Consider the following 115,343-nt stretch of genomic DNA (forward strand, 5'->3'; position numbering starts at 1 on the left):
TGCCGCCCGCGCCGCCGCTGCCCGCGCCGCCCGCACCTGCTCCGCCGCCGCCCGCGCCGCCCACGCTCGCGCCGCTGCTCGCGGAGCCGTTTCCCGCGCCCGCCGAGCCCCCGTCGCCTTCGTGCGGGCTTTCGCCCCCATCGGCCCCGCCGATGACGCCCGTGCAGGCGCCGAGCGCGAGAATGGAGCAGAGCGCGAGGGAAGTCGTCACGAAAGCCAAGCGACCTTGCATGACGCCGATCCTACGTTGGATACGGCGCGCGCCTCCACAGAGAAATGGCGCGATTCCCGTGCCTCATGGGCGATGTCGGTTTGCCTCCGGCGCATTTTTCCGGCAACGGGAGCGCGCCCGGGGGGCACCACGCGGCGGCAAGCCGCGTGCATGGCGGGGAGATCTGTCCCATGCGAGCGCGGCTCCCGACCTCGACCGTGCACCGGCTGATCAGCTCCCCGCTCGGGGCCCTGCTCGATACGCCCGCGTACGAACGATTCAAGCTGGAACGTTTGCCATTCGAGCTGCGCCTGCTGCGCCTCGGCGCCATGGCCTCGGCCCTCGGCTCGTGCGACGCGGACGAATTGATCGCGCGGCTCGGTGTGAAAAGCGAGGTCTCGGCGCCGATGCGGCGTCGCCTCGCCCGAGGGCTTTCGCAATTCGCGCGGGCGCGCGCGGCGCGGGACGACATCACGCGCCGCTGGGAGCGCGCCGTCTGGGGCGAACCATGGCCGGCGCCCGGGCGCGAGGAGCTCATCCGGCTGGAAACCGAGCGGCGCGCGCGCGCGCGGCGGTGCCTCGAACCCCGGCGGACGCTCGGGTTTTTCGCGGCCAAGGTCCCTTTTGATCCGATCGCCTTCCACGTCCCGTCGCCGGGCGAAGTCGCGGCGCGGTGGGCGCGGGAGATCGCGCGCCCGGAGCTCTTGTATGGTTTGCCCGCGGAGCTGCCCTCGATCGAGCGCTCCCGCTCGCTCCCGGGTCCTGCCGGCGCCGAATACATGATTCGATTTCGTTCGCCCTCGTGCATCGGCGACGTCGTCCACGCCCGCGTCTTCGAGCCGGAGCGGCGCGAGGAGATCACCGCGACGTTCATTTACGCAGGCGGGCTCTTCACGGCATGCGACGAGGCCGTGTACTGGCCGGAGGAGGAGGCCATGGGGCGAGGCCTCGCCGCGCGGGGGCATCGCGTGATCCTGCTCGCGCCTCCCTGGCATGGAAGGCGCGCGCCGGCAGGAAAAGCGAGCGGCGAGGCGATCCTCTCGGCGGGGCCCGAGGGGCTCTTTCGTTTGTGTGCGGCCGGTGCCCAGGAAATGGCGGTGCTCATTGCGTGGGCGCGCGAGCTCGGCTCGTCCGTGGTCGGCATCGGCGGCACGAGCGTCGGGGCGCTCGTGGCTCAGGCCGTTTGTGGCCGCGCGCGGAGCTTTCCCCGCGGGATGCGCCCGGACGCCGTCTTCCTCGCCGGCGCGGCCCTCCGGCTCGACGAGGCGATCCTCGACGCGCCCCTCGCCGAACGAATGGGTCTGTCCCGGGCGATCCTGGAGGCCGGCTGGACCCGCGAGGCCCTCTCCTGCCTGCGAGATGTCTTCGATCCCCCGAGCGAGCCCGGCATTCCGCCGGAGCGCATTCACGCCGTGCTCGGGCTCTCGGACCCGTTTCTCCCGGCCACGCTCGGGCGCGAGCTTTTGCGCGCGTGGCACGTGCCCGAGGGGAACATAACATTGCGACCCGGGGGCCAGGTCGGTTTGCTCCTCCACCTCGTTCGGGATTCGGATGCGTGCCTCACCATCGCGGGCGCGCTTCGCCGCGCGGCGCAGGCCGTTCGCGCGTGACGTCGGGCTGCGAAGGTGTATCCTCCGCGCCGCTCATGTCGAACTGGTCGACCTTCACCCTGCCCTTCGAAGGCCTGGAGCTGCCGCGATTCCTCCTGACACTGGAGCAGTCGCTCGCCGCGTTCCCCGGCGCCCGTGTCACGTTCGTCGAGCTCGACGCCGCCGACGATCCCGACGAACCCCTCTGCGGCATCGAGATCGCGCTCTCGCGCCCGCTCGTCGAGCGCCACCGCGCACCCGAAGATCCCGAATTGCCAGAAGGCGAGGACGCACCCAGCGCCGAGATCACGCTCTCCGCGGAAGGCGAAGAGACGACGCTCGCCGTGGACCTCGAGCGAAACGCCTACGTGATGCCAGTGCTCGTCAAGATCGTCGAGGACGTCCTGCGCCGCCTCGAGGTGATCGAGGAGGACGAAAGCGAGGACGAGGAGGACGAGGAGGACGACGAGGACGAGGAATTCGACGAAGACGAGGAAGAGGAGCTCGACGAGGAGGAAGACGAGGACGAGCTCGACGAGGAAGAGGACGAAGAAGCCGAGGACGAGGCGGACGAAGACGAAAGCGAGGACGAGGTCGGAGAGGCCTTCGAATCGCTGCGCGTCGTCGCCGCGCGTACGTTCGGGGCCGTGGAGGGGAACGAGACGTCCTTTTCGTTGACGGTCTCCTGGGAGGAGCCGCCGCGAAAGAAGGGCGTGCGCGTGCGTGCATTCGAACCCGCGTTCGCAGCGGGCGAGGGCACGGGCGCGTCGTGGGTGGCGCTCGAATGCGAGGTTTGCCCGCTCTCCGCGCTCGCGCCGGCCGAGGCGGTCGGCATCAATACGGCCGCCGATTTCCAGATGTCGCTCGACGGCGAGACGTATCTCCTCACGACCAGTTATCCCGTGCGCGCGCTCGACGCGTCGCTCTTCCTGGAGATCACGCTCGCGCTCGCCGAGCAGGCGGACATCCTCGGTCTGGCCATCGAAGAAGGCAAGCTCGCCCGTTCCTGAGAGAAAACCATGCCCCGTCCGTTTTGCTTCACGCTGCCCTACGCTCGGTTCTCCCCGGCCCACGCACTCGCGAGCCTGGAAGAGGCCATGGCCACATTCCCGGACGCGCGCATCGCGCGGGCCGTCGTCGACATGGAGCAAGAAGCCCCGCAGGGGCTCGACGTCGACATCGAGCTCGGCCCGTCGCTCCTGCCCGAATCCGCCGGCGAGGCGCCGCGCACCGGGACACTCTCCGTGCGATTCGACGGCCAGATGGTGTCGCTCGTCATCGACCCACGAGATTCGAGCGTGGTGTTGCCCGCAATCTTCGCGATCGCCGAGACGATGCTGACGAGCGTGCGCGATCTCGCCGCGGTGGCCGCGGGCGAGGACGCCGAGGAAGAGGAAGACGCCGAATCCGACGCAGATCCGTGGAGCAAGCCCGCGTCCTTCGACGATCTCGCGCGGCGCGCGCGTCACCTGTTCTCGCTGGACGGGCGCGGCGAGACAGCGTTTGGCGTGACGATCGCCTGGCAAAAGCCAGTGGGACGAACGCAAGGCCTGCTCGCGCACGCACACACGCCGCGCTTCGAGGAGGAAAACGGGGGCGAGGGGACGTGGGTGACGCTGGAGAGCCCGGTTTGTCCCAAGAATCGTCTGACGCCCGAGGAGGCGCTGCGCCGGAGCCGCTCGCTCGACGTGGGCGCGCTGTGCGAGCGCGCCGAGCATTACACGATCGTCGCGCGGTATCCGCTGCGCGTGCTGGATCGTGCGCGCTTCGTGGCGATCGCGATGGCCATCGCCGAGCAGGCGGATCGCCTGGAGGCAATGCTGACGGGCGGGAAGGACGAGTTTTGAGCGCCGTTTCGCTGGGGCTTTGCCCCAGACCCCAGCAGGGGCTGTCCGCCCCTGCACCCGGACCAGCGCCCGCGCTGGACTGAGGGTCGATGAACTGCGCAATGCGCAGTTCATCGAACAGCCGGGTCAAGACCAGCGGGCGACCCTGCCAACCGAGACGGTAGCGCGGCTGGTGCAGCCGGCAGCGCGGTTCCACCGGCCTGTGGGAAGAACTGCGCGGAGCGCAGTTCTTCCCCAAAGGGTCCAGGGCTGGCCCTGCAAAGAGGGGGGCGGACAGCTTTAAAACTTTTCCCCGCATCGACTGCGCTTCGCGCAGTCGATGCCCAGAGGTCCAGGGCTGGCCCTGGTTCGGGTCGAGGGGCGAAGAGCCCCCGCGGGGCCCGGGGCAGCGCCCCGGCGCGGCGGCTCCTGATGAGACTCAGCCCATCGACTCGAGCACGAGCGCGATGCCCTGCCCGCCGCCGATGCACATCGTGACGATGCCGTAGCGCTTCTTCGTCCGGCGCAGCGCGTAGGCGCACGTGAGCGTGAGGATTGCGCCTGTCGCGCCGAGCGGGTGGCCGAGTGCGATGGCGTTGCCCATCGGGTTCACGCGCTCCGGGTCGATGTCCATTTTTTCGAAATCGCGGACGCAGGCGAGCGCTTGGGGGGCGAAGGCCTCGTTGATTTCGACGATGTCGACGTCCTTGCCCGTGATGCCGGCCTTTGCGAGCGCCTTCTTCACGGCGGGGACGGGGCCCCAGCCCATGATTTGCGGGTCGCATGCGGCCACGCCCATCCCTGCGATGCGCGCGAGTGGGCGTGCGTCGTGACGCTCGGCGTCCGACTCCTTGCTGATGATCATGGCGGCTGCGCCGTCGACGACTGCGCTCGCGTTGCCGGCCGTGATGATGCCGCCCGGCTCGAATGCAGCCGGCAGGCGCGCCATCTTCGCGGGGCTCGGGTCTTCGAGGATGTGCGTGTCGTATTTGAGGACCGTCGGGGCGCCGCCGTCGTCTGCGGGCAAGGAGACCGGCTCGATCTCCTCGTCGAAATGGCCCGCGTCGCGCGCTGCTTTTGCGTTCTTGTGCGAACGATAGGCGAAGGCGTCGGCCTCCTCGCGCTTGACGCCGTAACGACGGCCGAGCTCCTCGGCCGTGTTTGCCATGGCCATCTTCGCGCTCGGGTCGTAGAGGCTCATGAGGAGCATGTCCTGCAGGTGCGTGCCCGCGGGCAGGGCCTTTGCCTCGATGGGGCCGTATTTCTGGGTCGCTGCGCCGACCTTCTTGCCGCGGTAATCGTAGAGGCTGAAGGGGTATTGCATGCTCTCGGCGCCGCCGACCACGGTGAAGGGGCGCTCTTCGTCATTGCGCAGGCCCGCGAGGAGGATCTCCGCGCCGACGCAGATCGCCTCGGCGCCGCTGCCGCAGATGCGCGCCACGGTGAGGGCGGGGACGTCCTTGCCGAGGCCGCCGCGCCATCGCATGCCCTGCGCGCCGTAAATCGAGTCCCGGTGGCTGTGCTGGGCCATGCCCATCACGACGTGGCCCACGAGGCTGGGGTCGAGCTTCGTGTGCCCGAGCGTCGCCTTGATGGCCATGCCGCCGAGCTGGGTCGTGGAGAAATGCGAGAAGAGGCCCGGGGCCTTGTTGTCCACGAGGATGTCGGCGCGCGGGGTGCGACGCCCGCCGTCGAGGATGACGATGCTGGTCTCCTTGCTCATCGAACGCTCCGATCTCATTCGTGGAGGAACGCCGCCGGTACGCGCGGGCCGTTCTGGATGAAGTTCTTCATGCCGATGTCGAGGTCGACCGTCTCCTTGCATTGCCCGAAGCCCTTCGCCTCGAGCGCGAGGCCCTCGGCGAGCGGCAAGGCATTGCCGCGGCGGACGACGGAGACCAGGATCGCGTCGATGGCTCGCGAGTGATGGCCGAGGTCCGTGGCGGGGAGTTTGTCCGGGACCGCGATCGGGGCCGAATCGACGGGCGCGAGCTTCACTTCGCCGGCGAGGTGCTTCTTCACGAGGGCCTTCGCCTCGCCGAGGAAATCCTTCATCGGCGCGACCGTGGCCCAGCCCCAGGCGTGCGCCTCCTTGGCGCCGACCGAGCGACCGGTGCGCAGGAGGTCCCACGCGCGCTCGAAGCCGATGAGCCGCGGCAATCGTTGCGTGCCGCCATAACCGGGGATGATGCCGAGGTTCACCTCGGGCTGGCCGAGCACGAGATCCGGGCCGACGACGCGGCCGTGGCACGCCATCGAGATCTCGGCGCCGCCGCCGAGGACGGGGCCATTCAAGGCCGCCACGACGGGCTTCTTCATCGACGCGATCGTGTCGAGCACCGCGTGACCGAAATGGCAGATGCCCTCGCAATCGGCCGGCGTCTTCAGCGAGGCGAGCTCGCCGATGTCCGCGCCCGCGAGCGCGCCGTCCTGGCTCGTGAGGATCACGCCCTTCACCGTGTCGTCGGCGGAGAGCTCCTTCATCGACGATTCGATCTCGGAGAGCGTCTCGCGGTTCAGCGCATTGCGCACCTCGGGCCTGCGCACCGTGACGAGCGCGAGGTCTCCGTCCCGCGTGACCACGACGTTTTTGCGGAAGCGCGGCAGGTTCTTCGCGGCAATGCTCTTCGGGACGTGGAATCCCGGGTGCTCGGCTGCGTACGCCAGGCAAACGGCGTGCACGCGATCGATCCCGTACTCCTCGGCGAGCGAGAGCAGGCCCTTGCGGAAGCCGAGCGACATGCGCGTGAGCCAGTCGAGGTCCGAGGGCGCGCAGATGTTCCCGTCCGCCACGAAATAGGTGCGCGCGAAGAGCACGGCGAGGATGCGATCGAGCACCTTCTTGCCGAGCGCCTCGTCGTACCGGCCGTCGCCGCGGTTCTTCGGGTCGTGCCAGGGGCGGTTGCCCACCTCGCGCAGAATGGCCGGCGGCTCGAACCACGTGCTGCCCGTGGGGGCGTCGCGCATGAGCTCCTGGCAATGGACCGTGAGCAGGTTGCCGCGGGTCAAATCCATCACGTTCAGCGGGCCGCCGCCGCCGATCGCGTCGTTCACAATCGCGTCGACCTGCGCCGCCGTGGCCACGCCCTCGGCCACGATGCGCGCGGCCTCGGAGACGTAATTGCAGAAAATGTCGTCGGCCGCGAAACACGCGACGTCGGCCGTGATGATGGGGACCTTGCCGAGCTTCTCCAGCGTGCGGATCATGCGCTCGCCGAGCGCGTCGTCGCCCGAGAGGACGACCTCGACGGGGAGGGCGCGCCACGCGGGATAGAAGGGGTGGTTCACGAAGCAGCGCTCGGGGTGCTTCGTGTCCTTCGCGATCTCGGCGCGCGGGATGCCGCTCGTGGCGAAGCCGATCAGGCAGTCGGGCCGGACCGTGGCTTCGAGCGCGGCGATGATCTTGCGCTTGATGGGCAGATCCTCGGTCGCGGCTTCGAGCACGTAATCACACGCGGCGAGGTCCGAGAGGGAGAGGGTGGGGACGAGGGCCTCTTTCACGGCGCGTGCGGCGCTCTCGGAGAGCTTGCCGCGCGCGAGGGCCTTCGACACGTAGGTCGCGATGCGAGCCATGCCCGCGTCGAGCGCCTCTTGCTTGATGTCGTGCAAATAAACGCGGCCACCTTCTCTGGCGATGGCGGATACGAAGCCGTACGCCAGATCCGGGCCGATCGATCCCGAGCCGATCACGCCAACGATCATGTCTGAGACCACCTCCGGCGCGTCGGGGCGGCCCGCGGCCGGGTGCCTCCGAAGCAGGGCGGGCCCTTATCACCGGAGGGCCCCGGCGCCAAGGGGCGCCCGTCCAGACCCGAGCGCATCCATCGAGCCTTCGATGGAACAAGGCGAGCGCTCGCCTCGCCGACGTGGGCGAGGCCGCCTCCGCGACGAAACCGGCATGCGCATTGCAATTTCCACCCGGAACGGTCGCGCGGACCGTGGTCTTCGCGCGCGATCGAGCGGTCGCAACCCTTTGCGGAGGAGGCGCGCATCATGGCGAACCCGTTCGTCGATCAGGTTCGGGAGGGCATGGAGGTCCGCACCGTGGACGGGCACAAGCTCGGCAAGGTGGTGTCGGTCCAGGTGGACAATTTCGTCGTGGAGAAGGGGTTCTTCTTTCCGAAAGATTACACGATTTCCTCGAGCTTCATCGAGGATGTCCGGGATGGGACGATCGTGCTCGCGAAGCGCCGGGAGGAGCTCGGCATCGAGGGCAACGTCTTCGAGTCGATCGGGCGCACGCATCAGGAGCCGCTGCACGCTGCGCTCCGGCTGGAAGAAGCCGAGCGGCAGGCGCAGGAGGCCGCCCGTTTGTCCCTGCACGAGGAGCAGGTCGAGGCGACCACGCACACCGAGCAGGTGGGCGAGGTGCGCATTCACAAGGACGTGGTGACGGAGGAGCGGCAGATCACGGTGCCCGTGACGCGCGAGGTGGTGACGGTCGAGCGCATTCCCGTCGCCGCGCGCAGCGGCCACCGCGAGGTCGGCCAGGGGAAGTTATTTCAGGAAGAATCGATCGTCGTGCCGATCCGCGAGGAGGTGGTCGATATCCAGAAGCGGCCCGTCGTGACGGAGGAAATCGTCGTCAAGCGGGCGATCGAGGAGACGGCGGCGCCGGTGAGCACGACGATCCGGCGCGAGGTGGCCGAGGTCGTATCGGAGGGGGATCTGGAGGCGACCGAGACGCCGCTGCGCAAGACGGGGAGTTGAAGGCAAGGCGGCGTCATCTGCGCCGCTCGAGCCATCCCGCGAGGCTGCGGGCGAGGTCCTCGGCCTGCGGAGCGCGCTCGTCCGCGAGATTGAAGAGGCCCGCGGGATCGGCCTCGAGATCGACGAGCACGCTCCGCCGCGCGCGGACGTCGAACGAATAAAACCACGGGTACGCGACGATGCCCATTTCCATGGGGATCGCCGTCTCGGCATATCCCACGTTCTCGAAGAGGATCGGGCGAGAGGGGCCCTCGGCGGGCGCAGGAGACGTCTGCAATGCACGCCCCGGGAGATCGGAGTGGAAGTCGCCCGCGGCGGCGAGGATCGTGGGCGCCACGTCGAGGTGACCAACGGCGGACGCCTCGACCCGCGGTGAGGCCCCGGGGAGACGCGCGACGAAAGGAATGGCGATGTGGAGGGGATGCGCGAGGCCGTGGTGGACGAGGCCGCGCTCGCCGAGCCCTTCGCCGTGATCCGCGAGGACGAGGAGCGTGGTCGAATTCCACCGCGGCGAGGCGCGCAGAGAGGCGACGAGGCGGCCGATCTCGGTATCGACGAGGCGGACGGTCTCGTCGTATCCGGCGGGGATCGGCTTCGCGAGCAGCGCGTGATCGTGCGGCTCCATGAAATGCAGCCAGGTGAAGAGGGGCGCGCGGCGATCGGGGCGTGTGGTGAGGCGAAGGAAGGTGTCCACGAGGTCCTGCGCGGCGAGGGGCGCGCGGGCGGGGCCCTTGTCCTCGATGACCTGGGAAAACCCGAGGGCGACGGAGGGGTAATACGAAACGAGCCGGCCGCCGACGAGGGCCAGGGTCTCGTAGCCGAGGCCGCCGAGGCGACGGGCAAGGGTGTTCGTATCGGGGGCGAGCGGCGCGGCGACGCTGCTGCGGACCGCGAGGTGGACGAGGGCGCGCTCGGGTTTGCCCGTCATGATCTGCGTGACGGCGCCAATCGTGGCCGGGGCGGACGCGTAGGCGTGGCGATAGACGACGCTTTCGGCGGCGAGCGCGGCGAGCGCGGGCATGTGCGTATCGATGACCCCGGCCGGCCCATACAGGCGATCGGCGCGGAGGGTATCGATTGTAATGAGGACGATGTCACCCCGCGGCGCGAGGGGATCGGGCGCGGGCGTGTTCGTCGCCCGGGGCGCCGCGGGCGTGGGCGGCGGGGTCATGACGCGCGTGACCGTTTGCGCGAGGTCGTCGGTGAACGGCTCGGGGCGCAGGCTCGGGAGCTCCCGCAGGAGGGCCGAGGGCAAGGTCCGGCCCATGCGGAGCAGGTGGTAGGCGCGCGCCGAGGTGCCCGTGACGGATATCGCAGCGCCCCAGGCGAGCGCGCCGAGGGAGAGGGCGGCCTGCGCGGGGCGGGGAATGCGGCGGAGGAGCGAGAGGCTGAAAACGCAGGGGAGCGCGAACGAGGCGGCGATGAGCGCGACGTACGTCTGCTGCGAATGCGGCGAACGCAAAAAGGCGAGGATCGCGGCGAGCTCGGCGGCGGCCAAGAGCCCAGGAAGGGCCCAGCGGCGGGGCGCGAGGAAGGAGAGCGCGAGGTCCACGGCGCGCCGCGCGAGGCCAAACGCGAGGGCGAAGGCCGCGGACGCGAGGAGCACGCCCGCCGCGACGAACGCATGCCGCTTGAGCGTGGCCGGCAGCGTGGTCGCGTGGTTCGTCAGGGCTATGATCGTGAAGGACAAACCGCCGACGAGGAGGAGCGCGGCCGTCCGATCGACGCGTCGGGCGCGCGCCTCGGGGGAATCGGGCGCCTCGGGCGCGGGGGCGAGCCTTCGCTGGAGGACGGTCGCGAGGGCGAACGCGGCGCCGCCGAGCAGGCCCGCGCCGAGGTAGACGGCGCCCGCGGCGGCGATCGCGCCTGCGACCTCACGCAAAGGCGCAAGCGGCGTGCGAGAGCGTAGGACGAGCAAGGCCGCGTCGGCGACGGTGGCCCCGAGCCCCCCGAGAGCCCCCGCGGAGAGCGCCGCGAGCAGCGTCCGCAAGGGAGCGTGCGGCGAAGTCACCCCTCGCCGTGGCCGCCCGAGGGCGAACGGGGAGTGACCGGAATACGCACCGTGCCCGGCGACGACGCGCGCGCGCTGAGCGGGCCCCGCAGGCTCGGCGGCGTGCTCGTGCTCGGCGGAATGGCGACGCTCACCGGTTGTGCGCTGCTCGGGCCGCCCTGCTCGGCGCGCCGCTCGATGACCTCGCGCAGCCGCGCCCGCTCGGGGAGGGTGACGACGTCGCCGAGGAAGCTCTCGGCCTCGCGCACCTCGCGGAACGCGCGGCGCTGCGGGTGGAAGGCGTCGCGCAGGATTCGCTGCATCTGGAGCGAGAGCGTCGGGCTCGCGCCGAGGACCAGCGCCGCGCGGAGCAGGCGCGGCTCGTTCCGCATCGTGGTGACGTACGCCTCCACCATGTCGGGCGGGAAGACGTTCGCGTCGCTCATATCGACGTAGACGATGTAGCTCCCGAGGACCGACTGGAGCATCGCGTCGTGATCGCGCCGCCAACCAATGGCTTCGCCCTCACCGACTGGCGACCAGAACCGGACCTCGATCAGCCTGCCGACGTGGCTCTCGATGCTGTACATCGTCCGGAGCAAGCGTAACCGAGTTGCGCTTGTCCCTCAAGGCCGGCGTGCCCGCGGCGCGCGCCGGAGGCCCCTGCGAGGGGGCGCGAGGCGTGGGGCCCGGACGGATCGGGGCGACCCTCCGCGGGGTTGTCCAGGCAATACACTGCGATCAGATGCCGTATTGGCGGAGCTTCTTGTGCAGGCCCTCGCGGGTGATGCCGAGGGTCTTGGCGGCGTTCGTCTTGTTGTTGTTGTGCTCGCGGAGGGCCTCGAGGAGGAGGTATTTCTCCACGACGTCCATCATGTCCTTGAGCGTGCCGCGCGTGACGCCGGCGCGGTTGACGAGGCCCTCGACCTGGCGGATTCGCGGGGAGAGGAGGTCGGGCGTGGCGAACGCGCCGGGATCGAGCTGGATCACGATGCGCTGGACCTCGTTCTGGAGCTCGCGCACGTTGCCGGGCCAGTCGTAGGCCACCATGAGCTCCATCGCCTGCTGGCTGAAGCCGCCCACGTGCTTGCCGAGCTCCTCGGCGTAGCGCTGGAGGAAATGCGAGGCCAGCAGGGGAATGTCCTCGCGGCGCTCGCGGAGCGGCGGGAGGCGCAGCGGGAACTGGCTCAGGCGATAGTAGAGGTCCTCGCGGAAGCGGCCCTTCTTGACCTCCTCTTCGAGGTTCCGGTTCGTCGCGGTCACGATTCGCACGTTGACGTGCTTCGGGCTCGTGGCGCCGACGGGGCGGATCTCGCCCTCCTGCAGCGCGCGCAGGAGCTTCGATTGCAAGGAGAGCGGCGTCTCGGTGATCTCGTCGAGGAAGAGCGTGCCGCCGTCGGCGATCTCGAAGAGGCCCTTCTTGTCCTCGGTCGCGCCCGTGAACGAGCCCTTCTTGTGGCCGAAGAGCTCGCTTTCGAGGAGCGTCTCGGCGAGCGCGGCGCAGTTCTGCGCGACGAAGAGTTTGTCGCGGCGGTTCGAGGTGTAATGGATGCGCGCCGCCATGACCTCCTTGCCCGTGCCGGTCTCGCCTTCGAGCAGGACGGTGACGCGCGTGTTCACGACCTTCTGGATCTGCGCGAGGACGCGCTGCATCGGCTCGCTCTGGCCGATGATGACGACGTCCTTGCCGCCGCGGCGCTTCTCCTCGCGGCCCTTGAGGAAGGTGTTCTCCTTCTGCAGGCGCTCCTCGGCCGAGACGAGGCGCTTGATGAGGCGCGCGTTGGCGACGGCGAGCGAGGCGTTGTACGCGAGGACGCCGAGCAGCTCGACGTCGTGCGCGTGGAGCATGCCGGGCGCGCTGCGGTTGTCGATCTGGAGGACGCCGATGATGTCCTCGCCGCGGAAGAGCGGGACGCCGATGGTGCTGCGGATGGAGGCGCCCATGATGGACTCGGTGCGGCCGACGTCCGTGGGCGCGTCGGCGGCGAGCACGGCGGCGCGCTCCTTGACGACCTTGCGGTAGACGCTGCGCGCGACGGGGACGGGGCCGCGCGGCGGACCGCCCGCGCCGTTCGCGAGGCGCACGCGGGTCATGACGGGCACGTAGGCGGCGGCGCCGGGATCACGGCCGTCTTCGTCGTCGCGCAGGATCACGGTGGCGTGTGTCGCGCTCGGGACGAGGAAGAGCGAGGCGTCGGCGACCTCGATGAGGACCTGGTCGAGATCGCTGCCCGCGCCGATGCGCTTCTGCGCGGCGTAGAGCTTGGAGAGCAGGCCCGGATCGCGCTCGATCGCCGCGGCGGCGGGGACGATCTCCTCGATGGGCTTGAGCTGCACGACGCGGGCTTTGTCGCCGTCGCCTTCGAGGGTGACGCGCAGCGCGGCCACGTTGTCGCCGGAGCCGAGCTCGACGACGTCGCCGGACTCGAGCTCGACGGGCCCGGTCTCGTGCGTCACGCGCCTGCGCTCGTCGCGACGCACGAGGGTCGTGCCGTTCGTCGAGTGCAGATCGTGCAGGGCGGCGCGATCGGCGCCGACGACGATGCGCGCGTGTTCCCCGGAGACGTGCTGGTCTTCGAGCACGACGTCGTTCGACGGAGCGCGCCCGATGCGCACGACCTCCTCGCCGACCTCGAACGTTCGACCCGCAGCGATCCCCTGCGTTACCTCCAGCACGAGCATAAACCGGCGGGATACTACGCCTGGGTCCGCCTTGCGAAAACAAAACCCCGGGGCGCCGGAAGAACAAAACGCTTCGGAAACAAAGCCCCCCTTCGAAAACCAAAACCCCCCTCTCCCGGAGGGAGAGGGGGGCAGGGGGGTGTGGGAGTTCCAGTCTACTGGCCGCGCGCGTTCAAGCGGTAGATGACCGTCTTGAAGGGGTTGACCGCGGCGATCTTGTTGCTGTCCTTCGTCGCCTCGGCCTCGTCGACCATCTTCTGGAGCTGGCCCGCGATGGTCGCGTCGCCCTTCGCCGAGCGGCGATCGATCACCTGCACCGAGATGAACTTCCCGGCCGCGTTCGTGATCTTCGGCAGGAGCTCGACGAGCTTCGGACGCGCGGCGTCGCCGCCGAGCACGCCGACCATGTACGCGCTCTTCATGCCGACGAACTGCTTGTCACCGACGTGCGAGTTCGGATCCGCGAGCTTGCCGTAGTAGCAGTCGAGCTTGTCCCCGCACTCCTTCAGGAGGTCGGTGGCCGTCTTGTATTCCTTCTCGTAGCCCTTGCCGAGCGTGGAAGGCTTGCCGTCGGGGCCGTTGATCTTCGAGTTGAAGAGCTTGTCGACCTCGGGGATCTGGTCGGCCTTCATGAGCTTCATCGCCGTGAGCAGCGTCGCGGCGCGCATCGGCTCGAGATCGGCGTCCTCGCCCTTCGCGTCGAGCGCGTTCTTCACCATCCAGGGCACGAGGCTCGCGTCGAAGAGGTAGCCCATCGTCTCGAGGAGCTGATCACGCGCGCCGACGCCGGGCGGGATCGTCATCGTGATCGAGGTCTTCTCGTAGACGGCCTGCACCGCCTTGAGGCTCGCCTCTCCGCTCGGCAGCTTGAGCAGCTCGCGGGCGATGACGACCTTGCCCGTATCGTCGGCCTTGCCGATCGCGTCGATCATGGGCTGCACGGCCTCCTCGCGGCCGATGCTGCCGAGGATGAGCGCGGCGGGCGCGACGTACGCCGTGTCGGCCTGCTTCGTCGCGGCCTCGGGCACCTTGCCGTCCTCGCCCTTCTGCGAGAGGAGGAACTCCTCCTTCGAGTACTTCACGAGATCCGCGTCGGCGCCCTGGAGGAGCTTCACCGTCGGATCGATCGAGGGCTTGCCGATCTTGATGAGCGCGTAGATCGCCGTGGCCTGCGCGTCCGCCTTCGTCGGCGACAGGACGACCTTGATGAGCGGCTGCACCGCCTTCGCGCTCTTCAGCTGGCCGAGGATCTCGCCGCAGGTGATCTGCCAGTAGAACTGGTCCTTGAGGACGTTGATGTCCTTGCGGTCCGCGATCGGGACCTCGATCTTCTTGATGCAGTCGGCTTCCCACGAGGGCTCGGCGAGCTCGAGCAGCGCGTCGTGCACGTCGCGCGTGATGAGCGAGGCCTTCGGCTTCGAGTGGCGCAGCTTCGAGAACGCCTCGAAGAGCGGGCCCGCCGCTTCCTTCGCCTTCATCGGCCCGACGCCGCGCGCCGCAGCGCGCACGTCTTCTTCCGTGCTGTCGGGCTTGTAGTCCTTGAGCGTCTTGATGAGGCACGGCGCGCCGCGGGGATCACGCGCGTCGGAGAGGAACTTGACGACCTTCGACTGCGTCTTCTCGTCGAGATCGCCGGTCGCGCAGATCTGCGACATCGGCTCGACGATCTTGTCGAGCAGCGGCTTGACGTTCGGACCGTTCCTGTCCTTGTTGTCCTTCGTCATCGCGTCTTCGAAGAACTGGACGAGGCGGCTCACGGCAGGCACGCGCGTGGCCGGATCCGAGAGCTTCTTGACGTGCGTCGCGGGGTCGTTCTCGTCCCCCCCACAGCCAACGACGGCGCTCGTGGCGACGGTCACCCCCGAGGCGACGACGGCCCCCAAGAGGAGCGAACGAAGGGTGGGGTAAAATCGGCGTGCAGTGCGGAACATGTCTTCCTCCGGCGTTCCCTCAGGAGCGGCCTTGGCACGGCGGGCGTGCGGTAGATGGGTCCCAGATGCCCCCCGCATCACGACGACCACGTGCCACTAGCGAGCGGAAACGAATGACAGCGCGATGCCGAAGACCAGCGGGCCGCGTTCCCCGGAAGGCCAAGTCCCCCGGATGACTGAAGAAAGCGGTCCGGCTTGCCTGCGATCTCGGGTCCGCACGCTATTCGTGGTCGCTCGACGTGTCAACGAACCCGCGAAAGCGCGAGCGCTCGGCGGAGCCCCAGTGCGAACAAACGGTCAGGCATCACACCACGTAGGGTCGTCATCGCGAACCCATCCCGCCCGACGATCGTCCGGAACGGGGGGGAGGGCGCGCCGACGAGGCGCGTGATGGTGCGACCCACCTCGTCGGGCGGCGGCGCGCGTCGGGCGCCGTTGATGGCGAGGTCTTCGATCTTGTGGATGAGCGCGGCGTAGGGGCCCTCGAGGGCGACGTGCGCGCCGCGCTTCAGGTTCTCGAAGAAGATCGGCGTGCGGAAGGTGCCGGGCGCGACGACGAGGACGTCGATGCCGAAGGGCTCGACCTCCCAGCGCAGCGCTTCGCTGAAGCCCTCCACGGCGTGCTTCGTGGCCGCGTAGATCGAGAGGCACGGCATGGCCACGCGGCCCGAGGTGCTCGACACGTTGATGACGCGGCCGCGGCGGGCGCCGCGCATCGAGGGGAGGATCGCGCGCGTGGTCGCCATGAGCCCGAGCACGTTGGTCTCGAGCTGCAGGCGCACGTCGTCCTCGGATTGCTCCTCGAACGGCCCGCCGATCGCGATGCCTGCATTGTTGACGAGCGCGAAGAAGGGCCCGTACTTCAGGACGAGCTCGCGGATCTTGTCGCCCGCGCCGGCCGCCGTCACGTCGAGCTGCTCGACGTCGACCGAGACGCCGCGCGCCCTCGCGGCCTTCTCCAGGGCCTCGCGCCGGTCGAGGTCGCGCATCGTCGCCACGACCCTGTGCCCCGCCGCCGCACACTCGATCGCCGCGGACAAACCGATGCCGCTCGACGTCCCCGTGATCAGGACAAGCTCTGCCACGGCCCGGCAGTCTAGCCGATGATCATGCTTTCGGAGAGCAACTTGCCCTCGGCGAACCTGCGCAGGTTCCAGCGGTCGAAGAGCGGCAGCTTCGTGCCCTCGGCGATGTGCTGCGCGAGCAGCTTGCCCATCACGGGCGCCATCATGAAGCCGTGGCCCATGAAGCCCGAGGCCTGGTAGAAGTTTTCGATCGCGTCGACCTCGCCCACGATGGGGTTCGCGTCGGGCGTGAGGTCGTAACATCCGGCCCACTGGCGCAGGACCTTCACCCGGCCGAGCAGCGGCACCGCGGCCGTGAGGGCGCGCGCGTAGAGCGCGAGGAACCGGTGCGACGAGCCCATGTCGAGGCCCTCGGGGACGTCCTCGTTGGAGATGCCTCCGACGATCTCGCCGCGCATCGACTGCGAGAAGTACAGGCCGTTCGAGAGGTCCGCGACGAGCGGCTTGAGCCAGGGCTTGAGCGGCTCGGTCGAGCAGATCTCGTGGCGGTGCGGGCGGTTCGGGAGCTTCACGTCGAGCATCGCCGCGAGGATCGGGCTCCACGCGCCGCAGGCGTTGACGACGCGGTTCGTGCGGATGACGCCTTTGTTCGTCACGACGCCCTCGATGCGCGAGCCGCGCGTCTCGAAGCCCGTGACCTCGGTGAACGTCTCGATCTCCACGCCGAGCTTCTGCGCGCACTCGGCGTAGCCCCAGACGAACGGCCACGGGAAGACGACGGCGTCGTCGGGGTTGTAGCTCGCGAGCAGGACGCCCTCGGTGTCGAGCTCGGGCACGATGCGCTTGGCCTCTTTCGGTTCGAGCAGGCGCGTCGCGAGGCCGCACTCGTTCTGCACGCGCACGCTCTTTTCGAGGTTCTTCTGCGCGCGCTCGTTCCGGACGAGGAAGAGGTAGCCGCCCTGGCGGAACCAGACGTTGATCTTCATCTCGGCCGCGAAGTCGCGGCACATGCGGATGCTCTCCTGCATGAGCCGGATGTTCTCTTCGCTGCCGAACTGGGCACGTACACCGCCGCCGTTGCGGCCGCTCGCGCCGCCGCAGAGGTAGCCCTTCTCGACGACGACCGTGTCCGTGATGCCGTGGTTTTTCGCGAGGTGCCAGGCGACGGACAGGCCCATGATCCCGCCCCCCACGATCACCACGCTGGCTCGGTCGCGCATGGTATGCGGAGCTTAGCTCAAAGCCGAGATGGCTTCGATCACGGTGTCGTAGAGCGCGACGTTCGTCGCGACGAGGCCGTTTTCGAGCCGCAGCCCGCCGTACGCGTAGTCGATCGGCGCGCCGTCGAGGTCCGAGAAGCGGCCGCCCGCGGCGATGAGGATCGCCTCGGGGCCGCACGTGTCCCAGAGCTTCGCGCCCGTGCCGCCGTGCACGTAAATCTCGGCTTCTCCCGTGGCGACGCGCGCGACCTTCACGCCGACCGATCCGCACGGGACGATGCGGCGGACGCCGATCCGCCGGGCGAGCGGCTCGACGAGGTGCGGGCGGTGCGAGCGCGAGACCATCATCGTCGCCTTCGAAGGATCGTGCTGATCGGTGACGCGGAGCGGGCGGCGCGCGCCGTCCGGTCCCTCGACGAAGGCGATGGGGGACGCGCCGACGCGGCCGCAGAGCGCCTCGCCCGACTCGGGGATCACGACCACGCCGAGCGTCGCGCGGCCGCCCACGGCGAGGCCGATCATCACGGCGAACTCGGGGTTTCGGTCGGCGAACTCGCGCGTGCCGTCGAGCGGATCGACGAAGAAGACGCGGCCCTGCTGGACCATCCGGCGCGCCTCGGCCGCGCTCTCGGGCGGGGTCTCCTCGGCGATGATCGGATCGCCGGGGAACGCTTCGGCGAGGCGCGCGCAGATGAGCGTGTTCGCCTCGCGATCGGCGCGCGTGACCGGATCGTTCGGGCCCTTCATCTCCACGGCGAACGGCGTCCGGTAGACCGCGCGGACGATCTCGGCCGCCTCGCGGGCGATGGAAAGGACGGTCAGAAGCTCGTTGTCCATGCCGGCGCTCTCCATATCGTGCCTCCGCGCCCGCCTCGTCAGATCTCGATGCCCACGCCCTTGAGGCGCGCGGCGAGCTCGACCATCACGGTGTCCTTGAGATACGGCGGTTCGCCCGCCTCGCGCTCGAGCTGGTCGAACTGAGCGACCGAGCGCGGGCCCAGGATCGCCGAGGAGACGAGCTGGTTCGCGAGGACGAACCGCAGCGCGACCGAGCGGAGCGTGCCGACGTCTTCGGCCTTGGAGAAGGGGCGGAGCGCGTCGAGCTGCTGGATGCGCTTGGCGAGCTCCTTGGGGCTCCAACGATCGGCGCGGTGGTCGCCCGCGTAGAACTCGCGCTCGGGGCTCCAGTGGCCGGTGAGCAGGCCATGGGCGAGCACGCTCCGCGCGAGGACGCCGACGCCGTGGTCCTTCACGTCGGCGGAGAGCGCGTGGAGATCCTTGGCGACGAAGACGTTGTACGCGAGCTCGACGACCTTGGCCCCGGCGCGGATCGCGGCGCGCGCGACCTCGACCGAGCCGGCGCTCACGCCCCAGGCGCGCACGAGGCCGCGCTCTTCGAGCTCCTTCATGAACCCGACGGAGTCAGCGCGCGCGAGCGCTTGTTCGGTCGGGTTGTGGAGGAGGACGATGTCGAGCGGGCTGCGATCGAGGCGCTCGCGTGAGCGCTCGAAGGCGACGCGCAGGTAGCTCGGATCGAAGCGCTTCTGCGCGGGCGAGGTTTCGAGGTCGGTGCCGATCTTCGTGACGACGTAGGTCGTGTTCTTCGGCAGGCGCGCGCCGAGCTTCTTCTCCATCGCGCCGCGGCCGTAGACGTCGGCGGTGTCGAAGAGGTTCACGCCGGAGGAGACGGCGCGATCGAGGACGCGATCGACCTCCGGCAAGACGACGGGCCCGTAGCCGTCGCCGGAGAGCCCCCACGTGCCGAGGCCGAGCTCGGAGACTTCGAGGGAGGTTTTGCCGAGAGGCCGCTTTCGCACGGCCTGCATTTACAACGTACGGCGGTGTCCGTCCATCGTGCATGGCGCGAGCCCTCGCCCGCGCCGGACTCCCGATCGAGCCGCCCGGGAACCAGGGAGGTTTACGAGGGAACCATGGCGAAGGAGCCGTTTTTCGCGTCGAGGACGGAGGGGGCGAAGACCTCCACAGGTCGGGATGTGGAGGCGGCAGAGGGCGCACACAAAGCGCTCGAGCTCGTCGCGCTGCGTGGCACCGAGGTGCTCGGCGTGCGCCACGTGCTCGAGGGCGGATCGTGCTGGATCGGGCAGGCCCCGGAGTCGATCGCGCGGATCCCGATGGCCGAGTACGGAGGCCAGGCGGCGGTCGTCGCCGAGGTCAAAGAGGGGCAGTTCGTGGTCCACGTGCCCCCGCGCGCACGAGGACGAACGCATGGAAAAGATGGGCTCGGTCGGCTCGTGACGGGGCCCGTGTCGCTCGAGGTGGAGGAGGGCGATCGGGCGGTGATCGTGCTCGGCCCGGTGCAGATCCGCGCGCGGCTCGTGGCGATCGAGGCGTCGGGCAAGGAGCGCGTGCGCATCCCGAGCGAGACGCGTCGGCTGCTCACGGTGATGGGCGCGCTTTACGTCACGGCGCTGGCGCTCTGCGCGGCGATCGCGCCCGCGCGGCCCGAGCGGCTCGCGAACGGCGCGATCCGGCGGGCGATCGCGACGGTGACGGAGAGCGTGGCGAGCCTGAACACGACGCACGAGCTGGATCGGCCGTGATCCGCGGAGGCAGGCGCGTCACTGGTAAAGCCAGTAGTGAAACGAATGAAACGCGCCCGCTTCGCGCGGCGTGACCTCGATCTCGGTGCGAGCCCAGACGCGATCCGGCGGGATCTCCACGACACGCTCGACCCACGCGCCGGCGGGGAGACGCGCCGAGCCGATCTCGATGCCGCCCGCGCGCACGACGAGCTCGACATCGGCGTCCGCCGAGGCGCGCAGGACGAGCGACGCCGCGCGGCCCTGCGCGAGCGTCGCGGCGAAGCGGTCGAGGGAGCGGCGCATGCGGCCTGCGTCGGCGATCTCGGCGGCGGGTGTCTCCTCGTTCGATCCCGCGTCGTCGCGCCGCGGCGGCTCGGCCATCACCGCCACGTTGTCCTGATCCGACGCGCCGAGGCGCGCGTAGCCGTGCGTGTCCTCGGACTCCAGGTCGGAGACGTCGATCTCGTCGGCGAGCGCGCCCTTTGGCGTCACCGCGCGCGGCAGCGCCCCCGAGCCGAGGAGGTCCCAGCGCGCCTCGTGCGCGATCATCGTTGGCCCACCAAGGATCGACTGATCGACCACGGTCTCGCGGTGCAGCTCCTCGCCGATCACGGGCGGGCACGCCATCCACTGCGGGTACACGATGAAGTGCGAGGGGCGGCGCTCCGCGGGGAGTTTTTCGTAGTGCTCGAAGCGCGAGCCGGCGCCGAACGTCCAGTAGCGTGACTCGCCCTCGGTCGTCAGGCCGACGACGTCGAACGTGCGCCGGTCGGAGACGTAGGCGATCGCGCCCGTGTCGTTCACGCCGATGCGCGCGTCCGCGGGGAGGTTCTCACGCGCCCAGAAGCCGAGCGTGACCTGCTGGTGATCGATCGCGCGCGCGCTCGTCGCGAGGTCGGAGAGCGTCCACGGGAGCTTCGTGACGAGCGCGCCCGTGAAGAGGCCGAGGACGAGCGGCGTGACCGGCGCGCGCGCGCGGCCGAAGCGGCGCGCGAGGTCGCCGATCTCGCGGGCGAGGCAGGCGAGCAGGACGAAGTGCGCGGCGTAGAAGGGCCAGACGTAACGGACGCGGTTCCAGAGGAAGCTCAGGTACGTGCACGGCAGCGCCGTCGCGAGGGCGATCGCGAGGACGAACGTGCCGTGGATCGGAAGCGCGGCGCGGTGCGCGCGGTAGACGAGCGCGAAGGCGCCGAGCAGCGTGGGGACGAGAAAGTTCTCGGGGACGAAGACCGCGGACCACTCGCCGCCGTCGAGCACGCTCTGCCAGAGGATGCGCAGGTTCGACTGGAGGAACGCGATCATGCCGGCGCGGTCGTACGCGGGGTTCGCCGGGAGCCACTTGACCATCGTGGTCGAGGAGGCCGCATGTCCCGCGATCACGAGGTGGAGCAGCGGCACGAGGAGCGGGCCGAGCGCGGGGACGAGCGCGACGAGGCGCCGCGGTTTGCCCTCGCCGCTCGGGCGCAAGGCGAGCGCAGCGACGGCGAGCGCCGAGGCGACGGCGCCCTCGGGGCGCACGAGGGGCGTGAGCAAGCCGAGCGCGGCGACCTCGATCGCGTGGCGACGACCGGGCGCGGGGGACGCAGGATCCGGCTCGCAGTACGCGGCCGCGACGCGCGCCGTGCGCATGAGCATCCACGCGAAGAGGAGGGTCTCCATGCCGCTCCAGGCGAACCAGGCGAACGCGCCGAAGCCGAGGCACATGATCATGGCCCCGGCGCCCGCGGCGCGGCCGGCGAGGCGACGCGCGAGGCGCCCGGTCTCGACGGCGAGCGCGGCGTGCGCGAGCGTGCCGAGCAGCCACGCGGCCCAGACGAACGAGAGCCCGCGCAGGCCGAGGAGGTAAAACGGCGCGAGGACGAGCGGCCAAAGCAGGCTCGTCGCGCCCGTCGTGTAGCCCTCGCCCGGCACGTACGAGAAGAAATGGCCCTCGGCGAGGCGACGCGCGTACTGCAGGTGGATGAAGGCGTCGTCGAGCGGGAGCGCGGGGCGCCCCGCGCGGCCGAGGATGCCGCGGACGGCGAGGGCGCCGAGAGCGAAGCTCACCGCGAGGGGAAAGGCGTAAGGGGCCAGGCGTTTGCCCACGTCCCGAGGCGTCACGGGCGGGACCATACCGACCCGGGCAAAGGCCCGCTACCCATCCGGCCGACGTTGTGCTTGTTTGCGCCCGCCATGGTGTTCCGGCCGCGCCCCAACCATCCGTACGCTCACGCCGCTCGCTTCCCGGACGAGGGTCCGGTCGACATCGGCTCGATCCTGCCGGGCGAGGGGCCCATCGAGATCGAGATCGGCCCGGGCCGCGGCGGCTTCCTCTTCGAGCGCGCGGCGGCCGCGCCCAAAAGCCGGCTGCTCGGGCTGGAGATCCGGCTGAAGTGGTCGTCGATCGTGGACGAGCGGCTGAAGAAGCAAGGGCTCGGCGCGCGGGCGCGCGTGCTCAACGCGGACGCGCGTGAGGCGCTCTCCCGGCTCGGGCCGGACGCCTCGATCGACACGTTTTTCATGCACTTCCCCGATCCCTGGTGGAAGAAGAAGCACGCGAAGCGCCTCGTCATGGGGCCGGGCCTGCTCGACTCGATCGCGCGGCTCTTGCGGGACGGCGGCGCGTTCTACGTGCAGACGGACGTCGCGGAGCGGGCGGAGATGTACGAAGCGCAGGTCGGCGCGCACGAGGCGTTCGAGCCGAGCGGAGACGAGCCGGGTTCGGCGCGGATGGCCGAGAACCCGTACAACGCGCGGAGCCCACGCGAGCACCACGCCATCGCGGACGGGCTGCCCGTGACGCGTCTTCGTTACCAGCGCCGGCCGCGCTGAGACGAATTCACAGCTTGAAGGCCGCGCGCGCGACCTCGCCGGCCTTCACCTGCACGGCTTGCGACTGCGACGCGCCGCCGCCTTCGGGCTTGCACGTGATGCGCGCGGTGCCCGCGTTGACCACGGCCTCGACGGGCGTCGACCCGTACCCCGTGCCGTTGATCGTCACGTTGCAGAAGCCGCCCTTCGACGTGACGCGCACCTTGCCGCTGCCGCCTCCGCCCCCGCCGCCCGCGGTGCTCGGGCCGCCCGTGCCCGCGGCCGCGGCGCTGTTCGGATCGGCTTTCACGAGCCGCTCCTGGATGACCTTCGTCTCGCCCTTCTCGGCGGTGAACGTGATCGTCTTCGGCACGTAGCCCGAGAGCTGGAACACGAGCTTGTGCTCCTCGCCCGCGGAGAGGCCTTCGAGCTTCTCGATCACGCCCTTCAGTTGCTTGTTGTCGAGCCAGACCGTCGCGGGGGGATCGATCTTCAGCACCACCGTGACCGAGCCGGTCTTCATCACGGCCTGGACCGCGCGCGTCGGCTCCTGTTCGCTCAGCGTGATCGACTCGCGGTGCGCCTCGAAGCCTTCCTTCGTCAGCTTGACCTTGATCTCGCTGTCGAGCGGCAGGCCCTCGACCTTCGCGGGCGTGACCTGCTTCTGCAGCTCGCCGTTGATCCAGATCGAGCAACCCTCGTCGGCGCCGCACTTCACGTCGAGCGCGCCCTTCGTCTCCTTCGCGCGCACGGCCTGCACCTTCTCGGCGTCGGCGCGCATCTGCGCCTCGCGCTCCGCGGCTTGCTTGCGCATGTAGAAGAAGCCACCCACGCCGGCGAGCACCACGGCGGCGAGCGCGAACCAGAGCCCCGCGCTCGAACGCTTCGGCTGCGGCGCCGACGCGCCCGTCGCCGACAAGCCCCCGCCGCCCGTCACCGTGCCCTCGTACATCGAGGGGCTGTGCTGCAGGGCGATGATGTCGGCGAGCTGCTTGACGTCCTGCAGCGCCTCCTTCTGCTGCTCCAGTTTGTCCTGGAACAGGGACTGCATCCACTGCGTCAGGCTGATCTGCGAGACCGGAATGCGCTCCTCGCGGACGAACGCTTCGAGGTCGCTCTGCATCTCGCGCGCGCTCTGGTAGCGATCCTCGCGCTTCTTCTCGAGCGACTTCATCACGATGCGATCGAGCGCGGGCGGGTAGCCGGGTTTGACCTGGCTCGGGCGCGGATAGTCCTTCTCGCAGATGAGCTTCAGCGTCTCGAACTCGCTCGATCCCTTGAAGAGCCGCTTGCCCGTCGTGAGCTCGAAGAGCAAGACGCCCACGGCGAAGATGTCGCTGCGCCAGTCGACGTCGCTGCCCGACGCCTGCTCGGGCGACATGTACGGGACTTTGCCCTTGAGCTGGCCGTCCTTCGTGTCCTCGCCGATCTGCGAGCTCGACTTGGCCACGCCGAAGTCGACGATCTTCACGTCGCCCGAGAACGTGCAGACGATGTTCTGCGGCGAGATGTCGCGGTGCACGATGTGCAGGAGGTTGCCCTCGAGGTCGCGCTTCTCGTGCGCGTAGGCGAGGCCCGCGCAGGTGCCGAGCCCGATCGCGACGGCGTGCTCCAGCGGGAACTCGGTGAGGCCCTTCTTGCGCATCGCGCGGACGATGGAGCGGATGTCCTCGCCGTGGATGTGCTCCATGGCGATGAAGTACGTCCCGTCGACTTGCCCGACGTCGAAGGTCTGCACGATGTTCGGATGCGACATCGTCGCGGCGACGCGCGCCTCGTGCAGCAGCATCTCGATGAACGCCTTGTCGTGGTTCATCGAGGGCAAGATCCGCTTGATGACGATGAGCTTCTCGAAGCCCGCCACCGAGCGGTGAAGGGCGAGGAAGATCTCCGCCATCCCGCCGGCCGCCAGCCGACGCAGAAGCGTGTACTTGCCGAACTGGCGCGGCAGGTTCTCTTCAGGGAGCGAGGCCAGGTTGAACCCCGCGTCGTCCTGTGGCTCTCCGCCCGCGCGTTGCACCATCCCGTAATCCCGTCTGTCCGTAAGGTTACGGCGCAGCATCATGACATGGTGGCTCCCGGTGTCGACGGATTCTTCCAGCCGCGCGCCGTCGCTGCCCTCCGTCGTGGCCACGCGCTCTGTCGCCAGGATCCAGCGCAAGATCCATGCTAGGCAGCGTCGTGCCCCCGTCTCGTTCGCGCCCGCGCGTCCTCCCTCGCATCCCCCTCGCGCTTTCCATCACGGCGGCGCTGCTCGGGGCCTCGACTTCCGCGGAGGCGGCCTCGATCCGCAAGGGTCCGTACCTGCAAGCGCTCGGCCAGACGGCCGTCACGATCAAGCTGGAACTGTCGACCCCGGAGCCGGCGACGATCCTCGTGACCGGGCCCGGGGGGTTCTCGACGTCGAAGGACGCGGCGTCGGACAAGCGCTTTCACGCGATCCGCGTCGACGGCCTCGCGCCCGCGACGACGTACGCGTACCGCGTGAAGGTCGGCAACGTGGAGAGCAAGCCCGTGGATTTCACGACGGCGCCGGCCGACGCTCGCCCGTTCAAGTTCGTCGCGTACGGCGACAGCCGCTCGGACGCCGCGGCGCACGCGGCCGTCGCGCGCGCCATCGACGCCGCGCCCGCCGACTTCTTCGTGCACACGGGCGACATGGTCCAGGACGGGGACAACGAGGCGCAGTGGCAGGAGTTCTTCGGCATCGAAGGAAAGCTGCTCGCGAACCGATGCGCGTTCGTCGCGGTCGGCAACCACGAGCTCACGGTGCCCGATCCCACGGGGCAGGTGAACTTCCTCCGCTACTTCGGGGCGACCGAGACCGACGGGCGGGAGCGCCCGCACCTCTACGGATCGTTCCGCTGGTCGAACACGCGGTTTTTCCTGCTGAACGCGATGGATACGTGGACCGGCGACGAAAAGGAGTGGCTCCGCGCCGAGCTCGCGAGCGCGCGGGACGAGCCGGGCCTCGTGCACCGGATCGCGGTGATGCACCACGGGCCGTTCTCGAGCGGCCACCACGGCGGCAACGCGCGCCTCGCGTCGAAAGGCATCCTCTCGATGATGCGCGACAACAAAGTCGAGCTCGTGATCGCCGGGCACGACCACGCCTACGAGCGCGGCGAAGGGCAGGGGCTCAAGTACATCGTGTCGGGAGGCGCGGGCGCGCCGCTCTACAAGCAGCGCAGCCGCGCCCCGGAGCAGCAGTCCTTCGAGTCGGTGCATCACTTCCTCGAAATCGCGATCGACGGCCCCGCGGTCAACGTCCTCGCCCGCCGCGCGAGCGGGACCGTGATCGAGCAATGCAGCTACCGGGGCACCGAGAGCTGGTCCTGCAAGTCCGACGAGGCGAAACCGAGCTCGGCCGCCCCACCCGCGACGGCACGAGCGAGCACCGCCTGCGCCTCCGCCGTCCCGGGGAGCACGCCCGCCGGCGCGGGCGGCGCCGCCGCGCTCGTCGCCCTCGCCGCCCTCGGGGCCCTCGGGGCGCGACGCCGCGTTTCGTCCGCGGGAGATACTTGATCACCGGCCGAGCCCGGGGATATCGTCCCGCCATGCCTCGTTTGCCCTTCGCCGCGACCATGTCCGCGTTGGCTCTCCTCGGCAGCGTGCTGCTCGGCTGCGCCACGTACCGTCAGGATCTGGAGCGGGCGCAGAAGCACTACGAGGAGAACCAGTACGAGAAGGCGCTCGCGCTCTTCCGCGTGCTCGAGCCCGACATCGACTCGCTCTCCGACGCCGAGCAAGCCAAGTACGCCTATCTGCGTGGCATGACGGACTACCGGCTCGCGGGGCTCTCGCTCGCCGCGAACGTGCCCGGCGGCGTGGCCGATCCGCGCCGCGGCTACCGCGACAACGCGCGGCACTGGCTCGCCGTCGCGGCCGCCATCGAGAAGAACACGCCGGGCGGGCTCACGGGCGACGAGAAGAAGCGGCTCGAAGACTCGCTCACGGACCTCAACAAGGACGTGTACGGCGGCATCGAGAGCGTCGAAGACAAGGCCGACGACACGAAGAAGGGCGAGGACGCCGCCGAGAAGAAGGCCGATCCCAACGCGGCCCCGGCGCCGGCCCCGGCGACGAAGTAGAGCTCGCCCGATCCTGAAACGCCGAGAGCGCCGCATCGGCCTCGCCGATCGGCGCTCTCGTTCGTTCGAAGGGCCCCTTTCGTGATGGGGGCCGGGGGCTCGTCTCGGGACGTGTCTGCCCTCGGGTTGGGTCGTCCCTCGTCAGGACGTTCCCCGGCGAAGGGCGTGAATCTCGTCCTTCGCCTTGAGCTTTTGCTTCTTCAGCTCGGCCATCTCGAGCTGTTCGGAGGGTGTCAGGTACGCGTGCCGCCCGAGCTCGGCGAGGCGCGCATCGAGCTCCCGATGGCGCATCTCTGCATGGTTCAGCCGCTCGGCATCGGAATCGGTCTCGGTCTCCCGCTTCATCATGCCCACCTCCTGGCTTTCCATTTGGGGCTCCGGATCGACCTTCGGCGTCCTTCGCCCCACGCCCCGTGAGGGCCCCCGTTCTTGCTGCGAAGAGCCCCGCTTGCTGGTCCATCATCGAGCCGGCCCCCGAGGACGGGGAGCCGCGCGCGATGTTTTCAAGGTACCCTAGGACGAGCGGCCTCGGATCGCCTTTCCGCGTGGCTCATGTGCTTCCTCATGCGACGTTTTCCACTCGGGTCGGGTTCGTCCTCGTCGCCTCCGGCCGCCCTCCTTGACGCGCTGAAGCAGTGGATTCCGGCCATGGAGACACGAGAAACCAGGGCCCGATCGGTTGGGGTACGGATGGTTTTTTCCACGCACACGCGCCTCGCGCTCGCTCTCGCTCTCGCCGGCTTGCTCGTGGGGTGTGGTTCGTCCGGACCTCATCCGGAGGTCCCTCGGACCACGCCGAAGGCCGAGGGCGGAGCCGTGATCGAGGTCTCGCCCGTCGTGGTCTCGCCGTACTCCGAGGCCGAGATCGTCCAGGAGTTCGAGCGGGGGAAGGCGCTCTTGCTCGGCGGAAAACACCGCGAGGCCGCCGAGGTCTTCGACAAGCTCGAGCGGCTGTCGCCCGACGGCGAGGTCGGGGCGGCGAGCCTCTACAACGCGGCCGTCGGGTACGAGGCGCTCGGGGAGCGGGAGGCCTCGGCCGCGCGGCTTCGGGAGCTTCTGCGGCGCTTCCCGGGCCACGCGCTCGAGCGCAGCGCGCTGTTTCGTCTCGGTCGGGCCCTTGGGCACCTCGAGCGCTGGGCCGAGCTCGTCGCCGTGGCGGACAAGCTCGTCGCGCGGCAGGACCTCGCGGTGCTGGAGGTGATCGAGGCGCGCGGGGCGCGGGCGCTGGGGCTCGTGGAGCAGGACCTCGTGGAGGAGGCGTGGCGCGAGGTCTCCGTGGCGCGGGACCTCGTCGAGCGCGAGCGGCTGGGCGAGGCGGGCAAGCCCCCGATCGAGCTCGCGCAGCTCTGGTTCGCGGTGGGCGAGGTGCGGCGCAAGCGCAGCGAGGCGATCCGGTTCGAGCCCATGCCTCCGAACTTCGCCGAGACGCTCGAGAAGCGCTGCCAGGGCCTGCTCGACGCGCAGGGGGCGTACACCGAGGCGATGCGCAGCCTGGACGCGCACTGGTCGGCGATGGCGGGCTACCGCGTGGGGCAGCTCTACCAGGAGCTGCATCGCGACGTGATGCGGGTGCCTCCGCCCGCGGCGGCCGACACGCTGCGGAAGAAGCAGCTCTTCGAGGGAGCGATGCGGCTGCGCTACCGCGTGCTCCTGGAGAAGGGGCTCAAGATGATGGACGGGACAGTGCGGCTCGGCGATCGGACGGGCGAGGCGTCGGCGTGGATCGGGCGGGCGCGAGAGGCCAAGCGGGCGCTCGAGCTTGCCCTCGCGGACGAGAAGGCGGCGCTCGGGCGGCTCCCGTTCACCGAGGACGAGCTGCGCGAGGCGCTCGAGGCGTTGAAGAAGAAGCCGTAGAGCGCCGAACGGTTCGACGCTCTGCGTGTTCGTCCGGGCACGCGCGCCCGGCGACGCTTCAATGGATGTCGGGCTTGCAGCCGAAGAAGATGTCGAGTTTGCCGTCCGGATCCGCCTGCACGACCTGGCAGGAGGCGGGGCAAAGCAAGATTTTTTGCGGCTTCTTCGGGTCGTCGTAATACCAGCCGGGGCCCACGCCGCAATCGGCGGCGCCCGTGGTCTGCGTGATCTCTTTCTCGATGCCCGCGCCGTTCGTGTGCTTGACCCAGGCCTTGTCGAGCTCGAGCGGGTCATTGCCCGACGGCTCGGGGACGACGTACTCGCAGGCGAGGGCCTTCGAGCGGATCTCGGTCATCTTTTGCGCGAACTGCGCGACGTTCGCGGTGACGTCGTACGATTTCATGGTCCCGCCAGCCGCGGCGATCTGGTCGAGGTTCAGGACGCTCGCGCCGTTGATGGCGACGACGTACGTCTCGACGCCGTTGTAATCGAGGGCGCTCTTCGCGAGGCCCGCGATGCTCGGGATGTCGTTCTGGTTGCCGGGGCAGCTATTGGGATCGCCGTCGCTGGCGAAGACCAGGATGACCTTGTGGTTCGGGTGCGCGTCCTTGTAGGCAGTCGCATTGAAGAGCGCGCCTTCGAGCGCGCCGTACATCGGCGTCGATCCGCCGTTCGGGCTCTCGCCGTTGATCGACTGGACGAGGGCCGGCGCGTTCCCGGGCAGGGCCCCGATCTGGACGGAGAGGTCGTCGTAATGGTGGTAGTTGCAGACGAGCCCGTCCGGCGGGGCATCCACGGGGAAATACAGGATGCCGACGTTGATCCCCGCGGAAGCCGGATCCTCCACGAATTGCTTGATCGCGGTCGTCGCGCCGTTCCAGTTCTGGCCGTACATGCTGCCGGAGCGGTCGAGCAGGATGACGAGATCGAGCTCGACGGGCTCGGCCTTCCCGCCGGTCTGGGCGCAGGCCTCTTCGCCCCCGCCGTCGCCATTCATCATGCCGCCGTCGAAATCGAACATGTCGCCACCCGTGCCGGTGGCGCCGCTCGGATCCGCGCCTCCGCTGCCACCCGTGCCGCTCGTCTCCGTCGCGCCGTTCGTGGCCTGACCGTCACGGTCCCCGGACGCGCTGCACGCGAGGCCGAGCGAGGCGACGCAGAGCGCCGCGAGGGCGCAGAGGGTCCTCTGGCTCGCGCCGCCGAAGGCGATCGGGCGCCCCCCATGTCCGACCTGCGTTGTGCTCGTAATGCGGGATGCGCGGAAAAACATGTTTACTCCTGGGAATCTGGAGAAGGACGACCCTCCGCTCGGTGCCTCATATCGATCGCCGATCGGGGAGCTTTGCGCCGCCGGAAGGCCGTGAACTCGAATCATTCGAGGCGCTCGGAGGGCGACGACGGAGCGAGATCGATGTATACGGCGCGGACGTGCGCGGCAAGCACCCACGAATGGATGGCTTTCGACGAGGGCATCGAAGGAGCGGCATTCGCCGAAATGATGGCCTTACGCAGTCCGGATCGCAATCGGGCGACGTCTGATTGCGATCTCGAACGTTCAATTTGGAAAAACTGGTGCGTCGCGGCTACGCGCGCCGTTCCGGACAAGGGTGCGCCGCCGCGCCGCACGGGCGAGGATTCGTGCCTCGCCGCGGCAGAGAGGTGGGTCGACGATGAGGGAATGGATGAATTGGGGGCGCATTCTCGCCGTGTCCGTGAGCTTCGTCGCCGCGGGCTGCGCGCGGCAGGCATCCGATGCCTCGCGCGGGGGGAGCGTTGGCAGCGGCGTCGGCGGCGAGAGCGGCGTGGGGGGCAGCGGCGATCCTGGCGACCCCTCCCTCGGCGCGATGGACTGCCCCGTGGATTGCTCGCTCATCGACACGCCGCCTTGCCTCGTGTCCGTCTGCGACGCGGAGACATCGCGCTGCGCCGTCGTCCCGCGCTCCGATGGGACCTCCTGCGAGGATGGCCTCTTCTGCACCGTGGGCGATAGTTGCCAGGGCGGCGTTTGCGTCGGGGGCGGGCCGAACCACTGCGGCATCGAGGCCGCGACCTGCGCGGTCGTGACCTGCCACGAGGACACGGCCACCTGCGATGAAGGGCCCGCGCTCGACGGGGCGCCATGCGTGTCGAGCGACTCGTGCACGGTCTCTTCGACCTGCAAGGGCGGAGCCTGCGTCGGTGCGCCGAAGAGCTGCCACTTCGCGCCCGTGCCCGACGATTGTCACGTCGCGGTCTGCAATCCCGCGACGGGCGGCTGCGAGCCCGTCCCCGGCAACGAGGGCCTCGCGTGCGAGCAAGGCGGCGACCCGTGCATGACGGGCAAGACCTGCGCCGCGGGGAGCTGCCAGGGGGGAGGCCCGAAAGACTGCGCGAGCGCCACCGACGACTGCAACACGGGCGTTTGCGATGCCGCCACGGGGGCGTGCGTGGGAATGCCGCTCGGCGAGGGCCTTTCGTGCAGCGAGGTTGCCGACGAGTGCAACACCGGGATGTGTGATGCGTTAGGTGTTTGTCAGAGAGTGCCCACGCCTGGCGTGGCCTGCGCGTCCGCCAAGAACGACTGCAACGAGGGTGTCTGCGACGCGGCGGGGGCCTGCGTGGGCGTGCCGGTCAACGAGGGCGGAGCCTGCGAGGATGGCAATGCGTGCACGCTGGGCGAGACGTGCTCGGGCGGGTCGTGTACGGGCGGCAAGGCCGAGGGGTACGTCGTCTACCTGCACGAGACGTTCGCGGACAACGCGGCTGGCTGGACGCTCGAAGGCGAGTGGCAGATCGGCCCCGCGAAGGCCTCGCCGGGCAACGCGTCGCACGGCTCCGAGGATCCGGCCACGGACCGCACCTCGACGGGGGACAACGGCATCGCGGGCGTGAACATCGGAGGATATGCGGCCGAGGCCGTTCACCCGCCGGAGTACCTCGTGAGCCCCGCGATCGATACGAGCGGTACGGGCTCGTTGTGGCTCTCCTTCTACCGGTGGCTGAACAGCGATTACGGGCCGTACATGACGAACACCATCGACGTCTTCGACGGCAGCGCGTGGGTCTCCGTGTGGAACTCGGGTGGACCGCCGGCGCTGAAGGACGCGTCGTGGACGCTCATGACGTACGACCTCACGCCGTACCGCAATCCGGCGCTGCGCGTGCGCTTCGGCTTCGAGGTGGGCAACGGCGGCGTGTTCACGGTCTCGGGGTGGAACCTCGACGACGTGACGATCGCGAACGCGGTTTGCGAGGTGGCGACCCCGCCCGCGCCGGAGCCTGCGCCCTCCTCCGCGACGTACTGACGGGGCGTTTGTCGGGGGGCGCCTGGGCGAAGGAATTCGTGCTGTACGTGTTCCCTCGCCCGGGTATCATGCCGCCCATGATTGACCACATCTCGATCGGCGTTCGTGACCTGGAGAAGAGCAAGGCATTTTACGCGGCGGCCCTCGCGCCCCTCGGATATGCGGTGATGATGGAGTTCCCCGGCGTGGCCGGGCTCGGGGAAAAGGGCAAACCCGATTTCTGGCTCGGCGCGGGGGAGGGGGGCTCGCGCCAGCACGTCGCGTTCGTGGCCACGGATCGCGCGACGGTCGACGCGTTTTACGAGGCCGCGATCCGCGCCGGAGGCAAGGACAACGGCAAACCCGGGATCCGCGCGATGTACCACCCGAATTACTACGGCGCATTCGTGCTGGACCCGGACGGGCACAACATCGAGGCGGTCTGTCACACGCCTTGAAGCGCGTCGGACGGCGCGGAGGCGCTTGACTCGTCCCCGTCCTCTTGGAAGGGGCCGCCCGAGGTCCCTCCGCGCGGCGCTCCCCGAGGGACGGACGCCCCGAACGCGCCTTCGGCGGCCCCGTCCACGGGACAGCGTGCGCTGGAGAGGGCTCCGCGCCGTCCTTCCCGAGGGACCGGCGTGACGAGGGCGCCCCCCGCCACGCCGTCCCCAGGGACGCCGGCACGAACGGCGTCTCTGCGCCGTCCTTCCCGAGGGACGGGCGTGACGAAGGGATCTCGGGTGCTTGCGGGGAGGAGAACGGCGCGCGTCGTGCCGCGCTCGGGCGCGCCGTGCAGGATCAGGGGCTCTCGTTCTTCTTCGTGTCCTTCCGCCGCTTGCGGAAGGGCTTGAAGAACCGATCCACCATCTTCGGGTTCGACGCGTAGACCGTCGTGAGCGCGCCTTCGAGCTTCTTGTACTCCTCGCGCCACGCCGCCATGAGCGCGGGGATGCGCTTCTCCTCCAGGAAATCGAGCGCCTTCTCGGTCTCGGTCAGCGCCGCGTCGGCGGTCACGACGTTCGCGCGCGAGGCGGTGAGCTTCGGCTCCCAGGACGCGACGACCTCGCCGATCTCGGGGTCGTTCTTGTCCTCGGCCATGGCTTCGAGCATTTGCCCGACCTGCTCGGGCTCCTCCTTGCGGGGCTCGGCGGTCGTCACGTCACGCAGGCCGGTCTTGAAGTAACGGCGGTACTTGGGGTGCTCGCGGTTTTTCCGGACCGCGCCGAGGAGCTGGAGCTCGAAGTTTTCGACGTCGGCGTCGCAATCGCCGTCGCGCGCATCGAGGACCGCGCTCTTGCGCTGCCGCTCCTCCTCCAGGTCGTCGCGCTCGCGCAGCGTCTTCTTGAGCTCGTCGTGAACGGCCAAGAGGGCTGCTTCGAGCCCCGCGGCCTTCTTGTCGGCGGCGACGCGCCCCGTCGCATAGGCGCTCTTCGGGAGATACCCCTCCGGAGGGGTGTCTTGGGTGGGCATGTCCATGAAAAGGGGTCCTCCTGATTCGGGGCGCGTAGCATGGAGTCCGCGAAGCGTGAAGACGCGGCGTACACACCACGTTGACGGACTTCGAGGTATCTGATCGCATTTCGGTCATGTCGTTCCCGCGCATGAGAAGGCTCCTCTCGTTCGGGATCCTCGGTTGCGCGACGACGGCGCTCGTGCCGCTCGGCTGTGGGGCCACGGTCAGACCCCTGGCGCAACAGGACGACCGCCCGCGCGTGCCGGACGCCACCGCGGAGCGCCTACGAGCGTGCGTCGATGAGTTCGGTGGTGACCTTCGCGGCGGGTACTACACGTTCGACTACACGGTGAAGGTCGACGAGGAGGGCCGGGTGGTCGATGTGGAGTCCAAGGGCGTGCCGCACGCAGATCTCGCAGGGTGCACCCGGATCGCGCTGCGAGGCATGACCGTCTCGGAGGAGCTGCTCAGGGTGCGCAAGCTTCGCCTGTCCGAGTCCTCCGCTCCCGCGAACGGGGAGACGCCGGCCGAGCGTGGGCTCGTCGGGCACCCCGGGGTGCTCGTAGCCGTGGCGCTCGCCCTCGCCGACCTCATCATTGAAGCGGGCCCCATCGTCATCGTGATCGCCGCGTCGGTGGAGCTAGGCAAGTCGGATATTGCGGAGGTGGCGCGGAAGAAGAAGAAGAAGGACCCGTGTCAAGAGCCCCTGAACGACTGCCTCGACTCGGCTCGACAAAGCAAAGACGGGGGTAAGTGGAAACATTCAATATGCTTGGCATGCCATGAGCAGTGTAGGGGGAGCGGCAAATGGCCCGACGGAATCATGATGTCCAAGTGGGAGAGCTGTAAATGAGAGACAATTTGGGAGCGCGCCGAGAGATGGAGGGGGACGAGCTAGCTTTCTGCAACGCCGCAGGCCGCCTCTTGGTCAAGTCTATGGATGAGGAGCGAAGCTTTGCCGAGTCCGTGGACGACTTACGCCGGCTCGAAGCGGAGTTCGTGGCCCGCGCAGGCGACGATGAATGGGACGTGCGCGAGACGAGGCGACGCATCGCCGAGCTCATCCTCAACGTGGCGCTATCGAAGCGCCCCCCCCTCGAGGTCTGCCGCGAGGCCTGGAAGGACATCGTTCGCCTCGGCTTCTCGGGCAAGGACCGAGAATACGTGATGGCCTGGTTCTTCGCGGATTGCTGTCGGTACGACGAGAACCCCGAGGAGGGGCTCGCCGTGCTAGAGCCGCTCGTCGCCGAGCTCGAGCGAGGGCTCGAAGAAGCGAGGGCGACGCAGAGCTCGACGGAATACCACGAATACCACCTCGGACCTCTGCGGAAGCTCCGTGACGAGCTCCTGGCCCAACGAAGGGGCGAACCAATCCCGGGGAAAAGCACGCGGCGGAGCGACGACGAGGCGCCCGGCAGCACCCCGGAAGACGAGTGAATCGAAGCGTTCCGCGATGAGCTCGCGAAGGGAGGAAACGTATTCGGCGCAGCCAAGGGGCGGCGAGGCGTCGACCCGAGGACCGGCAGCGAATCAGCGTTCGCCGCAGCAGCGCTTGTACTTTTTCCCGCTGCCGCAGGGGCACGGCGCGCTTCGCGCGGGGCCCGTCTGCTGCTCCTTCGCCTCCGCCGCGCGGACGTCCTTCAGCCTGCGGCGGTCCTGGCGCAGGAGCGCGAGCGCGTAGTCCGGCTCGAAGGGGGCGCGGACGGCGGCGATGTAATCGGCGGGCAGGTAGAGCTCCTCGGGCTTCGCGCGCGCGAGCCATGGGAGCGACATGATCATCACGGTCAGGAGCTCCCGGTCTGCCAGGTAGCACCCATCGATGAGGAGCAGGGCGCTGCGCGCGAGGTCCCGCGGCGCGTCCGCGGCGGCCTTGAAATGGTAGGGCGACGAGGAAGGGGCACGTTTTCCGAGGGTGACCGCGAAATCGGCTCCGATCCTCGCGAGCCGGGTGGGGAGATCCGTCGGGTCCTCGTCGTCGGAAAGGAAGACGTTCGTGAGCGCCCTGCGCACCGACGCGAGGTGGCTCCTGCCCTCCGGCACGGGGACGCTCGGTGAGAGCGCTTCTCTCACCTCCGCGCGCAGCGCCGGGTAGCGGAGGCCGATCGCCGCGAACGTGAACACGCTGTCGGCGACTTCGATGACGTTCGCGGCCTCCTCATGCGCCTTCTTGTAGTACGGGAACAGATGGTCACCGAGGCGCGCCGCACCCCAGAGGCCGCGGAGCGCGTTGCCGACCAATCCCTGCGAGACGGCGGGGCGCGCGTAGGCGAGCCCTGACATGGCCTTGCGCGCGGACGCCGGCAGCTCCTGATAGGGCGCCATGCCGTCCATCGCGGCGAGCACCGACAGATGCCCGAGCGTCCACGTCCGGCACCAGAGCCCGTGCAGCGTCTCGTCCCAGCGCCGGTGCAGCTTGCCGTTCTTCGGCACCTCGCGGAGCAGGAGATCGCGCAGGTGGTCGATCGCCTTGGCCTCCTCGATCATCCACTTGAAGAGCTCGAGGGCGAGGAACGGTTGCCACACGGCGATGCCCTCGAATTGCTCGCGCGTGAGCCACTGCCCTCGCTCGTAGAGCGCGCGCATGAGCTCCGTCGCGTTGCCCGTCGAGTTGAGGAAGCGGTTCGTGCGCTCGCGCCACGTGATGACCTTCTCCGTGATCGCGTCGAGCTGCTCCCGCGTGATGACGTGGCGGTCCCTGACACCCATGCCCGCGCCGAGGCACGTGACGAACTTGCCGTCGCGCGTGACGATGAGGAACGGGCCCTTCTCGGGATCCGCGAGCGAGATGGCCACGCGCTCCATGCCCTCCGGGACACGCGCGGCGTTCAGGATGTGTCGCAGGAGCGGATCGTCGCGGTAGAGCGAGAGGGCGACGTCGAGGTGCGGCACCGAGAGCCGGTCGAGCCGGGAGAGGAAGTGATGCGCGTGCCCGGTGAGGGTCATGCGAAGCGCCCTGGGCAAGCGTGGATTTCGATCAGGGGCCCTCGGCGACGTACGGCTCGAGGGCGCGGATGATCGCGGCGGTGACGGAGTCGACGTCGCCGTTGCCGTTGACGTGCACGAGCCGCTCGCTGCCGATGATGGCTTCGGCTTCGAGGTAGGCGCGGGCGAGGCGGGCCTGGAGCTCCGGCTCCTCGAAGAGCTCGCTCGCGCCGCCGCGCGCTCGCCTGCGTTGCGCGGCGATCTCCGGATCGACGTCCACGACGACCGTGATGTCGGGCTTCAGGGCGTGGCGGTTGCAGTGGCGGATCCAGGCGATCATGTCGGCGCGCGCGCCCTCGTCTTCGATGCCGATCGACTGGTAGATGATGCTCGAGAGCTCGTAGCGATCCGAGATGACCACGTATCCGTCGCGCAGGTGCGGGGCGACCTCGGTCTCGATGTGATCGAGCCGGTCGGCCGCGAAGAGCAGCGCCATCGTGGTGTCGCGGTGCCTCGACGGCAGGTTCACGCGCTGGGTGAGCACGAGCCGGAGGAGCGAGCCCATCGGGCCCCCGCTCGGCTCGCGCGTGACGTGCGCGAGCCTGCGCCGTCCGCGCAAAAACGAGCCGTAGCGCACGGCTTGCGTCGTGGTCCCCGCGCCGTCGATGCCTTCGAAGACGACGAACAGCCCGTCGTTTCCGTCCTCGGCTTCACGCATGGCGTCCTTCGTTTCCTTCCTTCGTTGCGACAGCGTCGTGGGGGTTTGGGGGCGTAGCTCCGCTCGCCGGAGCGGAGCCCCCAAGCGTCGACTCGGGGATGGGATCCTCGCCGAGCACCAGGTTGTCGATGAGCCGCGCGCCGCCGATGCGGACGGCGAGCGCGAGGAGCACGCGATCCTGCGTGCGCTCCTCGGGACCGAGCACGGTGAGCGTATCCGCGTCGGCCACGTCCACGTAGTCGATCGAGCTCGCGACGGGCGCGACGTGGCCGCGCGCGAGCGCGGTGAGCATGCCGGCGCGACGCTCCCCCGTGGCGAACGCGCGCGCCGCGGCCGAGAGACCTCGCGGGATGGCGAGCGCTTGCGCCCGCGCCTCCGCCGAGAGGTATGCGTTGCGCGATGACATCGCGAGCCCGTCTGGCTCGCGCACGGTCCGCACGCCTTGCACCTCGACGGGCAGGAAGAGATCCCGCGTGAAGCGCTCGATCACCTTGAGCTGCTGGTAGTCCTTGCGGCCGAAGAGCGCGAGGGAAGGTCCTACGAGCGCGAACAATTTCGTCACGACCGTGGCGACGCCCTCGAAGTGGCCGGGCCGGTGCGCGCCGCAGAGGCCCGCGGCCGTGGCGCCGACGTGCACGCGCGTCTCGTCGCCGGGCGGGTACATGTCGGCGGGGGAGGGCGCGAAGATGCCGTGCGCGCCCGCCTCCGCGCACTTCTTCGCGTCGGCCTCGAGGTCGCGCGGGTACCGGGCGAAATCCTCGTTCGGGCCGAACTGCGTGGGGTTCACGAAGATCGAGACGACGACGAAATCGGCGCGCTTGCGTGCCTCTTCGATCAGCGCCTGATGGCCGCGGTGCAAGGCGCCCATCGTGGGAACGAGGCCGACGCGCGCGCCGCGCAGCCGCGCCTCGTCACACGCACGCCGGAAGTCGAGAGGTGCGCGCCAGATCTCCATGGCGCGCCACGCTAGCAGAAAGCGCAGGCCGCAAGGAGGCGGGCGAACTCCGCGGCCTTCGCCTCCTCTTCGGGTCGATCGACTGACCCAAGCGATCGGGTAGGCTAGACTGAAATCATCGTGACGTTCGAGACACCTTCCACGCCCGAAGTCGCAGCTCGCCCCTCGTCCCTGCTCCCGGCCGCGGGCGACTCGGATCCGACGCAGTATCTGAACCGCGAGCTGTCGTGGCTCGAGTTCAACGCTCGCGTCCTCGCCGAGGCAGGATCGATGGAGGTTCCGCTCTTCGAACGGCTGAAGTTCCTCGGCATCTTCTTCTCGAACCTCGACGAGTTCTTCATGGTGCGCGTTGCGGGTTTGCAGGCCCAGACGCAGCGCACGATCACCGAGGTCCCGCCGGACGGCATGAAGCCGCAGGAGCAGCTCCTCGCGATCAGCGCGCGGGCGCACGCGCTCTTCGACAGCGCCTACCGGCTCTGGAACACGGAGATGCTGCCGGCGCTGCATCGGGTCGGCGTGCGGATCGTGCGTCCCGAGGAGCTCGACGCGGCCGAGCTCGCGGCGCTCGACGAGCGGTTTCGCACGGACATCTTCCCGATCCTCACGCCGCTGGCGATCGACCCGGGCCATCCGTTCCCGCACCTGCGCAACAAGAGCATCAACCTCGGCATCATGTTCAGCCGCGAGCACGAGGGCGAGGAGCCCGGCTTCGGCGTGATCCAGGTGCCGCCGATGCTGAGCCGCCTCATGCGCGTGCGCGTCGACGGCTGCGGCCGCGCGTTCGTCCTCCTGGAGGACGTGATCGCGCGCCATGTGAAAGAGTTCTTCCCGGTCTCGCGCCTCCGCGGGACGTACCCGTTCCGCGTGACGCGCAACTGGGACCTCGAGATCGACGAGGAGGAGGGCGAGGACCTCCTGGAGACGATCCAGGCCGAGCTCCGGCGTCGCGATCGCGGCAACGCCGTGCGCGTCGAGATCGGCGTCGGGGGGGGCGTGGGCGCGAGCGTGCAGCGCCTCTGCCGCGCGCTCGGCATCGATCCGAACCTCGACGTCTACCGCGTCTCGGGCCCGCTCAGCATCGCCGATCTCGTCTCCGTGGTGGGCGAGGAGGATCGGCGCGATCTGCGCGACGAGGTCTTCACCCCGCAGGTGCCGAGCGCGCTGCGCGACGTGGAGGATCCGTTCGCCGTGATCCGCGAGCGGGACGTGTTCCTGCACCATCCGTACGACTCGTTCGATCCGGTGGTCGAGTTCGTCTCGCGCGCGGCCGACGATCCGAACGTGCTCGCGATCAAGCAGACGCTCTACCGCACCGGTGGCGACTCGCCGATCGTGAAGGCGCTCGCGCGGGCCGCGGAGAACGGCAAGCAGGTGACGGCGATCGTCGAGCTCAAGGCGCGCTTCGACGAGGCCTCGAACATCCAGTGGGCGCGGACGCTCGAGCAGAGCGGCGCGCAGGTGATCTACGGCCTGCTCGGGCTGAAGACGCACGTGAAGGCGCTGCTCGTGGTGCGGCGGGAGAAGGACAAACTCCGGCGCTACGTGCACCTCTCGACGGGCAACTACAACCCGCACACGGCGCGGCTCTACACGGACGTCGGCCTTTTCACGGCGAACCGCGAGATCGGCGAGGACGTGACCTCGCTCTTCAACCTGCTCACGGGCTACAGCGCGCCGCCGAAGTGGAACCGGCTCGTGGTGGCGCCGCTCGGTCTGCACGAGGCGATCCTCGGGCTCATCGCGCGCGAGACCGAGCACGCGCGCGCGGGCCGGAAGGCCGAGATCGTGGCGCAGATGAACGCGCTCGTGGACGTGGACGTGATCGACGCGCTCTACGCCGCGAGCCAGCACGGCGTCGACATCCGGCTCTTCGTGCGCGGCATCTGCTGCCTCCGGCCCGGGATCCCGGGGCTCTCGGAGCGGATCCAGGTGCGCGCGCTCATCGATCGGTTCCTCGAGCACAAGCGCGTCTTCCGCTTCGCGAACGGCGGGACCGAGGAGTTTTACTTCTCCAGCGCGGACTGGATGCCGCGGAACTTCCACCGCCGCGTGGAGCTGCTCGTGCCGCTGCTCGATCCGGCCGCGCGCGCCCGCGCCGAGGACATGCTCGCGACGCTCGCGGCCGACACGGCGAAGACGTGGGCCCTCACCGCGGACGGGAGTTACACGCGCGTCGTGACGCCCACGGGCGCGACGACGTTGCGCTCGCAGCAGCGGTTCATGGAGCTCGCGCGCGAGCGGCCCAAGCCGGCCGACGTGCTCGCGCGGAGCGGCCGGTTCCACATCTTCCAGGTGGGCCACGGCGAGGGCGGCGACGAGCTACGCCGCAAGAACGGCAAGAAGAAGAAGCACAATCCGCCGGCTTAGTCCCGAGGGGGACGCCTCGCGTCCCCCTCTCGGCCAGGCATAGCCCGGCCGATTCACCCCCCCGAGGCTCGCTCGCTGCGCGATCGAGCAGAGCGCCTGTTCGGCGCTCTACGCCCCGTCGTCAAGGTTTCACGGAGACCTTGTGCACGAGGTCTCCGTCGACGAACGAGGCCCACGGCCCCGTCGCGCGGCCGATCCACGCGTACTGGCCGTCGAGGTGCGGGTGCCTCGCGTGCATCACGAAGATCTGGCTCGACCCCGTGTCACGGCCCGCGAGCGCGACGCCCACGGTGAGCGGATCGAACGCGATCGGCGAGGTCTCGCAGCGCAGCGGTGCCTTGCCCGGCGGTCCGCCGTAGCCGTCGCCGAAGGGCGCGCCGATCTGCGTGACGAAGCCGGGCACCACGCGGTGCACGACCTTGCCGTCGTAGTAGCCTGCGCGCGCGAGGTCCACGACCCGCGTGACGGCCACGGGCGCGACGTCGGCGTCGAGCACGAGGGAAGCTTCGCCGACGTCGGTCTCCAGCGTGAGGGTCACCTTGCCGGCCGCGCGAGCGTCGAGCTCGGGCGGCTTCGGCCCTCCGCCCGGCGGCGCCTGACAGGACGGCGTCTCCGGTTTGCCCGAGACGAGCCCGATCGCCTTCGCCGCGCGCTTGCGGAGCTCGGGCCACGACGAACGGCAGAGCTCTTCGAGCCGCGGTAGCGTCTCCTTCAAGCCGAGCGCGCCCGCAGCCTCGACCATCGAGCTTGCGTGCTCCGGATCGTTCTCCACGTCGGCGCGACCGAGCGCCGCCGCGATGGCCTTCACGATCGCGGGCGAAGGCGGGCGCAGCGTCGTCTCCTCCGCGGCCTGCTCGTCCTCGCCCTTCTTTCGCTTGCCCTTCTTCTTGCGTTTTTCAGGCTCGGCCGCGAGGTTCGGCTTCTGCGCGATCACCCCCGCCGCCGTCGAGACGAGGCCCGGCTCCTGGGCCGTGAGCGCCGCTTCGAGGATCGGCAAGGCCTCTTCGGCGAGCTCTTCGTGCTTGGGGAGCAGCTCGATCGCGGCCTCGCGCGCCCGCAGATCACCGCCCTTCGCGTGCGTGAGGAACACGGCGCGCCTCGACCCTTCGATCGGCGCGCGATCCAGCACCTTCACCATCGCCCGCGCGCCGATCGATCCCGGCTGCCCCGGCGCCTTCGCCCCCGCGTCCGCGCCGTCGCCCGTCGCGAGCGCGGCCGTGACGTCGCACCGCGTGAGGAGCGGATCCCGCACGTCGGCGCCCGCGAGCGCCGTCGCCGCGCTGCACCGGATCCAGGACAGGCGCCGCAGCACCGTGACCGGCGCCGAGGGCGGCGGCTCCATCGTGGCCAGATCCTTCAGCCACTTCTTCGCCTTGTTCGTCGGTTCGAGCGCGTCGAGCGTGGCGAGCAGCACGCCGATCTCCTCGCCGAGCGCGGTGAGCGCGACGGCGCCGCCCGGCGGGACGAGCGCGGGCAACGTGGACACGAGCATGGTTTGTCCCGCAGGACCGAGCCGACGGAGCGCGCGCGCGGCCTCCGCGCGTTCGGCCGCCGAGAAGAGCGTCGCCCCGGCGAGCACGCGTCCGAGATCCGCCGCGGCCTCCGGGCCTGCACGACCGAGCGCGCGGACGGCGAAGATCCTGTACGGACCGGGCTCCGCGAGGCGCGCGCCGGCGACCTCGCGCAGGCGCGCCGTCACCGTGTTCGGCACGTTCTCGAGCCTGCCGATGGGGAAGAGCCCCTCGGGCGCGGGCGGCGACGAAGCGCTGCCTGCCGCCAGGTTGAGCAGCGCCGCGAGCGTCTCCTCGCGGAGCCGCATCTTCACCGCGGCGAGATCCCCCAGCGCGAACGCCGCCGCCGAGGCTTGCGCCTCCGTGCCCGAGAGCCACGCGACGAGCGTCGGCTCGCTCTGCTCCGCCCCGCAGCGACCCACGGCCCGCGCGATCGCCACGCGCGGATCGAGCTCCGCGCTCGATCGACCATCGACGGGTGGAGCCCCCTTCGCAGGGACGCCCTCCTTCGCGTCGACGAGCGACAGCGATCGCGCCACGAGCGCCGTGACCGTCGCCTTGTCGCCCGACGCGCACGACGAACCGAGCCCGTACGCCGCCCACGTGACGACCTCCGGATCCTCGTCGGCGAGCGCGCGCAAGAGCCCCGGCTGCGCGCCTTCGCCGCCGATCCGCGCGAGCGCGCGGGCCGCGGCGCGTCGCACCGAGACGTCGCGGTTCTGCTGATCGGAGCTCGTGATCTCCGCGGCCGAGCGCCGATGCTCCGCGGCGAGCAGCGCCTCCTGCCGCTGCTTCGCCTCGTCCACGACGACGACCGCCGCGTCGCTCCCCGCGTCGGGTCCTGCGTCCTTCGTGCTCGGCGCCGTGGGCCCTCCTCGGTTGCACGCGCCGAGCGCGGCGACGACGCCGATCACGAGGCCCCTCGCCCCTCGCCTCGTTCCCACGCACTTCATCGAGCATTCTCCTCGGCGCTCTGCGCGCCGGACACACGGGGGGCGGGCCTCGGCACGGCGCGAACGAGCGCGTGCGCGCGCCCGAGCGCGCGTCGATCGAGCCACGCACAGACGAGCTCGTGCCCGCGTCGATACGCGCGCCGGACGGCCCCAGCGCGCACGCCCTCGGACGGCAGCGGCCACGCGTCGACGCCCACGCAGCGAAAGTTCTGGATCGCGCGCTCCACGTGCCAGGCGCACGTCACCACGAGCACCCGCCGCGCTCCTCTCCGGCGCAGGATCTCGGCCGAAAATGCCGCATTTTCATGCGTCGTCAGCGACCAGAGCTCGCTCGTCACGGCCTCGTCCGGCACCCCCGCACGGACCAGCTCGCGGCGCAAGGCTTCCGCTTCGATCTGCGCGCCCCAGCGACGCCCGCCGCTCGTCACGATGTGGGGCGCGACACCCGCGAGATACGCGTCAGCAGCCTTCTTGGCGCGGCGCAACGCCGCAGTCGTGAGCCGACCCGACGGCAGCACGCGGCATCCAAGGACCACGATGGCATCTGCGCGCTCCGGCATCGGGCCGACGATAGCCGAAGCGACGCCGCTCGCCAGAAAGTCACGTAAGGGCCACCTCTCGCTTGACGTTGCGCCCGGAAGGCATTTATCACGGGGAATCGGACCAAGGGCGGGGGCCGGAAGGGCGATCAGGATGCGACTCAAGATGTGGGGTGTCCGCGGAAGCATCCCCACGCCCGGACCCGACACGGTCGAGTTCGGCGGCAACACGAGCTGCTACGAAGTGCGGGCCGGCGAGACGCTGATCATCCTGGACGGGGGCACGGGTCTGCGCCTCCTCGGGCAGAGCCTTCTCCGGGAGATGCCGATCGAGGCGTGGATGTTCTTCAGCCACGTCCACTGGGATCACATCCAGGGCTTCCCGTTCTTCACCCCTGCCTTCGTCCGCAAAAACACGATCCACCTCTTCGGCGGTCTCAACGTCTCGCGCACGCTCGAGGAGACGCTCGCGGGCCAGATGGACTACCCGAGCTTCCCCGTCCACCTCTCGGAGATGGGCGCGAACATGACCTTCCGCGACCTCTACGAGGGCGAGGTCGTGACGATCGGGCGCAAGCAAGACGTGCGCGTCTCGAACGCGCGCGGCAACCACCCGAACGGCGTCTACGCGTACCGCATCGACCACGAGGGCAAGTCGCTCGTCTACGTCACGGACTCGGAGCACTACGCGATCGTGGATCCGAAGCTGCGCAAGCTCGCGCAGGGCGCAGACGTGCTCATCTTCGACGCGATGTACACGCCCGAGGAATACGCAGGCGAGGTCGGCGGCGGCCCAAAGACGGGCTGGGGTCACGCGACGTTCGTCGCAGGCTGCGAGCTCGCGCATGCCGCAGGCGTCAAGCAGCTCATCCTGCACCACCACGATCCGAGCCAGACGGACGCGATGGTCCGCGAGAAAGAGCGCCGCGCACGGGAGCTCTTCCCAAACACGATCGCAGCGAAGGAAGGGATGGTCATCGAGATCTGAGGGACCGCGCGAGCGGTTTTCCCTTGGACGTCGAACGATCTCCGTCGCTCCGTCTGAGCATGGGTCTCATCGCAGGCCGCTGCGCCGGGGCGCTGCCCCGGGCCCCGCGGGGGCTGTTCGCCCCTCGACCCGAACCAGGGCCAGCCCTGGACCTCTGGGCATCGACTGCGCTTCGCGCAGTCGATGCGGGGAAATCTTTTAAGCTGTCCGCCCCCTCTTTGCAGGGCCAGCCCTGGACCTTTTGTGAAAGAACTGCGCTACGCGCAGTTCTTCCAACAGGCCGTTGGTACCGCGCCGCCAGCGGAACCGTCAGCGCTGCTGTCTTGGTTGGCAGGATCGGTTGCGATCTTGACCTGGCCCGTTCGATGAACTGCGCATCGCGCAGTTCATCGACCACGAGTCCAGCGCTTGCGCTGGTCCAGGTCCAGGAGCGGACAGCTCCTGGTGGGGCCTGGGGCGAAGCCCCAGCGAGACGCCCTCAGTGGAGCAGCTCCGTCAGCCGTGCGCGGACGCGCTTCTTTGCGCGCTCCTCGATCTGCCGCACGCGCTCCTTGCTCACGCCGAAATCGGCGCCGAGCTCTTCGAGCGTCGCTGGATCCTCGCTGAGCCAGCGGGCGTTCGCGATCTTCTGCTCCCGCGGCGACAGCTCTGTGACGATCTGCCGCAGCGCTGTGGCGACCTGCCGCTGCGCCTCGTCCTCGCAGGCTTGATCCTCGGGCGAGGGGAGTGGCGAGGCGAGCCTGTCGAGGGGTGCGTCGCCCTCGGGGTTCTTCTTGTCGAGGCTCACGTCTCGCGCCATCAGCAGCGGCAGGAGTGCCACCACGCGCTCGCGAGGCAGGCCGCTCTGTGCGGCGAGGATGTCCGGGTCCCGCTCGTGCGTGCGGCGGTAGATGCGCAAGACGCGCCGCTCGCTCTTTGACGAGCCGAGCCGCACGATCCGGTAGCCGCGCGCCACGTGCTCGCGGATCTCGGCGCGGATCCAGTAGGCGGCGTACGTCACGAGCCGGCAGCCGCGCGACGGGTCGAAGCGCTCGGCCGCCTTCAGCAGGCCGATGTTGCCCTCCTGGACGAGGTCCTCGATCGGGATGCCCCAGCGCCGGTACTCGAGGGCGATGGTCATCACGAAGGGCAGGCACGCCTCCACGATGCGGCGACCGGCGTTGCGGTCGCCGTTCCGGAAACGCTCCGCGAGGTCGCGCTCTGATTCGGGCGTCAAGGGCTCGCGCTTGTCGAGCTCGCGGTGGCGCGGAGCGTGGGCGAAGACGGCGGGACTTCGGCTCTCGGCCATGGGGACTCCTCGCGCCCCGGGGCGTTCCTGCCGCCTTGTGCGGCGGCGGGATGGGAAAGGCGCGCGGCACGCCAATGCAGGGCCGATGCCGCGCACGAATCAGGCTCTTTCCTGCAGGAGACGATCTCGTTTCGCGCAAACGTCACGGGCCGCCTCAGGGGCGCGAAACGGTTGCGTGAATCCGCGGACGGCGCCCTCGGGTCCCGTGGCTCACGCGCTCTCCTCGTTCTTCGAGATGTTCGCACGCCACTTTCACCCCCGCGCCCTGGGCGTGGTACATCCCTCTCCAGGCACACACGTGGGCAGGCGTCTCGCAACCAGAGGGTGGTACTTCGCAGCCGCCGCCGCCATCCTCGCGCTCTCGACGCAGCGGCCGGCCGAGCCTCCGAAGCATGCAGCGCGCGGGATCGCGCTCTGGTCTTTGCGCACGCTCGACGTCACGGACGAAGAGGACCTCGGCGCCGAGTGTGGCGCTCCTTCGGACGGCGGCCTCGTCCTTCCGACGGGCGCGCCTGCGGCGCTCTCCTGCGAGGCCGCGCGTAGCATCGTCGCGCAGGTCCGCACGAACCTCGCGGCGCCGGTCACCGACATCGAAGCCGCAAAGTTTGCCGATGGGGTCGTCGACTGGCTCGACCCGCACGGGCTCTGGTCCGTCGCGCCCGACGCGCCCGTCGCGCCGGTCGTGCGCCGCGAAGGCGAGCGGCTCCTGCGAGAGCTCGAAGCCGCGCCGAACGGCGGCCCTTGCGCCGCGGCGGACGTTGTCGGCGCCTCGCTCGTCACCTGGATGAAGACGCTGCGCGCGTCCTTCGACGAGGGCTTGCGCGAAGCACGTCCCGAGGGCCGCGCTCGCTCGCCCGCCGAGGTCTGGCGCACGGTGACCGCCTCGCCCTTCGAGGACAGTCCCATCAGGCGGAGTGGCCGCGAGCTCGCGCGTGAGCTCGGGCGCGAAGTCTTTGCTGCGCGGGCCGCGTACGGGCCGGCGCTCGATCCGTACGTCAGGGCGGCGGGCCAGCGGCTCTTCCCCGACCTCACGGCCGAGGCCTGGGGTCGCGTCGTCCTTGCGGCGGCGGTGCGTGCGTACGTGCCCCAGTTCGACGCGCATGGCTCGTGGGCGCCACTCGACGAGGAGATCTGGCTCTACGACCTCGACCTCGAGGCGAGCCCGCCGCTCCGCCTCTGGTCGGAGATGACGCGCACGGGGCTCGGCATCCGCATCGATCAGGGCGCGCTTGCGCCGCTCCTCAACGGCGACGTCGTCCTCTCCGTGCGGGGAGTGCCGCTCGCGGGTATGAGCGTGGAGCAGGTCTCTCAGAGCGCCCTCCTCGAAGGCGCGCCGCATGGGCCGCCGGCGTCCGTGACGATCCTCCGGCCGCACGTCGCGCAGCCGATGGAGCTCGTCGTCGCGCCCGCGCCTCCGCGTGAGGGCGCAGCGCCTCCGGCCGAGCCCCCGGAGCTGCCTTTCGACGCCGTCCGGTATGCCGACGGCCGCGTCGCCATCGTGACCATGCCGGACGTCCCCGACGATCTCGGCGATCGAATCGGCGCGGCGCTCGCGCGGGTCCGGGAGACGCACGACAATCGCGGCGTGCTGCTCGACCTGCGCGCCAACGGCGGCGGGTCGACGGACGGCGCCATCGCGGCGCTCGGCCATTTCCTCCCTGGGGCGGCGCTCTTTCCGATGCGCCGGCGTGATGGCGGCGTCGAGGTCGAGCGCGCGCCCGACGTGCCTGTGGAGGAGTCGTATTCGGGGCCGCTCGCGGTGCTCGTGGATGGCGACACCGCGAGCGCTGCGGAGATGATCGCGGGGGCGATCGCCAGTTATCGACGTGGCGTGGTCATTGGAGACCGTACTTATGGGAAAGGGTGCGCCCAGGAATACCTCGATGACGATGCGCGGGCGGGCGTCCTTCGTTTGACGACATTGCTATTTTCTTTACCGGATGGCTCGCCGGTCCAGAAAGTCGGCTTATCGCCGCAGATCACGCTCTCGCTCCCGGCGGCGACAGAGCGGGAGGCGCGGCTTTCGCGGGCGCTCGAGCCCTGGCGTGGCCCCGACGTGCGGGATCCTGCGCTCGTGCGCGAGGTGCCGTGGGCGCTGCATGGCGGGCGTGTCGGTCCTTGCCGGGACGAGATGGTCTGCCGCGCGCTCCGGGCGCTCGGGACATCCGTGGCCGCCGCGCGCTGATCGTTTTGGCGCAGGCTGGGCCAGCGCCGCGACACCGCGACCGGCCTTTGCATTCACGGTGGGCCTGAAAAGAACGTGATACGCTGTGGCATTACGCTTGCTGAAGGGCGTGTCTGGAGGCCGTGATGCGATTGGCTTTGCATGGATGGTTGGGCGCAGCTTCGCTTTCCCTTTTTCTGCTCGGCGGTTGCGCCTTGTCGTTCGTCGATTCGAACAGCGGTTCGAACGGCTCGGGTGGGAGCGGCGAGAACACGGGCGGCTCGGGCGGTATGGGCGGCGGCGGCGGTTGCGGCGCGGACTCCTGTGGTCAGGGCGGCGGCGGCGGCTCGACGGCGTCGACCGGCGTCGGTGGTATGGGCGGGGGCGGCGGCGGCAGCAGCGGCAAGCCGTGTGGTGGTTTCGCCGGGACCGTTTGTGGCCCCGACGAGTGGTGCGACTTTCAGAATGATCGGTGCGGCGATACCGACCTCACAGGCATTTGCAAGCCGCGGCCGAGCGCGTGCCCGGACGCTTATTTCCCGACATGCGCGTGCAACGGCATGGTGTATGGCAATGCCTGCGACGCCGCCGCGGCTGGCTCGGACGTCTCGGACCTCGGCAATTGCGAGCCGCCGTCGGACAAGCTCTTCCCCTGCGGCCACAACTTCTGCGACGAGGCCACGCAGTATTGCCAGAAGACCACGTCGGACGTCGTCAATGAGCCGGATTCCTTCCAGTGCGCGCCGATCCCCGCCGCGTGCGGCGGCGCGCCGAATTGCGCTTGCTTGAACGACCCGTGTGCGCAGTTCTCCTGCGACAGCGTGTCCGGCGGCGGCATTCTCGTCACCTGCCCCGGCGGCTGAACGCCCGCGGGCCCCGGGGGGGGACGCTCAGCGCTTCTTGTTGAAGAGCTTGCCGAGCAGGCCGCGGCCTGGCGGATTCGAGCCGGGTCCGTCGTCCTCGGGCGGGTGCCTCATTTCGTAGAGACGCACCTCGCGCGCGGCTTCGATGTTCTTCGGGCTGATGACCGTGACGCGCTTGAAGTCCCGGTAGGCCTGGGGGACGCGCCCGGCGAGCTTGAGCAGCCTCCCGCGGTAGAGCAGGGCCTTCTCGTAATCGGGCTCCGTCTTGAGCACGCCGTCGAGCTGCGTGATGCAGTCATCGTAGACGTTGTTCGTCTTGCCCTCTTCGGCCACTGGCGGGAGCGGCCTCCGGCTCGCCACGACCCAGGCGAGCAAGGCCGTATACGCCGGCTGCTCGGGATCGGCGGCCACGGCGCGCCGCACGCAGGCCTCGCACGAGGCGAGGTCGTTCTTGCGCAGGAAGACCTCGGCCTTCTCGAATTCGAGCGCAGCATTGACGGCGCGCTCGACCTTCGCCTGCTCGTCGACCACGCCGCCTTCCCGCGACGCGAGGTACTGCGCGCGACCGGCGTCGTCCTTCAGCGCCTCGTAGGCCGCGTTGATGGCCGCGAAGAGCCGCGCCACCCGGGGCTTGAGATCGTGAAGGTCCTTCGGGAGTTTGTCCGGATGGTACACGAGCGCCAGCTTGAAGTAGGCGTTCCGCACGTCGCCCGACGTCGCCTCGCGCGGGATGCCGAGCATCTGGAAAGGGTCCTCGTTCGGGGCGGAGGCGAGCTTTGCCTCGATCTCGGCGCGGCGCTTCTCGTGGTTCGGCGGCCCGGCCTGCGGCTGCACGGGCGGCGCGGGCGCGGTCTTGTCGGACGCACGCTGAATGGCCTGAAGCGGCCCCGTCCCCTCGCGCCTGACGGCCTGGAGTGGCCCGGTCGCGTCGGACGCTCGTAGCACCTCGTCCCGCGGCCGCGTCCCGGTCTGATCCACGTACTGCAGGCCCGTCGTGCCCGTCGTGGGCCGCCACCCGAGTGGATCCGAGACCATCGCATTTCGCGCGGCGGCGGCGACGCGCTCGAGCCCGACGGGCGGGCGCGTGGAGCCGCCGAAATCGAGGTGCCGCGTGATCGTCATTCCGTACACGACGCCGCGCACGATGCGCGGGGGCACACCGCTCGTCTTCGCGAGGTCGACGAGCGTCGTTCGTTGCTTGCGCAGCCTCTCGACGAGCGCGCGCTCCTCGGGCGTGAGCCGGAATCGCTCTGGCGTCGCGCCGCTCGCGATGCCCATCGGGACGTCCTCGATCCTGCGCAGCGTCGCCTCGGCCTGCGGCGCCCCGACGAACGCGCGGGCACCGGCCATGATCACCGCGAGCGGCTCGACCCGCGGCACCTCGCCGCCTCGCTCCGCGAGCAGGTCCTGCCCGGCGTAAAACGCGTACCGCGTCTCGGGCTCGATCTCGCACAGCTTGATCATCGACCGCTCGAGCGGCGTGCGCTCCGCGTACCGCGTGCCCCCGACATCCATCACGCGCGTCGGCGTTCCCTCGTCGAACGACACCGCGGCGCGCGCGCCCGTCTTCGTGGTGAGCACGAGCGTCCCCGAGAGGACCTTGTCGAGCAGGTACACGTAGAGGTGCAGGAGCGGCGTCTGCACCAGGTTGGCTTCCGCCGTCGGTACGAGCCCCGGAGGGACGACGAAGGGCATTCCGGTCGTGGGGGCGGGGGGCGAAGCAGCCATGCGTGGCGACTCGCCCGAAGCGTGCCAGGGTGCGCGCGGGGGCGCAACGGGGCACTCCGATGACCGTGTGGATTTCGCGGGCGTCTGGAAAATGGTTGGCGCGGCCGCGAAACGCGCGTCAGGGCCCCCGGGCGACGAGCGAGCGACAGCGCGCGTCGTCTGCGTAAACGCGCACGCCGCGGTTCGAGGGCACGAGCGCGTTCAGGCGGATCGTCGCGGCGGGATCTCCCGTGAAGACATCGATCTGCCGCCCGACGACCTTCATGCCGCGGTCCTCGGCGACGAAGCAGCCGTCGTGGCGCCCGCCCTCAGGCAAACTCACGCCCTTGAACTCGGGGATGAAGAGCACGGTCCCGAGCGGGATCACGGACGAGTCCACGGCCACCGAGCGCAGCGGCGTGATGGGCTTGCCGAGGGCGCCGCGGCCCGTGGGGAAGCGGGCGGGGTCGAGCCGTTCGAAGCAGATCTTCTGGTTCGTGCGCGGGCAGACCGCGGCGCAATCGCAGTCGCGTTTGGCGAAGCTCACGGTCTCGCCGGTCGAGAGGCGGCCGCTGCCTTGCACGCAGACGCGATCGTGGAAGTCCTGCGTGACGCTCGTGAGCGGCTTGCAGCTCGCGTCGTAGATCGTCGCGTTCTTCGGGCCCGCGTCTTCTTTCGGGAAGTCGTAGTACGTGTTGCGGAAGCGCTCGCCGTTGCGGAAGACCGCCGCGGGCGTCGCGCCCGAGCCTTGCGCCGTGATGGTCACGACCTCCTCGGCGCTCGACGCGGGAGCGGGCGCGGGCGGGGATTCCCGCGGCGCGAACGCCGTTCGGCTCGACGCGCGCTCCGGTTCGAGGAACCCGGCCCGCGCGCTGCGCGTGTCGGACCAACCGCGATGCTCGGCTTCGCGCGTGGGCTCGCCTTCGCCTTGCACCCAGGCTTGCCCGGCTGCGGTCGCGCACGCGGCGCCCGAGAGGCAGGCGACGAGCGCCATGGTCAAAGGTCGCATGCGACGAGGATACCCTCGCTCGCCCGCCGATGGCCAAGAGGACGCTGGCTCGTCAGGCGTCTCGGCTTGGCTGCTTCGGGTGCTTCAGCGCGTAGACGCCGCGGCTCGTGGCCACGAGCTCGGAGGCGGCGCTCGGGTGGTAGAGCCGGATGTCGGCCCAGCCGAGCTTGGCGCCGACGCGGATCGTGGTGGCGTCGCCGACCAGCATCTCGCGGCGCCCGGGCCGGAGGTAATCGACGCGTAGATCCACGGTGGAGACCCGGGCGAGGCTTGGATTTTCGAGCTCGGTCCAGACGCAGAGCCCGCCTGCCGTGTCGGCGAGCGTGCTGATGAGGCCCCCATGAAGCGCTTGTCGGATGGGGTCCCCGATGAGCTCCTCGCGCCACGGGATCGACAGCGTCACGTGTCCCCGCGCGATGTGCTCGACCTTGACCCCGAGCCACTTGTTGAACGGGATGAGCTCCTCGGCGAGCTGCCGAAAGATGGTCGGATCCAACATTTTTTTCGGCGCGCACGATGCCGGAAAAGCCCGTGTTCTGCCAGGTCATCGCAGGAACGTGGCCCGCCGGGTTCGCTCGCCTCGTCACGAAGCGCGTGCTAGGAGCGGCGCCGAAAAATGGCCCGCAAGGATCTCCGCAACATCGCCATCGTGGCCCACGTCGACCACGGTAAGACCACGCTCGTCGATCACATGCTCCGCCAGGCGGGCGCTTTCCGCGACAACGAGGTGGTTGCCGAGCGCGTGATGGACTCGAACGACCTCGAGCGCGAGCGAGGAATCACCATCCTTGCGAAGAACACGAGCGTCCGCTGGAAGGGCGTCAAGATCAACGTCGTCGACACTCCGGGACACTCCGACTTCGGCGGCGAGGTCGAGCGCACCCTGATGATGGCCGACGGCGCGCTCCTGCTCGTCGACGCGGCCGAGGGGCCGCTGCCGCAGACGCGCTTCGTGCTCTCCAAGTGCCTCGAGCGGGGCTTCCCGCTCATCGTCGTCATCAACAAGATCGACCGCCAGGACGCGCGTCCGCACGAGGTCCTCTCCGAGGTCTTCGACCTCTTCTGCGACCTCGGCGCGAGCGACGCGCAGACCGACTTCCCCATGGTCTACGCCATCGGCAAGCTCGGCCAGTGCAAGCGCGAGCTCGAGGACCAGCTCACGAACCTCGTGCCGCTCTTCGAGACGATCCTCGCGCGTGTCCCCGCGCCCGAGGGCGACCCCGACGAGCCGCTCCAGGTCATCGTCTGCAACACGACGCACGACGACTACGTCGGCAGGCTCGCGGTCGGGCGCATCGTGCGCGGCAGCATCCGGCAGGCGGGTGATGTCGTGGTCCTCGGCGAAAACGGCAAGGTCACGAAGGGCGCGGTCAAGGCGCTCTTCACCTTCGAGGGCCTGAAGCGCGTCAACGCGGACAGCGCGCAGGCCGGCGAGGTCGTGGCCATCGCCGGGCTCGAGGTGAACATCGGCGACACGATCGCCGATCCCGCGCGCCCCGAGGCCCTCGAGCGGATCGTCGTCGAGGAGCCGACGATCAAGATGAAGATCGGCGTCAACACCTCGCCGTTCGCGGGCAAGAGCAAGCAGTCGAAGTTCTTGACGAGCCGCCAGCTCAAGGATCGGTTGGAGCGCGAGGCGCGCAAGAACCTGGCGATCCGCGTCGAGCCCACGGACTCGCCCGACACGTTCCTCGTGCTCGGCCGCGGCGAGCTCCAGCTCGCGATCCTCGTCGAGACGATGCGGCGCGAGGGCTACGAGATGCAGCTCTCGAACCCCGAGGTCGTCACGCGCGAGATCGACGGTCAGGCCATGGAGCCCGTCGAGCTCGTCGTGATCGACGTCCCGGAGACGTACGTCGGCATCGTGACCGAGCGGCTCTCGACGCGGCGCGGGCGCATGGTGAAGATGACGAACCCCGGGTTTGGCCGGGCGCGCCTCGAGTTCCAGGTCCCGTCGCGCGGGCTCATCGGCTTCCGCGGCGAGTTCCTCACGTCGACGCGCGGCACGGGCCTGCTCAACACCATGTTCGACGGCTGGACGCCGTGGGGCGGGCCCATGATGCGCAGGCCCACGGGCGCCATCGTGTCCGATCGCGCGGGCGTCGCGACGCCCTACGCGCTCCACCACCTGCAGCCGCGCGGCACGTTCTTCCTCGTGCCGGGCGTCGAGGTGTACGAGGGCATGATCTGCGGCGAGCACAACCGCCCGAACGACACCGACTGCAACGTCATCAAGGAGAAGAAGCTCTCCAACATCCGCAACCACGGCAAGGACGAGAACGTCCTGCTCGCGAGCCCGAGGCTGCTCACGATCGAGACCGCGATGGAGTGGATCGACGCCGACGAGCTCGTCGAGGTCACGCCGGAGGCGGTGCGGGTGCGCAAGAAGGTGCTCGCGGTGAACCTGCGCGATCGGCGTGAGGACGCGATCGAACAGGCGCAGGCGGTCGAGTAAATCGATCGACCGAGCGGGGCGCCGCGGGTAAACTCCGCGGCCCCTGATGAAGTTCTTTCACGCGGCGGACATCCACCTCGACAGTCCTCTGCGCGGGCTGGATCGATACGAGGGGGCGCCCGCGGACAAACTCCGCGGCGCGACGCGGCGGGCCCTCGAAGCGCTCGTCGAGGCGTGCATCGCCGAGGCCGTCGATTTCCTCCTCATCGCCGGCGACCTCTACGACGGCGACTGGACCGACTACAACACCGGCCTCTTCTTCGTCCGGCAGATGGCGCGCCTGCGCGACGCGGGCATCCGCGTGTTCATCGTCCGCGGCAACCACGACGCGAAGAGCAAGATCCTCCGTTTGCCCGACGGCGTGCGCGAGCTCTCGACCTCCCGCGCGGAGACGGTGGTCCTCGACGACGTCGGCGTCGCCGTGCACGGTCGCGGCTACGCCCGCGCCGAGACGACCGAGGACCTCGCCCAGACCTACCCCGCGCCGCGGCCTGACTACTTCAACATCGGCCTCTTGCACACGGCCGCCGAGGGCCGCGAGGGACACGCGCCGTACGCCCCGTGCCGCGTCGAGCACCTCGTGCAGAAGGGCTACGACTACTGGGCCCTCGGGCACGTGCACGCGCGCGAGGTCCTGCACGAAAAACCCTGGATCGTCTTCCCCGGCAACTTGCAAGGCCGCCACGCCCGCGAGACCGGGCCCAAGGGCGCGAGCCTCGTCACGGTCGAGGACGGCCGCGTCAAATCGGTCGAGCACCGCGTCCTCGACGTCGCGCGCTGGGCCGCCTGCCAGGTCGACGCCTCGCCCGCGCGCTCGCCCGACGACGTCCTCGAGCTCTGCCGCGCTGCGCTCTCGAACGAGGTCGATGCCGCCGACGGCCGCGTCGTCTGCGCCCGCATCGTCCTCACCGGCGCGAGCCGCGCGCACGCGGCCCTCGTGCGCGACGTCGGCCACTGGCGCGGCGAGATCCGCGGCCTCGCGAACGATCTCGGCGAGGCGTGGATCGAGAAGGTCGAGCTGCGCACGCGCACGCCGGCCGACCTCGACGCGCTCGCGCAGAACGACAACCCCATCGGCGGGCTCCTGAAGACCCTGCGCTTCATCCGCGACGACGACGACGCGCTCGACAAGCTCGGCAAGGAGCTCTCGGACATCGTCGGCAAGCTCCCGCAGGAGTTCTTCCAGAGCGACGCCGCCGCGAAAATTACCGATCTCTCGGTCCTCCGGCGCATCGTCGACGAGCTGCCGGACTACCTCCTGCCGCAGCTCTCCGGAGAGGGGGACGAGGCTTGAAGATCCTCTCGCTCGAGCTTTTGCGCTGGGGTCCGTTTTCGGATCTCGCGCTCGATTTCTCCTCGCCCGCGCGCGCGTTCCACCTCGTCGTCGGCTCGAACGAGGCCGGCAAGAGCACGACGCTCCGCGCCGTCGGCGGCCTGCTCTTCGGCATCCCCGAGCGCACGAGCGACGATCACCGGCACAAGATGTCCGAGCTGCGCATCAGCGGCCGCATCGGCGCCGAGGACGGGTCCGAGCTCGCGATCGTCCGGCGCAAGGGCCGCAAGGAGACGCTGCTCGATCCCGCGGGACAACCGCTCGACGAGGCGCTCTTGCGAAAGCTCCTCGGCAACATCGAGCGGCCGCAGTTCGAGACCATGTTCGGCCTCTCGCACGACGGCCTCGTGAAGGGCGGGCGCGAGCTCGTCGAGGGGCAGGGCGATCTCGGCGAGAGCCTCTTCGGCGCGGGGCTCGGGCAGACCGTCGCCTCGCTCCTGCGCAAGCTCGAAGGTCGCGCGGCGGAGATCTACCTGCCGCGCGGCAAGAAGAAGAAGATCAACGACGCGATCGACAAGTTCAAGGAGGCGAAGAAGCGCGCGCAGGAGCTCTCGCAATCGGCGCGCGACTTCGAGGACATCAACAAGCAGCTCGTCGAGCGCAGCGCCGAGTCCGCGCAACTCTCTGCGCAGCTTGGCGAGCTCGCGCGCCGCATGCGCCGCCTCCAGCGCGTCAAGCAGGTGCTCCGCCCCCTCGCCGAGCGCGCCGAGATCCTCGCAGCGCTCGACGCGCGGCGCGACGTCGTGGTCCTGCCCGAGACGGCGGCCGAGGATCGTCGCCGCGCGCAGGCCATCATCCACGAAGCCGGGCCCCGGGAGGAAAAACTGCGCGAGGACGTGCGCGAGCTCGAAGGAAAGCTCGCCGTGCTCGCGGTCCCCACGGCGCTCCTGCAAAAGGGCGCGCTCGTGCGGCAGGTGCAGGGCGAGCTCGGCAGCCACAAGAAGGCGAGCATCGACGCGACCCGCCTTCGCGGGGAGCTGCGGCAGGTCGAGGACGAAGCGCGTCGTCTCTGCGCACGGCTCGGTCGCGAGATTTCCGTCGAGGAGGCCGAGGCCTGGCAGCTCTCCGCGGTCGCGAGCACGCGCGTGCGTTCGCTCGTGAAGCAAAAGGTCGAGCTCGATGCGGCGGCGAAGAGCGCGGAGAGCGCGCTCGCCGCGGCCGAGGAGCGGCTCGACGACGAGAAGCGGCGCGGCGCGGCCTTGCCCCCGCCCGCGGACGTGGAGGCGCTCGCGCACGCGCTCGACGTCGCGCGGCGCGAAGGTGACCTCGACAAACGCATCCAGGAGCGCGCGCGGGCCGCCGAGAGCCTCGGGCAGCGCGTGCAAGCAGGGCGCGCCGCGCTCTCGCTCTTCGACGTCCCGTTCGACAAGATTGGCAACCTGCCCATGCCGACGCGCGAGACGATCGAGCGCTTCGAGCGCGCGCTCGGCGTGAAGGACGAGGAGCTCCGATCGCTCGGACAGACCCTCGCCGATCGCAAGCGCAAGCTCTCCGCGCTCGAACGGGAGCTCGAGCAGATCCGGCGCGGCGGCGCGGTGCCCACGGAGGCGGACGTCGCGGCGGCGCGAGGCGGGCGGGACGCGGCCTGGTTCGAGCTGCGGCGCGCGCTCATCGCGGAGCACGCGCGCATCGCGGACGACGTCGCGGCCTTCCGCAGCGGGCCTCCGCGTCCCGGCATCGACGTGGTGCTCGACTACGAGGCGAGCGTGCGTCGCGCCGACGATCTCGCCGATCGTCTGTTCCGCGAGGCCGACCGGGTCGCGAAGGTCTCGCAGCGATCCTTGGAGCAGCAAGGGCTCCTCCGCGAGATCGCCGAGCTCGACGCCGAGCGTGCCTCGCTCGAGGCGGCGCGGGACGAGCTCCTCCGGCAGTGGCAAGAGCAGTGGAAGGCGAGCTCCCTCGCGCCGCTCTCTCCCGCGGAGATGAAGGGGTTTCTCGGGCAGTACGAGCGGCTCGTCGAGGATCGGCGCCGGTGGGCGGAGGCCGAGGCGCTGCTCGCCGCGGATCGCGCGCTCGCGGCCGATCACGAGGAGGCGCTCGGCGCGCTCCTCCGCCCGCTCGGGCTCGCCGTGAAGGGCTTGCCTGCGCTCATGGAGCGGGCGCGCGCCGTTTGCGATCGGGAAGCGAAGGCGCAGAAGGATCGCGAGGCGCACGAGCGCGACCTCGCGCGCGCGAAGGATCAGGCCGCGCAGTGCAAGGCCCTCTTGGAGCGTCGGCGCGCGGAGCTCGCCGCGTGGTCGGCGCAGTGGGCTGAGGCGATGGCGAGCGTGGACCTGCCGGCGGTGACGGGCACGGTCGAGGCGGAGGAGGTGCTCGCGTTGCGGAGCGACCTCGAAAAACGCTGCGCGGACGCGCGGGACCGGCGGCGCCGCATCGAGGGCATCGAGCGGGACGCGCGGCTCTTCGCGGATCGCGTCGTGGAAATCACCCGCGCCGCCGCGACCGATCTCGTGGACGCGCCGATCGAGCACGCGGCGAACCTCGTCGTCGAGCGCTTCCTCGCGGCGGAAAAAGACGAGATCGCGCGGCAGAAGGACGCGCAGAAGCTCGACGAGAAGCGGCGCGAGCTCGAAGAGGTGATCCTGCGCCGCAAGGCCGCCGAAAACGAGCTCAGCGCCCTTCGGTCGGCAGCGCGTGCGGAAAGCCTCGTGGAGCTCGGGGAGGCCGAGGATCGCTCGAAGGAGGTCCGCGCGCTCCGGGCGCGCCTCGCCCCGATCGAGCAGCAGCTCCTCCACCTCGGCGAGGGGCTCGGCATCGAGGCCCTCGCCACGGAGTGCCATGGGCTCTCGGGCGACGATGTCGCGACGGAGCTCTCCTCGCTGGAGGAGCAGATCCAGTCGAAGAACGACGCCAAGGCCAAGGTCGAGCAGGAGATCGGCAAGCTCGAAGAGCGTCGCGGGCGCGTCGACGGCGGGGACGGCGCCGCGCAGGCCGCGGCCGAGGCCGAGGGCCACCTCGCGGCGATGGGCGTGCTCGTCGAGGAGTATGCGCGGGCGCGGCTCGCGTTTCGCCTGCTCGAAGAGGAGATCAAGCAGTATCGCGAGCGACACCAGGGGCCCATCGTGCGCCGGGCTTCGGAGCTCTTCCAGCGGCTCACGCTCGGCTCGTTCCTGGAAATTCGCGGCGACGACGAGGGCGACGAGAGCCGCCCCGTCTTGAAATGCGTCCGCACCTCGGGCGAGCGCGTCGGCGTCGAGGGCCTCAGCGACGGCACGCGCGATCAGCTCTTTTTCGCGCTCCGTATGGCGAGCCTGGAGCGCCATTTCGAGCACAACGAACCCATTCCGTTCGTCCTCGACGACATCCTCGTCAATTTCGACGACACGCGCTCCCGCGCCGCGCTCTCCATCCTCGGCGAGCTCTCGCAGAAGACGCAGGTCCTTTTCTTCACGCACCACGCGCGTGTCGCGGATCTCGCCCGCGAGGCCGTCCCGCCGTCCCGACTTTGCTTGCACGATCTCGACACGCTCGGCGGGCGCGCGCGTTTGCGGCCGGCAAGCTAGAGCCTCCCGCGTTCGAATCGCGGTACCATGAACCTCCTCATGGGCACGACCGCGCGGCGCCTTCTCGGCGCCATCCCTTTCGTCGTTTCCTCCCTCGTTCTCGGCTGCGGCGCCGATCCTGATCCAGCGCCCACGCCCAAACCCGCCATTTCCTGGGAGGATTGCGGCGGCGGCTTCGAATGCGCCACATTCTCCGTGCCCGTTCATCACGACGCGCCGGACGGAAGGACGTTTTCCATTCCGCTCGTGCGACGCCCGGCCGCGGTTCCGTCCGCGCGTATCGGCTCCTTGCTCGTCAATCCTGGCGGCCCCGGCGGATCCGGCGTCGGCTGGGTGCGCGGGGCGCAGATCGCCTTGCCGCAGCCCATCAAGGATCGCTTCGACCTCGTCGGCTTCGATCCGCGTGGCCAGGCCGGTAGCACGCCCCTGATCGATTGCGTCGACGACCTCGGACCCGTCGTCGGCCTCGATCCGACCCCCGACGACGACGCCGAGCGCGCCGCCTTGATCGCCGGCGCGGACGCGTTCGCGGCGGCTTGCAAGGCGCGGAGCGGCGACCTCTTGCCGTTCGTCGGGACGAACAACGTCGCCCGCGACATGGACCTCCTCCGCGAGGCCCTCGGCGACGAGAAGCTCACCTACCTGGGTTTGTCGTATGGAACGTTTCTCGGGACGATCTACGCCGAGGCCTACCCCGACCGCGTCCGTGCGATCGTGCTCGACGGCGCGATCGATCCGACGGTCTCGGGCGACGCCTTCATCAAGGGGCAGGCCCTCGGCTTCGAGGCCGAGCTCGAGGCGTTCCTCGCCGCGTGCGCGGCGAACACGAGCTGCGCATTTCATTCGGGCGGCGACCCGTGGTCCGCGTACGACGCCGTGAAGGCCGCGATCGAGGCGTCTCCGCTGCCCGCGCCGCCGGGCAGCGCGCGCACGCTCGGGCCCGGCGAGCTCCTCTACGGCGTCGCGCAGCCGCTCTACAACAAGGCGCAATGGAAATTCCTCGCCCAGGCGCTCGCCCTCGCGGCCACGGGGGACGGCTCGGGCCTGCTCGCATTCGCGGACGCGTACGTCGCCCGGAGCGCGGACGGCACGTACGGCGCGTCGTTCGAGGTGTATTACGGGGTCACCTCGATCGACAATGTGTTTCCCCACGATCCCCAGGTTTATCGAACGCTGACGGACGAGCTCCAGGCGAAGGCGCCGCGCATCGGCGCGTATTTGCCCGCCACGGCGCTGCCCTCCGCGCACTGGCCGATCCCGCCGTGGCGCTCGAATACGCCCGTCTCCGCCGATGGCGCGGCGCCGATCCTCGTCGTCGGCGCCACCGGCGACCCCGCGACCCCGTATCCCTGGGCCGTCTCGCTCGCCGCGCAGCTCTCCTCCGGGGTTTTGCTCACGCGCGACGGCCCGGGGCACGTCTCGTTCCTCCGAGGAATCACGTGCATCGACCAGGCGATCACCGATTACCTCGTCGATCTCGTGGTCCCGGCCGAAGGGACGACCTGCAAATGATCAGGGCGCGTCGCTGCAAACCTCGTCGACGAGCAGGACGTCGTCGATCGCGTATCCGCCCCAGCCCGCCGCGTCACCGCTCTCGTACGACCACACGAGCGACGTGCTCGGGCCCGTGAACACGTCGAGCTTGCGCTCCACCTCGGCCCACGCCGGCACCGGCTGGCCGTCCGTCGGCCCCGGCTTCACCAGCGAGAGCAGCGTCGTTCGCGCGGGCCCTTGTTGCACCGAAAGCGTCACGGTCGGGGGCGCGCCGACCATCCCTGCGGGGGTGAAGTCGACCCATTCGTGGAAGACGAGCATCAGGGCCAGCGCGCCCGTCGTGTCCACGTTCGGCGATTCGAGCTCGCCCGAGGTCCCGGGCGGGACACACGTCCCGAGCCCGACCCCCACGACGCTCCCGTCGTCCGTGCCCGTGACGTCGTCCTCCGGCGCAAGGCATCCCCCGCCGCCCGGCACCGCCTGCGCGAAGCCGCTGTTCGTCCCGGAAAACCACCGCTCCTCCGCGGCGCCCGTGTTCAGCACGCTCTGCGAAAAGGTTTGTCGCAGATAGACCCGCCCCACGGTCCCGTTGCAGTTCTGATCCACCTCGTCACAGAGCTCCTTGGCGTTCGGGTGGACGCCGGGATCCGTGTCGTCGCAATCCTTGCCTTCCTGCACCCACACGCCTCCGCCCACGGGCGGGGGCGGCGGCGCGCAGGTCCCGGGCTCGTCGACGAGGCGCGGCGTGCTGCCGATCCCGTCCCCGTCCGCGTCCAGGAAAAAGAGCGCGTAACAGCGCACGTCCTCTCCCTCGCAGGCCGTGCGGCCCGGGCACGACTCCGTGTCGCTCTTGAAAATCTGGCAATCGAGGATGGGAAAGTCCTCGTCCGTCTTCCCGTCGCAGTCCTGATCGATCCCATCGCATTGATCGTCGGACGCGCGCGTGTTCACCTCGTCGCTCCCGTCGTTGCAGTCGAGGGTGTTCGTCACGTACTCGGGCGGCGGATCCCCGCACCATTCGAGCCGATCGTGCGGGGTCCCCTCGCCGTCCTTGTCCGCGTCGCGGTACACCGTCGTGAGGACCGTGCATTGCTGTGTGTAATCGTCGCCGAGCGCGATGAACGTCTCGCAGCCGAAAAGGCCCCCCGAGACGCCGATCGACACGAGCGCGATCCGCCTCAAAACACGCCTCGCACGGCCATGAAGCCCCCGCGCACGTCGAGCTCCACGCGCGCCCCGCGCGCGGCCGCGGGCGTCGCGTTCGGCGCGAACAAGAGCACCGAGGCGCCCGCCGCCGCGGCGATCGCCGTCACGCCGAAGCCCAGGTTCGAGACCGACGCATACGTCTTCGTCTGCTCGTACGCCGCGAACCCCGCCGGCGTGCACCGCTCTTGCACGCACTCCGTTTCGAGCACCTCACGCCGATCGAGCGTGAGCCCCCCCGTCACCACGCCCGTCACCAGCGCGAGCGCGCCAATCGAGAAGAACCCACTCGCGGCCACGAGGCTCCACGTCGGCTTCGTCGGCGGGGCCGGCGCGGGCTCGATCGTCCGGTCCACGCCCTTCGCGAAGAGGCCGAGGCGCAGGACGATCGACACGCTCCGGCCCTCGGGCAGCTCCACCTCGCGCGCCGTCCGCGCGCCGCTCCGCGCGAGCGCCTCGACGTCGTGTTTGCCCGGATCGAGCTCGCGCGGCTCACCCATCGGCCAGAGCTCGCCGTCCACGAACAGCGTCACCTCCGCGGGCGGCGGGCCGCGCACGTCGACCGCGAGCGTCGGGATGCGCAGGCGCACCGGGCCGACCTCCGCGGTCGCCGCCTGCCGCGCGCGGAGCAGCGACTCCGACGGCGTCTCCGGCAGCGGCTCGGCCAGCGTCCGCTCATAAAGCGCGCGCGCTTCGAGCAGCTTGCCGCGTTTGTCCTGGCACCGGGCCATGTAAAGCACGAGCTGCGGCGTGTGGAATTGCTCGTCGGCGTCGCGGAAGAGCGGGTAGGCCTCGGCGTACTGGGCGGCGCGGAAGAGCTGCATCGCGCGGCGGCCTTTTTCCAGGGCGACGGCGCGCTTCTCCTCGCGCTGCTCTTCCTCGGACGGCTCCGCGCGCGGCGGGGTCGTCGCCTCGGCCTGCGGCGGTTCGTCCGCCTGCGACGCGAACGGAAAGAGGAGCGCCGCCGTGAGCGCGGCTCCGGCGAGGGAGACGCGGCGGCCTCGATTCATCGCGGGGGCTGGGGCGTGGCCGGCTTCGACAAACCGAGCAGCTCGTCGTCCTCGTTCGTCGTCGAGGCCGGCGCGGGCTCAGGCTTGCCGTCCGCGCCCGTCTTCGGGGTCGCGGGTTTGGCGGGGACGACCGGTTTGTCACTCCGAACGGGCGCCTCGGGGGCCGTCCGTTTCTGCGCGTCGACCTCGGCGAGCGCCTCGGGCGTCGCTTTCGGGACCGCCTCGGGCGTGGGCGGCGGCGGCGGGGGCGCCTCGGGCTCGGTCACGGGCGGCGGCAGCGGGAGCGTCGGGCTGCCCGGGCCATCGATGCGCGCTTCCTGCGCTGTCGCGTGCGGGCCGAGGTACACCCACCCGAGGGCGCCGAGCGCGAGCGCGGCGAGCCCCGCGGCGGCGAACCTCCGCTGCTTGTCTTTCTTCGGGCTGCCCTCGTCGTCCTGCGTCCGGCCCGAGGGCGAGAGCGTGAGCGTGCCCGAACCCTCGGGCGCGGCCATCGTCTCGGCGAGCGCGACGGCGGCGTTTTTCTCGACGCGGCGCGGCGACGGGCTCGGGATCTCGGCGGTCGCGTCGAGCCCGACGCTCGGATCGCGCTTCACGTCCGCGGCGCCCTTCCCCTCGGATGCGGGCATGTGGGCGAGCGCTTCGAGGGCGTCGAAGAGCTCGCGCGAGCTCTGGAAGCGCTCTGCCGGGTCACGCGCGAGGGCGCGCTCGAAGAAGCGATCGACCTCGGGGCCGAGCTCGGGCGCGAGCGTCGAGGGTTTTGCGATCGGATCGGTGCAGATCGCCACGAGCACCGCGCCGACCTCGTCCTCGACGAACGGCATCCGGCCCGTGAGCATCTGGTAGAGGATCACGCCGAGCGACCAGAGATCGCTGCGGTGGTCGACCTCCTTGGATTTGCGGATCTGCTCGGGGCTCATGTAGAGCGGCGAGCCGACGAGGTTGCCCGAGCGCGTCACGTCGCCCGACTGGGGCGTGCCCGGCGAGACGGCCTTCGCGATGCCGAAGTCGAGCAGCTTTACGGCCTCGTCGTCGTCTTGACGGGCGAGGAAAACGTTGCCGGGCTTGAGGTCGCGGTGGACGAGGCCGAGCTCGTGCGCGCGGCGCAGGGCCTTGCAGATCGGCTGCGTGATGCGGATGGCCTCGGCGAGCCCGATCTTGCCGCGTTTGTCGAGGCGCGCGGCGAGGTCTTCGCCGCGGAGCAGCTCCATCACGATGTAGGGCGTTTCGCCCTCGACACCGTAGTCGTGCACCTCGACGACGTGCGCGCTCTGGATTTGCGCCGAGGCGCGCGCTTCGCGTTCGAAGCGCGCGCGCGCGGTCTCGGAGGCGGCGAGGGCCGGCTCCATGAACTTCACGGCGACGGCCCGGTCGAGCTTGAGGTGGTGGGCGATCCACACGGCGCCCATGCCGCCCCGTGCGAGCGGTCGCTCGAGGCGGATCTTTCCGGCGATGAGCTGTCCCTCGGCGATGACGGTCACGATGGACCCAGGATACCACGAGATTCGTTTCGTGGATCGCGCGCGTCGTGAGGGGTGTGATGGAAAAGCGTGGGGAGGGGGGCGGGGAGGAGGCGCGAAAAAGCGCAGCTCAGTTGCTGTCGCCCGAGGGTTTCGGCGGCGGGAGCTCGCCTTCCTCGCGCAGTTTTTCGACGGTCCGCCCCTGGACCTTCTCACCGATCCATGCGCCTGCGACGGCCATGAGGATGCCGACGACGAAGGTGGTACCGAGGCCGACCAGGGCGCCGCCGAGGGGGTAGCTGTACTGGAGGTGCCAGATGATCGTGTGCATGGCGTTCGGCAGGATCGCCATGAACGTCGCGAGGGCGGGCTCCTTCAGCGTCTCACCGGGGCTGAAGATGCCGATGAGGATGCCGCCGACGAAGTACGAAACGAACGCCACGATGCCGGCGAGGACGAGTCCGCCCTTCTCGGGGCCAAAGCTCGTGACGATCGAGGTCTCGACCCCGCCGAGCAGGAGGAGGCGCATCACGAAGTAGAGCGAGATGATGACGCCGCCACCGATGATGACCCATTTGTAGGACAGCTCTTTGCGTTTGCTCATGCGATTCCCGAAGCGTGGATGGGGGAGTGCGTCGCGGCGCATCATGGCGCCACGGGGCAGGGGGTGTCAACGGCGGGGTGTGTCGGGGAGGTGTCGCCCGGCGGGGGGACGCACGCGAGCCGCTCAGGGTTCGCGTGCGCCGTATTCGGCAGGACGGATCAATTGCCGCTGGTGAGCAGGTTGTACGTGTCGAGATCGGCCTCGTGCACGCCGTAGCGGCCCGACGCGATCAGCACCTCGTCGTCGTCGATGATCGGCGTGACGCTGTAGTACCAGTTCCAACCCGGGAAGAATGCCGTGGACGTCGGGGTCGTCGGGTCGTCCAGGTTTGCCATGAGCACGCCGCTGTTCAGCGAGAAGAAGGCGCGGCGCTCCGCGACGCTGACCAAGTTCGCGCCGGAGGGGCGCTTCACGCTCGACATGACCTGGAACGTATCGTTATTGCCGCTCCTCGGCTTGAGGACGCTGAAGCGATCATTCTGGGTCGTGTAGTAGCTGTAGCCCTCCCACACGAGGTTGTGCGTGGCGACGGGCCGGCCGCCCTTGTCGATGAACAGCGCGTTCACGGACCGGTTCGCGAAATGGTGCTTGTTTTCGAGCTCGGCCTTGTTGCCCTGGAGCTTCAGCTTCGAGACGGCGGTCTCGATGTACTGCTGGCCCCAGACCCGGTCTTGCGTGAAGATCGTCGAGCCATCCCGCGCGATGATCGTGCCGGGCACGTTGATCCCCGCTTCGAGTTTCGGCTGCGAGGGCTTCTTCAGGTCGAGCTTCTTCAGGAAGTACCGCGCATAGGGCCGCGTGTCGCCGGCGACCTGCTCCGACTTCTTCACGGTGATGTAAAGGTTGCCGTCGCCGAGGCCTCGCATCTCGACGTACTCCTCGGCCGCCGCCGGCGTCAGGTCGATCGCGGGCAGGAGCGTCGGCTGCGACGGGTTCGAGAAGTTCACGAGCTTGAGCTGGCCCTTGGTGCGAACGCGGTGCGCTTCATAGTCGCTGCCGTAGCAGTACCCATAAGCGCCCGCCTGCTCCGCGGTGATCGGCGTGCAGGTCGTCTCCGCGTTCGCGTGATCGACGCATTCGGCGAAGCCGCCGTTGCAGTAATCGATCTGGCCGCCGTTGATCTTCTGGCAGTTCTCGTTGCCGACGACGAACGTGCATCCCTCCTGGCCCCGGCAGGGCGACCAGGAATAGTTGTACCGGTAGCAAATCTCGAGCGTGGCCGTCTCGTCGGCGCTGCCGTTCGTCGCGACGAACCCGAGGGACTTGTTCCCGACGACGTCCGAATCGGCGTAATAAATGTAGCTGTACGGCAGCTCCGTCGTGACGAGCGTGCCGCCCTCCACCGGGTGCTTCGGATTCGAGAGGTCCCAGACCTTGATTTTCGTCTCGTAGTTCGGCCAGCCGAGCCACGTGCCGGTGACGGTGACGAACAGGTCGCCCACCTGGTAGTACTTCGCGTTCGCCGGGACCTCGAATGTGGCCACGGGCGTGCCGGTGTCGACGTCCTGCGTGTTGCGGATGATGTCGACCTTGGCCGTCGCGTTCGGCTCGTACCAGTACCAGTAATCGTCGTAGTCGGGGCCGCGGAGGCGCGCGCGGTAATTGTCGTAGACCCAGACGCGCGTGTAGTCGGGCGCGAGATTGAGCTCGCCGACCTTCTCGGGCGCGTCGAGGTCCGATTGATCCCAGATGCGCAGGTTCGTCTCGGACAGGTTCGCCCCGTTCGTCGCGTCGAGCTTGAACGTGCGGCGGACCGCGTCGGTATGGTCCATGAGGCCGCGGCGCGTGATCGTCGTGTTCGAGAACGTGAAGATCTGGACCGCGGACTCGTACGAATAGCCGCCGTTCACGTATTTGTAGCCGGCGAAGGGCAGGAGCACGAGGCCCGTCTCGGTCTCGCCCGTCGGCGCCGTCACGTTCACCGCGTTGTGGAGCACGCTGAACGCGCGGTGGTCCCAGTTCGCCTCGGACCAGTTCCAGCCGTGATCCTCGCCCTGCACCTCCTCGCGGGCGAGCAGCGGATTCGGGTTCTCGAGGTTCGTGATGTCGTAGAGGCTGACGGCGAGCTTGCGGCCGTTCTGATCATCGACGCCGATGCCGATGAGGCGCGTGTTGTCGAACGCGGGCCGGAAAAAGTCGTTCCAGCCGGAGACGATGAACTCGCTCTTCTCCTCGGCGTTGCCGTTCGGATCGATCGAGAATGCGTGGAACGGGTCCTGGTTGCGGTACGTCACGGCGAACGCCCGATCGTCGAGGAAGACCGCGGCGAAGAGCGACATGTTCTCGCCGAACGGCACCGAGTCGATCGGCGTGACGTTGTCGAGGTTCGACGCGTCGTACGTCTGCAGGTAGCTCTGCTGGCCCCAGCCCCATTGCGGGCCCGAGAAGATGCGGAGCTGGTCGTTCCGGTAGTCCATGTGGAATTGCGACCGGATGTAGCCGTTGACGGTGACCTCGTCGCGCTGGACCATCGTGCCGCCGTTGTCGGAGATGTCGATGATCGCGACGTCGCTCTGCTGCGACGACCACCAGTCCTTCTCGCGCGCGACGAGCAGCACCTCGTTCTCCGCGTGGATGGCCGAGACGTAGCCGCCGAGGGGCAGCTCGCTCTTTTCGATCATCGCCGTCTGGCCGACGTCGAAGCTCTTCACGGTGCTGCCGAGGACCCACTCCCAGTGGCCCTGGGCGTTGATGAACCAATCGTAGTGGCTCGCGGCGACGAACAGCGCGTCCTGCGTGGCGCCGTTCGCGTAGCGGCTCGTCTGGATGTTGCCCGGCACGTCGAACTGCGAGAGCACCACGGGCTTCGAGCGATTCGAGATGTCGACGAGGAGCACCGTGCCGCCCGAGGTGCTGTCGACCTCGAGGCTGTTCGGCTTGCCCTTGTAGCCGTACCAGTCGTTCATCAAGAGGACAGCGCGCGTCCCGTCGACGTACATCTCGACCGGCGTGCCGCCCACCTGGAGCTGGCCGACGACCTTGGGCTCGGTCACGTCACTGACGTCGATCACCTGCAGGCCGCGATACCAGTTGAGGTTCAGGAGGGTGCCATTGTTCATGACACGGTAGATGTCGCCCTCCTCGAGCTCCTGCTCCTCTTCTTCCTCCTCTTCTTCCTCCTCTTCTTCCTCCTCTTCCTCCTCGCCCCACAGGAACTGATAGTTCGGCTGATCGGCCGACAAGAACGAGGTCGGGCCCTTTGCGGCTCCCTCGGCCTCGCCCGTGTTCTCTTCGCCATCCCCCGGATTCACGGCGCATCCCTGCCCGGCCACGAACAATAGCGCCGTCAAGAGACCCGCTGTTCGTGCCACGGGACCACGATTCAAGAAACTGCGCATCGATTCGCTCCCTTCGTCCTTCACACAAGATGAAGGAATAAAAGCCTTCCTACCTAACCGACCCATCCGGGGGGTGTCAAGGCGCCTACGCGTCGCGCTCTTTCGCGCCCATGCGCGTACATGTCGCACAGGGATGTCGTGCGCTGCGTCAATGGCGAAATCTTCCGCGTCCGTGCAGGTGCGAAATGCCCGGTGCGGAGGCTCCGCGTCTCCGTCCTGGGGGGACACGTCGTGCGTGCGACGATTTCTTGCTGCCTTGCGCGGACCCTTGATCCTTGGTAAGGGTCGGAGTTCCCTTCAGGACCCTTCCATGCGGCAAAGAAGCCCCGTTTCGATAGCTTGGTTTTCGGCGCTGGCGTCCGTGGCGGCGCTGTCCCTCCTCGGCGCGGCGGGCTGCAAGCGCGACGGCGCGAAGGAGAGCGAGGCGTCGCCGGCCCCGAGCGGCGCGGCGAGCGCGGCGCCTTCGGCCGACAAGAAGAAGGCGAGGGTCCGCGGGCCGGACATGCGCGACGACCGCTTCGACGCGAAGATCGCCGAGAACCTGCCGAAGGTGCCGGACCCGAAGATCACGGGCCCCGACAATGCGGGCGCGCCGCTCGAAAACCAGGTGTTTCGCGATCGCGTGCTCGGCTTCGCGAGAAAGGTCTCGGCGATCGAAAAGGAAGGGGAGACCGTCGCGTGTGAACTTCCCGTGACATCGCCGAAACCATTTCGTGCCGTCGTGTGGGGGTATCGCGAAGGGGCCCAGGTGGCGCGCGGAGAAGCCTCGGATGCGTCGCTCTGCGTGGCGCTGAAGGATGCCACGCGGCGCGCGGTCGCCTCGGGCGGCGGGACGAAAGAGGCGCTCGGCACGACGCGGCTCGCCATCGAGCTGCCGGACCACGGCATGTCGATCCTCGAACACGAGGGCAAGGGGCTCGAGCTCGATCACGGCCTCGTCCCGGTCCGGTCGTTCGACAAAGCGCTGCTCGCGAAGCGCATCGACGAGGGGCAGGCCTATCTCTTGCGCGTGCTCGACGCCGAGCACAAGGGCGCGCACAAGTACTATCACGCCCCGGCCGACGCCTTCGAGCCCGAGCTCCACACCATTTACACGGCCTCGACGGGTTTCACGCTGCTCAAGCTCCACGCGATGAAGAAGGACAAGGGCCTGCTCGACCAGACGAAGAGCACGGCCGAATTCCTGCTTTCGATGCAGAGCCGCGACGAGCGCGACCACACCGCGGGCGGATTCTTTTACACGCTCGATCTGAAGCGCGGCAAACCCGAGCGAAAGCTGGTCGTCGGCACGACGTCGAAGACGATCTTCACGCTGCTCGAGCTCCACGCGCTGACGAAAGAGGCGAAGTACATGGACGCCGCGCGCAAAGCCGGCGACTGGCTCATCTCGATGCAGCTTCCCACGGGCGCGGTGCGCGCGTCGCTGAGCCAGCACGAAGGCGGCCCCTGGGCGGTGCAGGCGAAGGAGTCGACGCTTTATACCGGGCAGGTGCTCTCGGCGCTCTCGCGCTTGCATCGCGCGACGAAGGATACGAAGTACCTCGACGCCGCCGCTTCGACGGCGATGCACCTCGCGCAGAAGGTCGAGACGAAGGGCTGCTACGTCGGCGACGAATACCGCAAGCCGAACCCGATCTCGAGCTCGTGGCTCATCCTCTCGCTGCTCGATTTCACCAAGGCCACCGGCGACAAACGCATCGAGGACATGGTCTTCCGGTGCTCGCGCGAGCTGCTCGGGCGGCAGTGGAAGCGGCCCGAGGACCCCTACCGGTACGGGCGCTGGAAGGGCTCGCTTTCGAGCAGCGGCACGGGCTGGCTCGCCGAGGTCATGAGCGAGGTGTTCCTGTTCTGCCGCGACAAGGGCAAGGAGAACTGCGACGCCTACAAGGACGCGGTCGTCGCCGCCGTTCGGCAGATCATGCAATACACCTATTCGCCCGAGAATGATTTCGTGGTGAAGAACCCGAAAGCGGCCGCGGGCGGCGTGTTCTGGAGCGTGCGCGAACGGTACGTCCGGACAGACTCGGTTTGTCACGCCATGAACGCGTACATCAACATCCTGCCGTTCCTCGGCGAAGGCCCGCTGCTCGAGCTGCCCGAGATGAAGCTCGCGGACAGGCTCGCGTTCGACGCGGAGGCCGACGACAAGAAGGCCGAGGCCGAGGATCGGGCCGGCGGGGACGATCACGAGGGCGCGGACGAGGGGCCGATGTCGCGCGCCGAGGATCCGAACGAGGAGGGCGCGACGAGAGGCCCGCGCCGGCCGCCGATGAGCGGAATGCCGGAGGACGGTCCGCCGAGGCCGCGTTTGCCCAGGGGCCCGAGGCCGCCGGGCGCCCGCGGCCCCGGGAGGCCGCCGGGCGCGCCGCCGCCGCCGCCGGACATGCAGCAGTAATCAGAAAATTTCGGGGCAATACGGCAGGCGCGGCGCGACGAACATGCGATCGGCGCGCTCGAGCGCGCCCTCGGTCCGGGCCTCGACGCCGCCGACCTCCGCGAGGCGCGAGAACGAAAACCCCCCGAGATACGCCGAGCCGAGCGCCGCGGCCGAGACCCGCAAATCCCAGGGCTCCTCGGTCCGCGTCGCGCGCGAGGCGCCCGCGTCGAGCCGGTATCGCCCCGTGTTCCAGGGGCAAAAAGGATCGTCGACCTCGATCACGATCGTGCCCTCCGCGCCATACCGCCGCGCCGCGAGCGCCGAAGGCACGTCCACGATGCGGACCCACACCGAGTCATAGGCGCGGTAATGCAGGCGCCGCGGCTCCGCGAGCAGGAGGAAGAGCGGGTGATCCGGGGGCAAACACGTCGCGTTGATGCGCGTCGCGAGATCGATGTCGCAGAGGTACCGCCACACGGCGCGCGTGCCCGCGGGCGTCGCGCCCATCGCCTCCTGCACGGTCACCGTGACGGAAGGGATCTGTGTGTCCATGAATTCGAGGCGGACGCGGTAGAGCGCATAGCCCTCGTCACGGCCGTCGATCCGGAACATCACGCGCTGCAGCGGCCCCGATCCGGCCCGCGCCGACTCCACGTCGAGCACCCTTCGCAGGCTCCACCACCCGGGCGAGCGCGAGGGCATGCACGGGGCGGCGCGGCGCGCGCGCTCGTACACGGGCGGCATTCGTTCGAGCGCCTCCGCTTCGCTCACGAATTGCGCGTCGAAAGGGACGGGCGAGCCCACGAATGCGGAGTGGCCGCGCTCGATCGACACGTCGCCCGCGAGCGCGGCGATTCCGTACCCGAAGCGCCCGTAAATCGTCGCCTCGGTCGCCCAGAGCGAAGCGATGGGCTGCCCGCGCTCCCGCGCGTCGGCGAGCTGCCGCTCGATGAGCTTGCGCAGGATGCCGCGCCTGCGGTGCGTCGGTATCACCGAGACCATCGTCAGGCCCGACGTGGGCACGGTGCCGCCGCCGGGCGTGCTGAAGTCGAAGGCGAACGCGCCCGCGGCGCCGACGATCGTATTGCCGTCATAAGCCCCGATCCGCGTGGCGAACTCGGGCAGGCGTCGGGCGCGCTCCGCGCGCTCGGGCGAGGGCGGGAGGCCAAAGGCAGTAAGGATGGGATGGGCAAACTCGTCCGTGTGCTCGGGGCCGAGGAGGCGAATCTCGATGGACATGGCGGGACGAACCCTACCACCGTTCGTCCCGCCCGCGCGCTTGGTCCGTGCTCCGCATGGCTCGCTGCGCGGCGGCGGTGCGGCGGCGCGCTTCTCGGTGGACGAACGGTGACGTCCCGGATGGCACGGCCCTCGCACATGTCGATCGGAACGACGAATACCGGGGGAAATGATGGCCGAACGGTTCACCTTGCCCGTCCTACCGCTGCGCGACACCGTCTTGTTTCCCGGTCTCGCGACGCCGATCACCGCAGGAAGGCTGAAGACCCTGCGAGCGGTCGAGATAGCGCTCCGCGCCGACGGGGAGGACAAGCGCGTCTTCGCCGTCGCCCAGCGTGACACCTCGGAGGAGCCGACGGAGAGCAGTCTGTTCGCGGTCGGCGTGATCGGGCGGATCGCCCAGGTTCAACGGCTGGGGACGGGGCTCTCGCTCGTCCTGCAGTGCGAGCGCCGCGCCACGGCGCTGCGATACGTCACCGAGGACGGGATTTTGCGCGCGGCTTGTGTGGAGCTCGCGGATCTGCCTCGGCGGCCCGGCGAGGAGGCGGTCGTGCTCGCGCTCGCCCGCGAGGTGCGCGAGCGAGCGATCGAGTATGGCAAGCGCCGCGGCGCGCCGAAAGAGGCGCTCGAGCAGTTCCTCGGCGGCGTCGAGGATCCGAGCGCGCTCGCGAACCACGTCGGGTTTTACCTCGACCTCCCGGTGGCCGAGAAACAGGGGCTCCTGGAGACGCTGCGGACCGTGGAGCGGCTGCGCGCGCTCACCGTGCATTTGCACAGGCAGATCGGTATCGCCGAGACGCAGGAGAAGATCCGGACGACGGTGCAGGAAGAGCTCGGCGAGCGGCAGCGCGAGCTCTACCTGCGCGAGCAATTGAAGGCGATCCAGAAAGAGCTCGGCGAGGAGGACGAGGCGGGCATCGCGGATCGGCTGGAGAAGAAGATCGACGCGGCGGAGCTGCCGATCGAGGTGCGCGAAGAGGTGCGCCGCGAGCTCGGGCGGCTGCGCCGGATGAGCCGCGAGACCTCGCCCGAGGCGCAGGTCGTGACGAGCTGGCTCGAATGGGTCGGTGATCTGCCGTGGAACCGGCGGACGGACGACCACGTCGACCTCGAAATGGCGCGGCGGATCCTCGACGAGGACCATTACGGCCTCGGCGACGTGAAGGACCGGGTGCTCGAGCTGCTCAGCGTGATCAAATTGCGCCTGAAGGGGAACATCTCGGCGCCCGAGCGGGCGCAGCGGGCCGCGCGGGGGCCGATTTTGCTCTTCCTCGGGCCGCCCGGCACGGGAAAGACGAGCATCGCGGAGAGCATCGCGCGGGCGATGGGGCGCAAATACATCCGCGTCTCACTCGGCGGCGCGCGCGACGAGGCCGACATCCGCGGGCACCGGCGCACGTACGTCGGCGCGATGCCCGGCCGCATCCTGCAGGGCATGCGGCGCGTGGGCTCGAAGAACCCCGTCTTCACGCTGGACGAGATCGACAAGCTCGGCGTGTCGTACCAGGGCGATCCGGCGGCGGCGCTCCTCGAGGTGCTCGATCCGGCGCAAAACGTGACGTTCGTCGACCATTACCTCGGTTTGCCGTTCGATCTCTCGGAGGTCCTCTTCGTGTGCACGGCGAACCTGCGCGAGGGCATCCCCGCGCCGCTGCTCGATCGCATGGAGACGATCACGTTTCCTGGATACACGGAGATCGAGAAGCTGGAGATCGCCCGGCGATATCTCCTGCCGCGGCAGCAGCGCGAATGCGCGCTCGAAGAGGAGCAACTCGTCGTGTCGGACGCGGCGCTGCTCGACATCATCACGAGCTACACGCACGAGGCAGGCGTGCGGCAGCTCGAGCGGGCCATCGGCTCGCTGGCGCGGAAGGCGGCCCATCGCATCGCGACGGGCGCGGCCCAGTGGGTGCGGGTCGAGACGGTGGCGGATGTCCGGGTGCTCCTCCGGCGTCCGCGAATGCGGCCCACGACCGCGCTCGATCGAGACGAGCTCGGCGTCGCCACGGGCATGTATTACACGCAGGAGGGAGGCGACATCATGCACGTCGAGGCGAGCATCGTGCCGGGCAAGGGCGAGCTCGTGCTGACGGGGCAGCTCGGCGACGTCATGAAAGAGAGCGGGCGCGCGGCGCTGACGTACGCGCGCGAGCACGGCGCGGCGCTCGGCGTGCCGCGGGAGCGGCTGGAAGGGCGGGACATCCACGTCCACGTGCCCGCCGGCGCGATTCCGAAGGACGGGCCGAGCGCGGGCGTGACGATGGCGACGGCGATCGTCTCGGCGCTCTCGGGCAAACGGGTCCGGCGGGACGTCGCGATGACCGGGGAAATCACGCTGCGCGGGCGGGTCTTGCCGATCGGCGGCGTGAAGGAAAAGGTGCTCGGCGCGCACCGGGCGGGCATTCCGGAGATCATCCTGCCGCGGGACAATGAGGCCGAGCTCGAGGACCTCCCCGAAGAGGTGCTGCGGTCGCTGCATTTCCACTTCGTCGAGACGCTCGACGAGGTGCTCGCGATTGCGATTCGCTCGGCGCCCGCGGCGGCCTGGCCGGTGGAGGTGGAGACGCCGCGGGCGGCGTGATCACTCGTGCTCGTTCGACACGAAGACCTGCGTGGAGAACCGGAGCTGGCCCGTGGCGGCGTCGCGCGTGCCGGCGAGGGTCAACGTGCTGACGGACATGTCGCCGTCGAGGTCGCCCACGGCGGCGACCTCGATGCCCGACGCGCCGGGGTCGGGCCCGCCGAGCGGCGGGCCGAGGTACGCCTGACCCACGGAATATCGGTACTGGTAATACGTGGGGTCATCGAGGGTGAAGCGGACGCAGCGCCAGCAACACTGGTCGAAGTCCTTGCCGTTCGCGTTGTCGGGCTGGTATTTCCGGGCCGCGGGGACGCTCGCTGGCGTGACGCAGAGCATGGTGCCGCCGCATTCGGGGCACCAGGTCGTGTTGCTCGACGCCGATTGCTCGCCGAGGGTGAGGATCTCGCTTTTCACGGCGCGCTCGGTGAGCATCCCAATGCCGCGGGCAATGCCCCCGAGGGTCTGCTTCGCTTCGCCGATCCTCGCCGCGGCGAGATACCGCTGCACGCCGAACATGGCGAGCGCCGCGAGGACGCCAATGATGGCGACCACGACCATCAGCTCGACCAAGGTGAAGCCTCGATCCACCCTCCGCCGCTTCATGATCTTCGTTCCCCTGGGGAACGCGCGTAAAGCACGTTACGTGCCACCCGAGCATCGTCCTGGCTCCAGGGCCTCCATGCAAGAAAGCCGCGTGGATCCGGCCGGCGCGCGCTGCGACGCGTCATCGCCTCGGTGACGAAAATCGTCACTCCATGTCCGCGGGGGTGACCATTTCCGTCAGGAGGAGAGCTCATTTCGGATCGGTCGCGAGGCACTCACCCTCGCCGCGGAAATGCCCCACGGTGCGGGACAGGTCCGTGACGAACGCGCCGAGGTCGTTCACGTCGCCCGCCGCGCCCGTGCCATAGGCTCCATCAGCGGGATCGATGTCCACGAGCTTTTTGGCGGCGAGCTCGGCGAGCGTGACCTCGCCGTCGTCGTTCGTGTCGGCCGAGGCGAGGGCATTGAAGCGGAGTTTTGCGTTTGGCGATTGCAGGTCGTCGTAGAACAGGTGATCGCCGTGGATCGTGAGCTCGACGTTGTCGACGCCGCCGTTCGTGACGAGGACCCCGGGCGTCTCGCGGCCGTCCTTCTCGCCCTTGCATTCGGTGTACGCCGTGGGCACGCCGAAGCCCCACCGGAACGTCTTTTTCGTGGCGCCCTGCGTGGCCTCGCCCTCCGCCCAGACGGCGTATTTGCCTTGCTTCATCACGTCGAGATCGGCCGCGGTCGCGCCGTCACCGAGCTCGGTGTCGTCCGCCGCGGGCCGAACCTCGAAGCTCACCTTCGTCCACGGCTTGGCGTCGAGGTCCTCGAACGTGACGAGCGGCTTGACCCCCTGGGCGACGTGATTCACGAGTTTTGTGGTCTTCATTTCGGCGCCGATGGCGCCGGTGTCGTCGGCGATCCGTACGCCGCCGAGCACCACGAGGAACTTCGAGAATTGGATGCTCCAGCCGTCCTCGAAGGCGGACGCCGGGATCTCCTCCTCGATGTACCCCTCGCCCCAGGTCGTGATCGCCACGTCCCCGGTGCCGGCGGGTTCTTCGACGCCGCAGCCCGCGAGAAGGGCAGCGGAAAGGCAAAGGTGCGTCATTCCAAACAGTGTTTTCATGCGTTTTCTCCTCAAGGTGTCGAATACGTGAAGGTCACGGCGGACCCCTTCTTGAAGCCGCGCGTGATCGCGCGGAAGGCCACGCCGTCCCGGGGGAGGACCACGGGCGAACCGTCGACGCTCTCCGGCACCGCGTCGAATTCGGCCTGATCGAGCCATACGCTGGGCGCGACGTGAATCGTGATCGTGCCGTCGTCCTGCACGTCGGGCTCGCCCTCGAAGGCGCACCCTTCGAGGCGCGGCTCACCATAGGAGTCGAGGACGTCGGCGGCGTCGGCCTCGACGCGAAAGATTCGCTTCATCGTGTCCTTTTGCGCCTCGCCTTCGAGCACGACGACGTGCCCGGTGAGCGTGTCCTTCGCGTCGCCCGTGGGCGCGGGCTCGTACGAAAAGCGCGCGGAGCGATACAGGCCCGAGACGCCGTCGCCGGGCGGGAGATCCGCGGGGCCTTGTGCGAGGTCGACCGAGGACGAGACGAGCACCTGGCCCATCGCGTCGCCGGCCTGGTAATGGCCGGGGTGCGCGTGGGCCAGCCCGAGGCCGAGGAATCGCGCGAGGGGGTCGCGCGGGCGCGGCGGCGTGACGGACGCCGAGAAGATCGGCGCGCCGTTGAAGTAATAGAGGGGGCCGACGGAGACGGCGGCGAGCGAGAGGCGGATCGACCAGCCGTAGGCATTGACGAACGGCGCGTCGATCCCGTCGTCGGCGACGATCCGCGTCTGCAAGGCGACGCGCTTGCCGCTCGTGGTCTCGGCAGGACCGCAGGCAGAGGCGAGGGCGCCGGCGGCGAGAGAGAGGCCGACCAGGAAAAACCCGGCGGCGGAGGAGAGGCCCAGACGAACCATAGAACGTTTCATGTGTTCCTCGCTTCTAGAGGTGGAGGGACAAGGTGCCCATCAAGGTGCGCGGCGCGCCCACCGTCACGTGGTCGAGCGGTACGAGCGAGGAGGCCGCGCCGCGCGTGAAGCTCGATGCATAGGTGAACTGGCCGTCGTACCATTTCGCGTCGAGCAGGTTGTAGACGTCGAGCTCGATCTCGACCTCGCGTAGCCTCACGCCGAGCGTGGCGTCGGCGAGGAAGATGTCCCGGCCAAACTCCGCGAAGCGCACGGGCCGGAGGCCCAGGTAGGCGAGGCCCACGCCGACCTTGCCCACGAGATCCCGATTGAAGAGGCGGGCGAGGCGGGGCGTGAGCGCGACGTCGGCGCGCGCGACGAGCTGGGGCGTGTAGGGGACGAGCGATCCGATGGACGCCTCGGGGCCCGCTTCGGTGAACGTGGCGCGGGTATACGTGACGCTGCCGCTCTCGACGATCCACGCGCGCGGGCGGAGAACGAAATCGAGCGAGAAGCCGGTGCGTTGCGTCGCGGAGACGCGCTCATAGGCGGTGGCCTTTTCGTCGAAGACAAGGTCGTCGGAGAGGCGGGTGTGGAAGACGGCGAGGTTTGCCCGCGTGCGCTCGCCGTCGGCATAGCGGAGGCCCGCCTCGAAGGAGCGCACGGTGGTGAAGGGCGTGCGTTCGCCGTCGCCGAGCGTCCGGGCCTGCGGGGAGCGAAAGCCGTCGCCATAACTCGCGACCGCGTGGAGGCCGGGGAGCAACGTGACGTCGACCGTGGCCTTTCCTCCCACGCGCGCGCCCATGGCCCCGCGTGCCGCGCCCGCGCCCTCGCCCGCGGCGAGATCCGTGACGCCATAAAAGAGCCCATCCACGCGCACGCCGCCGCGAAGGACGACGCGGCGGAGCGGCCGGAGGGAGGCGTCGATATAGCCGGCGACGTCGGCGGCGCGGACGCGGGCGTCGACGAGGGTTTCCGTCACGCGATCGGTGACGACAGAGAGCCGGCGCTGCGATTGCTCGATCGCGTCGCCGCGGGCCTGGACGCCGATTTCGAGCGAGTCTTCCGGGGAGAAGATCCGCGTCTTGCGGTGGTAATGGGTGGACAGGCCGAACGTCGTCGCGTCGTTGATCTGCTGCTGCGAGTCGCCGTCGATCGGATCGACGAGGAACCCCGTGTAATTCGCGCGGAGCCGGAGGCCACGCAGGACGAAGTAGGGCGTGAAGGAGAAGCGCGCCTTGCCGTCTTCGTCGTCGTGGTCGAGGGAGAGGACGACCTGGATGCGGGTCGAATCGCCGCCCTGGCGCGCGTCGTAGGTCGCGAATCGATCGACCTTGCCACGCTCGACGTCGTCCCGGCGGAGGACGCCCGCCGAGGAGAATCGCGCCGCGTAGGCCGAGGCCATGACGCGGGCCGAGAGGTTCGCGCCGAGGGGAATCACGTGCTGGGCGATCGCCGAGGCGCGGCGCGCGGCGCGCGAGGGGCCGAATCCGTCGGTGCTCTGCGCCTCGAAGGCCCCGAACGTCGCTTCGGTCGTGCCCGCGGGTCGATACGCGAGGAAGAGGCGTCGCTCGCCGTAGGTGCCAAGGCCGAGGGACGAGGAAAAACCCGTCTCGGCGAGGCCGAGATCCATTTCGATGGTCCCTGCGACGGCGAAATCACCTTGCCTCGGGTCGTAAGGCCCGGCCTTCGCGCGGACGTTCTTCACGACCTCGGGCATCACGAAATGCAGGTCGGCATATCCCTGCCCGTGGATGTTCGAAACCTCGTTCACGGGCGCGCCCGCGATGCGGAGCTCGATATCCTGGCCGTGCGCCGCGTCGAAGCCGCGCAGGAAAATCTGATGCGCCTTGCCCTGGCCGCCGTGTTGCGTGGTGAAGACGCCCGGCACGACGCGCAGGAGATCACTCGCCGTGCGGTGCGGGGCCGCTGCGAGGACGTCGCGCTTCTGCACGATCTCGGAGGCGCTGCGCGGCGGCGGCTCGCCGCGGACGGTCACGGCCATCGGTCGCGGCGGCGGGGGCGTCGGCGGATGGGGATGCGAATGTGGGGGCGGATCCAGGAGGCCAGGCGCTGGTTTGTCCGCTGGTTTGTCCGGTGGCACCTTCGTCACGCCCTCGAATCGGGCGATCATGCGGATCCGCGCCTTCACGGCCGCGCCGCCCCGGCGCGCGGGCTCGAACGTCCACTGCGCGGCGGCGCGGATCGCCTCGGCGTCGAAGGCCGGCGAGACGCTCGCTTCGCCCTCGATCGCCACGGCGCGGCCGTCGGGGCCGACCGTGATCAAAAGGGGGACGATGACGTCGTGCGCCTCGGCGCGGCCGTCGGGCCAGGCGGGCGCAGGCTGGCTTTTCGGCACGGGCGGCGTGACCTCGTCGTGCGCGCGCGCAGGCGAAACGACGAGCGATGCCAGAAGGAAGAAGGCCGAAGGGAAAAGGTGGCGCGGGCGCAAGCGAAGACCCCGTCCGGAGCCAGTAGCACGACCGTATAATGTCGTGCCACCGATTTCGTGTCCTCGCGGGTACGCCCGACCCGGCGCGCCGGCTCCATGACGCGGGACGGCAGACGCGTCTTGACCAAGCGCTTACCAACTGGTAGGTAACTCCTGACCGCATGGTTCTGGCCCGATCTCCCGACCCCGACGTGCCGCGCGCGATCGTCGCCGCGGCGACGCGCCTCTTCGCGACGCACGGCTTCGACGCGACCAGCGTGCAGGCCGTGGCGGACGAGGTCTCGCTGACGAAGCAGGCGGTGCTGCATCATTTCCCGTCGAAAGAGCATTTGCGCCAGGCGGTGCTCGGCGCGATCCTCGCGCACTGGAACGAGACGCTCCCGCGGCTGCTCCTCGCGGCGGCGGCGAGCGAGGATCGGTTCGAGGCGGTCTTCGGCGAGCTTTCGGCGTTCTTCGCCGCGGATCCGGATCGCGCGCGGGTCGTTTTGCGCGAGGCGCTCGATCGGCCCGCCGAGATGCGGAAGCTCTTGCGAGGGCCCGTGCGCCCGTGGCTCGACGCGGTCGCGGGGTACATTCGCTCCGGGCAGGCCGCGGGAAAACACCACGCCGACGTCGATCCGGAGGCATACGTGGTGCAGGTGATGCTTTTCGTCATCTCCGCGGTCGCGACCGCGTCCGTGATGCAAGGGGCGCTCGACGAGGACGCGCGCGCCCGCAGCGACAAGGAGCTCGCACGGATCGCGCGCGCGAGCTTGTTTTCCCCCGCCCGGCCGCGCGGCGGGGCCCTGCCGAAAAGGTGAATCCAATGGCCAATTTCTTCACCGACAACGACGACCTCAGGTTCCATTTCGAGGAGGGCGTCGACTGGGCTCCGCTCGTGGAGGTGACCGAGCTCGGCTATCGCACCGAGGACGGCTTCAAGACGCCCCACGAGGCCGTCGCGTTCTATCGCGAAGTGGCCGAATCCACGGGCGCGCTCGCGGCCGAGCAGATCGCGACGCGCGCCGCCGCGATCGACCGCGAGGACACGCACCTCGAAGGCGGCGAGGCGATCGCAGGGCCGGCGATGAACCACGTGTTCGAGGCGATCAAGGCAGCGGAGCTGCACCGGCTGTGCTTGCCGCGCGAGCTCGGCGGGCTCAATGCGCCGCTGCTCCTGTATTTCCTCTCCGGGGAGATGATCGCGCGCGCCGACGTGTCGGTCATGACGCATCACTCGTTCCACGGCGGGATGGCGATGGCGATGCTCGCGTATTCGATCTACGAAGGGTCGACCGCGCTCGATCCGGCCCGCGGGCGGATCGAGTCCACGCGCTTCGCGAGCGCGATCGAGGAGATCATTCGCGGCGACGCCTGGGGCTGCATGGACATCACGGAGCCGAACGCGGGCAGCGACATGGCCGCGCTGCGCACACGCGCGGAGCTCGGGCCCGACGGGCGCTGGTACCTCTCGGGGCAGAAGATCTTCATCACGTCGGGGCACGGAAAATACCATTTCGTCATCGCGCGGACCGAGGCCGCGAAGGACCCGGACGATCCGTTCGCGGGGCTCGGTGGTCTGTCGATGTTCCTCGTCAAGGCGTACGACGATTTGCCGGACGGGACGCGCAAGCGATACGTGACGATCGATCGCGTCGAGGAAAAACTCGGGCATCACGGCTCGGTGACGGCGGCGCTCTCGTTCGACAACGTGCCCGGCGAGCTCGTCGGAAAGCGCGGCGAGGGGTTCAAGTACATGCTCGTGCTGATGAACAACGCGCGCGTCGGCGTGGGGTTCGAGAGCATCGGGCTCGCGGAGTGCGCGTATCGTTTGGCGAAGGCGTACGCCGAGGAGCGGCGTTCGATGGGCAAGCCCATCGCGGAGCACGAGATGATCGCCGATTACCTCGACGAGATGCGCACGGACATCCAGGGGCTGCGGGCGCTCGCGGTGGACGCGGCCTACAGCGAGGAGATGGCGCAGAAGCTCGTGATGTTCGAGCGATTCTCGGCGGGGCTCGGGCCGGCCGAGCGGGAGCGCGTCTCGCGCGAGCTGCCGAAGTGGCGCGCGCGCTCGCGCAGGCTGACGCCGCTGCTCAAGTACCTCGCCGCGGAGAAGGCCGTGGAGATCGCGCGGCGGGCGATCCAGATCCACGGGGGCGTCGGATACACGAAGGATTACGGCGCGGAGAAGCTTTTGCGCGACGCGCTCGTGATGCCCATTTACGAGGGGACGAGCCAGATCCAGTCCCTCATGGCCATGAAGGACACGCTGATCGGCGCCATCAAGCGGCCGCGGGATTTCCTCGGGCGAATCGCGGACGCGCGGCTCGGCGCGCTCACGGGCAAAGACGAGCTCGATCGGCGGCTCGCGCGGGTGCAAGGGTATTCGCTCTCGGCCCAGCAGCACCTCCTCGCGCGCACGGCGGCGGGCAAGCTGCGGACGCTGTCGGTCGTGCCGTTCGCGGGCTGGCGCGACGCCTTGACGAAGGGCTGGGATCCGAAGCGCGATTTCTCGTTCGCGATGCTGCACGCCGAGCGGCTGATTCGCCTGCTCGCGGACGAGGCCATTGCGGAGATCCTGGTCGCGCAGGCGAAGAAACATCCGGCGCGGCGGGAGCTCGCCGAGAGGTATCTCGATCGGGCCGAGCTCCGGGCGCGCGCGCTCCACGAAGAAATCACCACGACGGGCGGGCGTATCCTCGCCATGCTGTCGCCCGAGGCCGCAAAGCAGGCCGTCGCCGCGGAGTAAAACCCATGGGTGTCTCGACGAAACATGTGCTCTCGCAGCTCCCCGTGCTGCGAGGAATGGGGCAGGCGGCGCTCGCGTCGGTGATGCGAAGGCCGGCGAGTGGGCTCGATGCGGAGCGGGGCGGGTGGATCGAAGAGGAGATCCCGCCGCGGCCGGCGGACCTCGTGCGGGATTACGTGCGGCATGTGGGTGGCGATCCGGCGTGGTATCGCGGGCGGCTGCCTTCGCACATGTTCCCGCAATGGGGATTTCCCCTCGCGGCCCGGGCGCTCGCGGTTCTGCCGTATCCGCTGAGCCGCGTGGTGAACGCGGGCTGTCGGATCGAGCAACGCGCGATGTTGCCCGCGGACGAGCCGCTCCGCGTGCGGGCAAGGATCGATCGGGTGGACGATGACGGGCATCGGGCGCTCGTGACGCAGGTCGTCGAGACGGGCACGGCGAGCGTCGGAACGGCACTCGTGGCCGAGATGCGCACGTTCATTCCGCTCGAGAAGCGGGAGGGCAAGGAGAAGAAGGCGCGGCCGACGGTGCCGGCGGACGCGCACGAAATCGCGTTTTCCCGCATCCCGGAGAGCGCGGGGCTCGATTTCGCGAAGCTCACCGGGGATTTCAATCCGATTCACTGGATCGCGCCGTACGCGCGGGCGGCGGGCTTCCGGTCGTGCATCCTGCACGGGTTCTCGACGCTCGCGCGGGCGATCGAGGCGCTCAACCGGGCGCGGCTCGCGGGGGATCCGAGCCGCCTTTCGATGATCGACGTGCGATTCACCCGGCCGCTCGTCCTGCCCGCGCGGGTCGGCGTGTACGTGGATGCGTCCTCCGGGATCTGGGTAGGGGACGCCAACGGCGGCGGGAGTTATCTCGAAGGTCGTTTTGAAGCGGAGATCAAGCCATGAGTGACGTGTTGCTCCAGATCGGAAAAAACGCTCAGGCGCGGGCCTTCGTGAACGCGCTCGGGTTGCCCATTCCGCTGCCCGTGCCGCTGCGGCGCGCGCGCGGGCCGTGGCGGGAGAGGCCTCTCGCGGATGCGAGCGTGGTCGTGGGCGCATCGGCGGGCGCCGAGCTCGCGCCCGTGATCGCGGAGACGCTCGCGGCCGCCGGGGCGAATGCGTATTTGACGGGCGCCGATTCGAGCGCGTCCGCGTTCGCGGCCCCGGGGGAGGCGTACGGCAGGCCCGCGCGTGCGCTCGCGGCGCTCGGGGAGAGCGAGCGCGTCGCGGGCGTTGTATTCGATGCGACGGGGCTCGAGGACGTCGCGGGGCTTCGCGCGCTTTACGAGACGTTCCACCCGCTGGTCAGCCGCATCGCGCGGTCGGGCCGCGTGCTCGTGCTGGGAAGGCCGAGCGGGAAGGGGCCCGCGGCGTCGGCCGCGCAAGCCGCGCTCGAAGGGTTCGTCCGGAGCGTGGCAAAGGAGATCGGGCGCGGGGGCGCCACGGCGAACCTCGTGCGCGTGGAGAAGGGCGCCGAGGCGCGCCTCGGGCCGGTGCTTCGATTCTTGCTTTCGCCGCGATCGGCGTTCGTGACGGCGCAGCCGTTCGTCGTCGACGCGCGGACGAAGGCGGATGGCGACAAACCGCCCTTCGTGCGGCCGCTCGAAAAGAAGGTCGCGGTCGTGACGGGCGCGGCGCGCGGCATCGGCGCGGCGACGGCGCGGCGGCTCGCCGAGGAGGGGGCGCACGTGGTCTGTCTCGACAGACCGGGCGACGACGGGCCGACGAGCCAGCTGGCGCGATCGATCCAGGGGACGGCGCTGCTCGTGGATCTCGGGGCGGACGACGCGCCTTCGAGGATCGCGGACGTGGTGCGGGGGCTCGGCGGGCTCGATGTCGTCGTGCACAACGCGGGGATCACGCGGGACAAGACGCTCGGGCGCATGAGCGAGAAGCAATGGGACGAGGTGATCGCCGTGAACCTCGGCGCGGTTGTCCGGACGCACGAGGCGCTCGAGCCTCTGCTGCGGGAGGGCGGGCGCGTCGTGTGCCTGTCGTCGATCGCGGGGATCGCGGGCAACGTCGGGCAATCGGCGTATGCGGCCTCGAAGGCGGGGATCCTCGGGTTCGTCGCGGGGCTCGCGGGGGCCCTGGCCGAGCGGGGGATCACGGTGAATGCGGTCGCGCCGGGGTTCATCGAGACGCGCCTGACGGCGGCGATTCCGGTGGCGGTGCGGGAGGCAGGAAGGCGCCTCGCCGCGCTCGGGCAAGGTGGTTTGCCCGAGGACGTGGCCGAGGTGATCACGTTCCTCGCGAGCCCGGGGGCTGCGGGGATCACGGGGCGGACGGTGCGGGTCTGCGGAGGCGCGCTCATCGGCGCGTGAAGGGGAAATGGGGATGTCAGGAAAAACTGGGCGGCGTGCGGTGGTCGTGGACGGGCTCAGGACGCCGTTCGTCAAAGCATTCACGGATTTCACGAAGCTCGACACGATCGCGCTCGGCGTGGCCGCGGCGCGGGGGCTTTTGAAGAAGGCGAACCTCGGACGGCGCGACGTCGAGTCGATCGTGTGGGGCGGGGTCATCCTGCCGGGGACGGCGCCGAATGTGGGGCGCGAGATCGCGCTGGATCTCGGGCTCGATCCGGCGTGCGAGGCGATGACCGTGACGCGGGCGTGCGCGTCGGGGCTGCAAGCGGTGACGCTCGCGGCCGCGGCGATCGAGCGCGGCGAGGCGGACGTCGTGATCGCGGGCGGGAGCGATTCGACGAGCAACGCGGAGATCAAGCTGCCGCAAAAGGTGGTGCACGCGCTCGCGCCCCTCGCGCTGGGGAAGGCCGATCCAAAGGCGATCCTCGGGGCCGTGGGGAAACTCGCGCCGTTCACGGACATCCTGCCGACGCGGCCGAAGATCGCCGAGCGGACGACGGGCGAAGTGATGGGCGAGGCGGCCGAGAAGATGGCGCGGCGAAACGAGATTTCCCGCGCGGCGCAGGACGCGTTCGCGGCGCGCTCGCACCACCGCGCGGCGGCGGCGATGGCGTCCGGGCGGTTCGACGACGAGGTGACGCCGGTCGAGACGAGCGAAGGGAAATGGGTGCACGCCGATGGCCTCGTGCGCGCCGATACGAGCGAGGAAAAACTCGCCAAGCTCCGGCCCGTGTTCGCGAAGGACGGGACGGTGACGGCGGGCAATGCGAGTCCTCTGACGGACGGCGCGGCGGCGGTGCTCTTGATGAGCGAGGAGAAGGCGCGGGCGCTCGGGTATCGGCCGCGGGCGGCATTCTCTTCGTGGGCGTACGTGGGCGTCGATCCGGCGGATCAATTGCTCATGGGGCCGGCGCTCGCCATTCCGAAGGTGCTCGACCGGGCGGGGCGCTCGCTCGCGGAGATCGATCTCGTGGACCTGCACGAGGCGTTCGCGGCGCAGGTCCTGTGCGTGCTGAAGATGCTCGGCAGTACGGCGTTCGCCCGGGAGCGGCTCGGGAAAGCGGCGGCCGTGGGCGAGGTCGATCCGGCGCGGCTCAACGTGCACGGCGGGTCGATCGCGCTCGGGCATCCGTTCGGCGCGACGGGCGCGCGGATGGTGACGACGATGGCGAACGAGCTCGTTCGTTCGGACAAACAGACGGCGCTTCTGGGGATCTGCGCGGCGGGTGGGCTCGGGGCGGCGGCGTTGCTCGAGCGGATTGATTGATGGATTGATCAGGGGCCGCAGTTCGCGTTCTTGACGAACCACTCCGCGAGTTTGCCCTCGGCCTCGACCTTGTCGAGCTTTTCGAGGATGGGCACGGCGCGGAGACTGCCGTTGTCCCGAAGCTCCCGATACACGCCGATGGCCGTCCGCAAGCCCACGACCTGGCCGGCCATCGGATCGGCGCGCGGGTTCTCGATCTGGTGCGCCGCGACGGCGATGATCGTGAACCCGAGGAGGATCGTCTGCGCGGGGGAGTGGCTCTTCGGGTTCGGGCCGTCGATGTAATCGCGGAACCACGGGCAGAGCGTGACCTCGATGTCTGGGCTCGCCGAAGCCCACTCGACCGCGCTGCCGAGGTGCTCGCGGCTCGCCTCCGAGAGCGGCGCCTCGGCCATCTTCTTGAACACGGTCGCGATCGCCATGAGGCGCGGGCGCGGGAGCGGTTCGCCCGGCGGGCCGAAGGGGTTTTCCGCCTCGCGCATCTGGTCGAGCCGCTGCTCCGCCGCCGAACAGCCGTACATGTCGACGAAGATCTCGACGTCGCCCTCGGGACACGCGACGACGTACCTGTCGATGATGTGCCCCGTGTGATTCGCGCCGACGTTGCCCGAGCGCGCTCGTTGTCCTTTGCGGGGATCGGCGCCGAGCGGCTGCGAGCCGTCCTTGCACGTGTACTCCGAGACGAACGCGTAGCTGTCGACCGGCCCGCAGCGGGGGACCGGGTTTTCCTTGTCGCGGCCGAGGTTCGGGTCCGTCGAACCCCTCCGGGCCGTCGTCGGCGCCTCCGGGCTCGCGTCCGCGGCGGTCTGCGGGCCGGTCGTTTGCGCGCTTCCGCCGCAGGCGATCGTGGACAGGGAGAGGCCGATTCCAGCGATGGGGAAGAGGAGTCGTCGGAGCACGGGGACCTCGCGTTCGGGGGGGAAGGCCCATCGTACAGCGAGGGAGCGCACCGGTGCCCACTTTTTTCTGGGCGCGCGTTCGGGCTGCTTGTCGGGCGCGACTCGATGTACATTCCGCATCCGGCGCGGCAGGTCGCGCCGTAGCCCGGAGACGAGAGAGCCCATGCGAGCCATTGCCATCGAACAGTTCGGAGGACCCGAGACGCTGAAGCCCGTGGATCTGCCGACGCCCGAGCCGGGCCCGGGCGAGGTGAGGATCCGCATCGCCGCCTCCGGCATCAACCCGGTCGACTGGAAGATCCGCGAAGGATACCTGACGAAGGCCCTCCCGCATCGATTCCCGCTCATCCCCGGCTGGGAGTGCGCGGGCACGATCGACGCGCTCGGCATGGGGACGAGTCGTTTCGAGCGAGGCGAGGCCGTGTACGTCTATGCGCGCAAGCCCGAGGTGCAGGGAGGGACGTACGCCGAATACGTGGTCGTGCCGGAGTCGTTCGTGGCCGCCAAGCCGAAATCGCTGCTGCTCCACGAGGCAGCGAGCGTGCCTTTGGCGGCGCTCACCGCGTACCAGGCGCTCTTCCGGCGGCCGGGCGTGGGGCCGGGGGCGACCGTGCTCGTGCACGCGGCGTCCGGCGGGGTCGGGATGTTCGGCGTGCAGCTCGCCAAGAACGCGGGGGCGAAGGTGATTGGCACCGCCGGGCCCGACAACCAGGATTTCATTCGTTCGCTCGGCGTCGATCACGCGATTGATTACCGCGCGGGGGACGTGCGCGCGGCCGTCCGGGCGATCGCGCCGGAAGGCGTGGACGTGGTGTTCGATTGCGTGGGCGGCGAGACGCTCGCCCTGAGTTACGAGCTCGCGGCGCGTGGCGGGCGGCTCGTGGGCGTGGTGGACACGCCGAACCAGGACGAGGCGAAGGCGCGCGGGATCGATGCCTATTACCATTTCGTGGAGCCGAACGGCGAGGAGCTCGCGACGATCGGGGCGCTCCTCGACGCCGGGAAGATCCGCACGCACGTCTCGGCGATCTTCTCGCTCGCGGACGCGGCGCTCGCGCAGGAGAAGAGCCGCGAGGGGCGCACCCGCGGAAAGGCCGTGATCGTCCTGTAAAACGTTCGTCCGGACAGGCGGCCACGCGTGGGTTTCCGCGTGGCCGCGCGCGTCAGGGGTTGTCCTGGGCGTCCGGCGTGGGCAGGTTCTTGCCCCAGGCGAGCTGAATGGCCGCGACGCAGAAGGAAAGCACGAGGCAGAGAAGCCAGAAGACCGGGAGGCCCGTCTTTGGCAGCAGGCGCGTGCTGAGCGTCGGGGCGACCATCGCGCCGAAGCTGAAGGTGAGCGAAAAAGCGCCCTGGTAACGGCCACGGAGGTGCGTCGGCGAGAGGTCGGCGACGATGCTCGCGTTGACGGGCGCGAAGATGATCTCGCCGAAGGTCCACACGACGACCGTGGCCATGTAGGCCGGGAGCGTCGCGGCGAAGGCCATGGCCCCGAAGCCGAGGCCCGTGAGCGCCGAGGCCGTCGCGAGGAGGACGCGGCGCGGAACGCCCTTCACCCATCGCGTGACGAGCGGCTGGGCGAGCACGATGAGCAAGCAATTCGTGGCGACCGCAATGCCATAATGCTCGGTCGTGAGCCCCTTCTGGCGCATGTCCTCCGGCATGGCCGAGAGGTGCTGGAAAAAGACGAGCGTGAGCGCGAGGTTGCACGCGACGAACGGCAGGTATTTTCCGTCGAAAAAGGGCGTGAGCACGCTGCCGCGTTTGTCGCCGCGCGTGTCGGTCGGGCGGCTCTCGGGCACAGCGCGAAAGATGATCGCGGCGAGGACGAGCGTCGTGAGCGCGTCGCCGAGGAAGAGCGCGAGGAAGCTCCGCTTCGCCATGAAGCCGCCGAGGACCGCGGCGAACGCATACCCGAGGTTCGCGGCCCAGTATTGCAGGGAAAACGCCTTCACGCGGTGCTCGGGCGGCACGATGTCGGCGACGAGGGCCTGGCTCGCGGGGCGGAACATGTCCGCGAAGAAGCCGAGGAGGACCGTGGCCGAGGCGAGTTGCCAGATCTCGCGCGCGACGCCGAGCCCGATCATGAAGGCGGAGCTCACGACGAGCGAGAGGAGCATCGTGGCGCGGCGGCCGAGCCGATCCGAGAGGGCGCCGCCGAGCAAGGTGCCGGCGAGCGAGCCCGCGCCGAAGAGCGAGGCGATGAGGCCCGCGGTGGGCAGGTCGAGGCCGCGCTGCTGCGTGAGGTACACGAAGAGGAGGGGCAGGACGAAGCTGCCCGCCCGATTGACGAGCATGCCGGCCCAGAGCGCCCAGAAGGTCCGAGGGAGCCCCTCGGTGATGCCGGTGAGGCGGACGGAGAGCGCGCTCATGCCCTAGCTCGATTTCTGCCCGAGGTTCGCGTGGAGGACCGCGCCATCGAGGACCGGCGTGCGCGCGCAAAAGGCGACGACGTCGGCGATTTCGTCGGGGTCGATGAGGCGCCCGAACGTGGAGCGCTGCCGGGCGGCGTCGAGGCGCGCGGCGTCGTGGGCGAGGTGCGCGCGGAGCATTTCCGTGTCGGTGAATCCGGGACAAACCGCGACCGTGGTGACGCCGCGGCCCACGAGGTCCTGGCAGGTCGCCCGCATGAGGCCGACGATCGCGTGCTTGGAGGTGACGTACGAGGCCCTGCCGGGGACGCCGATCTCGGAGAGCGTCGAGCCGATGTAGATGATCGAGGAGCCCGGCACGAGGCGGGCGTCGAGGAGCCGATTGAGCGCGGCCGGAGCGACGACGTTCAATTCGAGGACGGCACGGAGCGAGGCGGCGTCGAGGTTCGTCGCGGTGTCCTCGCGGAGGGTCGCGGCGTTGTGGACGAGGCAAAGGGGGCCCGTGCCGCCCAGGAGAGGCAAGAGGCGCGGCGGGAGATCGTTTTCCCAGGCCGGATCGGCGAGGTCCACCGCGAGATCGACGACGCCCGGGAGGCCGCTCGGGCGCCGCGCGAGGTTCACGCCGCGCGCGCCCGCCCGGACGAACCGCTCGAGGACGGCGCGCCCGATTCCAGCGCTGCCGCCCGTGACGACGGCGATGGTTTGGCTTTGCACGATTTTCGGACGGTGCCGCGCCCGCACGCGCGCGTCAAGCGCGGCGCGTCAGAAGCCGCGAATGGCCGCGCCGATGCCGGGCGCGCCGCGGTTGCCCGCGACATCGCCGTCGCCGCCCAGGCCGCCGTCGCCCGGTTTGCCCGTGGCGAGCGAGACCGCGCCGCGGAGCTCGGGTTCGCCGCCGACATGGACGATCACGAAGGCAGGGCCGCCGAGGCCGCCGCCGCCGGGGCCGCCTTTGCCGCCCATTCCGCCCGCGCCGCCCTGGCAAGCGTCGGGCGCGGAGAGGCCTTTCCCCGTGCCGCCCTTGCCGCCCATTCCGCCCGCGCCGCCGGGCTGCCCATCGGCGCCTTTGCCGCCTTTGCCGCCCCGATCGGACGCGACGCGGCCATCCCAGAGCGCGATGGACGATTCGACGCTGGCAATGCCGATGCTCGCGCCGCCAGGGCCGCCGCCTTTGCCGCCCTTGCCGCCGCAGCCGCCGGAGCCGCCGCTGCCGCCGCTGGCGCCGGCCCCGGGCGTCGCATTGGCGCAAATCGAGGCCGCGCCCCGCGCGCCCCCGGCGCCGCCGCCTCCTTGTCCGGGCAAACCGAGTCCGCCCGTGCCGCCCGCGATGCCGAAGTACCCCGTCGCGTCGAGGCGGCCGAAGCCCGCCGCGCCCGTGCCGGGCGTGCCCCGCGCTCCGTCGTTGCCGGGCGTTCCTTTTCCGGTCGTGCAGCTCCAGCCCCAGCCCGCGTCGCCGGCGCCGCCGAGGCCGAAGCTCGCCACGGCGGGCGCGCCGATCTCGCCGGCCTTGCCGGGGGTCGATTGCGACGAGCCCGGCGGAATCGCGCCGCCGTCTCCGCCTCGGCCGCCCATGCTGACATTCCCGTCCTCGCACATGCGCTCGACGCGCGTGCCGCCCGGGGTTCCGAGCTCGGGCGCGGCGACGCAGACCGCCTGGCCCACTTCGCCGTCGAAGCCGTCGAGCGCGGAATCGTAGGGCAGAGCCGCGCCGTCCTCGCCGTCGGCGCCCGCGCCGGCGCGCACGTCGCAGCGCCGGAGCTCGGCGCGCGTGTGGTCCGCGAGCAGCGCGATGGACGATCCGCCCGGGCGGGTCGCGTCGGCGGCGAAGACGGCGAAGTCCTCGATGCGGCTCACGTGCGATCCGGGCGCGAGCACGAGCGGGATCTCGTCGGGCAAGCCGTAGAGGCGGGTCTTCTGGGTGGTATCCTTCCAGCGGTAGCCTTCCTGGCAATCGAGGCCGCCGAAGAGGCTCGCGCCGGCGGGCAGGACGAGGCGCTCGGAGAAGTCCTCGGCGCAGACGTAGATGGGCCTGTCGGCGCCTGCGATCAGGATGGCGTGGGCGAGGGTGCGGAAGGGTTTGTCCTGGCTGCCGGCGCCTTCGTCGTCGCCGAGGCTCGTGGAGACGAAGACGCCGCAGTCGGCCGGCACGGGGCCGTCGTTCCAGGCGGGGACGCAGCGCGGCACCACGTAACGCTCGCCGGTGGCCCTCGTCTCGCAAATGGGGCCGTCCGTGCATTCGGCGTCGGGCGCCGGGGCGCAACTCGCGCCGAGCGCGAGCAGGGCGAGGGGCAAAAGGGCGAGGCGCGCGGCCCCGCCGAGGTTCGTCGGCATGATCGTTCGTTCCCGCATGGGGCCTTTGAATGAAAAAGAGGACGGCGCTCGCAGCGAGCACGCGTCCGGGGCCTCGGGGGCCGCCGGGCATCGCATCGCGAGCGCCGACGATTTGGATGATGAGGCGTGCGCGTCGTTGCGGAAATCGCGGAAGGTCCGCAAGGACCGGAGCGCGCGTTCGGGACGATGTTGACGGGCCGCGGACGGTGCTCTAGAAATAAGGAATCAAATGAAAAAGGTTCTCGTCGGGACGTCGTTGATTTTGGGCCTTTGGGGCGCCGCGTCCGGCTGCACGGACGAGGGGGAAGCGGGCTACACGACGTCGGGCAGCACGAGCGGGGGAGCCGTGTCGACGGGCGCGGGCACGGGCGGCGGGACGGGGACGAGCACGGGCACGGGCGGCGCGGGCGGCGACGGGGGTATGGCGGGCGCCGGAGGGAGCGGAGGCGCGGGCGGGAGCGGAGGCGCGGGCGGGAGCGGAGGCGGGAGCGGGGGCGCAGGCGGGAGCGGGGGCGCAGGCGGGAGCGGAGGCGCGGGGGGCGGGCCTGCGATCGATCCGAGCGACCTGAAAGCAATCGTCGTCGGGGGGTACGTCGAGCTCTCGTGGATGAAATCGAACAAGCCCGCGTCGAGGATCGTCCGCGGCGAGAACACGATGCCCGTCGGCCCGGACGATCCCGCGGCGACCGTCGTGTACGAGGGCGCGGCGTCCGCGGCGAGCGAGCCGCTCCGCAATCTCGTGGCCACGACGCCGGAGGCGCCCCGCACGTACCATTACGCCGTGTACGGGTGCGACGCGCCGGGGAGCTGCGGCGGCGGGGCGGCGACGTCCGCGCTCTCCGTGACGATCGGCCAGGCGCTCGTCGGCGGCGGATACAACGCGGTGTGGCGGCACGCGGCGGCGGATGTGTGCCAGGACAACCTGGCGCTCGGGACGGCGGCCGAGACGTCGTCGCCGGATTGGTGGAAGAGCTGCGACGCGAACTGCGCGACCGCGTCCGCGCGGCAGCTCAATGCGACGGGCATCTCCCAGGCCGAGCAGATCGGCGTCGGGATCAAGGGCCGCGGCTTTCCGTTCGGGCGCGTGCTCGCGAGCGAGTTCTGCCGGTGCGTGACGACCGCCGCCCTCATGAACCTCGGTCCGGCGATCGAGCAGCGCGGCGACATCACCTATTTCGTTCACGACGAGGGGAACCGCTGCGCGGCCACGATGTCGCTCGTAGCGACGGAGCCGCCTGCCGGAACGAACGTGGCCATCGTGGGCCATTCCGGGTTCAGCTGCGCGGTGCTCGACACGCTCGCGTGGGGCGAGGCCGCCATCTACAAGCCGGATGGGAACGGCGGGTCGATCTACATCACCCGGGTCGATTCGATGAGCTGGCCCTCCTTGCAGTGACCTCTTCCATGGGGCCGGTCCCCGGGCAGGCGACGATGACGCAGATGCTTTCCTTTGAGCCAAAACGAAAAACCAAGGTGCTCGTGGGCCTCGCGTTCCTGCCGTTTGCCCTCGGCGCCTTGTTTTTTCTGGGGGCGTCTTTGCGGACGGCGTCGATCGGGTCGCGGCTGTCGGCGCACGCGGAGCGAAGGACGGACGACGGGCCGATGGCGATCCGCGGCGAGCTTTCGCTGCTCAAAGCGTCGTCGTCCTCGCCGCTCGGCGCCCCCGCCGCAGGGTGGGTCGGGGCCGTCGGGCGCCCGTCGCCGAGCGGCGGCGGCGCATTTGAGGTTTTCTGCGCCGTCAGCAGCTTCGAGGACGTGGCCGTGCGCAGGAACGACGGATTCACCTTCCGGCTCGCGTTTGCCAAGACGAACGAGCGGGTGCGCATCGACGAGCAGGAGGGCGCGGCGTGGCTCTTCGGGGACGATCCGCGGGTGGGAATCGCGGTCGGGTCGATGAAGGAAAAGGAAGCGACGGGGCCCGGCATCCCGCTCGCGATACGCACGGCGTGCAGCAAGGAGCTCTTCACGCTGGGGGGCGCCGCCGTGTACCGGGAGCATGTCGTCGCGGAGGGCATGCCGGTGACGGTGCTCGGCTGCAAGCAGACGAATGACATCGTGCCCTGCCGGGACGGGCTGGATTTCGTCACGATGGAGTCGCCCGATCGCGCGAAGGAGCGCATCGGGGGCAGGGTGAGCCCGCTGCTCTTTTTCGGGGGGCTTTTTTCGCTCGTCGTGCTCTCGGCGGGCGGTTTCGCGGTGCTCTCGCTGGCGAGCCGCACGCGGAGGAGTTTCCGATGATCGTCACGTTGCTCGGGGCGGGGCTCCTGGTCGCCGGGAGCGCGCTGATGTTTCGCGCGCGGGAAGGGGCGGCGCTGGTGCTGGAGGTGTGGCGGCGCCCGACGAAGAAGATCGCGGAGATCGAGCCCGGGGTGGTGGAGCTCGCGGGGACGATCGCCGCAGCGGAGGAGCCCATCGACGGGCTGTCGCGGAAGGGCTGCGTCGCCGTGCGCACCACCCTTCGAGGTTTTTCTGGAGAGGGGAAGCGCCGCCAGCGGCTCGGGGAGCGCTCGGTCCTGCGCGCGTCGCGGGCGGCGCTGCGCGACGCGAGCGGCACGTGCGTGGTGGATCTCGGGGACGCGGAGGTGGTCGGGGACGAATGGGCCTCTCGCGCGGTGCGCGTGGAGGAGGTCGCGTCGTCGTGGCCGCCGTGGGCGCGGGATCTGGTGCCGCCCGGCGCGACGCACGTGGAGGTGGAGGAGGTGGTGGTGTCGGAGGGCGCCGACGTGATGATCACGGCCGCGACGCGCAAGCAGGAGCGCGTGGACGGGTTTTACAGGGACGCACGGGCGCGCTGGGAGCTCGGCGGATCGGAGGAGATGCGCTGCCTCGTGACCGTGGGCGGGCAGGCGTCGCTTTTCCGGCGGACGGGCGGGGCGGTCGCGTTCGCGGTGGTGTGCGGGCTCTTGCTCGTCGTGCAGGGGATTGCGACGATGCTTGCGGGGATTCAGCTTTGAGCGTTCAGCCCTTCGGCGTGGTGTCTTCTGCCTCGGAGGCGCCCGGCGAAGCGCGAAGGTGGATCCGGCGATACTGCTTCGACCCCGGCCCGTATGCATTGCGAACGACCTGCTTGAACGACAGGTACTTTTCGTAGGTCGGGCCGTACACCTGGGCGCGTGCGAATTTCGCTTTCGATAGCTGCTTGTTCGCTGCGATGGATTCGGTGAGCTCCGTGATCGCCTTCGGCGCCCTCGCGCCGAACTCGCCGTCGAGGATCGCGTCGGCCCAGGGCTTGCCGACGTGATCGTCGATGAGATCGAGGAGCCTGCGGATCGCGTCGAGCTGATCGGTGTCGGTGGCGAGCGATTTCAGGGTATCGGGCAGCACCGTGTGAGGCTGGACGGCGAGGAGCGCGGAGCGGGCGACGCGGTAGGGGGCATCGAGGCTCGCGAGCGCCTGGAGCGCTTCGTGATTCTCCTTGGAAAAGGCCGTCGTGGCGTCCGCCACTGCTTTCTCGGTGGCGAGGTACTCCGTGGTGGCGTCCGCGAGGGTCTCCTTGAAGACGGCGACGACGACGGGGTTTCCGTCGGGCTCCTCGGCGATTTCGAGCGACCGAGCGAGGACGCGCGCGAAACGATTGTAGTCGATGGACATGGGGCGGATTACATCCGGAGGGATCGCGAGATGCAAGGGGGACGTGCCGGGGAAGGTCGGACGGGTCGGCGCGAAGGTCGGAGAGGCCGGCGCGAAGGTCGGAGGGGCCGGCGCGAAGGTCGGTGAGGGGCCGGGGAAGGTAGCTATCTCACCGACGAAGGTCGGTCACGGGCCGGGGAAGAAAGCTAACGTACCGGGGAAGCTCGGTCACGGGCCGGCGAAGCTCGGTCACGGGCCGGGGAAGGTCGGTCACGGACCGGGGAAGGTCGGCGAGGCGGGGGTGAGCTTGTGAAGCTCGATCGTCAAGCCGTACCGTGGGGCCGGTGATGCTCGTGGGTGCTGCTCTGCGGTTTTTTCGGCTCGGGCAGCTGGTGCTTTTCGCTTTTTGCGTCTCGGCATGGCTCCTCGGGTGCGGCGTGGCGCGCGTGCGCACGGAGGGGTGGGCGCAGGAGCTGCACGGCAAGAGCGTGTTTCGCGTGTGCCGGCGGCATCCCCGCGTCGAACCGGATGCGCGCGCCTGGTACGACCTCGGGGACGGCGTGCCTCGAACGGCGCGCCAGCCGCTCGACGAGCTGCTGGGGAATCCTTCGGTCAAGGCGGTCTTCATTCATGACCCTCACGCGCCGTCCGAGAGCCGGAGGCTGCTCGGGCTCGCGTATCAGGAGCTTCCCTGCGACAAACCGCCTCCGCCGCCTCCGCCGCCGCCGCCTCCGCCGGAGAAGATCGCGGCGGAGGAGCCGGAAGCCGCGCCGGCCAAGCGTACGACGGTCCGAACGGCGACGCGGGCGCAGGCGATAAGGCCCTGCGACGGGCCGCGAAATAGGCCACCGGATCAGCGTTTCCTCGGGCAAACGGCGCCCACGCCTGCGCCCGCGCCTGGGATGAGCGCGCCGTGTCCGCCGCCTCCGCCCGGGAATACATACGAGGAACAGAAAGTCAACCTGGCGCGGAGGGACGCCGAGGAGGAGGCGAGGCGCACGGGGGAACGGATCGGGCGCGAATGGGGCGATACGCTCGGTAGGGCGGAGGAAACGAGGGACCAGCTCAACCGTACCTGGTCGGACGGCTTCGCCGGAATGGTTCGGAGGCACCCTGCATTCGCGGAGCAGTACCAGGCCGACTTCGCCAAACAGTTGAATGCAATCCCGGACCTGCCGACGTACGACGACGAGGGGCTCGCCACGATCGCCTGGGAAGCATTCCTCAAGGGATATGGCAAAGGCTGGGCGGACGCCGAGCTGAAATTCGGGATCGTGAACAACCTGGCGGACACCATGTTGGCGGTCGCCGGCGGGGCCGCGACGCGCGTGGAAACGGCAGGGGCGAGGGCGCTGCGGGCGGCGCAGCAGAGGCTGCGAAGCATGCCGGTGTTCCTGCCGAGCGCTGCGGGCGGACCGGGCGGGTTCTTGCGGCGGCCGAAGCTGCCGGGCCCGCCGGCCGCGACCCCGCCGAAGGCAGTGGCGCCGCCCAGCGGGACGACGGTCACGACGACGACGAAGCCGGTCACGGGGCCGAACGGGGCGGCGGGGCAGGCGAGGACGGCGACGATCCGGAACGGTCACCTCGGGGGCAAGAAACATCCGAAGACGGGCGTGCCCTTCGACGCCGAGGGGTATCCGGATTTCAAGGCTGCCGGCGTCGTGAAGAAGGAGGTGACGATCAACCAGACGGGGGACAGGCGTGAGGATTTCAAACGTGCCAACAAGGCTGCGAACTACGACGTGACGCCGGAAAAACATACGTGGCACCATCATCAGGACGGGAAGACGATGCAGCTCGTGCCCACACAAATTCACGCGGACACAGGACATACCGGCGGGGTCGCAACGAAGGGGAGACCATGACATGGAAATCACAGACCGCGGAGAACCTTTGAGCGAACAGGCCCTCCAAGAGTTGGAGGAGAAGCTCGGCGTGCGCCTGCCCGAACCCTATCGCCGGTTTTTGCAAGAGTACAATGGAGGCCGACCAGACCCGGACATACTCGACATCGCCGGAGCCCCCTTCATGGGCGCGGACGTCAAGGAATTCTTCGGTCTAGGACGAGAGTACGAATCTGAGGATCTCTTGTGGAACAATGAGGAGTGGAAGAGGGCCAGCTTAGGCGATGATGTGCTCGCGATCGCGCGCGATTCGGGCGGGAGCCTCTTCGGCATCGTCACCGAGGGGGAGCAGCGCGGCCGAGTGTACTATTTCGACTACTATGCGAGCTGGGAGCCCTACTTCGTCGCCAGCGACTTCGACTCGCTCCTCCAGCAACTGCGCCCGCTGACGCCCGAGGAGCTCGCCAAGATCGAGGCGGGAGCGGCGAACGCGGTGGTCGTTGACCTCGACAAACCCGTCGAGTAGGGTGCGCGGCAGAGACATGGACGACAAACTCGACCTCGGCCAGGCGTACGCGCCGCCCGTCGCGTCGCCGCCCGTCGCGCCCCTCCCCGACGTGATCTCGCCCTACGACAGGATCGTGAGGTTGTCTTTCCCGGTCGGCGCCGTGGTCGGGCTGCTCATGGGCTGCGTGGTGTATCTCCAGTCCGCCTACGCGCTGAGCCAATTCAATGCGCAGAAGAACGCCCCGGGGATCGTATGCGTCATCGCGCTCCGCGGATTGGGCCCCGGCAGCGCCGTGCTCGCCGTATCCCTCACGGCGGCCGTCCTCCTCCATCGCGCGGGGCGCAGGGCGCGCGGACCCATCGAGGTCGATCACGCGCGTGTGCTCCTCGTCCTGGCGACGTTTCCCCTCCTTAGCGTCGTTACGACGCTGTTCTGCATCCTGGCCTCCGTGCTGCTGTGGCTGGCAGAACCCGCGGGGACGCCGAGCGAGTATCTGGCATCCCTGTCCGATTTCATGAGATGGCCGGATCCCGTTTTTGGCCTGGCCGTGGCCGCAGGCAGCGGGGGTTTTCTCACGTGCCTGCTCCGCATCGGGGCAAACTGGCTCACGACGAAGAAGCACGGGCTCGCCCTGAAGCTCTTCGTCGCGTACGCCACGCTCGCCATCCCCAATGCTGTGCTACGGGCTGTCCTTTCGCTCGTGGACCCGGCTTGAGTCGGCCCACGGCCGCCCAGGCGGGCCGAAAAGCTGGCCTTTTCCCGCGCTTCGCGCTACCCGTCGTGCTCCCAGGATGAAGCCCGGAGACCTCGTCGCGGATCGGTTCGAGCTCGACAAAGTGGCGGGCTCGGGCGGCATGGGGAAGGTGTTTCGCGCGAGGGACCGCAGGACGGGCGGGCTCGTCGCGCTGAAGGTGCTCTGGGCCCACGCGCACGCGGACACCGAGACGCGCTTCGTGCGGGAGGCGGAGCTGCTCGAAGGGCTCGATCATCCGGGGATCGTGCGGCATGTCGCGCACGGGCTCGGCCCGGAAGGCGAGCCGTGGCTGGCCCTCGAGTGGCTGGAAGGCGAGACGCTGAGCGAGAGGCTCCGGCGCACGGGGCTCGACGCCGCGGAGAGCGTCGCCGTGGCGCTGCGCGTGGCCGAGGCGCTCGGAGTCGCGCACACGGCCGGGATCGTGCACCGGGACCTGAAGCCGGCGAACATCTTTCTCGTGGGGCAGAGCGCGATGGACGTGCGTCTGCTCGATTTCGGGATCGCGCGTGTCGAGGGGGGCGAGGCGCTGACGCACACGGGGTACGTGCTCGGGACCCCGGCGTACATGGCGCCCGAGCAGGCGCGGGGTTCGTCGAAGATCGACGCGCGGGCGGACGTGTTCGCGCTCGGCTGCGTGCTGTTTCATTGCCTGACGGGGCGGCCGCCGTTCGTGGCGGAGGAGATGCACGCGGCGCTGCTCAAGGTGGTGCTGGAGGAGGCGCCGCGGGTCTCGTCGCTGCGGACCGGGGTGCCGGAGGCGCTCGACGCGCTCGTCGCGCGGATGCTGGCAAAGGCGCCGAAGGACCGGCCGAAGGACGGCGCGGCGGCGGCGGCGGAGATCGCGGCGCTCGGGATCATCGAGGCGACGGACGCGATCGAGGCGAGCGCGCGGCCGAGCGGGCTGACGGGCAAGGAGCGGCGCGTGGTGTCGCTGGTGCTCACGAAGCTCTCGCCGGGCGAGCGAGCGCAGAAGGCGGGGGACAGCGAGGTTTTCGGGCCGACGCTCGAGCTCTCGGGGGTCCCGTCGGCGATGGGCGCAGCCGTGCGGGGGCGGTCGCTCGAGGGGATCGTCGAGCGATATGGAGGGCGGCTCGACGCGCTGTCGGATGGGACGCTCGTCGTGAGCCTTCTGTCGACGGGCGCGGCGACGGATCAGGCGGCGCGGGCGGCGCGGTCGGCGCTGGAGCTGCGGGCGGTGTTGCCGGAGGCGCCGATGGCGCTCGTGGCAGGCGCGGAGGTGTCGTCCGAGGGGCTGCCGATGGGCGCGGTGATCGAGCGGGGCGTGCGGCTGCTCGGGAAGAAGGCGCCGGCCGGGAAGGCGCCGCCGATCCGGCTCGACGACGTGATGGCGGGGCTGCTCGACGTGCGGTTCGACGTCGACGGCGACGAGGGGGGCCTCTACCTGCGCGGCGAGCGCGACGTGACGGAGGCGGCGCGGACGCTGCTCGGGAGGCCCACGCATTGTGTCGGCCGCGAGAGCGAAATGGCGATCTTGATGGCGCTCGTCGACGAATGCTTCGACGAGCCGCTCTCACGCGCCGCCGTGATCCTCGCGCCGCCGGGCATGGGCAAGAGCCGGCTGCGGCACGAGCTTTTGCGCAAGCTGCGCGAGAAACGAGAGTCGATTGGCGTCTGGGTCGGGCAGGGCGATCCGATGAGCCAGAACTCTCCTTTCGCGCTCGTGGGGCAAATGCTGCGTGGGCAGGCGGGTTTGTCCGGGGGGATGCCCGTCGACGTGCAGCGGCAGCGGCTGCGCGCGCGGCTCGGGCGGCACCTCGGGGGCAAGGCGCTCGAGCGCGCGGTGATGTTCCTCGGCCCGCTCGCGGGCGTGCCGCCGGCGGACGAGGAGAGCATCGAATTGCGCGCGGCGCGGCGGGATGCGCTGCTCATGGGCGATCAGATCCGGGCCGCGTGGGAGGATCTGCTGCGCGCCGAGACGGACGAGCGGCCGGCCCTTCTGATCCTCGAAGACCTGCACTGGGGGGATCGGCCGACGGTCAAGCTCGTCGACGAGATGCTGCGCGCGCTGCCGGAGCGGCCGATCTTCGTGCTGGCGCTGTCGCGGCCGGATCTGCCGGAGGTGTTTCCGCGGCTCTGGGAGGGGCGGCCTTTGCAGGAGATCCGGCTGAAGGAGCTGTCGAAAAAGGCGGCGGAGCGGCTCGTGCGGGAGGTGCTCGGGGACCGGATCTCGGACGCCATGGTGGCGCGGCTCGTGGAGCGGGCCGGGGGCAATGCGTTTTACCTGGAGGAGCTGATCCGCGCGGCGGAGAGCGGGCGGGCCGCGGAGCTGCCGGAGACCGTGCTGGCGATGGTCGAGGCGCGGCTCATCGCGCTCGCGCCCGAGACGCGGCGGCTTTTGCGGGCCGGGAGCGTGTTCGGGCAGGTGTTCTGGCGGGGCGGGGCCACGGCGCTGCTCGGCGAGGGGCCACACGAGGCCGCGCTCGGGCCGATGCTCGCGGATCTCTGCGCGCGCGAGCTCGTGGTGAAGCGGCCGCAGAGCCGTTTTCCCGCGCAGGAGGAGTATGCGTTCCGGCACGCGCTCGTGCGCGAGGCGGCCTATGCGGCGCTGACGGAGGCGGATCGCGCGCTCGGGCACGAGCTCGCAGGGGCCTGGCTGGAGGAGGCGGGGGAGCGGGACGCGGTTGTCCTGGCGGAACATTACGAGCGCGGGAGGGCGACTTCGCGGGCCGCGGCGTGGTACCGGCGGGCGGCGGAACAGGCGCTCGAAGGGAACGATTTTCGGGCGGCGATCGAGCGGGCCGAGAAGGGCGCGCGGGGCGCGTCGGCCGAGGCGCGCGGGGAGCTTTCGTTTCTCCAGGCGGAGGCCTATCGCTGGCTCGGGGAGGCGGCCGAGGCCTCGGCGCGCGCGGCGAGCGCGATGCAAGCGCTGCCGCGGGGCAGCGGGGCGTGGTACGCGGCGGCGGCGACGGCGGCGTCGATGCTGGTCCGGCTCGGGCAGCGGGACGCGCTTTCGGAGCTCGCGGAGGTGGTGCGCGCGCCGGGCGCGGAGGCGATGGGCTCGTCGGCGCCGGCCGTGAGCGCGGTGGCGCACGTGGCGGCGTCCTTGCTTCATGCGGGGGAGCACGCGGCGGCCGAGGAGCTCATCGGGCAGCTCGGAATGGTGGCGTGGCCCATTGCAGAGCGGGATCAGGGGGTGGCGGCGCGGCTGTATGCGCTGCACGCCTCGCGCGCGCTTTGCACGGGGGACGCGGCGGCGTCGCTCCTGGCGACGGAGCAAAGCATTCCGGCGTTCCTCGCGACGGGCAACAGGAGGGACGCGTGCGTCGGGCGGGTGAACGCGGCGCACGCGCGGATCCAGCTCGGGATGTTCGCCGAGGCGGAGCGCGATCTCGTGGAGCTCTTGGGCGAGGCGCGGCGGCTCGGGCTCTACAATGTGGCGGCGCTCGCGAAGCAGAACCTCGGGCCCGCGCTCGCGGCGCGCGGGGCGCTCGAGGAGGCTTTGCTCCACGTGCGCGAGGCGATCGCAGATTTCGCGCAGCAATCGAACCGGCGGCAGGAGGGGCGGGCGCGCATTTACCTGTCGGCGCTCTTGCTCGCCCGCGGGGACGTGGAGGCGGCGGAGATCGAGGCCGAGAGCGCGGCGGAGGCGCTCGCGGCCATCGGGCCGCTGCGGGCGTTCGCGCTCGCGGCGTGGGCGCGCGCGCTGCTCGCGCAGGACAACTGGCCTTCGGGGCTCGGCATTGCAGGGGCGGCGATGGGGCTCTTCGCGTCGCTCGGGGGCATGGAGGAGGGCGAGGCGCTCCTCCGGCTCGTGTATGCCGAGGCGCTGATCGCGTCGGGGAGCGCGGCGAGCGGGAAACACGCGATTTTCCAGGCGCGGACGCGGCTCCTCGCGCGGGCGAACCGAATCACGGACGCCGCGATGCGGGAGCATTTTCTGGAGCGGGTGCCCGAGAATGCCCGCACGATGGCGCTCGGGCGCGAGCTCGGCGCCGGAGCCTGAGAAGCGCCGTGACCGCGTGACGCCCGTGGTCGGCGGGTGTCGCCTTGTGCCAGCGTGGGCCACCGGCGCGGCGTGAAAAGAGACGAACTTCGATGCAGAAATCGTGCTCCGCGGCGCGGGCACGAGGCTTGCTCGGTTTCGTGTCCTCGCTTTGGGAGGTCCTCATGAAACAACGGTCTCTGCGCGCGCTCGTGTTCCTTCCTTTGCTCGTGGCTTCGCTCGGTGGGAGCATCGCCGCTTGTATTGCCGTGGATAGCGGTTCGAATGGCTCGGGCGGGTTCGACGAGTCGTCGGGCGGAGGCGAGCCCACGGGGCCCGTGGGGCCCGGCGTCGGCAGCAGCTCGAGCGGCGGATTCAATGGGGCCGGCGGCGGCGGCGGCGCGGGCGAATTCCCGGGGGAGCCTCCGCCGCCCGATCCGGTCGCGCCGCCCGCGCAGGGCGCGGACGCGGGCACGGACGCCGCCGCGGAGTTCACCTGCGAGGGGATCGACGATTCGAAGCCCGTCGTCCTGTATCTCTCGGCCGACGACTCCAATTCGATGGGCTCCCCGGTCCACACGCGCGAGCTCATCGGCATGGGCATCGAGCCGATGGCCCAGGAGATTCGCACGTACGAGTTTCTCAATTATTATCGGATTCACTATGACGCGCCGGCCGCAGGCAAGCTCGCGCTGTTCCCGGAGCTCGCGAATACCGCGGTCGCGAACGAGCTGGATTTCCAGATCGCGGTGCGCTCGTTCGACGCCATCAAGCCGCGGCGCCCGATGACGGTGACGTTCGTGCTCGATACGTCGGGCTCGATGGGCGGCCCCGGCATCGAGCGCGAGCGGGCGGCGGTGAAGGCCATCGCCGCGAGCCTCGCCGAGGGCGACATCGTCAATGCCGTCACCTGGAATACGAGCAACAACGTGGTGATGAGCGGCCACGCGGTGACGGGGCCGAACGATCCGGAGGTCGTGGGCCTGGCGAACGGGCTCACGGCGAGCGGCGGGACCGACCTGCACAGTGGGCTCGTCGCGGGGTACGGGCTCGCCGAGCAGCATGATGGTGCGGGGCGGTTGAACCGCGTGATCTTGATCAGCGACGGCGGGGCGAACGTGGGGCAGACGGACGCGGATTTCATCGGCGAGAAATCGAAGGACGCCGACAAGGAGGGCATTTACCTGGTCGGCATCGGCACGGGGCCCGGCGGGTCGTACGACGACCGGCTGATGGACATCGTGACGGACAAGGGGCGCGGCGCGTACGTTTATCTCGACAGCACGGCAGAGGCCTCGCGCATGTTCGTCGACAGGTTCGACGAGACCATGGAGATCGCGGCGCGCGGCGTGCAGGTCGAGCTGACGATGCCGTGGTACTTCCAGATGCACAAATTCTACGGCGAGGAGTACTCGGAGAACCCCGAGGAGATCGAGCCGCAGCACCTCGCGCCGAGCGACGCGATGATCTTCAATCAGGTGCTCAAGGCTTGTGATCCGGCGAAGATCGTCGCGACCGACACGATCACCGTGCGGGCGCGCTGGAAGACGCCGCTCACGTACCTCGACCAGGAGACCGAGGTGACGACGACCGTGGGGGATCTGCTCGCGGCGCAGAAGTCGGGGCTGCCCAAGGCCAAGGCCATCGTCGCGTTCGCCGAGGCCCTGAAGGCGCCGACGTCGCAGAACCTCGCCGACGCGTTCGCGATGGCCACCGCGGCCAACGTGAAAGGCGACGATCCCGAGCTGCTCGAGATCGTGAGCCTCATTCAGAAGCACCCCCAGTATTGACGAACGTACGGCAGCCTTAGGGGGCCTCCCGACGGAATGAAGGCCCTTGCGTACGGCCTTCGTCCATTTACTGCTACACGTCTCCGTCCATTTGCTGCTTTGCCAGGTTTTCCGCTGTCAGGGACATGGCGCTGCCCATACGTCCATGGTAGCTCCCAGGACCATTACAATTCGAACGGCCATTTCGGCCGGGGGAGAGTGGCATGGACGGTGGTGGAGTCGACCGCGGACCTGCTGCAGAGGCGGCCATTTTGCGGACGCTGCTCGATAACCTGGACGTCGTCGTCTGGGCTATCGATCCCCAGGGGTACATGCGGTTCCACGACGGCAAAGCCGCGCGGGCCGAGGGAGATCTGACGGGGAAAAACGTCCACGATCTCTATCCGCCCGAGGCCAACGTATGGCTCGAGCGCTCGCTCCAGGGCGAGACGCACCGCAAGATCACCGAGCCCGCGCCGGGGCGTTTCTGGGAGAGCTGGTACACGCCGGTCAAAGACGAGAATGGCAACGTGACCGGCGTGATCGGGATGTCGATCGACGTCTCCGATGCGCAAAAGGCGCAGCGCGAGCTCGCGCAAAAGATCGAGGTGATCGAGCGGCAGCAGGACGTGATCCGGAACCTGGAGACGCCGGTGCTCGAGGTATGGGAGGGCGTGATCGCGCTGCCGCTCGTGGGGATCATCGATTCGAGCCGCGCCGCCCGGGTGATGAACGATCTGCTCGCGTCGGTCTCGCGCACGGGGGCGCAATTCGTGCTGCTCGATTTGACGGGCGTCGACGTCGTCGATACGGCGACGGCGAATTACATCCTCGGGATGGTGCGCGCGCTCGGGCTGCTCGGCGCGTGTGGCGTCGTCACGGGCATCCGGCCGAACGTGGCGCAGACGATCGTCTCGGTGGGAATGGATCTCTCGTCCTTGAAGACGCTCGGGACCCTGCGACAAGGGCTCTCGTATTGCATCCGGCAAATGGCCGCGCAGAAGAAGGAGCCGAAGTTCTAGCTCAGGAGCCCCTGGGCTTCCGGAGCGCGAGGAGCACGCCCGTGGCGAGCATGGCGCCCGCGACGACGATGCGCGCCGTGAGCTGCTCGCCGAGGAAGAGGACGCTGCCCGCGGTCGCGAGGACGGGGACGAGGAGCTGCACGACGGAGGCGCGAAGGGCCGAGAGGCGCGGGAGCGCCGCATACCACAGGCTATAGCCGACGCCCGAGGCGAGGGCGCCCGAGGCCACCGCGAGGAGGAGGCCCCGCGGCGAGATGCGCGGGACTTCGAGGAAAAACGCGCTCCCGAGGGAAAGCGCGAGGGTGAGGGGAATGGCGCGGGCGAAGTTGTCGGCGGTCGCAGAAAGGGGACGTTTTGCGGAACGGCCCCGGAGCGAATAAATGCCCCACGCGACGCCCGCCGCCGCCATGAGGAGGGCGCCCACGGGATCGGGCGCGGTGGCCCCCGGCGCGGCAAGGACGAGCAGGCCGCCGAGCGCGAGCGAGAGACCGATCCAGCCGCTCGCGGAAGGGCGTTCGCCGTAGAGGAGGCCCGCGCCGAGCATGGTCGTCTGGACACACCCGAAGAGGACCAGCGCCCCGACGCCGGCGCCGATGCGGACGTATGCGAGGGAAAACCCCGCGGCATAAGCGAAGAGCGCAAATGCCGAGCCAAACGTGCCCTGCCCGGGGCGAGCACCCCGGGCGAGGAGGAGGAGCGCGAGCGTCGCCGCGCCCGAGGCGAGGCGCACGGAAGTGAACGTGGCGGGATCGACGAGCGCGGCGCCGCCGGAGAGGGCCGCGCGGCAAAGCAAGGAGTTCCCGGCGAAACCGAGGAGCGCGAGGGATACAAGCAGTGGGACGGGAATACGGCCGGGCGACATCGTGCGGGTGGAGCGTAAACGAAAAGAGGCCGGGCGTCCTCGGAGATTCAGGGTAGAGTGGGGGCGTCGAGGAGGCCCATGCGGCACGATTCCACAGGACGAACGTTCGCCCGGGAGAGCATTGCGGCGCAGGCGCTCGGCTGGGTGGACGAGGAGACGCGCGCGATCGTCGCGCCGATTCACCCGTCGACGACGTTCCTGCGAGATCCGGACAATCAATACCGGTCGGGCAGGGTGTACGGTCGCTCGGACAATCCCACGTTCGATCAGGCCGAGGCGCTGGTTTCGGCCCTCGAAGGCGGGACGTCGAGCATGCTGTTCGCCTCGGGAATGGCGGCGGCGACCGCGGTCTTTTTGAGCCTCGCGCCCGGCGACCACGTCGTCGTGCCCGAGGTGATGTACTGGTCATTGCGGAGCTGGATTTGCGGCCCGGGCGCGCGGTTCGGGCTCCGGGTGACGCTCGTGGACATGGCGAACCCGGAGAAGGTCGCGGCCGCGATCGAGCCGGGCAAAACGCGGCTCGTGTGGGTGGAGACGCCCTCGAATCCGCTCTGGGGCGTGACGGACATCGGCGAGGTGTCGCGGCTCGCGCGCGCGGCGGGGGCGCTCGTCTGCGTGGACTCGACGTCGGCGACGCCGGTCTTGACGCGTCCGCTCGAGTGGGGCGCGGATCTCGTGATGCATTCGGCGACGAAATATCTGAATGGTCACTCCGACGTCCTCGCCGGGACCTTGACGGCCGCGGAGGCGGGCGATTTCTGGGAGCGCGTGCGCGCCACGCGGTCGCAGGTCGGCAGCATCGCGGGGCCCTTCGAGGCGTGGCTGCTCGTGCGCGGAATGCGGACGCTGTTCTTGCGGGTGCGGGCGGCGTCGCAGAGCGCGCTCGCGATCGCCGAGCACCTCGAGCGGCACCCGCGCGTGCTCTCCGTGCTGTATCCGGGGTTGTCCTCGTTCCCCACGCACGCCGTGGCGGCGCGGCAGATGGACGGGGGGTTCGGCGGTATGCTGTCGGTGCGGATCCGGGGCGGAGAGGCGGCGGCGGTCGCGGTCGCGTCGCGCGTGTCGCTCTGGAAACGCGCGACGTCGCTCGGCGGGGTGGAGAGCCTCATCGAGCATCGCGCGAGCGTGGAAGGGCCGGACTCGCCGGTGCCGAAGGATCTGCTCCGGCTCTCGGTGGGCATCGAGGCGGCCGCGGATCTGATCGCGGATCTCGATCAGGCCCTCGCCAGGTAGGGCCGCGCGCGAGCGGCGTTTTGCGCGGCGCTCTCGCGCGGTTCTTGTGAAACCACGCCTCCCGGTGCATCCTCGCGCGCCGATGGAGTCGATTCCGGCCTGGATCCTCGCCCGCTATCGTGACCTCGACGGGAGGCCCCACGCGCTCCACGGCGGGGGCCTCATCAACCGCACGTTCCTCGTCGAGGGGCGCAGCGGGAAGGTCATCGTGCAGCGGCTGCACCCGGTGTTCGCGGGGGTGGTGAACGAGGACATCGACGCCGTGACGGCGCACCTCGCGGAGAAGGGCCTCTTGACGCCGCGGCCTGTGCGCACCGATGACGGGGCGCTCTGGGTCGACGACGAGGAGGGGCGGGCATGGCGCGCGCTCTCGTTCGTGGAGGGGCAGAGCCACGACCGCATCCCGAGCCCGAGCATCGCGCGCGAAGCGGGCCGCATGGTGGCGCGGTTTCACGCGGCCGTCGCGGATCTCGCGTACGACTACCGGCACGTGCGGGCCGGGGTGCACGACACGAAGAAGCACCTCGCCACGCTGGAAGCGGCGCTCGACGCGCACACGGCGCATCGGCTGTTCGGCGAGGTCGAGCCGCTCGCGCGGCGGCTGCTCGCCGAGGCCGAACGGCTCCCGGATCTCGCGCGGCTCCCGCTTCGGCACGTGCATGGAGATCTCAAAATATCGAATCTCCTGTTCCAGGGCGAACAGGCCGCATGTCTCGTGGATCTGGACACACTCGGCCGCATGATCTGGCCCTTCGAGATGGGGGACGCGCTCCGCTCGTGGTGCAACCCGGCGGGCGAGGACGTGGCGCACGTGGCGCTCGACGCGGGCACGTTTGGCGCGGCGCTCGCGGGGTACGGCGAGGTCGCGCGCGGGGCGGGGCTCGTCTCGGCGGAGGAGGCGGGGGCGATCGTGGACGGGCTCGCGACGATATGCCTGGAGCTTTCGGCGCGGTTCCTCGCGGACGCGCTGCGCGAGGTGTACTTCGGCTTCGACGCGCGGCGATTCCCGGCGCGGGGCGAGCACAACCTGGTGCGCGGCAAGGGGCAACTGGCCCTCTTCGACAGCGTACAGGCACAGCGCACGGGGCTCGAGCACGCCGCGCGGCTCGCGCTGGGCTGAGTCACGGACGCGGTTCGTCCCCCGGTAAAAAAATTGCCCAGCCTGCACTCGGCTCTTGCCGCGGGATCGAATCCATGATCGTTTGCCCCGCAATATTTGACCATCCACGGGCCCGACTCCCGGAAGTCTCGTCTCGTCTCTCGCCGCGTGAAGCGGCAGGGCGGGCGATATTGGCGACCGCGGCCCTCGAGGTGGCTTGGAGGGTATGATGATCAAACGAGGGTTCTTCGGGGTGTTGTGTGTCGGCGCGCTGCTCGGAGTGACGAGTATCGCCAACGCCGCGCCCATCACGCAAAACACCGATCCCAACACGGTCGATTATGGGAACTCGGTGGCATGCGGCGGCGGCGGGGTCACGGCCGAGAATTCGTATTATCGCGTGTTCGATCTCTTCGGCCTCGGCATTCCGGCGAGCGGGATCCGCAGCGTGCAGTTCGGCGTCGACGAGTCGGCCGGCGGCCCGCAGGACGTCTTCATCAAGTTCTACACGCTCAACTCGACGATGGTGCAGGCGAACCTCGTCCCGTTTGGCCCGATCTACACCGTGACGGTCCCGGATCAGCAGGCGTCGCTGATCACCGTCCCCCTGAACCCGAACCTCTCCTTCGATACGCAGGACCAGATTGTCGTCGAGATCAACTCGCCAGACGGCGATGCGACCGGCACCGCCTTCTACATTGGCTCGAACGCGGCCGGGCAGTCGGCGCCGAGCTACATCCGTTCGGAGGCCTGCGCCGCGTTCGGCCTCGCCGAGATCACGGATCTCGCGGTAGCCGGCTTCGCGGACATGCACATCGTCATGACGCTCGATGTCGGCGCCTGCGGCGACGGGACGGCCGAGGCCGACGCGGGCGAGACGTGCGACGACGGCAACACGGACGACGGCGACGGCTGCGATTCGAACTGCACCGCGACGGCCTGCGGCAACGGCGTGAAGACGGCGGGCGAGGCCTGCGACGACGGCAACGAGGCGAGCGGCGACGGGTGTGACGTCAACTGCACCGTGACGGCCTGCGGCAACAACGTGGTCACGGCGGGCGAGGTCTGCGACGACGGCAACGTCAGCGACGGCGACGGCTGCGATTCGAACTGCACCGTGACGGCCTGCGGCAACGGCGTCGTGACGGCCGGCGAGACGTGCGACGACGGCAACACCGTGAGCGGCGACGGCTGCGACGCGAACTGCAAGCCGACGGGCTGCGGCAACGGCTTCGTGACGGCGGGCGAGACCTGCGACGACGGCAACTCCGTGGACAACGACGGTTGCGATTCGAACTGCACGCCGACGGCGTGTGGCAACGGCGTGATGGCCGGGACCGAGACCTGCGACGACGGCAACACGGCGAACGGCGACGGCTGCGACGCGAACTGCACGCCGACGGGCTGCGGCAACAACATCGTGACGGGCGGCGAGCTCTGCGACGACGGCAACACCGTGGGCGGCGACGGCTGCGACGGCAACTGCCTCAACCCGGCCTGCGGCAACGGGTTCGTCGGCGTCGGCGAGACGTGCGACGACGGCAACGACACGAACGGCGACGGCTGCGACGTGAACTGCACGGCGACGGCCTGCGGCAACGGCGTGCTCACGGCCGGCGAGGTCTGCGAGGACGGCAATACGGTCGACGGCGACGGCTGCGATTCGAACTGCACGCCGAGCATCTGCGGCAACGGCATCACGACGGCGCCCGAGGAGTGCGACGACGGCAACACGGACGACGGCGACGGCTGCGATTCGAACTGCAAGCTGCCCGCCTGCGGCAATGCGATCGTCAACGAGGGCGAGGCCTGCGACGACGGCAACAAGAGCGACGGCGACGGCTGCGATTCGGACTGCTCGGTCACGGCGTGCGGAAACGGCATCCAGACGCTCGGCGAGGAGTGCGACGACGGCAACAACGTCGACGGCGACGGCTGCGACGCGTCGTGCAAGTCGACGGGCTGCGGCAACGGCGTCGTGACGGACGGCGAGGACTGCGACGACGGCAACGACGTCGACGGCGACGGCTGCGATTCGAACTGCTCGGCGACGGCCTGCGGCAATGGCGTCGAGACCGAAGGCGAGCAGTGCGACGACGGCAACACGACGGCCGGCGACGGCTGCGACGCGAACTGCCGCGTGGAGTCGAACGGCGAAGGCGGCGCAGGCGGCGCGGGCGGCGGCGCGGGCGGCTCGGCGGGCTCCGGCACCGAGAACGTCGAGGGCGGCTGCGACTGCACCGTGGCGGGCGAGAGCGACGCGAAGACCTCGGTGGGCCTCTTCGGCGCGCTCTTCGCAGCCCTGCTCGTGCCCTTCCGGCGTCGTCGCCGGTCGGCGCGCGCCTGATCCTCACGGGGCGACTCCCTCACCCCAACCCCTCTGTTCCCGCTTGGGGGCTACGCTCGGACAAGCCGAGCTACGCCCCCAAACCCCCCTCTCGGGAGAGGGGCTTTTTTTTGCTCTCATCCAAAATTGCGACCATTGCGGAAGTCGGTGCGTCTTTGCGAAAAGCATGGACGTCGTCGTCGGCGCCGGGCTATCTTTGCGTGCACGCGCGCTCCTTGCCGTGATGAAAGCGAGATTCCCATGAGAATGCTTCTTCCCGTGGTCGCCATTTCTTTGGCAATGGTCGGTTGTTCGAGCTCCGGCAACGTCGATCTCGGGGCTGGGCCCGGGGGGACGGGCGGGAGCGGGGGGAGCGGCGGCAGCAGCAGCAACAGCGGGAGCGGCGGGAGCGGCGGCAGCGGGCCCGCGACGACGTCGTATACCGTGACGTTCGACCCCGTGAAGGTCGCCGCAGGGACGGAGCGGACGCAATGCGTGGTGAAGGCGCTCGGCAATGACGAGCTCGTGCGGATCCACCAGATTCAAAACGTGCTGCCGAACGGCTCGCATCACCTCATCGTGTACCGGACGAACGACACGGAGGAGCAACTCGCGCCGTTCGATTGTCAGCCGTTCGCCGACACGCTCGACCCGACGAAGGGCGCGCCGGTGATGATCACACAGAAACACGAGGACACGCTGACACTGCCGGACGGCGTCGCATTCACGATGCAGCCGAAGCAAATGGTGCGGCTGGAGATGCATTACCTCAACGCATCGCTCGAGGAGATCGAGGTGTCGGCGACGTCGACGTTCTACACGATGAAAGAGGCGGACTTCAAAGACGAGGCCGATTTCCTCTTCATCGGCAACCCCGACATCAAGATCGCGCCGCATACGTCGGCGTCGCTCGGGCCGACGTTCATGGCACTGCCGTCGGACCTCGCCGGCTCGAAGTTCTTCGGAATCACGGGCCACACGCACCAGTGGGGCAAGAACGTGACCGTGTCGTGGGCCCCGTCGAAGGCCGGGGCAGATACCTCGGTGTACAAGGTGGATGGCTGGCTCTGGAGCGAGCCGCCGACGGTGTATCACGACCCGCCGTTCGAGGTCCCGGAGGGCGGGGGCTTCCGGTTCACATGCTCGTGGGACAACCAGAGCAACCAGGAGGTGGGCTTCGGCGAGTCGGCAAACGACGAGATGTGCTTCTTCTGGGCCTACTACTACCCGAGCAAAGGCTCGCGGGTCTGCGCACACACGGACCAGGTAGGCGGCGGGCTCGACATATGCTGCCCAGGCAGTCAGCTCTGCGGGCTTCTGTTCTGAGGGCGCCTCGCTGGGGCGTTGCCCCAGGCCCCACCAGGGGCTGTCCGCCCCTGGACCCGGACCAGCGCCCGCGCTGGACTGAGGGTCGATGAACTGCGCAATGCGCAGTTCATCGAACAGCCGGGTTCAAGACCAGCGACGTCCCTGCCAACCAAGACAGCAGCGCTGACGGTTCTATCGGCAGCGCGGTCCCACCGGCCTGTGGGAAGAACTGCGTAATGCGCAGTTCATCGAACGGCCGGGTCAAGACCAGCGACGACCCTGCCAGCCAAGACGGCAGCGCTGACGGTTCAACCGGCAGCGCGGTCCCACCGGCCTGTGGGAAGAACTGCGCGTAGCGCAGTTCTTCCCCAAAAGGTCCAGGGCTGGCCCTGGTTCGGGTCGAGGGGCGAACAGCCCCCGCGGGGCCCGGGGCAGAGCCCCGGCTCGGCGGCTCCTTCAGGCCCTCACCAGCCGCAGGTCTCGCCCTTGCTCTCCTCGCGGATGAACTTCCGCAGGGGCTCGAAATATTCGAGGATTGCGCTCGCGTCGCCTTGCGTCTCGCCGGAGATTGCCTTCATCGCCTCCGGCCAGGGCTTGCTCGCGCCCATCGCCAGCATGGCCTTCAGCTTGTCGCCGGCCGCCTTGTTGCCGTAAATCGAGCAGGTGTGCAGCGGGCCCGTGTGCCCGGCTGCCTTGCAGAGCGCGCGGTGGAACTGGAACTGGTAGATGTGCGCCAGGAAGTAGCGCGTGTAGGGCGTCCCGCCGGGGACGTGGAACTTCGCGCCGGGGTCGAAATCCTTTTCGCTGCGCGGGACCGGGGCCGCGACGCCCTGGTATTTTTGACGCAACACCCACCAGGCCTCGTTGTACTTGTCCGGCGCCGTCTTGCCCGCGAAGACGTCCCAGCGCCATTGATCGATGAGCTTGCCGAACGGCAGGAATGCGATCTTCGCGAGCGCCTGCTTCATCAGGAAGTTCGTCTCGGCCTTCGGGTTCTCGGGCGCGTCCTTGAGCAGGCCGATCGTCTTCAGATAGCCCGGCGTCACGCTCAGCGCGATCGTGTCGCCGATGCCCTCGTGGAAGCCGTCGTTCGCCCCCGCCTGGAAGAGGACCGGGAGCGTGTGGTAGTAGGCGTAATAATAGTCGTGCCCGAGCTCGTGGTGGATCGTGATGAAATCCTCCTCCTTTGGCTCGATGCACATCTTGATGCGGATGTCGCCGCCGTAGGTGACGTCCCAGGCGCTCGCGTGGCAGACGACCTCGCGGTCGCGCGGGCGGACGAACATGGAGCGCTCCCAGAATGTCTTCGGCAGCGGGTCGAGGCCGAGCGAGGTGAAGAACCGCTCGCCCATCTTGACCATTTCAATGGGGGCGACCTTCTTGTCGACGAGCGCCTTCGAGACGTCGAGCGAGGCCTCCGTCGGATACGGCGTGACGAGGTCGTAGAGGTTCGACCAGTCCTGCGCCCACATGTTGCCGAGCAGGTGCGCAGGGATCGGGGCCTTGTCGCCGATCTTGTCCTTGCCGTAGAGCTTGCGGAGCTTCGAGCGGACGAGGCAATGCAGCTCGTCGTAGAGCGGCTTGACCTGGTTCCAGAGCCGCTCGGTGTCGGCCTCGAACGCCTCGGGCGTCATGTCGTAGCCCGCGCGCCAGAGCGCGCCCATGTCCGAGAACCCAATCGAGCGCGCGCCCTCGTTGCCGAGCTCCACATAACGCGTGTACCGTTCGCGGATCGGCGGCGCGATCGAATGCCAGCCCGTCCAGGCGTCGAGCAGCTCGTCGTATTTGCGGCTCTTCGCCATGATGTTCGAGAGCTCGTCGAGGTTCTCGCATTTGCCTTCGAGCCGCGGCGGGCAATACTTGCCCTTGCCGTAATCGGCCTCCATCGAGACGGCGATCTGCGCGAGCTCGGCGCGCTTCTTCGGGTCCGGAGGCGCGGGCAGCGTGCTCGAGATCTTGATGAGCTTGAGCTGGCGCGCGACGGGCTCGGGCAGCGTCATGCCGTCGAAGCGCGTGGCGCCCGTGATCGCCGTGCCGAGGTATTCCATGTTGGCTTCCTCGGCCGCCGCCGAGAGCGCCGTCGTATCGTCCGTGATGTACGTCTTGTTCACCCAGGACGCGCGCGCCGAGGCGGTCCAGAGCTTCTTGAGCTCGTCGTTGACACGGAGGGTGAACCCGTGCGCCTCCTCGGCCGTGGGGGGCTTGGCCGCGGGCGCCTGGGATTGCCCCGGCGCGGGCGTCGCCGAGGCCGTCGTCGCCGTGGGCGGGGGCGGCTCGGTGTTACACGCGACGACGGCGGCGGCGAGCGCGAGCGGGGCGGCGAGGGCGAGCGAGGCGTAGGGGCGTTGTTTCATGAACCGGGCTCCGAGGTTTTGCCCGGTATAATCCGGAAACTAGGCGTCCGGGAAGAGCATTGCGCACACGCCCGGCGAAAGAAGATTGTCGCAGACGAACGTGGCGCCGGCCTCGCGCAGGTCTCCCGCGACGAACCTGCCGGTGGCGACCGCGAGTGACTCGGCGCCGATGGCGCGGGCTGCCGCGATGTCCTTGGGCGTGTCGCCGATGACGACGATGCGGCAATCGCCCGGCTCCTTGCCGAGCCGCTCGGCGCCGCGCCGGGCGCCGGCATGCAGGAGCGACGCGCGTTCCTCGTGGTCGCAGCCGAAGCCGCCGAAGGAGAAACGATCGAAGAGGCGCACGCGGTCGAGCTTGATGCGGGCGCCGTCCCGGACATTGCCTGTGCCGAGGCCGAGCGCAATGTGGGGATGTTTGGCGGCGCGATCGAGGACGACGTCGACGCCGGGGTGGGTGATGTACCCCGTGGAGGCCGCGACCTCGGCGACGAGCGCGTCGAGGTAGGCGGCGAGGACACGGTCGATCGAGGGGTCGTCGGCGATCGCGCCGAGGCCTTCGAGGCCGCGGCGGACGATGGCGCGATCGGTCATGCCATCGAACGAGAAGAACGAGCACGCGTCGGCGCGGCCGGTGACGTGCGCGAAGGCGCGCTCCATGGAGCGGCGGCCCGCGCCGCCGGTGTCGATGAGGGTGCCGTCGATGTCGAACAGGAGGACGGTGGGGAGCACGCGCGCAGTATGTCAGAGGCGGGGAGGCGCGCTCGCCGTGGCGTGTGGTCGGCTGCTCGGAAAGAAGGCGCGGGGAGGAAGGCGACCACGCGGTTGCCTGATCGACATGTCGTCGGGGAGGAAGGCGACCACGCGGATGCCTGATCGACATGTCGTCGGGGAGGAAGGCGACCACGCGGTTGCCTGAACGACATGTCGTCGGGGAGGAAGGCGACCACGCGGTTGCCTGAACGACATGTCGTCGGGGAGGAAGGCGACCACGCCGATGCCTGATCGACATGTCGTCGGGGAGGAAGGCGACCACGCGGTTGCCTGATCGACATGTCGTCGGGGAGGAAGGCGACCACGCCGATGCCTGATCGACATGGCGTCAGGGAGGAAGGCGACCACGCCGATGCCTGATCGACATGGCGTCAGGGAGGAAGGCGACCACGCCGATGCCTGATCGACAGTGCGTGGGGATGAGAGCCCCCTCCCTCTCCGCCGCGCGGAGAGGGAGGAAGGGGGAGGGTGAGGTCAGGAGGTCACTTCGGCGGCTTCTGCGCGCAGAACCCGTCGATGCACTCGTCGGTCGGGTTGCAGCAGTCGGCCTTCGTCGTGCACGCGTTGCCCGTCTCGGAGCAGGAGCCTGGCGGCGGGGGCTCGCCGCAGACGTACGCGCCGCTCGCCGGGTCCTTGATGCACTGGCCGCCGCAGCAATCGGCGCCCGTCACGCAGCCCTCGCCCTGCTCCTTGCAAGGCTCCTTCGCCATGTACGCGTTTTCGGAGAGGCCGCAGCCCTCCTGGCCGCGCATGTAGAAGGGCGGGTGCGAGGGATCGGCCGCCGTCGGCGGGTCGTCGATCGCCGTCATCCAGAGCTGCTGACGGTTCGTGCTGACGAGCGTGTTGCCGTAGTCGCGGCGCGAGATGAAGACGAGCCAGTAATAACCGCCCGCGCGCTGAGGCGCGAAGACGGGGTTGAAGCTCTTGTTGTCGCTGGAGGCGATCGCGAGCTTCTTCACGTCGGTGCCGTCGGGCTTGGTGAGCCAGAGGTCGCCGTTGCCCGTCGAGCGCGAGCCCGACGTGGGACGGCCGTACGCGATGTACTGGCTGTCGGACGTGAAGCTCGGGTACGCCGGGCGGCCCGGCGCGCCAGCCTGCGGGACGATCGGATGAACGTTCGACACGGTGACGCCGTCGGCCGCGACGTCGCCCGTGGCGAGATACCCGCCCGACGCGTCGAAGATCCAGCCGCCGCCGGTGAGGCCGCAGATGGCCGCGAGCTTCGTGCCGTCGGGCGACCACGCGGGCTCGCCGCAGCCGTTGCCCATGGCGTTGCTGTTGAGCACGGCGCCGCCCGCCGCGCTGACGATGCGCAGGATGGAGTTC

General features: G+C 69.6%; 85 protein-coding genes and 1 pseudogene (1 of these 86 running past the window's edge). 42 read left to right on the forward strand and 44 right to left on the reverse strand.

Annotation, left to right across the window (positions count from 1 at the left end; genetic code table 11):
• Positions 1-232 (reverse strand): annotated as a pseudogene (locus tag QHF85_RS16365) (hypothetical protein); the annotation flags it as partial.
• Positions 233-402: 170 nt separating this feature from the next.
• Here QHF85_RS16365 and QHF85_RS16370 point away from each other — a divergent pair.
• Genes QHF85_RS16370 through QHF85_RS16380 form a run of 3 tightly spaced genes read left to right on the forward strand, consistent with a single transcriptional unit; the run spans position 403 to position 3,647 of the window.
• Positions 403-1,821: a hypothetical protein gene (locus tag QHF85_RS16370; protein WP_281328121.1), complete on the forward strand. Its 1,419-nt coding sequence runs from the start codon at positions 403-405 to the stop codon at positions 1,819-1,821.
• A 35-nt stretch (positions 1,822-1,856) separates the two neighbouring features.
• Complete coding sequence (locus tag QHF85_RS16375) at positions 1,857-2,810, forward strand: hypothetical protein (protein ID WP_281328122.1); 954 nt, start codon at positions 1,857-1,859, stop codon at positions 2,808-2,810.
• Between the two features lie 9 nt (positions 2,811-2,819).
• Positions 2,820-3,647, forward strand: coding sequence for a hypothetical protein (locus QHF85_RS16380; RefSeq protein WP_281328123.1), 828 nt, complete (start codon positions 2,820-2,822; stop codon positions 3,645-3,647).
• 418 nt (positions 3,648-4,065) lie between these two features.
• On the opposite strand, the gene QHF85_RS16385 is transcribed toward QHF85_RS16380, so the two are convergent.
• Positions 4,066-5,349: a thiolase family protein gene (locus QHF85_RS16385; RefSeq protein WP_281328124.1), complete on the reverse strand. Its 1,284-nt coding sequence runs from the start codon at positions 5,347-5,349 to the stop codon at positions 4,066-4,068.
• A 14-nt stretch (positions 5,350-5,363) separates the two neighbouring features.
• Positions 5,364-7,328, reverse strand: coding sequence for a 3-hydroxyacyl-CoA dehydrogenase/enoyl-CoA hydratase family protein (locus tag QHF85_RS16390; RefSeq protein ID WP_281328125.1), 1,965 nt, complete (start codon positions 7,326-7,328; stop codon positions 5,364-5,366).
• 291 nt (positions 7,329-7,619) lie between these two features.
• Here QHF85_RS16390 and QHF85_RS16395 point away from each other — a divergent pair, with 291 nt between their 5' ends.
• Entirely contained in the window at positions 7,620-8,336 is a 717-nt protein-coding gene (locus QHF85_RS16395) for a DUF2382 domain-containing protein (protein WP_281328126.1), read from the forward strand.
• 13 nt (positions 8,337-8,349) lie between these two features.
• Here the strand turns inward: QHF85_RS16395 and QHF85_RS16400 are convergent, their stop codons facing one another.
• The 8 genes from QHF85_RS16400 to QHF85_RS16435 form a co-directional block, all read right to left on the reverse strand.
• Positions 8,350-10,347, reverse strand: coding sequence for a sulfatase (locus tag QHF85_RS16400; protein ID WP_281328127.1), 1,998 nt, complete (start codon positions 10,345-10,347; stop codon positions 8,350-8,352).
• A complete protein-coding gene (locus QHF85_RS16405; protein ID WP_281328128.1) occupies positions 10,344-10,916 on the reverse strand; it encodes a hypothetical protein in 573 nt (190 codons plus the stop codon). Before QHF85_RS16405 ends, QHF85_RS16400 begins: the two co-directional genes overlap by 4 nt.
• 151 nt (positions 10,917-11,067) lie before the next feature.
• On the reverse strand, positions 11,068-13,008 hold the full coding sequence (locus QHF85_RS16410) for a sigma 54-interacting transcriptional regulator (RefSeq protein WP_281328129.1): 1,941 nt from the start codon (positions 13,006-13,008) through the stop codon (positions 11,068-11,070).
• 155 nt (positions 13,009-13,163) lie between these two features.
• Positions 13,164-14,939 carry a hypothetical protein gene (locus QHF85_RS16415; RefSeq protein ID WP_281328130.1) on the reverse strand — a complete coding sequence of 592 codons (1,776 nt, stop codon included), beginning with the start codon at positions 14,937-14,939 and terminating at the stop codon, positions 13,164-13,166.
• 242 nt (positions 14,940-15,181) lie between these two features.
• Positions 15,182-16,024 carry an SDR family NAD(P)-dependent oxidoreductase gene (locus tag QHF85_RS16420; RefSeq protein WP_281328131.1) on the reverse strand — a complete coding sequence of 281 codons (843 nt, stop codon included), beginning with the start codon at positions 16,022-16,024 and terminating at the stop codon, positions 15,182-15,184.
• 11 nt (positions 16,025-16,035) lie between these two features.
• Positions 16,036-17,184 (reverse strand): FAD-binding oxidoreductase, encoded by a 1,149-nt coding sequence (locus QHF85_RS16425; RefSeq protein ID WP_281328132.1) that lies wholly within the window; start codon positions 17,182-17,184, stop codon positions 16,036-16,038.
• Between the two features lie 12 nt (positions 17,185-17,196).
• Positions 17,197-18,021: a 3'(2'),5'-bisphosphate nucleotidase CysQ gene (locus tag QHF85_RS16430; RefSeq protein WP_281328133.1), complete on the reverse strand. Its 825-nt coding sequence runs from the start codon at positions 18,019-18,021 to the stop codon at positions 17,197-17,199.
• A 38-nt stretch (positions 18,022-18,059) separates the two neighbouring features.
• Positions 18,060-19,001 (reverse strand): aldo/keto reductase, encoded by a 942-nt coding sequence (locus QHF85_RS16435; protein WP_281328134.1) that lies wholly within the window; start codon positions 18,999-19,001, stop codon positions 18,060-18,062.
• 114 nt (positions 19,002-19,115) lie between these two features.
• Between QHF85_RS16435 and QHF85_RS16440 the strand changes: the two genes are divergently transcribed.
• Positions 19,116-19,745 carry a hypothetical protein gene (locus QHF85_RS16440; protein ID WP_281328135.1) on the forward strand — a complete coding sequence of 210 codons (630 nt, stop codon included), beginning with the start codon at positions 19,116-19,118 and terminating at the stop codon, positions 19,743-19,745.
• An 18-nt stretch (positions 19,746-19,763) separates the two neighbouring features.
• On the opposite strand, the gene QHF85_RS16445 is transcribed toward QHF85_RS16440, so the two are convergent.
• Positions 19,764-21,827, reverse strand: a complete 2,064-nt coding sequence (locus tag QHF85_RS16445; RefSeq protein WP_281328136.1) for a hypothetical protein — start codon at positions 21,825-21,827, stop codon at positions 19,764-19,766.
• A gap of 72 nt (positions 21,828-21,899) precedes the next feature.
• Between QHF85_RS16445 and QHF85_RS16450 the strand changes: the two genes are divergently transcribed.
• Entirely contained in the window at positions 21,900-22,538 is a 639-nt protein-coding gene (locus QHF85_RS16450; RefSeq protein WP_281328137.1) for a tRNA (guanine-N7)-methyltransferase, read from the forward strand.
• Between the two features lie 7 nt (positions 22,539-22,545).
• Here QHF85_RS16450 and QHF85_RS16455 read toward each other — a convergent pair whose 3' ends face one another.
• Complete coding sequence (locus QHF85_RS16455) at positions 22,546-24,678, reverse strand: protein kinase (RefSeq protein ID WP_281328138.1); 2,133 nt, start codon at positions 24,676-24,678, stop codon at positions 22,546-22,548.
• A gap of 20 nt (positions 24,679-24,698) precedes the next feature.
• Here QHF85_RS16455 and QHF85_RS16460 point away from each other — a divergent pair, with 20 nt between their 5' ends.
• Both QHF85_RS16460 and QHF85_RS16465 read left to right on the forward strand, forming a co-directional pair.
• Positions 24,699-26,042: a metallophosphoesterase gene (locus tag QHF85_RS16460; protein WP_281328139.1), complete on the forward strand. Its 1,344-nt coding sequence runs from the start codon at positions 24,699-24,701 to the stop codon at positions 26,040-26,042.
• Positions 26,043-26,101: 59 nt separating this feature from the next.
• Positions 26,102-26,608 carry a hypothetical protein gene (locus tag QHF85_RS16465; protein WP_281328140.1) on the forward strand — a complete coding sequence of 169 codons (507 nt, stop codon included), beginning with the start codon at positions 26,102-26,104 and terminating at the stop codon, positions 26,606-26,608.
• A 141-nt stretch (positions 26,609-26,749) separates the two neighbouring features.
• Here QHF85_RS16465 and QHF85_RS16470 read toward each other — a convergent pair whose 3' ends face one another.
• Positions 26,750-26,977 (reverse strand): YdcH family protein, encoded by a 228-nt coding sequence (locus QHF85_RS16470; RefSeq protein WP_281328141.1) that lies wholly within the window; start codon positions 26,975-26,977, stop codon positions 26,750-26,752.
• A 321-nt stretch (positions 26,978-27,298) separates the two neighbouring features.
• Here QHF85_RS16470 and QHF85_RS16475 point away from each other — a divergent pair, with 321 nt between their 5' ends.
• Positions 27,299-28,462 carry a hypothetical protein gene (locus QHF85_RS16475; protein ID WP_281328142.1) on the forward strand — a complete coding sequence of 388 codons (1,164 nt, stop codon included), beginning with the start codon at positions 27,299-27,301 and terminating at the stop codon, positions 28,460-28,462.
• A gap of 58 nt (positions 28,463-28,520) precedes the next feature.
• Here QHF85_RS16475 and QHF85_RS16480 read toward each other — a convergent pair whose 3' ends face one another.
• Positions 28,521-29,732: a vWA domain-containing protein gene (locus QHF85_RS16480; protein WP_281328143.1), complete on the reverse strand. Its 1,212-nt coding sequence runs from the start codon at positions 29,730-29,732 to the stop codon at positions 28,521-28,523.
• Between the two features lie 412 nt (positions 29,733-30,144).
• Between QHF85_RS16480 and QHF85_RS16485 the strand changes: the two genes are divergently transcribed.
• On the forward strand, positions 30,145-31,746 hold the full coding sequence (locus QHF85_RS16485; protein WP_281328144.1) for a hypothetical protein: 1,602 nt from the start codon (positions 30,145-30,147) through the stop codon (positions 31,744-31,746).
• Positions 31,747-31,823: 77 nt separating this feature from the next.
• Entirely contained in the window at positions 31,824-32,183 is a 360-nt protein-coding gene (locus QHF85_RS16490; protein ID WP_281328145.1) for a VOC family protein, read from the forward strand.
• A gap of 340 nt (positions 32,184-32,523) precedes the next feature.
• Here QHF85_RS16490 and QHF85_RS16495 read toward each other — a convergent pair whose 3' ends face one another.
• Complete coding sequence (locus QHF85_RS16495; protein ID WP_281328146.1) at positions 32,524-33,201, reverse strand: hypothetical protein; 678 nt, start codon at positions 33,199-33,201, stop codon at positions 32,524-32,526.
• Between the two features lie 74 nt (positions 33,202-33,275).
• Between QHF85_RS16495 and QHF85_RS16500 the strand changes: the two genes are divergently transcribed.
• The gene (locus QHF85_RS16500) at positions 33,276-34,031 is read left to right on the forward strand and encodes a hypothetical protein (protein ID WP_281328147.1); all 756 of its coding nucleotides are present in this window, start codon (positions 33,276-33,278) and stop codon (positions 34,029-34,031) included.
• Positions 34,032-34,144: 113 nt separating this feature from the next.
• Positions 34,145-34,615: a hypothetical protein gene (locus QHF85_RS16505; RefSeq protein WP_281328148.1), complete on the forward strand. Its 471-nt coding sequence runs from the start codon at positions 34,145-34,147 to the stop codon at positions 34,613-34,615.
• A 93-nt stretch (positions 34,616-34,708) separates the two neighbouring features.
• On the opposite strand, the gene QHF85_RS16510 is transcribed toward QHF85_RS16505, so the two are convergent.
• Genes QHF85_RS16510 through panC form a run of 3 tightly spaced genes read right to left on the reverse strand, consistent with a single transcriptional unit; the run spans position 34,709 to position 37,773 of the window.
• On the reverse strand, positions 34,709-36,121 hold the full coding sequence (locus tag QHF85_RS16510; RefSeq protein WP_281328149.1) for an SEC-C domain-containing protein: 1,413 nt from the start codon (positions 36,119-36,121) through the stop codon (positions 34,709-34,711).
• Positions 36,122-36,152: 31 nt separating this feature from the next.
• The gene (gene tmk, locus QHF85_RS16515) at positions 36,153-36,818 is read right to left on the reverse strand and encodes a dTMP kinase (protein WP_281328150.1); all 666 of its coding nucleotides are present in this window, start codon (positions 36,816-36,818) and stop codon (positions 36,153-36,155) included.
• Positions 36,811-37,773 (reverse strand): pantoate--beta-alanine ligase, encoded by a 963-nt coding sequence (gene panC, locus QHF85_RS16520; protein WP_281328151.1) that lies wholly within the window; start codon positions 37,771-37,773, stop codon positions 36,811-36,813. The genes tmk and panC overlap by 8 nt, the downstream gene beginning before the upstream one ends.
• A gap of 120 nt (positions 37,774-37,893) precedes the next feature.
• Between panC and ppk1 the strand changes: the two genes are divergently transcribed.
• The gene (gene ppk1 / locus QHF85_RS16525) at positions 37,894-40,140 is read left to right on the forward strand and encodes a polyphosphate kinase 1 (RefSeq protein ID WP_281328152.1); all 2,247 of its coding nucleotides are present in this window, start codon (positions 37,894-37,896) and stop codon (positions 40,138-40,140) included.
• A 121-nt stretch (positions 40,141-40,261) separates the two neighbouring features.
• On the opposite strand, the gene QHF85_RS16530 is transcribed toward ppk1, so the two are convergent.
• Both QHF85_RS16530 and QHF85_RS16535 read right to left on the reverse strand, forming a co-directional pair.
• On the reverse strand, positions 40,262-42,595 hold the full coding sequence (locus tag QHF85_RS16530) for a peptidylprolyl isomerase (protein ID WP_281328153.1): 2,334 nt from the start codon (positions 42,593-42,595) through the stop codon (positions 40,262-40,264).
• A gap of 5 nt (positions 42,596-42,600) precedes the next feature.
• Positions 42,601-43,164 (reverse strand): YdcF family protein, encoded by a 564-nt coding sequence (locus QHF85_RS16535; RefSeq protein ID WP_281328154.1) that lies wholly within the window; start codon positions 43,162-43,164, stop codon positions 42,601-42,603.
• 133 nt (positions 43,165-43,297) lie between these two features.
• Here QHF85_RS16535 and QHF85_RS16540 point away from each other — a divergent pair, with 133 nt between their 5' ends.
• On the forward strand, positions 43,298-44,131 hold the full coding sequence (locus QHF85_RS16540) for an MBL fold metallo-hydrolase (protein ID WP_281328155.1): 834 nt from the start codon (positions 43,298-43,300) through the stop codon (positions 44,129-44,131).
• 478 nt (positions 44,132-44,609) lie between these two features.
• Here the strand turns inward: QHF85_RS16540 and QHF85_RS16545 are convergent, their stop codons facing one another.
• The gene (locus QHF85_RS16545; protein WP_281328156.1) at positions 44,610-45,419 is read right to left on the reverse strand and encodes a sigma-70 family RNA polymerase sigma factor; all 810 of its coding nucleotides are present in this window, start codon (positions 45,417-45,419) and stop codon (positions 44,610-44,612) included.
• A gap of 298 nt (positions 45,420-45,717) precedes the next feature.
• Here QHF85_RS16545 and QHF85_RS16550 point away from each other — a divergent pair, with 298 nt between their 5' ends.
• Positions 45,718-47,604 (forward strand): S41 family peptidase, encoded by a 1,887-nt coding sequence (locus QHF85_RS16550; RefSeq protein ID WP_281328157.1) that lies wholly within the window; start codon positions 45,718-45,720, stop codon positions 47,602-47,604.
• A 194-nt stretch (positions 47,605-47,798) separates the two neighbouring features.
• Positions 47,799-48,446, forward strand: a complete 648-nt coding sequence (locus QHF85_RS16555) for a hypothetical protein (RefSeq protein ID WP_281328158.1) — start codon at positions 47,799-47,801, stop codon at positions 48,444-48,446.
• 27 nt (positions 48,447-48,473) lie between these two features.
• Here the strand turns inward: QHF85_RS16555 and QHF85_RS16560 are convergent, their stop codons facing one another.
• From QHF85_RS16560 to QHF85_RS16570, 3 genes are all read right to left on the reverse strand, one after another.
• Positions 48,474-50,174 (reverse strand): J domain-containing protein, encoded by a 1,701-nt coding sequence (locus QHF85_RS16560; RefSeq protein WP_281328159.1) that lies wholly within the window; start codon positions 50,172-50,174, stop codon positions 48,474-48,476.
• 118 nt (positions 50,175-50,292) lie between these two features.
• Complete coding sequence (locus QHF85_RS16565) at positions 50,293-51,162, reverse strand: 3D domain-containing protein (RefSeq protein ID WP_281328160.1); 870 nt, start codon at positions 51,160-51,162, stop codon at positions 50,293-50,295.
• Positions 51,163-51,214: 52 nt separating this feature from the next.
• Positions 51,215-51,661: a hotdog fold thioesterase gene (locus QHF85_RS16570; RefSeq protein WP_281328161.1), complete on the reverse strand. Its 447-nt coding sequence runs from the start codon at positions 51,659-51,661 to the stop codon at positions 51,215-51,217.
• 117 nt (positions 51,662-51,778) lie between these two features.
• Here QHF85_RS16570 and typA point away from each other — a divergent pair, with 117 nt between their 5' ends.
• From typA to QHF85_RS16590, 4 genes are read left to right on the forward strand one after another with little or no spacing between them, the layout of a single operon-like run.
• Positions 51,779-53,617, forward strand: coding sequence for a translational GTPase TypA (gene typA, locus QHF85_RS16575; protein ID WP_281328162.1), 1,839 nt, complete (start codon positions 51,779-51,781; stop codon positions 53,615-53,617).
• A 46-nt stretch (positions 53,618-53,663) separates the two neighbouring features.
• A complete protein-coding gene (locus QHF85_RS16580) occupies positions 53,664-54,911 on the forward strand; it encodes a DNA repair exonuclease (RefSeq protein WP_281328163.1) in 1,248 nt (415 codons plus the stop codon).
• Entirely contained in the window at positions 54,908-58,453 is a 3,546-nt protein-coding gene (locus tag QHF85_RS16585; protein WP_281328164.1) for a YhaN family protein, read from the forward strand. Before QHF85_RS16580 ends, QHF85_RS16585 begins: the two co-directional genes overlap by 4 nt.
• 27 nt (positions 58,454-58,480) lie before the next feature.
• Positions 58,481-59,965 (forward strand): alpha/beta hydrolase, encoded by a 1,485-nt coding sequence (locus QHF85_RS16590; RefSeq protein WP_281328165.1) that lies wholly within the window; start codon positions 58,481-58,483, stop codon positions 59,963-59,965.
• On the opposite strand, the gene QHF85_RS16595 is transcribed toward QHF85_RS16590, so the two are convergent.
• The 5 genes from QHF85_RS16595 to QHF85_RS16615 form a co-directional block, all read right to left on the reverse strand.
• Positions 59,966-61,111 (reverse strand): putative metal-binding motif-containing protein, encoded by a 1,146-nt coding sequence (locus tag QHF85_RS16595; RefSeq protein ID WP_281328166.1) that lies wholly within the window; start codon positions 61,109-61,111, stop codon positions 59,966-59,968. It abuts the gene before it with no gap.
• 14 nt (positions 61,112-61,125) lie between these two features.
• Complete coding sequence (locus QHF85_RS16600; RefSeq protein ID WP_281328167.1) at positions 61,126-62,160, reverse strand: hypothetical protein; 1,035 nt, start codon at positions 62,158-62,160, stop codon at positions 61,126-61,128.
• A complete protein-coding gene (locus QHF85_RS16605) occupies positions 62,157-63,638 on the reverse strand; it encodes a serine/threonine-protein kinase (protein ID WP_281328168.1) in 1,482 nt (493 codons plus the stop codon). The genes QHF85_RS16600 and QHF85_RS16605 overlap by 4 nt, the downstream gene beginning before the upstream one ends.
• Positions 63,639-63,747: 109 nt before the next feature.
• A complete protein-coding gene (locus QHF85_RS16610; RefSeq protein ID WP_281328169.1) occupies positions 63,748-64,221 on the reverse strand; it encodes a hypothetical protein in 474 nt (157 codons plus the stop codon).
• A gap of 158 nt (positions 64,222-64,379) precedes the next feature.
• The gene (locus tag QHF85_RS16615) at positions 64,380-67,511 is read right to left on the reverse strand and encodes a beta-propeller domain-containing protein (protein ID WP_281328170.1); all 3,132 of its coding nucleotides are present in this window, start codon (positions 67,509-67,511) and stop codon (positions 64,380-64,382) included.
• Between the two features lie 409 nt (positions 67,512-67,920).
• Here QHF85_RS16615 and QHF85_RS16620 point away from each other — a divergent pair, with 409 nt between their 5' ends.
• Positions 67,921-69,954: a glycoside hydrolase family 76 protein gene (locus QHF85_RS16620; RefSeq protein ID WP_281328171.1), complete on the forward strand. Its 2,034-nt coding sequence runs from the start codon at positions 67,921-67,923 to the stop codon at positions 69,952-69,954.
• Here the strand turns inward: QHF85_RS16620 and QHF85_RS16625 are convergent, their stop codons facing one another.
• Positions 69,955-71,175 (reverse strand): GNAT family N-acetyltransferase, encoded by a 1,221-nt coding sequence (locus QHF85_RS16625; RefSeq protein WP_281328172.1) that lies wholly within the window; start codon positions 71,173-71,175, stop codon positions 69,955-69,957.
• Positions 71,176-71,344: 169 nt separating this feature from the next.
• Between QHF85_RS16625 and lon the strand changes: the two genes are divergently transcribed.
• Entirely contained in the window at positions 71,345-73,756 is a 2,412-nt protein-coding gene (lon, locus tag QHF85_RS16630; RefSeq protein WP_281328173.1) for an endopeptidase La, read from the forward strand.
• Here the strand turns inward: lon and QHF85_RS16635 are convergent, their stop codons facing one another.
• The 4 genes from QHF85_RS16635 to QHF85_RS16650 form a co-directional block, all read right to left on the reverse strand.
• Positions 73,757-74,359, reverse strand: coding sequence for a prepilin-type N-terminal cleavage/methylation domain-containing protein (locus tag QHF85_RS16635; RefSeq protein WP_281328174.1), 603 nt, complete (start codon positions 74,357-74,359; stop codon positions 73,757-73,759).
• 190 nt (positions 74,360-74,549) lie between these two features.
• Positions 74,550-75,413, reverse strand: a complete 864-nt coding sequence (locus tag QHF85_RS16640) for a hypothetical protein (RefSeq protein WP_281328175.1) — start codon at positions 75,411-75,413, stop codon at positions 74,550-74,552.
• A gap of 11 nt (positions 75,414-75,424) precedes the next feature.
• Positions 75,425-76,270 carry a hypothetical protein gene (locus tag QHF85_RS16645; RefSeq protein WP_281328176.1) on the reverse strand — a complete coding sequence of 282 codons (846 nt, stop codon included), beginning with the start codon at positions 76,268-76,270 and terminating at the stop codon, positions 75,425-75,427.
• Between the two features lie 13 nt (positions 76,271-76,283).
• Complete coding sequence (locus QHF85_RS16650) at positions 76,284-78,701, reverse strand: TonB-dependent receptor (protein WP_281328177.1); 2,418 nt, start codon at positions 78,699-78,701, stop codon at positions 76,284-76,286.
• A 161-nt stretch (positions 78,702-78,862) separates the two neighbouring features.
• Here QHF85_RS16650 and QHF85_RS16655 point away from each other — a divergent pair, with 161 nt between their 5' ends.
• Genes QHF85_RS16655 through QHF85_RS16675 form a run of 5 tightly spaced genes read left to right on the forward strand, consistent with a single transcriptional unit; the run spans position 78,863 to position 85,055 of the window.
• Positions 78,863-79,501: a TetR/AcrR family transcriptional regulator gene (locus tag QHF85_RS16655; RefSeq protein WP_281328178.1), complete on the forward strand. Its 639-nt coding sequence runs from the start codon at positions 78,863-78,865 to the stop codon at positions 79,499-79,501.
• Positions 79,502-79,506: 5 nt separating this feature from the next.
• Entirely contained in the window at positions 79,507-81,432 is a 1,926-nt protein-coding gene (locus QHF85_RS16660; protein WP_281328179.1) for an acyl-CoA dehydrogenase family protein, read from the forward strand.
• Between the two features lie 5 nt (positions 81,433-81,437).
• Positions 81,438-82,328, forward strand: coding sequence for a MaoC/PaaZ C-terminal domain-containing protein (locus QHF85_RS16665; protein WP_281328180.1), 891 nt, complete (start codon positions 81,438-81,440; stop codon positions 82,326-82,328).
• Positions 82,325-83,746, forward strand: coding sequence for a 3-oxoacyl-ACP reductase (locus QHF85_RS16670; RefSeq protein ID WP_281328181.1), 1,422 nt, complete (start codon positions 82,325-82,327; stop codon positions 83,744-83,746). Before QHF85_RS16665 ends, QHF85_RS16670 begins: the two co-directional genes overlap by 4 nt.
• Before the next feature lie 13 nt (positions 83,747-83,759).
• On the forward strand, positions 83,760-85,055 hold the full coding sequence (locus tag QHF85_RS16675) for an acetyl-CoA C-acyltransferase (RefSeq protein WP_281328182.1): 1,296 nt from the start codon (positions 83,760-83,762) through the stop codon (positions 85,053-85,055).
• A gap of 8 nt (positions 85,056-85,063) precedes the next feature.
• Here QHF85_RS16675 and QHF85_RS16680 read toward each other — a convergent pair whose 3' ends face one another.
• Positions 85,064-85,954: a hypothetical protein gene (locus QHF85_RS16680; protein ID WP_281328183.1), complete on the reverse strand. Its 891-nt coding sequence runs from the start codon at positions 85,952-85,954 to the stop codon at positions 85,064-85,066.
• 163 nt (positions 85,955-86,117) lie between these two features.
• On the opposite strand from QHF85_RS16680, the gene QHF85_RS16685 reads away from it, so the two are divergent.
• Positions 86,118-87,065: an NADP-dependent oxidoreductase gene (locus tag QHF85_RS16685; protein ID WP_281328184.1), complete on the forward strand. Its 948-nt coding sequence runs from the start codon at positions 86,118-86,120 to the stop codon at positions 87,063-87,065.
• 52 nt (positions 87,066-87,117) lie between these two features.
• Here the strand turns inward: QHF85_RS16685 and QHF85_RS16690 are convergent, their stop codons facing one another.
• From QHF85_RS16690 to QHF85_RS16700, 3 genes are read right to left on the reverse strand one after another with little or no spacing between them, the layout of a single operon-like run.
• Positions 87,118-88,323 carry an MFS transporter gene (locus QHF85_RS16690; RefSeq protein WP_281328185.1) on the reverse strand — a complete coding sequence of 402 codons (1,206 nt, stop codon included), beginning with the start codon at positions 88,321-88,323 and terminating at the stop codon, positions 87,118-87,120.
• Positions 88,324-88,326: 3 nt separating this feature from the next.
• Positions 88,327-89,037, reverse strand: coding sequence for an SDR family oxidoreductase (locus QHF85_RS16695; RefSeq protein WP_281328186.1), 711 nt, complete (start codon positions 89,035-89,037; stop codon positions 88,327-88,329).
• Positions 89,038-89,085: 48 nt separating this feature from the next.
• Complete coding sequence (locus tag QHF85_RS16700) at positions 89,086-90,672, reverse strand: PGRS family protein (RefSeq protein ID WP_281328187.1); 1,587 nt, start codon at positions 90,670-90,672, stop codon at positions 89,086-89,088.
• A gap of 211 nt (positions 90,673-90,883) precedes the next feature.
• Between QHF85_RS16700 and QHF85_RS16705 the strand changes: the two genes are divergently transcribed.
• The 3 genes from QHF85_RS16705 to QHF85_RS16715 are packed head-to-tail and all read left to right on the forward strand — an operon-like array spanning position 90,884 to position 93,608.
• Entirely contained in the window at positions 90,884-92,050 is a 1,167-nt protein-coding gene (locus QHF85_RS16705; RefSeq protein ID WP_281328188.1) for a hypothetical protein, read from the forward strand.
• A gap of 44 nt (positions 92,051-92,094) precedes the next feature.
• On the forward strand, positions 92,095-92,892 hold the full coding sequence (locus tag QHF85_RS16710) for a hypothetical protein (RefSeq protein ID WP_281328189.1): 798 nt from the start codon (positions 92,095-92,097) through the stop codon (positions 92,890-92,892).
• Positions 92,889-93,608, forward strand: coding sequence for a hypothetical protein (locus QHF85_RS16715; RefSeq protein WP_281328190.1), 720 nt, complete (start codon positions 92,889-92,891; stop codon positions 93,606-93,608). The genes QHF85_RS16710 and QHF85_RS16715 overlap by 4 nt, the downstream gene beginning before the upstream one ends.
• 4 nt (positions 93,609-93,612) lie before the next feature.
• On the opposite strand, the gene QHF85_RS16720 is transcribed toward QHF85_RS16715, so the two are convergent.
• A complete protein-coding gene (locus QHF85_RS16720) occupies positions 93,613-94,245 on the reverse strand; it encodes a hypothetical protein (protein WP_281328191.1) in 633 nt (210 codons plus the stop codon).
• 371 nt (positions 94,246-94,616) lie between these two features.
• Here QHF85_RS16720 and QHF85_RS16725 point away from each other — a divergent pair, with 371 nt between their 5' ends.
• The 6 genes from QHF85_RS16725 (at position 94,617) to QHF85_RS16750 (ending at position 104,064) form a co-directional block, all read left to right on the forward strand.
• Positions 94,617-96,089, forward strand: a complete 1,473-nt coding sequence (locus tag QHF85_RS16725; RefSeq protein WP_281328192.1) for an HNH endonuclease — start codon at positions 94,617-94,619, stop codon at positions 96,087-96,089.
• 1 nt (position 96,090) lies between these two features.
• Positions 96,091-96,594, forward strand: a complete 504-nt coding sequence (locus tag QHF85_RS16730) for an SMI1/KNR4 family protein (RefSeq protein WP_281328193.1) — start codon at positions 96,091-96,093, stop codon at positions 96,592-96,594.
• A gap of 16 nt (positions 96,595-96,610) precedes the next feature.
• Complete coding sequence (locus tag QHF85_RS16735; protein ID WP_281328194.1) at positions 96,611-97,291, forward strand: ABC transporter permease; 681 nt, start codon at positions 96,611-96,613, stop codon at positions 97,289-97,291.
• A 76-nt stretch (positions 97,292-97,367) separates the two neighbouring features.
• Complete coding sequence (locus QHF85_RS16740) at positions 97,368-101,294, forward strand: serine/threonine-protein kinase (protein ID WP_281328195.1); 3,927 nt, start codon at positions 97,368-97,370, stop codon at positions 101,292-101,294.
• Between the two features lie 164 nt (positions 101,295-101,458).
• A complete protein-coding gene (locus QHF85_RS16745; RefSeq protein WP_281328196.1) occupies positions 101,459-103,063 on the forward strand; it encodes a VWA domain-containing protein in 1,605 nt (534 codons plus the stop codon).
• 203 nt (positions 103,064-103,266) lie between these two features.
• On the forward strand, positions 103,267-104,064 hold the full coding sequence (locus QHF85_RS16750) for an STAS domain-containing protein (RefSeq protein WP_281328197.1): 798 nt from the start codon (positions 103,267-103,269) through the stop codon (positions 104,062-104,064).
• Position 104,065: 1 nt separating this feature from the next.
• Here QHF85_RS16750 and QHF85_RS16755 read toward each other — a convergent pair whose 3' ends face one another.
• Positions 104,066-104,926: a DMT family transporter gene (locus tag QHF85_RS16755; RefSeq protein ID WP_281328198.1), complete on the reverse strand. Its 861-nt coding sequence runs from the start codon at positions 104,924-104,926 to the stop codon at positions 104,066-104,068.
• Positions 104,927-105,004: 78 nt separating this feature from the next.
• On the opposite strand from QHF85_RS16755, the gene QHF85_RS16760 reads away from it, so the two are divergent.
• The 4 genes from QHF85_RS16760 to QHF85_RS16775 all read left to right on the forward strand — a co-directional run bounded on the left by QHF85_RS16760 (position 105,005) and on the right by QHF85_RS16775 (position 110,910).
• Positions 105,005-106,159, forward strand: coding sequence for an aminotransferase class I/II-fold pyridoxal phosphate-dependent enzyme (locus tag QHF85_RS16760; protein WP_281328199.1), 1,155 nt, complete (start codon positions 105,005-105,007; stop codon positions 106,157-106,159).
• 82 nt (positions 106,160-106,241) lie between these two features.
• The gene (locus QHF85_RS16765) at positions 106,242-107,279 is read left to right on the forward strand and encodes a phosphotransferase (RefSeq protein WP_281328200.1); all 1,038 of its coding nucleotides are present in this window, start codon (positions 106,242-106,244) and stop codon (positions 107,277-107,279) included.
• Between the two features lie 205 nt (positions 107,280-107,484).
• Complete coding sequence (locus QHF85_RS16770; RefSeq protein ID WP_281328201.1) at positions 107,485-109,605, forward strand: DUF4215 domain-containing protein; 2,121 nt, start codon at positions 107,485-107,487, stop codon at positions 109,603-109,605.
• Between the two features lie 240 nt (positions 109,606-109,845).
• Positions 109,846-110,910 carry a hypothetical protein gene (locus tag QHF85_RS16775; RefSeq protein ID WP_281328202.1) on the forward strand — a complete coding sequence of 355 codons (1,065 nt, stop codon included), beginning with the start codon at positions 109,846-109,848 and terminating at the stop codon, positions 110,908-110,910.
• A gap of 446 nt (positions 110,911-111,356) precedes the next feature.
• On the opposite strand, the gene QHF85_RS16780 is transcribed toward QHF85_RS16775, so the two are convergent.
• The 3 genes from QHF85_RS16780 to QHF85_RS16790 all read right to left on the reverse strand — a co-directional run.
• On the reverse strand, positions 111,357-113,246 hold the full coding sequence (locus tag QHF85_RS16780) for a M2 family metallopeptidase (protein WP_281328203.1): 1,890 nt from the start codon (positions 113,244-113,246) through the stop codon (positions 111,357-111,359).
• Between the two features lie 39 nt (positions 113,247-113,285).
• On the reverse strand, positions 113,286-113,975 hold the full coding sequence (locus QHF85_RS16785) for an HAD family hydrolase (protein WP_281328204.1): 690 nt from the start codon (positions 113,973-113,975) through the stop codon (positions 113,286-113,288).
• Positions 113,976-114,499: 524 nt separating this feature from the next.
• Positions 114,500-115,343, reverse strand: partial view of a hypothetical protein gene (locus tag QHF85_RS16790; protein WP_281328205.1) — the final stretch only. The gene runs 1,193 nt beyond the window's last position; only the last 844 of its 2,037 coding nucleotides appear in the window; the start codon falls outside the window, past its right edge; it ends in the stop codon at positions 114,500-114,502.

Source organism: Polyangium sp. 6x1, from assembly GCF_029946515.1.
In the GTDB taxonomy this organism is placed as follows: Bacteria; Myxococcota_A; Polyangia; order Polyangiales; family Polyangiaceae; genus Polyangium.

Coding starts and splice junctions, on each gene's coding strand:
- QHF85_RS16640 (WP_281328175.1), bottom strand. CDS start 75,413: ATGAAAACACTGTTTGGAATGACGCACCTTTGCCTTTCCGCTGCCCTT.
- QHF85_RS16750 (WP_281328197.1), top strand. CDS start 103,267: ATGGACGGTGGTGGAGTCGACCGCGGACCTGCTGCAGAGGCGGCCATT.
- QHF85_RS16410 (WP_281328129.1), bottom strand. CDS start 13,008: ATGCTCGTGCTGGAGGTAACGCAGGGGATCGCTGCGGGTCGAACGTTC.
- QHF85_RS16755 (WP_281328198.1), bottom strand. CDS start 104,926: ATGTCGCCCGGCCGTATTCCCGTCCCACTGCTTGTATCCCTCGCGCTC.
- QHF85_RS16485 (WP_281328144.1), top strand. CDS start 30,145: ATGAATTGGGGGCGCATTCTCGCCGTGTCCGTGAGCTTCGTCGCCGCG.
- QHF85_RS16730 (WP_281328193.1), top strand. CDS start 96,091: ATGGAAATCACAGACCGCGGAGAACCTTTGAGCGAACAGGCCCTCCAA.
- QHF85_RS16490 (WP_281328145.1), top strand. CDS start 31,824: ATGATTGACCACATCTCGATCGGCGTTCGTGACCTGGAGAAGAGCAAG.
- QHF85_RS16625 (WP_281328172.1), bottom strand. CDS start 71,175: ATGTCCATCGAGATTCGCCTCCTCGGCCCCGAGCACACGGACGAGTTT.
- QHF85_RS16700 (WP_281328187.1), bottom strand. CDS start 90,672: ATGCGGGAACGAACGATCATGCCGACGAACCTCGGCGGGGCCGCGCGC.
- QHF85_RS16395 (WP_281328126.1), top strand. CDS start 7,620: ATGGCGAACCCGTTCGTCGATCAGGTTCGGGAGGGCATGGAGGTCCGC.
- QHF85_RS16735 (WP_281328194.1), top strand. CDS start 96,611: ATGGACGACAAACTCGACCTCGGCCAGGCGTACGCGCCGCCCGTCGCG.
- QHF85_RS16665 (WP_281328180.1), top strand. CDS start 81,438: ATGGGTGTCTCGACGAAACATGTGCTCTCGCAGCTCCCCGTGCTGCGA.
- QHF85_RS16715 (WP_281328190.1), top strand. CDS start 92,889: ATGATCGTCACGTTGCTCGGGGCGGGGCTCCTGGTCGCCGGGAGCGCG.
- QHF85_RS16495 (WP_281328146.1), bottom strand. CDS start 33,201: ATGGACATGCCCACCCAAGACACCCCTCCGGAGGGGTATCTCCCGAAG.
- QHF85_RS16405 (WP_281328128.1), bottom strand. CDS start 10,916: ATGTACAGCATCGAGAGCCACGTCGGCAGGCTGATCGAGGTCCGGTTC.
- QHF85_RS16425 (WP_281328132.1), bottom strand. CDS start 17,184: ATGCGCGACCGAGCCAGCGTGGTGATCGTGGGGGGCGGGATCATGGGC.
- QHF85_RS16475 (WP_281328142.1), top strand. CDS start 27,299: ATGGTTTTTTCCACGCACACGCGCCTCGCGCTCGCTCTCGCTCTCGCC.
- QHF85_RS16740 (WP_281328195.1), top strand. CDS start 97,368: ATGAAGCCCGGAGACCTCGTCGCGGATCGGTTCGAGCTCGACAAAGTG.
- QHF85_RS16645 (WP_281328176.1), bottom strand. CDS start 76,270: ATGAAACGTTCTATGGTTCGTCTGGGCCTCTCCTCCGCCGCCGGGTTT.
- QHF85_RS16780 (WP_281328203.1), bottom strand. CDS start 113,246: ATGAAACAACGCCCCTACGCCTCGCTCGCCCTCGCCGCCCCGCTCGCG.
- QHF85_RS16560 (WP_281328159.1), bottom strand. CDS start 50,174: ATGGCTGCTTCGCCCCCCGCCCCCACGACCGGAATGCCCTTCGTCGTC.
- QHF85_RS16690 (WP_281328185.1), bottom strand. CDS start 88,323: ATGAGCGCGCTCTCCGTCCGCCTCACCGGCATCACCGAGGGGCTCCCT.
- QHF85_RS16720 (WP_281328191.1), bottom strand. CDS start 94,245: ATGTCCATCGACTACAATCGTTTCGCGCGCGTCCTCGCTCGGTCGCTC.
- QHF85_RS16390 (WP_281328125.1), bottom strand. CDS start 7,328: ATGATCGTTGGCGTGATCGGCTCGGGATCGATCGGCCCGGATCTGGCG.
- QHF85_RS16635 (WP_281328174.1), bottom strand. CDS start 74,359: ATGAAGCGGCGGAGGGTGGATCGAGGCTTCACCTTGGTCGAGCTGATG.
- QHF85_RS16415 (WP_281328130.1), bottom strand. CDS start 14,939: ATGTTCCGCACTGCACGCCGATTTTACCCCACCCTTCGTTCGCTCCTC.
- QHF85_RS16375 (WP_281328122.1), top strand. CDS start 1,857: ATGTCGAACTGGTCGACCTTCACCCTGCCCTTCGAAGGCCTGGAGCTG.
- QHF85_RS16430 (WP_281328133.1), bottom strand. CDS start 18,021: ATGGACAACGAGCTTCTGACCGTCCTTTCCATCGCCCGCGAGGCGGCC.
- QHF85_RS16540 (WP_281328155.1), top strand. CDS start 43,298: ATGCGACTCAAGATGTGGGGTGTCCGCGGAAGCATCCCCACGCCCGGA.
- QHF85_RS16655 (WP_281328178.1), top strand. CDS start 78,863: ATGGTTCTGGCCCGATCTCCCGACCCCGACGTGCCGCGCGCGATCGTC.
- QHF85_RS16600 (WP_281328167.1), bottom strand. CDS start 62,160: ATGAATCGAGGCCGCCGCGTCTCCCTCGCCGGAGCCGCGCTCACGGCG.
- QHF85_RS16450 (WP_281328137.1), top strand. CDS start 21,900: ATGGTGTTCCGGCCGCGCCCCAACCATCCGTACGCTCACGCCGCTCGC.
- QHF85_RS16510 (WP_281328149.1), bottom strand. CDS start 36,121: ATGACCCTCACCGGGCACGCGCATCACTTCCTCTCCCGGCTCGACCGG.
- QHF85_RS16440 (WP_281328135.1), top strand. CDS start 19,116: ATGGCGAAGGAGCCGTTTTTCGCGTCGAGGACGGAGGGGGCGAAGACC.
- QHF85_RS16670 (WP_281328181.1), top strand. CDS start 82,325: ATGAGTGACGTGTTGCTCCAGATCGGAAAAAACGCTCAGGCGCGGGCC.
- QHF85_RS16775 (WP_281328202.1), top strand. CDS start 109,846: ATGAGAATGCTTCTTCCCGTGGTCGCCATTTCTTTGGCAATGGTCGGT.
- QHF85_RS16765 (WP_281328200.1), top strand. CDS start 106,242: ATGGAGTCGATTCCGGCCTGGATCCTCGCCCGCTATCGTGACCTCGAC.
- QHF85_RS16470 (WP_281328141.1), bottom strand. CDS start 26,977: ATGGAAAGCCAGGAGGTGGGCATGATGAAGCGGGAGACCGAGACCGAT.
- QHF85_RS16535 (WP_281328154.1), bottom strand. CDS start 43,164: ATGCCGGAGCGCGCAGATGCCATCGTGGTCCTTGGATGCCGCGTGCTG.
- QHF85_RS16570 (WP_281328161.1), bottom strand. CDS start 51,661: ATGTTGGATCCGACCATCTTTCGGCAGCTCGCCGAGGAGCTCATCCCG.
- QHF85_RS16745 (WP_281328196.1), top strand. CDS start 101,459: ATGAAACAACGGTCTCTGCGCGCGCTCGTGTTCCTTCCTTTGCTCGTG.
- QHF85_RS16465 (WP_281328140.1), top strand. CDS start 26,102: ATGTCCGCGTTGGCTCTCCTCGGCAGCGTGCTGCTCGGCTGCGCCACG.
- QHF85_RS16380 (WP_281328123.1), top strand. CDS start 2,820: ATGCCCCGTCCGTTTTGCTTCACGCTGCCCTACGCTCGGTTCTCCCCG.
- QHF85_RS16370 (WP_281328121.1), top strand. CDS start 403: ATGCGAGCGCGGCTCCCGACCTCGACCGTGCACCGGCTGATCAGCTCC.
- panC (WP_281328151.1), bottom strand. CDS start 37,773: ATGGAGATCTGGCGCGCACCTCTCGACTTCCGGCGTGCGTGTGACGAG.
- QHF85_RS16385 (WP_281328124.1), bottom strand. CDS start 5,349: ATGAGCAAGGAGACCAGCATCGTCATCCTCGACGGCGGGCGTCGCACC.
- QHF85_RS16590 (WP_281328165.1), top strand. CDS start 58,481: ATGAACCTCCTCATGGGCACGACCGCGCGGCGCCTTCTCGGCGCCATC.
- QHF85_RS16580 (WP_281328163.1), top strand. CDS start 53,664: ATGAAGTTCTTTCACGCGGCGGACATCCACCTCGACAGTCCTCTGCGC.
- QHF85_RS16705 (WP_281328188.1), top strand. CDS start 90,884: ATGAAAAAGGTTCTCGTCGGGACGTCGTTGATTTTGGGCCTTTGGGGC.
- QHF85_RS16480 (WP_281328143.1), bottom strand. CDS start 29,732: ATGTTTTTCCGCGCATCCCGCATTACGAGCACAACGCAGGTCGGACAT.
- QHF85_RS16685 (WP_281328184.1), top strand. CDS start 86,118: ATGCGAGCCATTGCCATCGAACAGTTCGGAGGACCCGAGACGCTGAAG.
- lon (WP_281328173.1), top strand. CDS start 71,345: ATGATGGCCGAACGGTTCACCTTGCCCGTCCTACCGCTGCGCGACACC.
- QHF85_RS16675 (WP_281328182.1), top strand. CDS start 83,760: ATGTCAGGAAAAACTGGGCGGCGTGCGGTGGTCGTGGACGGGCTCAGG.
- QHF85_RS16660 (WP_281328179.1), top strand. CDS start 79,507: ATGGCCAATTTCTTCACCGACAACGACGACCTCAGGTTCCATTTCGAG.
- tmk (WP_281328150.1), bottom strand. CDS start 36,818: ATGCGTGAAGCCGAGGACGGAAACGACGGGCTGTTCGTCGTCTTCGAA.
- QHF85_RS16710 (WP_281328189.1), top strand. CDS start 92,095: ATGCTTTCCTTTGAGCCAAAACGAAAAACCAAGGTGCTCGTGGGCCTC.
- QHF85_RS16770 (WP_281328201.1), top strand. CDS start 107,485: ATGATGATCAAACGAGGGTTCTTCGGGGTGTTGTGTGTCGGCGCGCTG.
- QHF85_RS16760 (WP_281328199.1), top strand. CDS start 105,005: ATGCGGCACGATTCCACAGGACGAACGTTCGCCCGGGAGAGCATTGCG.
- QHF85_RS16610 (WP_281328169.1), bottom strand. CDS start 64,221: ATGAGCAAACGCAAAGAGCTGTCCTACAAATGGGTCATCATCGGTGGC.
- typA (WP_281328162.1), top strand. CDS start 51,779: ATGGCCCGCAAGGATCTCCGCAACATCGCCATCGTGGCCCACGTCGAC.
- QHF85_RS16545 (WP_281328156.1), bottom strand. CDS start 45,419: ATGGCCGAGAGCCGAAGTCCCGCCGTCTTCGCCCACGCTCCGCGCCAC.
- QHF85_RS16565 (WP_281328160.1), bottom strand. CDS start 51,162: ATGCGACCTTTGACCATGGCGCTCGTCGCCTGCCTCTCGGGCGCCGCG.